Source organism: Caballeronia sp. SBC1, assembly GCF_011493005.1.
Taxonomy (GTDB): domain Bacteria; phylum Pseudomonadota; class Gammaproteobacteria; order Burkholderiales; family Burkholderiaceae; genus Caballeronia.
The window spans coordinates 115,343-230,685 of sequence record NZ_CP049160.1 but is presented as its reverse complement, the minus strand read 5'-3'; the positions used below and the strand labels follow the sequence as shown (position 1 = coordinate 230,685).

At 58.9% G+C, this 115,343-nt stretch carries 97 protein-coding genes and 4 pseudogenes (2 of these 101 running past the window's edge); 32 read left to right on the top strand and 69 right to left on the bottom strand.

The annotated features are described in order from the left end of the window. A protein-coding gene (locus SBC1_RS39300) for a tetratricopeptide repeat protein (RefSeq protein ID WP_207958450.1) crosses the window boundary here: on the top strand, window positions 1-539 show its 3' portion. Its footprint begins 523 nt before the window's first position; the window shows 539 of its 1,062 coding nt (coding positions 524-1,062); its start codon lies off the left edge, out of view; it ends in the stop codon at window positions 537-539. A gap of 470 nt (window positions 540-1,009) precedes the next feature. Beyond that, a complete protein-coding gene (locus SBC1_RS39295) occupies window positions 1,010-2,248 on the top strand; it encodes a hypothetical protein (protein ID WP_165989580.1) in 1,239 nt (412 codons plus the stop codon). 27 nt (window positions 2,249-2,275) lie between these two features. Here the strand turns inward: SBC1_RS39295 and SBC1_RS39290 are convergent, their stop codons facing one another. Genes SBC1_RS39290 through SBC1_RS39280 form a run of 3 tightly spaced genes read right to left on the bottom strand, consistent with a single transcriptional unit; the run spans window position 2,276 to window position 8,199 of the window. Beyond that, a complete protein-coding gene (locus SBC1_RS39290) occupies window positions 2,276-4,543 on the bottom strand; it encodes a hypothetical protein (protein WP_165989578.1) in 2,268 nt (755 codons plus the stop codon). Further along, window positions 4,540-7,149 (bottom strand): DNA topoisomerase, encoded by a 2,610-nt coding sequence (locus SBC1_RS39285; RefSeq protein ID WP_165989577.1) that lies wholly within the window; start codon window positions 7,147-7,149, stop codon window positions 4,540-4,542. The genes SBC1_RS39290 and SBC1_RS39285 overlap by 4 nt, the downstream gene beginning before the upstream one ends. Before the next feature lie 3 nt (window positions 7,150-7,152). Further along, complete coding sequence (locus SBC1_RS39280; protein WP_165989575.1) at window positions 7,153-8,199, bottom strand: single-stranded DNA-binding protein; 1,047 nt, start codon at window positions 8,197-8,199, stop codon at window positions 7,153-7,155. A 222-nt stretch (window positions 8,200-8,421) separates the two neighbouring features. Between SBC1_RS39280 and SBC1_RS39275 the strand changes: the two genes are divergently transcribed. Both SBC1_RS39275 and SBC1_RS39270 read left to right on the top strand, forming a co-directional pair. Next, complete coding sequence (locus SBC1_RS39275; protein WP_165989573.1) at window positions 8,422-8,907, top strand: helix-turn-helix transcriptional regulator; 486 nt, start codon at window positions 8,422-8,424, stop codon at window positions 8,905-8,907. A gap of 292 nt (window positions 8,908-9,199) precedes the next feature. After that, entirely contained in the window at window positions 9,200-9,490 is a 291-nt protein-coding gene (locus tag SBC1_RS39270) for a helix-turn-helix domain-containing protein (protein ID WP_165989571.1), read from the top strand. A 407-nt stretch (window positions 9,491-9,897) separates the two neighbouring features. Here SBC1_RS39270 and SBC1_RS39265 read toward each other — a convergent pair whose 3' ends face one another. Beyond that, the gene (locus SBC1_RS39265; RefSeq protein ID WP_165989569.1) at window positions 9,898-10,623 is read right to left on the bottom strand and encodes a hypothetical protein; all 726 of its coding nucleotides are present in this window, start codon (window positions 10,621-10,623) and stop codon (window positions 9,898-9,900) included. A gap of 111 nt (window positions 10,624-10,734) precedes the next feature. Further along, window positions 10,735-11,352, bottom strand: coding sequence for a hypothetical protein (locus SBC1_RS39260; RefSeq protein WP_165989567.1), 618 nt, complete (start codon window positions 11,350-11,352; stop codon window positions 10,735-10,737). 100 nt (window positions 11,353-11,452) lie between these two features. Between SBC1_RS39260 and SBC1_RS39255 the strand changes: the two genes are divergently transcribed. From SBC1_RS39255 to SBC1_RS39245, 3 genes are all read left to right on the top strand, one after another. Beyond that, window positions 11,453-12,013, top strand: coding sequence for a hypothetical protein (locus tag SBC1_RS39255; RefSeq protein ID WP_165989565.1), 561 nt, complete (start codon window positions 11,453-11,455; stop codon window positions 12,011-12,013). Between the two features lie 10 nt (window positions 12,014-12,023). Beyond that, the gene (locus tag SBC1_RS39250) at window positions 12,024-12,167 is read left to right on the top strand and encodes a hypothetical protein (protein WP_165989563.1); all 144 of its coding nucleotides are present in this window, start codon (window positions 12,024-12,026) and stop codon (window positions 12,165-12,167) included. 438 nt (window positions 12,168-12,605) lie between these two features. After that, a complete protein-coding gene (locus tag SBC1_RS39245; RefSeq protein ID WP_165989561.1) occupies window positions 12,606-12,917 on the top strand; it encodes a hypothetical protein in 312 nt (103 codons plus the stop codon). Window positions 12,918-12,945: 28 nt separating this feature from the next. Here SBC1_RS39245 and SBC1_RS39240 read toward each other — a convergent pair whose 3' ends face one another. After that, window positions 12,946-13,620 carry an SOS response-associated peptidase gene (locus SBC1_RS39240; protein WP_165989559.1) on the bottom strand — a complete coding sequence of 225 codons (675 nt, stop codon included), beginning with the start codon at window positions 13,618-13,620 and terminating at the stop codon, window positions 12,946-12,948. Window positions 13,621-13,677: 57 nt separating this feature from the next. Between SBC1_RS39240 and SBC1_RS39235 the strand changes: the two genes are divergently transcribed. After that, on the top strand, window positions 13,678-13,932 hold the full coding sequence (locus SBC1_RS39235) for a hypothetical protein (protein ID WP_165989557.1): 255 nt from the start codon (window positions 13,678-13,680) through the stop codon (window positions 13,930-13,932). 200 nt (window positions 13,933-14,132) lie between these two features. Then, window positions 14,133-14,411: a hypothetical protein gene (locus tag SBC1_RS39230; protein ID WP_165989556.1), complete on the top strand. Its 279-nt coding sequence runs from the start codon at window positions 14,133-14,135 to the stop codon at window positions 14,409-14,411. 326 nt (window positions 14,412-14,737) lie between these two features. Here SBC1_RS39230 and SBC1_RS39225 read toward each other — a convergent pair whose 3' ends face one another. Further along, window positions 14,738-15,451 (bottom strand): hypothetical protein, encoded by a 714-nt coding sequence (locus SBC1_RS39225; RefSeq protein ID WP_165989554.1) that lies wholly within the window; start codon window positions 15,449-15,451, stop codon window positions 14,738-14,740. 347 nt (window positions 15,452-15,798) lie between these two features. Between SBC1_RS39225 and SBC1_RS39220 the strand changes: the two genes are divergently transcribed. Beyond that, window positions 15,799-15,984 (top strand): hypothetical protein, encoded by a 186-nt coding sequence (locus tag SBC1_RS39220; protein WP_165989552.1) that lies wholly within the window; start codon window positions 15,799-15,801, stop codon window positions 15,982-15,984. An 86-nt stretch (window positions 15,985-16,070) separates the two neighbouring features. Continuing rightward, window positions 16,071-16,721 carry a hypothetical protein gene (locus tag SBC1_RS39215; protein WP_165989550.1) on the top strand — a complete coding sequence of 217 codons (651 nt, stop codon included), beginning with the start codon at window positions 16,071-16,073 and terminating at the stop codon, window positions 16,719-16,721. Window positions 16,722-16,827: 106 nt separating this feature from the next. Here SBC1_RS39215 and SBC1_RS39210 read toward each other — a convergent pair whose 3' ends face one another. From SBC1_RS39210 to SBC1_RS39120, 19 genes are all read right to left on the bottom strand, one after another. After that, window positions 16,828-17,499 carry a hypothetical protein gene (locus SBC1_RS39210; RefSeq protein WP_165989548.1) on the bottom strand — a complete coding sequence of 224 codons (672 nt, stop codon included), beginning with the start codon at window positions 17,497-17,499 and terminating at the stop codon, window positions 16,828-16,830. A gap of 349 nt (window positions 17,500-17,848) precedes the next feature. Then, complete coding sequence (locus tag SBC1_RS39205) at window positions 17,849-18,112, bottom strand: hypothetical protein (RefSeq protein WP_165989546.1); 264 nt, start codon at window positions 18,110-18,112, stop codon at window positions 17,849-17,851. 151 nt (window positions 18,113-18,263) lie between these two features. After that, on the bottom strand, window positions 18,264-18,734 hold the full coding sequence (locus SBC1_RS39200; RefSeq protein WP_165989545.1) for a Fis family transcriptional regulator: 471 nt from the start codon (window positions 18,732-18,734) through the stop codon (window positions 18,264-18,266). A 217-nt stretch (window positions 18,735-18,951) separates the two neighbouring features. Then, a complete protein-coding gene (locus tag SBC1_RS39195; RefSeq protein ID WP_165989543.1) occupies window positions 18,952-19,779 on the bottom strand; it encodes a hypothetical protein in 828 nt (275 codons plus the stop codon). A 2-nt stretch (window positions 19,780-19,781) separates the two neighbouring features. Further along, entirely contained in the window at window positions 19,782-20,096 is a 315-nt protein-coding gene (locus SBC1_RS39190) for a hypothetical protein (protein ID WP_165989541.1), read from the bottom strand. Window positions 20,097-20,139: 43 nt separating this feature from the next. Next, complete coding sequence (locus tag SBC1_RS39185; RefSeq protein ID WP_165989539.1) at window positions 20,140-20,586, bottom strand: hypothetical protein; 447 nt, start codon at window positions 20,584-20,586, stop codon at window positions 20,140-20,142. A 1-nt stretch (window position 20,587) separates the two neighbouring features. Beyond that, a complete protein-coding gene (locus SBC1_RS39180) occupies window positions 20,588-20,767 on the bottom strand; it encodes a hypothetical protein (protein WP_165989538.1) in 180 nt (59 codons plus the stop codon). Continuing rightward, window positions 20,764-21,180, bottom strand: a complete 417-nt coding sequence (locus SBC1_RS39175; RefSeq protein WP_165989536.1) for a hypothetical protein — start codon at window positions 21,178-21,180, stop codon at window positions 20,764-20,766. The genes SBC1_RS39180 and SBC1_RS39175 overlap by 4 nt, the downstream gene beginning before the upstream one ends. A 10-nt stretch (window positions 21,181-21,190) precedes the next feature. After that, the gene (locus SBC1_RS39170) at window positions 21,191-21,547 is read right to left on the bottom strand and encodes a hypothetical protein (RefSeq protein WP_165989534.1); all 357 of its coding nucleotides are present in this window, start codon (window positions 21,545-21,547) and stop codon (window positions 21,191-21,193) included. A 35-nt stretch (window positions 21,548-21,582) separates the two neighbouring features. Continuing rightward, complete coding sequence (locus SBC1_RS39165) at window positions 21,583-22,746, bottom strand: PIN domain-containing protein (RefSeq protein ID WP_165989532.1); 1,164 nt, start codon at window positions 22,744-22,746, stop codon at window positions 21,583-21,585. A 782-nt stretch (window positions 22,747-23,528) separates the two neighbouring features. Further along, window positions 23,529-23,765: a hypothetical protein gene (locus SBC1_RS39160; RefSeq protein WP_165989530.1), complete on the bottom strand. Its 237-nt coding sequence runs from the start codon at window positions 23,763-23,765 to the stop codon at window positions 23,529-23,531. 519 nt (window positions 23,766-24,284) lie between these two features. Beyond that, window positions 24,285-24,455 carry a hypothetical protein gene (locus SBC1_RS39155; protein WP_243830336.1) on the bottom strand — a complete coding sequence of 57 codons (171 nt, stop codon included), beginning with the start codon at window positions 24,453-24,455 and terminating at the stop codon, window positions 24,285-24,287. 243 nt (window positions 24,456-24,698) lie between these two features. Next, window positions 24,699-26,537 (bottom strand): DUF262 domain-containing protein, encoded by a 1,839-nt coding sequence (locus tag SBC1_RS39150; RefSeq protein ID WP_165989528.1) that lies wholly within the window; start codon window positions 26,535-26,537, stop codon window positions 24,699-24,701. Window positions 26,538-26,887: 350 nt separating this feature from the next. Continuing rightward, the gene (locus SBC1_RS39145) at window positions 26,888-28,858 is read right to left on the bottom strand and encodes a chromosome segregation protein SMC (RefSeq protein ID WP_165989526.1); all 1,971 of its coding nucleotides are present in this window, start codon (window positions 28,856-28,858) and stop codon (window positions 26,888-26,890) included. Beyond that, window positions 28,842-33,158, bottom strand: a complete 4,317-nt coding sequence (locus SBC1_RS39140; RefSeq protein ID WP_165989524.1) for an Eco57I restriction-modification methylase domain-containing protein — start codon at window positions 33,156-33,158, stop codon at window positions 28,842-28,844. The genes SBC1_RS39145 and SBC1_RS39140 overlap by 17 nt, the downstream gene beginning before the upstream one ends. Continuing rightward, complete coding sequence (locus SBC1_RS39135) at window positions 33,155-36,016, bottom strand: helicase-related protein (RefSeq protein WP_165989522.1); 2,862 nt, start codon at window positions 36,014-36,016, stop codon at window positions 33,155-33,157. The genes SBC1_RS39140 and SBC1_RS39135 overlap by 4 nt, the downstream gene beginning before the upstream one ends. After that, window positions 36,013-41,175 (bottom strand): DEAD/DEAH box helicase, encoded by a 5,163-nt coding sequence (locus SBC1_RS39130; RefSeq protein ID WP_165989520.1) that lies wholly within the window; start codon window positions 41,173-41,175, stop codon window positions 36,013-36,015. The genes SBC1_RS39135 and SBC1_RS39130 overlap by 4 nt, the downstream gene beginning before the upstream one ends. A gap of 89 nt (window positions 41,176-41,264) precedes the next feature. After that, window positions 41,265-42,161, bottom strand: a complete 897-nt coding sequence (locus tag SBC1_RS39125) for an antitoxin (protein WP_165989518.1) — start codon at window positions 42,159-42,161, stop codon at window positions 41,265-41,267. Beyond that, window positions 42,161-42,976, bottom strand: coding sequence for a hypothetical protein (locus SBC1_RS39120; protein ID WP_371826774.1), 816 nt, complete (start codon window positions 42,974-42,976; stop codon window positions 42,161-42,163). The genes SBC1_RS39125 and SBC1_RS39120 overlap by 1 nt, the downstream gene beginning before the upstream one ends. 534 nt (window positions 42,977-43,510) lie before the next feature. Here SBC1_RS39120 and SBC1_RS39115 point away from each other — a divergent pair. From SBC1_RS39115 to SBC1_RS39105, 3 genes are all read left to right on the top strand, one after another. Continuing rightward, window positions 43,511-45,772 carry a hypothetical protein gene (locus SBC1_RS39115; protein ID WP_165989515.1) on the top strand — a complete coding sequence of 754 codons (2,262 nt, stop codon included), beginning with the start codon at window positions 43,511-43,513 and terminating at the stop codon, window positions 45,770-45,772. A 133-nt stretch (window positions 45,773-45,905) separates the two neighbouring features. After that, window positions 45,906-46,841, top strand: coding sequence for a patatin-like phospholipase family protein (locus SBC1_RS39110; protein ID WP_165989513.1), 936 nt, complete (start codon window positions 45,906-45,908; stop codon window positions 46,839-46,841). A gap of 12 nt (window positions 46,842-46,853) precedes the next feature. Continuing rightward, a complete protein-coding gene (locus SBC1_RS39105; protein WP_165989511.1) occupies window positions 46,854-47,744 on the top strand; it encodes a nucleotidyltransferase in 891 nt (296 codons plus the stop codon). Between the two features lie 147 nt (window positions 47,745-47,891). On the opposite strand, the gene SBC1_RS39100 is transcribed toward SBC1_RS39105, so the two are convergent. From SBC1_RS39100 to SBC1_RS39030, 15 genes are all read right to left on the bottom strand, one after another. Then, entirely contained in the window at window positions 47,892-48,860 is a 969-nt protein-coding gene (locus SBC1_RS39100) for a hypothetical protein (RefSeq protein WP_165989509.1), read from the bottom strand. 713 nt (window positions 48,861-49,573) lie between these two features. After that, window positions 49,574-50,608, bottom strand: coding sequence for a DNA-binding protein (locus SBC1_RS39095; RefSeq protein ID WP_165989507.1), 1,035 nt, complete (start codon window positions 50,606-50,608; stop codon window positions 49,574-49,576). Window positions 50,609-51,091: 483 nt separating this feature from the next. Further along, window positions 51,092-51,706, bottom strand: a complete 615-nt coding sequence (locus SBC1_RS39090; RefSeq protein ID WP_243830335.1) for a TniQ family protein — start codon at window positions 51,704-51,706, stop codon at window positions 51,092-51,094. Window positions 51,707-51,982: 276 nt separating this feature from the next. Then, window positions 51,983-52,219 (bottom strand): hypothetical protein, encoded by a 237-nt coding sequence (locus SBC1_RS39085; RefSeq protein ID WP_165989503.1) that lies wholly within the window; start codon window positions 52,217-52,219, stop codon window positions 51,983-51,985. Continuing rightward, the gene (istB, locus tag SBC1_RS39080) at window positions 52,197-52,997 is read right to left on the bottom strand and encodes an IS21-like element helper ATPase IstB (protein ID WP_165097072.1); all 801 of its coding nucleotides are present in this window, start codon (window positions 52,995-52,997) and stop codon (window positions 52,197-52,199) included. The genes SBC1_RS39085 and istB (SBC1_RS39080) overlap by 23 nt, the downstream gene beginning before the upstream one ends. Next, the gene (gene istA, locus SBC1_RS39075; protein WP_165097075.1) at window positions 52,975-54,462 is read right to left on the bottom strand and encodes an IS21 family transposase; all 1,488 of its coding nucleotides are present in this window, start codon (window positions 54,460-54,462) and stop codon (window positions 52,975-52,977) included. The genes istB (SBC1_RS39080) and istA (SBC1_RS39075) overlap by 23 nt, the downstream gene beginning before the upstream one ends. Then, window positions 54,455-54,853, bottom strand: a complete 399-nt coding sequence (locus tag SBC1_RS39070; RefSeq protein ID WP_147408238.1) for a hypothetical protein — start codon at window positions 54,851-54,853, stop codon at window positions 54,455-54,457. The genes istA (SBC1_RS39075) and SBC1_RS39070 overlap by 8 nt, the downstream gene beginning before the upstream one ends. After that, complete coding sequence (locus SBC1_RS39065) at window positions 54,825-55,325, bottom strand: hypothetical protein (RefSeq protein ID WP_165097078.1); 501 nt, start codon at window positions 55,323-55,325, stop codon at window positions 54,825-54,827. Before SBC1_RS39065 ends, SBC1_RS39070 begins: the two co-directional genes overlap by 29 nt. A gap of 191 nt (window positions 55,326-55,516) precedes the next feature. Next, on the bottom strand, window positions 55,517-55,855 hold the full coding sequence (locus SBC1_RS39060; protein WP_165989502.1) for a hypothetical protein: 339 nt from the start codon (window positions 55,853-55,855) through the stop codon (window positions 55,517-55,519). Next, window positions 55,833-57,677 carry a tyrosine-type recombinase/integrase gene (locus SBC1_RS39055; RefSeq protein WP_165989500.1) on the bottom strand — a complete coding sequence of 615 codons (1,845 nt, stop codon included), beginning with the start codon at window positions 57,675-57,677 and terminating at the stop codon, window positions 55,833-55,835. Before SBC1_RS39055 ends, SBC1_RS39060 begins: the two co-directional genes overlap by 23 nt. Beyond that, window positions 57,670-59,310 carry a hypothetical protein gene (locus SBC1_RS39050; RefSeq protein WP_165989498.1) on the bottom strand — a complete coding sequence of 547 codons (1,641 nt, stop codon included), beginning with the start codon at window positions 59,308-59,310 and terminating at the stop codon, window positions 57,670-57,672. Before SBC1_RS39050 ends, SBC1_RS39055 begins: the two co-directional genes overlap by 8 nt. Continuing rightward, complete coding sequence (locus SBC1_RS39045; protein WP_165989496.1) at window positions 59,307-60,467, bottom strand: site-specific integrase; 1,161 nt, start codon at window positions 60,465-60,467, stop codon at window positions 59,307-59,309. The genes SBC1_RS39050 and SBC1_RS39045 overlap by 4 nt, the downstream gene beginning before the upstream one ends. 407 nt (window positions 60,468-60,874) lie before the next feature. After that, a complete protein-coding gene (locus SBC1_RS39040; protein ID WP_165989494.1) occupies window positions 60,875-61,735 on the bottom strand; it encodes an ATP-binding protein in 861 nt (286 codons plus the stop codon). 23 nt (window positions 61,736-61,758) lie between these two features. Next, window positions 61,759-63,759, bottom strand: a complete 2,001-nt coding sequence (locus tag SBC1_RS39035) for a helix-turn-helix domain-containing protein (protein ID WP_165989492.1) — start codon at window positions 63,757-63,759, stop codon at window positions 61,759-61,761. Further along, complete coding sequence (locus SBC1_RS39030; protein WP_165989490.1) at window positions 63,756-64,391, bottom strand: hypothetical protein; 636 nt, start codon at window positions 64,389-64,391, stop codon at window positions 63,756-63,758. The genes SBC1_RS39035 and SBC1_RS39030 overlap by 4 nt, the downstream gene beginning before the upstream one ends. 287 nt (window positions 64,392-64,678) lie before the next feature. On the opposite strand from SBC1_RS39030, the gene SBC1_RS39025 reads away from it, so the two are divergent. The 7 genes and pseudogenes from SBC1_RS39025 to SBC1_RS39000 form a co-directional block, all read left to right on the top strand. Next, window positions 64,679-64,978, top strand: a complete 300-nt coding sequence (locus tag SBC1_RS39025) for a hypothetical protein (RefSeq protein WP_165989488.1) — start codon at window positions 64,679-64,681, stop codon at window positions 64,976-64,978. 13 nt (window positions 64,979-64,991) lie between these two features. Continuing rightward, window positions 64,992-66,383, top strand: coding sequence for a gamma-mobile-trio recombinase GmtY (gene gmtY, locus SBC1_RS39020; RefSeq protein ID WP_165989486.1), 1,392 nt, complete (start codon window positions 64,992-64,994; stop codon window positions 66,381-66,383). A 9-nt stretch (window positions 66,384-66,392) separates the two neighbouring features. Continuing rightward, window positions 66,393-68,993: an integrase family protein gene (locus tag SBC1_RS39015; RefSeq protein ID WP_165989484.1), complete on the top strand. Its 2,601-nt coding sequence runs from the start codon at window positions 66,393-66,395 to the stop codon at window positions 68,991-68,993. Next, window positions 68,990-69,685 carry a gamma-mobile-trio protein GmtX gene (gene gmtX, locus SBC1_RS39010; RefSeq protein WP_243830334.1) on the top strand — a complete coding sequence of 232 codons (696 nt, stop codon included), beginning with the start codon at window positions 68,990-68,992 and terminating at the stop codon, window positions 69,683-69,685. The genes SBC1_RS39015 and gmtX (SBC1_RS39010) overlap by 4 nt, the downstream gene beginning before the upstream one ends. Continuing rightward, complete coding sequence (locus SBC1_RS39005; protein ID WP_165989156.1) at window positions 69,624-70,916, top strand: IS701 family transposase; 1,293 nt, start codon at window positions 69,624-69,626, stop codon at window positions 70,914-70,916. Before gmtX (SBC1_RS39010) ends, SBC1_RS39005 begins: the two co-directional genes overlap by 62 nt. A gap of 104 nt (window positions 70,917-71,020) precedes the next feature. Next, a pseudogene (gene gmtX / locus SBC1_RS40385) lies at window positions 71,021-71,137 on the top strand (gamma-mobile-trio protein GmtX); the annotation flags it as partial. A 323-nt stretch (window positions 71,138-71,460) separates the two neighbouring features. Then, a pseudogene (locus tag SBC1_RS39000) lies at window positions 71,461-72,033 on the top strand (tyrosine-type recombinase/integrase); the annotation flags it as partial. A 271-nt stretch (window positions 72,034-72,304) separates the two neighbouring features. On the opposite strand, the gene SBC1_RS38995 reads toward SBC1_RS39000, so the two are convergent. From SBC1_RS38995 to SBC1_RS38985, 3 genes and pseudogenes are all read right to left on the bottom strand, one after another. Continuing rightward, on the bottom strand, window positions 72,305-74,860 hold the full coding sequence (locus SBC1_RS38995) for an EAL domain-containing protein (RefSeq protein ID WP_165989480.1): 2,556 nt from the start codon (window positions 74,858-74,860) through the stop codon (window positions 72,305-72,307). A 216-nt stretch (window positions 74,861-75,076) separates the two neighbouring features. After that, window positions 75,077-75,392 (bottom strand): annotated as a pseudogene (locus SBC1_RS38990) (nicotinate-nucleotide diphosphorylase); the annotation flags it as partial. Between the two features lie 208 nt (window positions 75,393-75,600). Further along, window positions 75,601-76,380, bottom strand: a complete 780-nt coding sequence (locus tag SBC1_RS38985) for a cyclase family protein (RefSeq protein ID WP_165989479.1) — start codon at window positions 76,378-76,380, stop codon at window positions 75,601-75,603. Window positions 76,381-76,682: 302 nt separating this feature from the next. Between SBC1_RS38985 and SBC1_RS38980 the strand changes: the two genes are divergently transcribed. After that, entirely contained in the window at window positions 76,683-77,147 is a 465-nt protein-coding gene (locus tag SBC1_RS38980; RefSeq protein WP_165989477.1) for a MarR family winged helix-turn-helix transcriptional regulator, read from the top strand. A gap of 140 nt (window positions 77,148-77,287) precedes the next feature. Here SBC1_RS38980 and SBC1_RS38975 read toward each other — a convergent pair whose 3' ends face one another. The 15 genes from SBC1_RS38975 to SBC1_RS38905 form a co-directional block, all read right to left on the bottom strand. Next, window positions 77,288-78,046, bottom strand: coding sequence for an Asp/Glu racemase (locus tag SBC1_RS38975; protein ID WP_305879213.1), 759 nt, complete (start codon window positions 78,044-78,046; stop codon window positions 77,288-77,290). Further along, complete coding sequence (locus tag SBC1_RS38970) at window positions 78,043-79,083, bottom strand: carbon-nitrogen hydrolase family protein (protein WP_165989475.1); 1,041 nt, start codon at window positions 79,081-79,083, stop codon at window positions 78,043-78,045. The genes SBC1_RS38975 and SBC1_RS38970 overlap by 4 nt, the downstream gene beginning before the upstream one ends. A gap of 75 nt (window positions 79,084-79,158) precedes the next feature. Beyond that, entirely contained in the window at window positions 79,159-80,070 is a 912-nt protein-coding gene (locus SBC1_RS38965; protein WP_165989473.1) for a fumarylacetoacetate hydrolase family protein, read from the bottom strand. Between the two features lie 57 nt (window positions 80,071-80,127). After that, window positions 80,128-81,255 (bottom strand): cupin domain-containing protein, encoded by a 1,128-nt coding sequence (locus tag SBC1_RS38960; protein WP_165989471.1) that lies wholly within the window; start codon window positions 81,253-81,255, stop codon window positions 80,128-80,130. Between the two features lie 39 nt (window positions 81,256-81,294). Continuing rightward, window positions 81,295-83,610, bottom strand: coding sequence for a bifunctional salicylyl-CoA 5-hydroxylase/oxidoreductase (locus SBC1_RS38955; protein ID WP_165989469.1), 2,316 nt, complete (start codon window positions 83,608-83,610; stop codon window positions 81,295-81,297). 124 nt (window positions 83,611-83,734) lie between these two features. Next, on the bottom strand, window positions 83,735-84,163 hold the full coding sequence (locus tag SBC1_RS38950; RefSeq protein ID WP_165989467.1) for a thioesterase family protein: 429 nt from the start codon (window positions 84,161-84,163) through the stop codon (window positions 83,735-83,737). A gap of 147 nt (window positions 84,164-84,310) precedes the next feature. Beyond that, window positions 84,311-85,804: an indolepyruvate oxidoreductase subunit beta family protein gene (locus SBC1_RS38945; RefSeq protein ID WP_165989465.1), complete on the bottom strand. Its 1,494-nt coding sequence runs from the start codon at window positions 85,802-85,804 to the stop codon at window positions 84,311-84,313. Between the two features lie 17 nt (window positions 85,805-85,821). Continuing rightward, window positions 85,822-87,987, bottom strand: a complete 2,166-nt coding sequence (locus SBC1_RS38940; RefSeq protein WP_165989463.1) for an indolepyruvate ferredoxin oxidoreductase subunit alpha — start codon at window positions 87,985-87,987, stop codon at window positions 85,822-85,824. Window positions 87,988-88,305: 318 nt separating this feature from the next. Beyond that, window positions 88,306-89,421 carry a porin gene (locus SBC1_RS38935; RefSeq protein WP_243830333.1) on the bottom strand — a complete coding sequence of 372 codons (1,116 nt, stop codon included), beginning with the start codon at window positions 89,419-89,421 and terminating at the stop codon, window positions 88,306-88,308. Between the two features lie 315 nt (window positions 89,422-89,736). Further along, the gene (locus tag SBC1_RS38930) at window positions 89,737-90,993 is read right to left on the bottom strand and encodes an ABC transporter substrate-binding protein (protein WP_165989459.1); all 1,257 of its coding nucleotides are present in this window, start codon (window positions 90,991-90,993) and stop codon (window positions 89,737-89,739) included. A 24-nt stretch (window positions 90,994-91,017) separates the two neighbouring features. Further along, the gene (locus tag SBC1_RS38925; protein WP_165989458.1) at window positions 91,018-91,989 is read right to left on the bottom strand and encodes a branched-chain amino acid ABC transporter permease; all 972 of its coding nucleotides are present in this window, start codon (window positions 91,987-91,989) and stop codon (window positions 91,018-91,020) included. After that, window positions 91,986-92,885, bottom strand: a complete 900-nt coding sequence (locus SBC1_RS38920; protein WP_165989456.1) for a branched-chain amino acid ABC transporter permease — start codon at window positions 92,883-92,885, stop codon at window positions 91,986-91,988. Before SBC1_RS38920 ends, SBC1_RS38925 begins: the two co-directional genes overlap by 4 nt. Further along, window positions 92,882-93,637 carry an ABC transporter ATP-binding protein gene (locus SBC1_RS38915; protein ID WP_371826779.1) on the bottom strand — a complete coding sequence of 252 codons (756 nt, stop codon included), beginning with the start codon at window positions 93,635-93,637 and terminating at the stop codon, window positions 92,882-92,884. Before SBC1_RS38915 ends, SBC1_RS38920 begins: the two co-directional genes overlap by 4 nt. Continuing rightward, window positions 93,634-94,425: an ABC transporter ATP-binding protein gene (locus tag SBC1_RS38910; protein ID WP_165989454.1), complete on the bottom strand. Its 792-nt coding sequence runs from the start codon at window positions 94,423-94,425 to the stop codon at window positions 93,634-93,636. Before SBC1_RS38910 ends, SBC1_RS38915 begins: the two co-directional genes overlap by 4 nt. A gap of 10 nt (window positions 94,426-94,435) precedes the next feature. After that, window positions 94,436-95,581 (bottom strand): aminotransferase class V-fold PLP-dependent enzyme, encoded by a 1,146-nt coding sequence (locus SBC1_RS38905; RefSeq protein WP_165989452.1) that lies wholly within the window; start codon window positions 95,579-95,581, stop codon window positions 94,436-94,438. Between the two features lie 209 nt (window positions 95,582-95,790). On the opposite strand from SBC1_RS38905, the gene SBC1_RS38900 reads away from it, so the two are divergent. The 3 genes from SBC1_RS38900 to SBC1_RS38890 are packed head-to-tail and all read left to right on the top strand — an operon-like array spanning window position 95,791 to window position 98,318. Further along, window positions 95,791-96,534: a GntR family transcriptional regulator gene (locus SBC1_RS38900; RefSeq protein WP_165989450.1), complete on the top strand. Its 744-nt coding sequence runs from the start codon at window positions 95,791-95,793 to the stop codon at window positions 96,532-96,534. Continuing rightward, window positions 96,531-97,013 (top strand): DUF3830 family protein, encoded by a 483-nt coding sequence (locus SBC1_RS38895; protein ID WP_165989448.1) that lies wholly within the window; start codon window positions 96,531-96,533, stop codon window positions 97,011-97,013. Before SBC1_RS38900 ends, SBC1_RS38895 begins: the two co-directional genes overlap by 4 nt. After that, window positions 97,014-98,318, top strand: coding sequence for an FAD-binding oxidoreductase (locus SBC1_RS38890; protein ID WP_165989446.1), 1,305 nt, complete (start codon window positions 97,014-97,016; stop codon window positions 98,316-98,318). Between the two features lie 216 nt (window positions 98,319-98,534). Here SBC1_RS38890 and SBC1_RS38885 read toward each other — a convergent pair whose 3' ends face one another. Continuing rightward, window positions 98,535-99,101, bottom strand: coding sequence for a hypothetical protein (locus tag SBC1_RS38885; RefSeq protein WP_243830352.1), 567 nt, complete (start codon window positions 99,099-99,101; stop codon window positions 98,535-98,537). Between the two features lie 108 nt (window positions 99,102-99,209). On the opposite strand from SBC1_RS38885, the gene SBC1_RS38880 reads away from it, so the two are divergent. After that, window positions 99,210-100,295 (top strand): IS630 family transposase, encoded by a 1,086-nt coding sequence (locus SBC1_RS38880; RefSeq protein WP_165989444.1) that lies wholly within the window; start codon window positions 99,210-99,212, stop codon window positions 100,293-100,295. On the opposite strand, the gene SBC1_RS38875 is transcribed toward SBC1_RS38880, so the two are convergent. Next, entirely contained in the window at window positions 100,292-100,609 is a 318-nt protein-coding gene (locus SBC1_RS38875; protein WP_243830351.1) for a hypothetical protein, read from the bottom strand. The genes SBC1_RS38880 and SBC1_RS38875 overlap by 4 nt on opposite strands. Window positions 100,610-100,728: 119 nt before the next feature. On the opposite strand from SBC1_RS38875, the pseudogene SBC1_RS38870 reads away from it, so the two are divergent. After that, window positions 100,729-101,034 (top strand): annotated as a pseudogene (locus SBC1_RS38870) (chromate transporter); the annotation flags it as partial. 66 nt (window positions 101,035-101,100) lie between these two features. Here the strand turns inward: SBC1_RS38870 and SBC1_RS40380 are convergent. Continuing rightward, a complete protein-coding gene (locus tag SBC1_RS40380) occupies window positions 101,101-101,502 on the bottom strand; it encodes a hypothetical protein (protein ID WP_243830350.1) in 402 nt (133 codons plus the stop codon). 154 nt (window positions 101,503-101,656) lie between these two features. Between SBC1_RS40380 and SBC1_RS39710 the strand changes: the two genes are divergently transcribed. Then, entirely contained in the window at window positions 101,657-101,833 is a 177-nt protein-coding gene (locus SBC1_RS39710; protein WP_207958446.1) for a hypothetical protein, read from the top strand. An 11-nt stretch (window positions 101,834-101,844) separates the two neighbouring features. On the opposite strand, the gene istB (SBC1_RS38855) is transcribed toward SBC1_RS39710, so the two are convergent. The 3 genes from istB (SBC1_RS38855) to SBC1_RS38845 form a co-directional block, all read right to left on the bottom strand. After that, window positions 101,845-102,612 carry an IS21-like element helper ATPase IstB gene (istB, locus tag SBC1_RS38855; RefSeq protein WP_165989003.1) on the bottom strand — a complete coding sequence of 256 codons (768 nt, stop codon included), beginning with the start codon at window positions 102,610-102,612 and terminating at the stop codon, window positions 101,845-101,847. Further along, a complete protein-coding gene (istA, locus tag SBC1_RS38850; RefSeq protein ID WP_165989005.1) occupies window positions 102,599-104,101 on the bottom strand; it encodes an IS21 family transposase in 1,503 nt (500 codons plus the stop codon). The genes istB (SBC1_RS38855) and istA (SBC1_RS38850) overlap by 14 nt, the downstream gene beginning before the upstream one ends. 1,058 nt (window positions 104,102-105,159) lie before the next feature. Further along, window positions 105,160-106,407, bottom strand: a complete 1,248-nt coding sequence (locus SBC1_RS38845; RefSeq protein ID WP_165989440.1) for an ISL3 family transposase — start codon at window positions 106,405-106,407, stop codon at window positions 105,160-105,162. On the opposite strand from SBC1_RS38845, the gene SBC1_RS38840 reads away from it, so the two are divergent. Beyond that, the gene (locus tag SBC1_RS38840; protein ID WP_243830349.1) at window positions 106,406-106,852 is read left to right on the top strand and encodes a hypothetical protein; all 447 of its coding nucleotides are present in this window, start codon (window positions 106,406-106,408) and stop codon (window positions 106,850-106,852) included. The two genes, SBC1_RS38845 and SBC1_RS38840, sit on opposite strands and share 2 nt — an antisense overlap. Window positions 106,853-107,055: 203 nt before the next feature. Here the strand turns inward: SBC1_RS38840 and SBC1_RS38835 are convergent, their stop codons facing one another. Together SBC1_RS38835 and SBC1_RS38830 are read right to left on the bottom strand one after the other, a co-directional pair. Next, on the bottom strand, window positions 107,056-107,607 hold the full coding sequence (locus SBC1_RS38835) for an IS630 family transposase (RefSeq protein ID WP_165989438.1): 552 nt from the start codon (window positions 107,605-107,607) through the stop codon (window positions 107,056-107,058). Next, window positions 107,604-108,023 (bottom strand): helix-turn-helix domain-containing protein, encoded by a 420-nt coding sequence (locus SBC1_RS38830; protein WP_243830343.1) that lies wholly within the window; start codon window positions 108,021-108,023, stop codon window positions 107,604-107,606. The genes SBC1_RS38835 and SBC1_RS38830 overlap by 4 nt, the downstream gene beginning before the upstream one ends. Window positions 108,024-108,257: 234 nt before the next feature. Here SBC1_RS38830 and istA (SBC1_RS38825) point away from each other — a divergent pair, with 234 nt between their 5' ends. The 3 genes from istA (SBC1_RS38825) to SBC1_RS38815 all read left to right on the top strand — a co-directional run bounded on the left by istA (SBC1_RS38825) (window position 108,258) and on the right by SBC1_RS38815 (window position 112,472). Continuing rightward, window positions 108,258-109,805 (top strand): IS21 family transposase, encoded by a 1,548-nt coding sequence (gene istA / locus SBC1_RS38825; protein WP_165987047.1) that lies wholly within the window; start codon window positions 108,258-108,260, stop codon window positions 109,803-109,805. Window positions 109,806-109,823: 18 nt separating this feature from the next. After that, a complete protein-coding gene (istB, locus tag SBC1_RS38820; protein WP_165987049.1) occupies window positions 109,824-110,582 on the top strand; it encodes an IS21-like element helper ATPase IstB in 759 nt (252 codons plus the stop codon). Window positions 110,583-111,083: 501 nt separating this feature from the next. After that, window positions 111,084-112,472: a hybrid sensor histidine kinase/response regulator gene (locus SBC1_RS38815; protein WP_165989436.1), complete on the top strand. Its 1,389-nt coding sequence runs from the start codon at window positions 111,084-111,086 to the stop codon at window positions 112,470-112,472. Here SBC1_RS38815 and SBC1_RS38810 read toward each other — a convergent pair. Together SBC1_RS38810 and SBC1_RS38805 are read right to left on the bottom strand one after the other, a co-directional pair. Next, the gene (locus tag SBC1_RS38810; RefSeq protein ID WP_165989435.1) at window positions 112,444-114,069 is read right to left on the bottom strand and encodes a diguanylate cyclase domain-containing protein; all 1,626 of its coding nucleotides are present in this window, start codon (window positions 114,067-114,069) and stop codon (window positions 112,444-112,446) included. The two genes, SBC1_RS38815 and SBC1_RS38810, sit on opposite strands and share 29 nt — an antisense overlap. 10 nt (window positions 114,070-114,079) lie before the next feature. Then, window positions 114,080-115,343, bottom strand: the 3' portion of a protein-coding gene (locus SBC1_RS38805; RefSeq protein WP_165989425.1) for an ATPase domain-containing protein. Its footprint extends 239 nt past the window's final position; 1,264 of the gene's 1,503 nt are visible here — the last part of the coding sequence; its start codon lies off the right edge, out of view — the gene reads right to left on this strand; it ends in the stop codon at window positions 114,080-114,082.

Sequence of the window (115,343 nt, the reverse complement as noted above, 5' to 3'; positions counted from 1 at the left end):
CGTCGGCAGGGGATGACCAGCACGCGTTTGTCCCGGCTGCCATGAATCTTGCAAACGTCTACGAGCATGGATACCTGAACGTTCAACGAGACCTCGACGAAGCCGCTCGCTGGTACCGCGCTGCGGCCGCGGGCCAGGAGCCCTATGCACTTTACAAGTTTGGCCTTTGCCTGTTGCGTGGGATTGGGATGCAAGCCAACCAGGTCGAAGCGAACCTCAAGCTCACAGCCGCAGCGGATCTGTGGAGCCGGGAGGCGATGTACACCTTGGCCGTTATCCAGAGTTCAGATCCCAACTCTCTGCTCGATCGAAACCCTGTCACTGCAGCACGGTGGCTTCTGATTGCTTCCGAGGGCTACCCTTCGTACGCCCGCGCTGCCCAGGCTGCGATGAATGTGCTCAACGCGAACCAGCAGGATACCGCCCGGCAAAGCGCCCGCCTGTGGTTACAAAGTCACGCCCGTGTGCCGGAACGGGTCGACTATCGGGCGCCCATGAATACTGAACCAAAGTACGGCCTCGGGACCATTCCTTCCTGACCGGATCGGCCCGCAGACAAGGCTTTTCCCATAACCCACTGCCGCGCCATACACGATGCGACATACCGGCCACGATACGCGTCTATCGCCTGATCACCCGATCGACGACTTCCTGCGCTCGATCGCCCGTTATGTCCGGGCCACGACGTTCGGCGTTCCGCGGATCATTGTCGACACAGCCGGCAACGTCAGACTCGACGTCGATACGACAGAAACGGTCGCGGACCTCGCGTCACACGTTGAGCGCTCGCTCCCTCCTCACTCAAGCTGTCTTGAGCACGAACTGGCTCGCATCATCGCGGTTCGGGACGCGTCCCGGAACCTCAATGCTGTCGCCCGCGAGGCCCTGATCCACTACGCCTGCGCCGGAGACAACGCCCTCGAGAGGATGGAGCTCGCCTGCTCACGACTTCCACGCGAGAACGGGGCATAGCCGGGCTCGCCGTTAGAACCCTGGAGCAAATACACAAATGGAAAAGATCGAAATCTCCGGCCATGTCAGCCTGGATTCGGGCACGGGACAGTTGACGCAGCGTACATCGATGCGTCCGCCCGGTGTACTGCACGTGGCACTCGTCCGGCTACCCCGGTCGGCGTGGACAGGTCAGTCGCCGGAGCTGGCCCGGGCATGGCTTCAATGTCCACGCGTAAGAGCGATGACCATGCGACACGCCTTCGCGTATAGCTGCGACGCGGACGATCTGATGATGAACATGTGGCTCATTCTCACGGAGAAGCTGCTCGCCAACCTCGACGAGCCCGCAAACGTGTACTCCCTCGTGTTTGCGACGGCGGAGAACTGTGCTCGCACCTTGCGCAACGCGCAGCGGGAAGTACTACTGGACGACGGTGATGATGAGGACCACTCAGATGCAGTAAGCCGCATCCCGGACGAGGCCACGATCCCCTCACCCACGACGGGCAATCATGTCGAGATCAGCCTCGATCAGGAAAGCGCAAAGCGCGCGCTGGCCGAAAAAATCAAACGATTGGGCTGGCCTCAGGCAATTCCTCGCAGTGATTCCGGTTATCGTCGCGCCGGACGACCACTTGGTTCGAGAAATAAAATTGACCCGTATAATTCGCGAAAATCCTCAGGCGATTCCACCATGAAAACGCAACTGTCCCCCTACCTGACTACCGAGAAACCCCGCTTCATTGACGAAGCGCACTCGATTGAAATCGAGCGGGAGATGGCCGACGCGAAGACTTCCCCAGACCCGGCCGTTCGGGAGCTCCAACCGACGGCCCGCGAATTGCTGGAGATTCGCCTCGAGCTCGGCATGACGAACCGAAGTTTCGCACAGGCCCTCGAGGCGTCGACGACCGTGGTGTCCGCGCTGCTCTCTGGTAACGTATATCGGCACGAACAGGCGCAGGGTCTGCTCGCGCGTGCGCAGGCCCTTCGCGCCCAGTTACTCAAAAAGCGGGATACTGCCTTTCTGATCACGAATGACATGCAAACGATCGTTCAGAATTGGCGCAAGCGCCTGCGACTAAAATCCTCGCCCGAAAAGGCAGCTCGAGAGATTGCGGTCCTGTGCACTGCGAATATGCCCGAAGGCCACGCCGTTAGTGAGTCGACGATGTACCGCTGGTGGCAGCAGAATCGCAAACCGGTTGACCTGGAAACGCTGGTCTCAATCCACCGGGTTGTGCTGCAGCTTGAGAAGCAGGGCACAAGCTCAGGTAAGGCGCGCGGCGGCTAAGATCGGCGCCGCCGCCGCTCATTGTTGTCATGCGCCTCCACGCGGTGCGTCGCGCAGGATCTGATAGCACACACCGACGACCAGCACGCCATCTACTACACCTTGCCTGATGGCCGCGTCCATATCTTCAAAGGTATAGGAAAGCTTCGAGCGCGTGGCCATGTAGGCTTTCACGTCGGCCGTGCGGCACATTACCTTGTTACCCGGGCTATCATCATCGGCGGCAAGTTCGCGATGGACGAGCTCCCCTTTCGATATTCCCGTCCACAGCATCGAACGGACCGCTTTTGACAGGGTGCGTGGCGACAGGGATTGCTTGCCCGACGTCGGCGCCGGCGCTGGATCGTCAGAAGGGGGGGCTGAATTCTCGCCATCCTGCGTTGCATTTTCTCCGTTATCAACGGGCGCCAATGGCGACTCAGATGAATCCGGTGCTGGGTCAGCCCCGGGGCTTGACCCGCCGCTATCCGGTTCGTCCCACGGTGTTTCCTCGTCGTCCCAAGGCGTGCCGCCGTCGCCGCTGTCAGTATTCGCTTCCGAAGTGGCCTCCCCGTCGGCCGGCGCCGAGGGCGCCGTTGACTCTTGCGCACGCCGAATCACCTCCTGCGCCTGAAGAGCGGCGCCAAGCGGGTCGAACCCACCGGGCACTTCCTCGCCTGCATTTCCCGCGGGTGCCGAGTCAGTAACTTCAGGCTGAAGTTCGGCACCGAGCGCAAGATCCGCGATAGTGGTGCGATCGGCGCCTCCCGCCTTGCGAACGCCGCCCATGCCCAGCCTCGACTTGCCGATTACGGGCACCTTGTCGAAATCCGCTAACTGGCCGAGCGCAGGGAAAAGGGTGTCGGCCCGGATGACAATGACCGAGCCCAACCGGAACGCCGGCGCGCCCCGCTCTTCTCCGCTTTTAGGCACCTTGCGCTCGCGGTCCGCCCAGTAGCTTTTCGCCGCGAAAAACTGGACGTTATAGAGTGCCGTCGAGGGACTGCGTTCGCGATCCGTGTACAGCACGCCACGATCGTTGAAAAGCATCAACACCTTTTTCGAGACCGCGGATACGTCGTTCCTGAGTTCTTGAATGGTGTTGGTGACGCGCGCTTCGGCGCTGACAGCGTCAATGAAATCCTTCTCGACGAGGTAGACAAGATTCGCGCCACTAGCCGGGTCGCGATACTTGAAGCCGATGTTTCCGGAGCCCGTTCGACCGTTGATCGTGCCAACGCGCGTCAGGACGGATTCGACCGCCTTCCAGAGATCCTTGCCTTCAATTGTTTCGACAAACTGGCTCTCGCCGCCCAGCTCGCCTTTTGCCGCCGCAGCATTCAGGCCCGCTTCGCGCTTGGACGAGAGAACATCCGCTCGGATCAGCAGCTCGAGCATCGCGTGATTGCGATCGGACAGGACCTCGAACCCATCGAGAGTGGGCATGTCCTGGGGATGGTGGTAATGCCCAACTACAAGCGATAGCGTATCGCGGTCATCGTCAGGCAGATCCCAGAATTCCGGCATCCGCGCGAGTATGCGCGAGCCCGTCAGATCATGGTCACGACGACAACCGGTCAGCGCACCACTGTCATCGTACTCGTAGCATTCGATCTTCCCGATATCGTGCGCGAGTCCCACCAGTGCGATAAGCGGGTCGTCACCGTCGAACTGATACGCTGGTTCCTTGAGCTTTAACGTGATCTTGAAGTCAGGCAGCTTGATCGTGCCGTTGTAGGTGTGCGACGGAGCCAGCTTCACCATGTACCAGCAAACCAGCAGGCTATGAACGAGCAGATTGCGACCGCCGTGGCCTCCTGGAACATGAGTCGCTGGCAGGGCACGGTGTTTTGCCATCACCCGCTCCAGCGCGTACATGAGCCTGCTGTGCTCCGGTGCACGCGAGTCGAAATGCGTGTGCCACAGGGTCAGGAAGCCGGTTGAACCGTCTTCGCGAATCTCGCGGACTGCCGCGACGTCATGCTCTGAAAGCGACTTGTCGTCGCGCGGCAACTCACCGAGATGAATCGGTATGGGTCCGATCGTAATGCTGACACCCCGCTCGATCCTTCCCTTCAGCGCTTTTTGCACCTGGCGCCTGTCGAACCAGATCGAATACGTGCTGACCGCAGAGCCTGCGGCAATACCGGCTGCAACGGAAACGATGACTGCGAGAGAATATTCCCAGCCCATCGTCGCGCCGTGCAACACCATATCTCTCAAGCTCCAGCCGGCGTGCCACAGCGTCAGCAGACACCACCAGAAGATCGAGACAAACGCGGTAGCCTTGATAATGGGCTGCTGACGCGATATCACGGCTTATCCATCCAGTAGAAGTACTTGCACTCGGGGAAATGAGTACAACCGGCATATGGGCGATTACTCGCGCGCGCGGAGCGGAGTGTGAGCGTGCCTTTCTGGCAACCCGGACACGTTGATCCGATAGGTCCACCGGTTACTTTCGCCGGCGTCGACGATGCGGGTTTTTCCGCGACGGCGACGGCGACGGCTGCGGACTTCGCCGACGTCTCGGCGGCTCCTATCGGAGGTTTTGGCCGAGCCGGCGGCAAGGTCAGCCGTTGGACCTCAGAACGGGTTGCTTTTCCCGCGACGTCGGCCGTTCTGACGCCCGGCTTGCCGTTATCGTCGGGCAACGTCGCCTTGCACGTCGGGTAGGCCGTACAACCCCAGAAGGGGCCGTTTGCGCCTTTTCGTTGCATGAGCGCTTTGCCGCACTTTGGGCACGGAAATGTGACCCCCTTCGCTGTCGCGGTCACTTTCCCCGGTGTCTCACGGGATGTCCGTGCCTCGCCCGGCCGCCCGTCAGCGTCCGGAAGAGTCGTCTTGCACTTGGGGTAACCGCTGCAGCCCCAGAAAGCCCCATTCTGGGTTGTGCGCCTGATCATGGGCTTGCGGCAAGTCGGACAAGCGAAGGTCTCGCCGGTTGGTGAAGTCGAAGTAGGTGCGGCCTGCTGCGCGCCGGGTTTGCCATCGACGTCCTGACGGGTTACCGAACACGCGGGGAAGCCTGTGCATCCCCAGAAATGGCCCCTGTTTCCCTTTGCCTCGCGCCGCATCATGGGCTTGCCGCATGCTTCACACGTTGCGGCGGGCGGTACCTGTAGACTACGGTTGACGATATCGACCGTCAGGCGTTTGATTCCATCGAGAAATTCCGACCCCTTCGCCTGCCCCTCCTCGATACGCTTCAGGTGCGCCTCCCAATCTCCCGTGAGCTCCGGCGAAAGCAGCACTTTTGCATCAAGCCGTGTGAGCAGCGCCTTCAGCTCGAAGGCCTTTGCTGTGGGAACGAGGTTGCGCTGCTCTCTCGTCATGTACTGCTCCTCGAGCAGTTTCTCGATCGTCGCCGCACGCGTGGCCGGAGTGCCCAGTCCTTTCTTGGCCATCGCTTCGCGCAGCGCATCGTCAGCCACGTCCTTTCCTGCATGCTCCATGGCGGAGAGTAGCGTTGCCTCGTTGAACCGAGGCGGCGCCTTTGTTTCTCCCTTGCTGATTTTCATGGACTCGGTCTTGCCTCGCTCACCTGCGCCCAGTGCTGGTAGCTTGGCCTCCGCGTCGCCGTCAGTACCCTTCTTGGCCTTCTTCGCAGGGCCGTCCCCATACACGGCTTGCCATCCCTGTGCGACAAGCACTTTGCCGCGTGCGACGAATCGGTCATCGCCAATCCACGCCGTACGCAGCGTCACTGCGAACTCCGCATCTGGATGAAAGACGGCGAGCAGACGCCTTGCAACCAGATCGTAGATTTTCGCCTCGTCTGCCGACAAACCCTGTGGATTGGATCCAGTGGGAACGATGGCAAAGTGGTCGGAGATCTTGCTGTTATCAAAGACCTTTTTTGTCGGCCTGATCCACCCGTTATCGAGCACCCGCCGCGCAGCTTCTGCATATCCTTGCGTCGCAAGGGCCTCGACGGTCCGGGTTACGGTCGGCACATAGTCTTCCGGTAACGCCTGCGAATCCGTGCGAGGATAGGTCAGAACCTTGTGGGTCTGATAGAGGGCCTGCGCGATCTTCAGCGTGTTGTTCGCAGAGAGGCCAAAACGTTGATTCGCTTCGCGTTGCAACGTTGTCAAGTCGAAGAGCACCGGTGCGGCCGAGCGGCTTGGGGTTGTGTTTTCTTCGATTCGATCCGGATTGCGTCCGGTGCATCGGGACAGAATCGCGTCCGCCTTTCCCCGTTCCCACAACCTCTCTGCCGGCGCGCCAGGCTTAACCAATTCCGCAGGGCAGTGCCACGTTGCCTCATACGCGCCGGCGGCAAGCGTGAAACGCGCCCGAACCTCGAAGTATTCTTGTGCCACAAAAGCGCGGATCGCTTCTTCGCGCGCCACGACGATCATGAGGGTCGGCGTCTGCACCCTGCCAGCAGTGGTTTGCTCGCCGCGTATACGCGAACAGCTGCGGGTGACATTGATCCCAACGATCCAGTCGCTCTCATTGCGCTTTCGGGCAGCGTCGGCGAGTGGCCGCATCTGCGCGTCACTGCGCAGGTTTTTGCTGGCCTGGAGAATGGCTCCAGGCGTCATTGACTGAAGCCACATCCGCTTTAGCGTTTTGGATGTGCGAGCGTATTCCACAATCAGCCGGAATATCTCCTCTCCTTCGCGACCAGCGTCACACGCATTGATCACCGTGTCGACATCCGGTCGCTTCATCAGCGCAATCAGCTTGTTCAACTGGTTCTGCGCCTTATCCCGGACCTCGAACGCAAAGCGTTCCGGAATGACCGGGAACTGGCTCGCAATTTCGGGGGGCGCAGTCAGCCCCAGAAGGTGCCCGACCGCATTGGAGATCACCAGGGAGTCGTTTTCCCAATGGTCCCCGACAACCCGTACATTGAGCGCCTTGGCGATGTCCTTCGCGACCGACGGCTTCTCCGCGATGATCAGGGATTTCATGGCTTACTCCCCAAGAATCATCTTCCGGTCTTCTGGATTATCACGGCACATTTGCTGGTGTTCTGCGGAAAGGGTCGCCCACAGAGGATGGCTTTCGAGGTCTAGCGTCGCTACGTCAACTTCGCGTTTTGCTGGCGTCACTCCAGTGGTCGTTGACGCTTCTGACGCAGTGGAAGTCGGCGCCGCGGGAGTTTGCTTCGCGGGGCGTTCTGCGCGCTTCGCACCGCGCTTGAAGCGCTGATGCATCTCGATCATCCAGGATGGGTATTTGTCTACGGGACCCCCGATATAAACGATGTCGATCGCAGTCGGCAGTGATGGTTCCATGATCTGAATGAACGGAACGCGGCGCACCTTAGGCTTACCGTCGACCAGTTCACCTTCGATCTCGACAGGCTTTACCCGGTATTTGCCCTCGGCGTAGATCATGTCGCCGGGCTTGATGTACGAAGCAACTGTCTCGGCGAGCTTCCCATAGTATTTGACGGGAATCACGTTTTCCTCCTCGGTGTCCTGTCGCAAAAGAATCGTACAGGCCCCAGACTGAACGACCTCGCCACCCGGATCCACTTCCGTCTTTCGAACGCTGATGCCCACCACCATGCCTGCAATCTTCACCTGATTGCACGCATTGCTCGCGCGGTAGCCGCTACCGTAGGGGCGGAAGTCTTTGTCCTCAGGCGCGCGTTCTGGAACGACCTTCTCAAACGCGCTTTTGTTCGGTAGCTCGAGGACGTTCGGCCGTTCAAACGAACGGGCGTACACGCGAAGGCCCGGCTCTCCGCTCTCTTCCGTGTGAGATTGAACCTGGCAGATCATCTTTACCGCCTCACGCACCTTGAACGGTCTCGGTAGCCGGATTCCGGGTGGCACCGTCACGGGAACGAGGAGATTCAGGTTATTCGTCAGCTGAATCCAGATCGTTGCTCCCTCGAGCGAATGAATGTGACCCGTGAGGTAGACAACGTTCTTGAAGCCCCGGTAGTACTGGTGTTTTGCAGGTACCGACCGTGCGGCAACAGACAGTAATGTGATGGACTTTTCGGTCATGGAAAGCTCCCATTTGAGGAACTCCCATCCTAGTTTAAAATCTCCGCAAGAAATAATTTTGGCCAGGCCACGAAAAATTTGCCGAAGATTCCGGCGTTTGGCCTGCTAGAGCCTACCAGGCGGAACCTGCAACAGATTTTAGAAAGCAATTGTGAGATTTTCGTAAATTGAGTATATAAGTGATCGACCTCAACTTTTACTTTCGTCCCTAGGACATAAAACATGGATCACCCCTACCTCGAGAAGCAGCGTCAACTCATCGTCCAGGTCAAGACGATGATGGCTCGCCATAACATTGATGCCCGAAGACTCTCGGAGATTCTTGGACTGTCCTACTCGCACGTGGTAGGTATTCTTGCTGGAGACCGATGGCTAGGAGGAGGAGACAAAAGCAATGTAGAGAAGTTTGCCAAGTTCCTTGGAGTGCCAGTCCTGACAATCCTGGTCTGGTGCAATTACATCACTGCGCAAGACTGCGTGGTCTCTCACGGCGTAAAGGAATCTCTGGCCTTAGCGCTTAGAAAGCTGGAACTCGATCCATCTGCAAACGTTCTTGTGCCCAGCCCTGATGACTGGAACGAAACACCAGAAAGCGTTCAATTGGCCTTCGTGATGATGTACGAACTGTACGCGAAGCGGACTCTGCTCGAGCACGCACACATGGAGCTGCCGGAGAACGCATTTAATAAACCGATCCCGAAGCCCTAATAACTGCGTGTCCATTGCCCGTCGCGCGAAACCACGGCCGCCCGGTAGTCGTATGACCGAACAGTAGAGGCGGCCCGCTGTATTCCGCATACAGACACTAGACGACTGGATCGACCCGTTGCAAGACCGCTTCAGTGCCGGCCACGCAGACGGCACAGAGACAGAGGTCTGGCCCAATTCATCCCATCAGTTGATTGACAAGGTCTTTCATACTGATTGGGGTCCGCCCTATCGCGCATACGTGATGTAAAAGCCGTGGATGTAAATACTTCGAATTGAAAGCATTGCGTTCATGTCGCCAACACTGAAACCGCCTTCTCCATCCCAGCCGACCAAGACACTACGCGAGCTGCTTGCCTACAACGTACGGGCTTGTCGCGTCGCAACGGGCGTCTCACAGGAACAGCTTGGTTTCGCTGCAAACCTCGACCGCACATTTATCAGTCAGGTGGAGCGAGCTCGAATCAATGTCTCGATCGACAACATAGAGAAGATCGCAATCGCGCTGAACGTCGACGCGGCCACGCTGCTCCAGCGCCCTGAGGCCATTTCGCGAGCTCGCAAAGTGTCGGAACACGGTTAGTCGCAGTGTGCTATTGGACTGCGGCGTGCTCCAGAATGATGTGTCAGTATGGTTGCGTAGGCATCCAGTGCTCGCAGACGGTGACGAAGCGGGGAGCCGTTGACAAGGGTGAGCTCGGAGGTGATGCTGACCGGAACTCGCACCCCAGACTGCCCACCCCTAACCCCGCCCGCAGGCGGGGAAGTCCTTGCCGCCGGACGGGCTCGGTGGCTGGCATCGAACAGCTATGCCAGCCACATGCCCTTGAGCGTCAATGGTCAGATGGGTGCGTCAATGGTTCGCTGCGCCGGACGTTCCGTCCGCCATTGACCCGCCCATCTGACCATGAAAGGTGAATGCAACTGACGAAAAAAAGCCCGCGTCTCGGGGAGATCGCGGGCATTGTGTTGTGGTGGTAAGGCTGTCGCCTACGCTCCGGAAATTGCAGCATCAAGTACTGCTGGCGTGATGTCCATCAGCTCCAATCTACGACAGATCTCTGCATAGTCTGGGTCGACCTTCATACTCGTGAGTCCACTGTCCTGCAACTCATGGAAAGCCTGATACCCGCTGTCCCGTCGCTGGATCAGGAGCCCTTCTGCATTGCGGGAAACAACTACCACACCGCCGACTGCTGAGGTACGGTAGAAGATTCCGTAGATCTCATCCGTGAGTGGGAATCGCCCTTCCGAAGGTTCAAAGAAGCAGTAATATCGCTGCAAGGCGAGTAGCCAGGGGGTGTCGGCCGGCGCTTGCAGCATACAGATCCGACTGAGTGCGCCTCCTGAGACGCGAAACCCTTTTGACTCGAGCGTACGACAGCGCTCCGCAAGCTCGAGCGCGTCGCGTCTGCTCTCGGCAGGATCGCTGTGCGAGTAGTGCTCGATCTGCCTGCCCTTCCAGAACACGTACCCTTGATGATCACGAGTCAGATGCTCTATGTCGTGAAACCAGTGACGCGTGGTTGCATACGCTCCCGAAATTACCGAGCTGTGGAGCTTTTCGAAAAGATCCCTGCCCGCCTCGTTCAACGCACCGTTTACCGCCTGTTCGACGAGTTTGAGGTCTCTCGCCTCCAACGTGTCGCCATCGCGGGTTCGCTGAAGAATCTCGATTGCTTTGTCTGCAACTTCAACCTGTACGCTTTCCATCATTCGATCTCCTGAAAGTAAGTCCGCGGCTGCGGACAATGAACTGAGCCCAGGAGATGTGAGGACAAAAAAAACCGCGCTTCGAAAGGAAGCGCGGTTCGTGGTTTGCAATCGCTAGGTTTCGTCACTCTCGGCTGCATCGGTAAGATCGGACCATTCCTTCGCAAGTTGTGCGATCGGATCATCTGGCTCGTCGACCATCTCACCATCCGCGACGCGAATCAGCAAATGTCCCTCGCCAGGCATTGCGCCCGGGTCGTATTCCATGCGACACCCTGCCGCGGCGAGCTCCTGCGCGATTGCTTCCCGGCGATCGATCGCATCGACTCGTGATGCGGTGGCTTTTGATGGATGAGGTGCAGCGTCCGCCGCTCTCCTGGCAACCAGGGCAGCGGTGCTGCGCACGAAATGGTGCGAATCATCTGACAGCGCGCGCTGTGCATCGGCGTTGCAACGCGTGAAGAGCAGATCTGCGACAAGGGCGCGGGCGCCCCAATCCAGACCATGGAGATGCGCTGGCGAGATCTCGGGTAACAGTGCCAAGTGCCTTACTTCCATTTCACGCAGCTCGTACAGCTTCTCGACGAACTGCGCTGGCATGCTGCCCTTTCTAGGGTATCGGTCGCGCAGCGCCTGGGACGAAAGCACTACGTCTGAGTTCAACCCTCCGTCGACCGAACCTGCTATTACAATCGCTACCCCGCTCGCCCGAATGTTCGTTTCGCTGCTCATTGAGAAATCTCCTTGTGTAAGCCCGTGCTACCGGGCGATGAACTAAGCACAAGGAATGTCGCGACAAAGAAAAGTCGCGTTGAGTTTTTTGTGGCGGCGCATGTCCGAACGCCATGTATATGATTGCACTCACGCACGCTGGACGAACCTGTCTGGTATGGCGGAAAGGCTGGCGACCGGAGCGCTTCTACGGAGAAAAACAGATATGCTTGAAGGTGTAATGTGGTTGTTCATCAACCTCGTGCTTCCAGTCATCGCACCCATTTTGGGTATGTGGCTGGAAATCGTGTCCGCGCGTAACATTCGGGACGACGCCGAGAGGTTGGACGCGCTCAGAAGACGCCGGATCGTCATGCTGTTCAAGGACGGGCAGCTTGGATGGGTCGGCCTGCTGATGTGCTTTGCGGCCGTCTCCGATACGCTCGACGGCATCAGAAAGCACGGACTGCCCAACTGGGCGCCAGTGGTTTTCGTTGCGTTGCTCGGACTGGTTTACACGAGCGGGTATTTCGCGACGAAAGGTGCGGTGGATACGGCTGACGCGCTGGACGGCTTTGCCTGGCGGACTTTCGCCAAGGACTATCCGACCGCGTTTTATACTATAATATTCACTGTGTTTTCTGCCGCATTATTTGGTTACGTCCACTTCTGGGCTCAATGAGGATCCGACTATGACTACCATCGCACATCGCCTTTTCCCTCGCGCGCATGGCAAGGAAGCCATGTTGTCGCTGTCCGCAGTCATTGCGGGCGCCGTCGGGTCCATAGCAACGATCGTCTTGATCGTCGGCGACGCCCTGAAGCTCTGGCACTAAAACCGCCTCGCAGCCCCTATGGGTTGCTAAGCCAAGCTATACCAAAAAGCCGCCCCACGCACGGGGTGGCTTTTTTTTGTCGTACACCTCGATACCGCGCTGACAAAGCCATTTGGGGTGTCTTCAGTATCCGGACGAAAACGTACGTCAGCCGCTCGCAAAGCCTTACTGGGAAAGGATCAGACCTTCCCAAGAAACGGGAACCAAGGCGCCAACACGTGCGAAGTTAAGTCTTTGATTTCATTGATTGCGCACCGCAGCTATCGTGCGAAAAAATCGAATCCTGAAGTCATCCCTGCAACAACATCCTTTTCCTTAGACCCGCGACCTTCGAAACAAGCCGAGAACACTTTGCGCCTCGCGCTTCGCCAGTTCAATGATAGACACGCTGAGCATCGCCTATACTGTATATTCATACAGCTTTTGTGATGCAGAATCATGTCGCTCAAAATCGAGGATTTCGAGCCCGTCTCCAATGGAGACCTGCGTGATCTATGGCGGATTTGCCGCGATCCAGCCCTTCGTCGGCTAATCCTAGAGGTGGTGCGCTACCGGCGCGTCATAGACAGAGCGCACGCTGAGGCCCTGGAAATTCATTACGGCCTGGGAGCAAATAACCAGGGGAAAATTGTTGGTGCTGCGAAGTCGCTATTAGCTCGCCTACAGGACGAGCACGTCCGACTCGGATCACAAGGTGGCATCATGATCAAATTGCCGACGGACGGTCAATATGCCGGTAAGCGTTGGTGAACCAAGGATGTGCCGCACAACCGTAGCTCTACAGGAGCGATTCGTTAACCTCAGACTTCGGTTTCGAGCGCCGCGGTGGAATCGGCGCCGGCGCGGCGGCCATCTCGTTAGCGGGAAACAGGTTTAGGAACGAACGCGCCTCGTCCGTTGTGCGGCAGCCAAGCCAGTCTTGGTATTGCTCAGGCCGCAAGATGATCACCGATCGGTTCTCGGCCCCCGGCTTATGAAAGCGCCGCATGAGCGCATGGTTCTCGGCATTGACGGTAAGCATCGAAAACGACAACGAAGGGCCGTCTGGATCGTTCCAAGCGCGCCACAGGCCGGCGAGAGCGAGTGGCTGGCCAGAGCCCAAGCCAATCCGCCAGCGCACCGGCGATCCGGTCTCGTAGTTCGGCTCGTAAAAACTGCGACACGGGATCAGGCAGAGCTGGAGATTCTTCCATGCTCCGCTGAAGCTGCGCTTCTCCCCGATCGACTCAACGCGTGCATTCATCGTGTCGAAAAGCTTCACACCCTTGGGAATGTGCTTGCGCGGCAAAATGCCGAAGGTGGCAGGATCTGTCAGCCGCTTACCGCCGTCCATGCGCAGGATGGGCGCCGCGTAGTCTTTCCACGTCTCAGGTGGATAATCAAAGGTCGGACGCGGAAATTCGCTGAATGCCTCGAAATCGATTTCTTTAGATGGATCGTAGTTTGCGCACATGGGCCACCTCCTGCCTTAATGATAGCGCTGAGTTAGGCCGTTTTTCGGAGAGACATCATGGACCCGACAGACCTTCCGGACGCAACCCTCGACTGCTGGGTCGAACGAGCGGAACTGCTCCGTCTAAATCCGCACGCGTCCGCAGCCGATATCGCCAGCATTTCCCACTGGCCGCGATACACGCTGGATCCTGAACTGGCGGAGCCAATCATCGAGCGCGCGCAGATCGTCATCGATGAGATCGATGATCCGGGGCGCGGGATTGTTTTTTTGCGCGCCGGCCGTATGCCGAGCCAGTTTCGATCTTCGTAGACCACCGCGAGTTCCATGGCGATACCCACCTCGACGCGGCCATGATCTGCTACATCGCATCGATCTTTGGGCCAGAAGTTGAATATCAACTGCTCTGGGATGACGGAACATCGCGCTATGAGCCGTATGAATAGATTCGCAGCAGGCTTTGTGGCAAGAAGATTGGTTGATTCGCCGCCGCGCGCGGCAAGGAGATAAGCATGACGCACGAAGAATTCGAGGCACACGTCGCCATGTTGCTGCGTGACCAGCCGCGCGGTACAACTGCAGATCTGACTGACTTCGCGGCTGCCTACTGGGACGGCGAGCGAGTGCGCTATGTGTTCCTTCACGAAGACGGCCAAGACGCGCTCGACGAAGAATTCGACCTAACCGATTATCGGCTCGATCAGTGGGAAGCTAACTTCGCTGTCTGGTTCGCGGAACCGCGGTATTCGTTGCGCCCAGAGTTGCTTCATTGGCTCAAGGCTGGCGCATAGGCACGCTTCCGATGCGGCCTCCGTGCAACTCGGTTATAGATCGGATCGCTATTACGGGTACCTTCAGGATTTGGTCTTTTTCATACGATAGCAGCAGTGCACTGCTGCATTGTTGGCAGGCAATGGTCGGAAACCTGCGGGACGCCCTGCGCCAACCAGACGGGCCGCATTTCTGTGCCAGTGGTTTGTTTCGGAACGCGAATGAGGCACATAGCGCGTCGGGCACGCGCTTTTCGACGAGACGGAAAAGACCGCCACAAATGAAAACGCCCCTGAAACTCGTGGACTATCAGGGGCATTACGTCACACGTCACTTCGTTATTGCGTCAAACCCGACCCATCTGCACCATTATCTTGCGACTCAGGAATCGCCCGTTCGGCCCAACAGCCAGGCGGCCATCGCGCAGCTTCTTATAGCGGCGCTGGTGCCCCGCGAACATGCTTTGGTCCACCGCGCTCAACTCTTTTTCCGACTCGACCTCGACCGCTATCTCGGTGTGCAGAATCGCGGCAGCTCGCGTGATGGCACGCGCCAGCAGCTCGCTGGTTGACGCTGATACCAGGAGCGGGGAATTGAAAGTCACCGATTTTGCGCGACAGCTTCTCGCGATAGAAAGTACGAGTTTGGCCTGGTCGCGGAACGAGGCGCGATCGCTGATCTCCAGGTGCGTGGCAGGAAGGTGCACGCGCAGCTCGCGCCCATACACGGACGAAATCAGCATCGACGCGCCTCGACGCAGCCGCGTGTACATGCTCCAAATCGCAATTGGCAGAAGGCCAACAAGGACAATTACGAATCCGCTTGTTGGATGCAGATAGAAAGCAACGGCGACAGCCGACGCAGCGCACAGGACGACCACCGGCGCGTTGTAGCGCGCGAGAAGGATGAACATGGCGCGCTGCAGCCGCGTCGAGAAAAACCAGTTTGCGACAGGTCCTGTCAGGTCGTACCCAATCTTCAAAATATGCGCAGCGAGCGATGCCAACGCCAATCCAACTGACCGAAGGCAGTCCTGCGCGTACGACGTCCCTAGTGCCATTTCATTTTCCTCATTTCGTCAACAAAAAACCCGAGTAACGCTCGTCGGTATATCGGCACGCCGACTGGAATTCTTTAGCTCAACAGGCGAGCACGATTGCCTGCCACGCTCGCGGAGCGGATGGCGCACAGTGCGCCGCCGAGATGGCTCTGGCTAGTTTTGGTGCGCCAGGCGCCGAGACCGATCCCCTCCCGATGTATCTGACGGGTAACGGAACCGGCCTGACATCGTGCCTTGCGTCGGCATTCTCGACGCTCGACACTTCGCGCGCTATGCTTGGCCTTTATGCTGGTCGCTGAGATAACAGCAGTCTTACCTTTCTGCTAACGGCATACACTATGACGCGCATGATTCAAATAAGTCCGGGCGTTGCGTTCGCCGCCGTCGTGCTTTCCCCGGAATGGAACGGTATTGCGACCGGCGACTTTAGGCCCGTTCCAGCTCAGGCAAGCAACTCAGCACCCGCAGGTGCCTCGACGATGGTCAGCACGATGGACTCGACCCGCGATATCGAGCAACTCGACTTGCTCTAGTCGCCAATCGGAATTGCGCATCGCGATAGCGTTAGGCCTCAGTCCTATGCGAATCGGTATAAGCCGCGCGCTAATCCCAACAACAGATGACAGATACTGATGCCGACGCCTATGAGTTACCAACCCTGCCCCGCTATCGCTCGTGGGCAGAACGCGAAGCGGCACAACGTGCGACACGAGACGCTGAGCGTGATGCGCTCGTCCAGCGCATTCAAGCGTCCCGCGCCAGTCAGAACAGACATGAGCGCGAAGGCTCTCAACGCAGGCAACTCGCCGACATCCAGGTATTCCGCGCCCTGATGTTGGACGTCCTCGAACACCCACTCGCCAAAACGAAATCGCCTCGATCAGGCTCATTTGCTTCGTTCAAAAGCGTCTGCTCGCTGATTAAGCAACGTAGCGGCGAGGATCCAAGTTTTCTGTCGCCGGGCTTGAGTCAAAGCCTGCCATTCTTCTACAAAATGGTATCGACACCCGCCGCCTGGATCGCGATCGCGGATCGGCTCGCCGACCATACAAGGGCCGGCCTCACGCGGGAAATGACGGCGCTCGGACCCTTCGCGGGATTGAGAGTCAGTATCCGTTCCATACTGGTGAATATGGGCATCCAGAACGTCGTTCAGCTACGTGGTGCAATCGCCTCCAGCTCGATCGTCCTCGAACACGACATTTCGAGCAATGGATTAACGCGCCGACGCTGGGGCGAATTGCTCAAATGGCTCGACCGGCAACCGTAGTTAAAGCGGCGACCAGGGAGGTCGCCAAGAAACGGACGAAATCGCACGCCACGCGTCTATTAGGGGGCGTTTGACGAGAGGGGCGATAAAGTACCTGAGCGGCGCGTCACAACACCGACCAGAAATAGGCGAGATGGGCGATGGGGCCGCCGGTCTCCGCGGCTATCGGCGGCGGATGCATTTCGCCGATGTGCTTCTCGAAGACGAAACCGACGGGAGAGAAGACGACGCGCTCAATGTAGGCGATTCGTACCCCGCCCGGACGCTTTTTGGCCTGCTCGTAGCGCTGGCGGATCTGATCCATCAGATGTGTGCGTACCTGATCACGATCGCGCAAATCAACGCGCTTCGCGGTGTCCATTGAGAACGTGATGTCCTGTTCTTTCTCCGCGGCCGACTTCATCACGGCGTTGACCGCGGTCTCCAGATTCAATGGATCGAATCCGACTGTCAAGGCGCCTCGCTTCTCATCTAACGCATCTGCGCGAAGCCATCCCGGAAACTGTTTCTCCACCGATGTCCGTGCGATATGGAATGCCTCGTCGTCGCGATAACCGAGCTGGTACAAGCGCTCGCGTAGCTGTTCAAGGTCCAGCGACATCGGGGGCCGTTCAGCCTCCGGCTGATCCAGCGCGCTCTTGAGCGAGGCGTGGGTCCGAAATCCTAGCCCGAAGGCCAGTGCTTCAGACAGGTGGGACGATTTAACTCGGGGAAATCCGTCGACAAGGGCGCGTTTCAGCGCATCAAGTGACGGCGCACTAAGAAGAGGGGCAGTCATACGGCACTCCAGGCTATTCGATCGACGGTTCCCGATTACACATCGATCCGGAATGGAGTCCGCTCGATTACATGGAAGCTTTGTCTGCTTTAACCCGGGAACAGGTTCGGCCCAGACGCCACCGAAGATATTAAACGACCGAGGTGGGCGAAGCAAGCCTGTCTAGGGGGCCCCGCGGATTCGCGGCTATCTTATCGGTCGCCATGTGCAGCGCGTCGCACGCCGTCTTCGCGATCTTTCCTAGCAGCTTGCGTTCGACCCCCGACCCGCGTAGACCTCACAAATTCCGCCACCGTTGCGACGGTAAATCTGTCACTCGCTACGATGCGATTTTGGCCCTTCTGCCTGGTCACGGTTCCCAACGCGGTGAACCAACAACTCCATTCTCAATGGCTTGCGCAATGCAAACAACGATAGTTGGCAACTGGTCCCGACACGCCTCAATTTTCTCGAGGCCCCTTCGTTTGTCATCCGCATCAAGCCGGATACGGCTCATTCCCAATGCAAGGACAAACTCCGAGAGCGCCTCGCCCATTTGGTCTTTCGCTCCTTCGATAATCTTGAGCAACAAGTCGCACAACTGATTGCTAAAGCTCTCGGTGTGCGTGGCCACGTAGATCAGCTCGTCACCGCTACTTGCCCTCAATATTGCCGCCTGGATAACACCGTCATTGAAGCGAGCAAAATTGTCTGGTGAGAGAACCCTGCGCTCATACTCGCTGCAGCGAAGTCGGTCCGGACCTTCTGAATGACGAAGGTTATCCCTATGAATCAAAGCCGGCAAGGCGCTGCTTTGCTGGACTGCTTCGTATGAGCTTATCTAATCGGCGGCTCGCTTCAACAATTGCTTGCAGACGGGTTTCCCGCAGTTGTCGGTCGTGCTCGTTCACGATAACCGTAAGTGCTTCGACCAGAGGTTGCGGAAAAAGCCACTCACCCGAATCGCGACCATGATCGAGTAGATCTGAAACTTGACGCTCGACGCTATCGAGAAATTTGGTTTCAAGCAGGCCGTGTCCCGCTTGCGTTAGAAATCCAGTTAGTAGTGTCACTTGAGCCAGGCAATGGGCCGACGCACGATTCCCGGCCCCATGTCGGATCGTTTCGAGCGCCAGCCGAAACTGAAGACTAATCTGATTGACGGAAGACTGATCCATCGGCAAGAACAAAGCTTTCAGGTGCCTCGACATCGCGGGCATCGGTTTTTCCTTCTTTCGTTTCTTCGACGTTGCCATCCGTAAGTCCAATTTTCTTTGTCGAGAAGCAGGCCGTCGACGCGTTCCTGCAGTTGCTCCACGGAGAGCGCCAGTGCATTCAAAAATAAAAACAAGCTTTCCAAGATTACATCAATGGATCCGTTGCTACATGTAGCACGGACACAGTGAGGTTGTTGTACGGCTAGCGTACGTCTCCTGAAGGCCCCCGGACTTGAAGGCTTCGACCGTCCTTCGATTACTTGCCGCCCTTCGCAACCAGCGCTCGGCGATACTGGTCATTGTCGAGAAGCAGGTGGTCTACGCGCTCCTGCAGCTGTTTTACGTGCCGACGCAAGGCGTCCGCCTCGGCGGTCGCCTGCAGGTGAACGGAGTCGTTTTGGAGTTTTAGGAACTGCTCAGTCCCGCGTAGTTGCTCCGCGACTTTCGCCAACGCTCTCGCGCCGCTCGACGACTCAGCGATCGTGGTATGCAACTCTACAAGCAGATGCGCGATGCGCGTCTCGGCGATCGATGCGTGCGCTTCTGCCTGACCTAGTTCGCGCCTGAGCCGTCCGTTGTCTTCCTCGAGGCGGCGCACGCGTGCGTGTGCGTCCTCCAAAGCCGTCTGGGTCAATCTCGCGTGAATCGCCTCGTCGCCTGCCGGCATCGTGCTGGGTCCGTCGCTAGGCGACGGCCTGGTCGCCAACAGTTGGGCGAGCAGCTCGTGCACGGGTCCAAGTGCGTCCCGGACAACCGGCTCCACCGCGCGACGCAGCGTGTGCACGTCGAAACTCGGTGCCTCAGAATTGTCGCCGGCGGGCAACGTACCCGGCGTCAGTGCCTGCGCGCGATCGATCGCCTTCTGAATCGTAGTCGTTCCTGGACGACGTGTGACAACAGTGACGCCCAATAAACGGACGTAGGTCGACACGCCATACAGCCTTCCGGTGACGAGGCGGATCTCGTCAATCACCGCGTCCAGAAAGCGCGCGTTGTCCTGCGGAAACTGCCGGTCATAACGCTCGATCCCGCTCATGATCAAGCGCAGTTGCGTATCGTCCCATTGAATGCGCGGGCGGCCCACCGTTACTCCTGCCGCTCGATGCCGGTTGCATCGAAGGTCGATGTTGCATTGCCGAGATTCAGCGCCTCGTCGGTCTGGAGTTTGGCCAACATGGCTTGCGGTATCTCGATGCCGAACGACCGCGCCTTCTTCGCGAAATACTTGAGCTGCCCGGCCAGGCCTGCACTCTCGTCGGATAGGTTGCTGTACAGCGGCTCATCGTCGTCGCTGTCGTCAAAATCGATCACCATGAAGTGGTACTGCAATCGAGCGTCCCAGCCCATCTGGACTGTCACGGGGCGATCGGCAATGGTGGTTTTCAGAGAACGTTGGGTCATGGGAATAACTGATTTTCGGTTCCGGATAGGTCATCTGCCGTGTTCACTCGGTGCCCTCGCCCTTCGGCATTTCGCCCGTGCGAAGCAGATTCGCGAAGCGCCGGTCGATGTCGTTCGGCCTCCAACGCATACGCAGTCGTGCCAGTGGTCGTGGCCAACGGTTAAAGACCAGACGATCGAGAAAATACGTGGCCAGCTCTGCGTGCTCCGTGCAGTAGTTCCACGCTCGCACTGCCCGCGTCGCATGAAACTGGATCATCGCTTCCAGATGCGCGTGTTCTTCCCGAAACGCCTGCGTCAGCGGTTCCCCTGACCGGAGCGACTCCGCACGCACCTTCTGCCCCACCCGAAAAACCTTGTCGACCTCCTCGAAGGACCCGAGTGCACGTTCGAACGCGCGATGCGTCATCTGGCACTGGAAAAGATGGCTGTACAGCCGCACATCAATGTCGGATACCTGCCCGATCATTGGCGTGTAGAGGGCGGTCACGTTAGGGCGCTTCTCTATAGGTGTCGGCACAGCGTGGGTTGCCGCTCTTATCCGTCACGGCCCACTTGTCCAGATACCCGGTGAACGCCAGCTGCGCCGCCGTTAGCTGCTGAACTTCGGGAAGCACCATTGCGCCGCCCTGGGCAATCTGATAGAAGGGGTGACACACGATGCTGTTCATCGGCCCCGCCCCGCCCGTCCGATCACGTCGCGGGTGTACTGTGCAGCGAGATCCTCCTGCAACTCTGTCCACTTGCCGAGCAAGGTCGGATCGTGCAGCAGAAAAAGTGGGCGCGTCATCCAGTTCGGCCGCATTTCACCATCCTCCCGGCTCCAGTCCGTTTCGAACACGCGCAGATCCTCGTCCTCACTGATTCCCTCGTTGACCAGGTCTTCGAACGAGTTCAGATTGAACAGAGACGGTTCGTCGTCAGGCTCCCGACCGAGAAGGACAATGGCCTTGTGCAACAGATATTTCGCCTCCGCCCGCGAGCCCGCCAGGATGAAAGCGTGCACGCTCTCACCTTCGATCGTCTCCCACACAATCCGGTAAAGCCGGCTGCGACAGTCCGCGCTGAGTATCGATAGGCTCACGACTTCCCCTTTAAAAAAGACTGCCCTGCCGCGGATCGCGCGCAGGCGGCTTCGACGCCTTCGCCGGCCGCGCCGACACGCGCAGCTGCCTGACGCGCCGCAGATGCGCGACAAGCTGGACCGACATGCCCTCGGCCGTCAGCGTCAGGCTGAAGTGGCCGGTTTCGCCGGGCGCACCCGCGCCCGGATTGTTCGCTATGGCGCGCAGCGACGGGTGCAGTGCTTGGCGCCGAGCACGGGAGATCAGCTGCGCGCGGCTCATGCCGGGCCAGCAGTCAGCGACGAACCGCTTGACCACTGGCGGCAACGACTCGGGAGCGAGTTCCAGCGGCAGGGCCAGCACCATGAGTTCAAGCGTATTGGCCATGTTTTTCGCCGCGTGTGGGCGAGACGACGGAGTCGCTAGCGAATCTGGATGTCATGGTTGCCACGTACGATCAGAACGTCCGGTTTGATATCGCCCAGTTCCAGCAAGTGCGAGGCAGGCAAGATCTCAATGTCCTTGACCGTCATGTGATCGGGAATCTTTCCGTCGAGCGAGACCAGCGCCTCGAGTTCGACCTGCTCGTCGGAGACCACTGTGCCGATGCCAATATCGAGGCGCTGGTCCTGGGCGTCCCGATCGAAGTACCTGAAGGTGCTAGTTACCTTCAGATGAGCGGTATAGGTCACATGGATGACCAATACACCGTCGGTGAAGTCGACCGCCGAAAAGTATCTCGCCGCAATCCTGGTGTCCGGCAGCGCGATGCGCTGCAATGACCACTGGGCCCTGTCCTGCTCAAAATCGTAGGGCGAGGAGGCGTACACCCCGAAGGACAGCTTTTCGGCCAACTGCTCGCGCGTAATCTGCTCAAGCGCCTGCGTCAGCCCAATCGGGTCACCCTCCCCCAGCAGCTCCCCGACACGCCGGCAGGCGTACCGCGCCGTGTGCTGCTGGAATGCGCCTAGCGCCTCCGTTAGATCCTTGACGACCACGATTCGCGCTGACTGCGCACCATAGCGTTGCCAGTCGCCGTCGGCCGAGACAGCCAATACCTTCGTGTTCTGCTGCTCGGCCCAGCGCTCCAGCGTGAGCAGCGCAATTGCGTCGGGGAACTCGTGCTTCTTGTCGCCGCTGGCCGAGAACGGAGGCTTCGCGTCGAAGTAGCGCAGCATCACCTCGTCAAGGCTTACGTGCTCGCCCGAACGCAGCACGTCGGCGCCGGTTTGCCCGATCCAGTCCTGCAGGCGCTGATGCGCGACACTATCGGCCGTCGCAGGCGCCGCAACGGCATCCAGCAATGTGTCGACGACGCTTCCGTCCTCGAGCTGCTCGAGCAGTCCGGCGTTACGTGCGAGCCGAACCGCCCGCTGTAGTGCACCCTGCGCTTCTTTCGCTGCAGCCAGCAGATGCGCCTCGACTTCGCGGGCGATGACATCCGGCAACAGCACCCGGATCGCGCCGTCGTGGAACTGCGCGACCCGCCGGAGAAGACCGGTTTCAAGGCGAAGCTGCTGTGCGTCGAACACCGAGGTGTCGAGGACGATGGCTTCGAAGTCGCCTTGCTGGATGTCATCCTGCATCGCCTGGTCCATGGAAGCGTCGCTATCGGTCGTAGAGGGTGTGGCAAGTGTGCCACGTTGATGGGTATTTTTAAACCGATAAAAATACTCCTTATTTCCTCTGCTGAACATTACCCCCAGAATGTTCAGTAGCTATGAATTGCGTCGGCAAGAGTTATATATTGCAACTAACGATCGGAAAAACTTCACTCCACGTCCAACACCGCTGCCAGTGCGGAACGCTCACTAAAATTTGCTAATCAAGATCGGTTCGGGCAAGCGCGGAGCCGTTGGCGGATTGCTCCGAACGGTGCGATGGGTCGGCAGCCTTGGGAGCAATGTTGGTGTTGTGGGTAATACTGGACTGGTTACTGCTCACGGGTGCGGCAAGACGGGGTTGAAGGCGGATAAAAGATCGACAGATAGTTAGTTGCATTAACGATTTTCATCGTTGAACCACCGCTAGGGATTGATGCCTGGCGTTTCGAGGTAACAGCCAACGCCCTCTTTGGTCGAATCCGACAGCTGCGAGCTATCGCGTTTTAATATACGTGGCGTGCAGCCCAGGATGCAGATCGCGCAGCGCCTTGCGCCGATCGACCAGGTCATGCTGGCTACTCTGTCGTTTGAAGTCAAGGATCTGCGGCAGAAGACGCGTCGCCCGTTCTGGAGACGTTTGTGCTTCGCGAATCCGCGACGCCAAGGCTGCCTTTTCGACGTTGTAAACGCCAGGCGCTGACGGAGTGCTCCACTTGGCGCGAACCACTTGCGATTCGTTGACGTACACGCTCGACCTTATGGAATCAGTCCTCGCCTTCGCCGGTGGCCAACCAATCGTCGGCAGACACGGATGTCCGTCCGCGGTGTCCGTTTTCGATCGTCACGATCAGTTGTGCGGCCGTGCCACGCAGACGGCCCTCTCCGAGGAACCGGGACTCGATGTGCCCGCGTTTCATCGACAAGGCCACGACCACGTCGTCTGCAACGGCGCTAAGGCGGTATTCGTCGTCTTCAATGCATTCGAAAAATCGCCACTGCACACTCGAGATCCCCGGTAGGACGAATTTCAGATGAGGAGTCGAGATCTGATCGCCGTCTCGCAATGATAGGAGTCCCTCTGGAGCGCGCGACCGGTCAGCCGAGTGCAGCGAGAGTATGACGGCACTATTCAGTACCACCATCGTGCGGAGGTGAAGGGCTGCGTAGGCCTCGACTGGTCCCAGTCGCACATATGTGCTTTCGCGATGAGGAAATGACACGTTATAAAGCGCCGATGGACAAGGCGAAAAATAATAAGCTCCCGCACCGATCTTTGAAAGCCATCGCCGCTATCGCCCGATGGCTCGGGTGTGAGCCGAGACGTTCGCCCCCCGGTCGCGTTGATGCTCCTGGTTCCGACGATCTGTATGCGCCGGCGACCGCCGCAAAACGAACCGCTTCCCAAAGCACGGGCGGTCTACACCGATGAGTTACCCAGTATGCATCGCGCGGTTTTCCTAGATCGGGTGATCGGGCAGCCACATCAACGCACCGTCGCCCTGATTCCCCGCAATGGCAGTTCAACTCCTACCGTCCTCATCGATAGCAACACAACCCGGTTGCCAATGCTCTGGATTGCGCAGTGTGTTGAACCAGCTCTGCACGTCACCTTCGAACAGCACGATCACGCCACCCCGGCCGACATAGCCATTTTCTTCGCGCCAACGGCGAGCAACAGCAATGAGTTTCATAAGTCTTTTCCTACTCGTGGTCCCGAAGATCGGCCAACGACTTTTCGAGTGTATCCAGGGGTGCACTCAGGATACGGGCTTTTTCGTACGTCAGCGGTCCGGAAAGCCTTGTCCGATAGGGCCTCTCTCCCACTATGTGTACCGATCACCAACGCTGCCGGAGCTCATGACGACAAGTCGTTGATTTTATTGATTGTGCAGTGCGGCTAACGTACGATTTATTCCGTTTCCTGACAGCACCCCTTATTGGTCGATTGACGTTGTCTTCCAAACCTCGTTTGCTAGTCGAACAAGCATATCTTGGCGATCTTCTATTGCCTTCGCATCCCATGTGTCGAATGCCGCAAGCTTTTCGTTGATTCGGGTGATCGATGTGTTCTGCCCGACCTTACTGAGGCCAGCAAGGCTGCGGGTAAGATAGTTACCAGACTCTTGGTAGATTGCCTTTTTCGCCGCGAAGAAATCGTTGCTAGCCACTATGTTGATAGGTTTTTCAAGCAAGGTAAGGTTGCCAAGCTTCGCTGTGTAGAGGTAATACCCCTGGTCAGGATTTGCTTTGGTCCACGACTCGATCAGTTCCGCTGCCGGCGTTTGAGGCAGGATATGTTCTATCTCCAGGCCAATGTATGGTGCCAAGCTCTGCGGACCTTTCGTCCCCTGGAAGGCCATCTCAACATACTGCGTAACCTTAGCAACGAGGTAGCGGGACCTATATTGCTGCATGGAATGAAGTGTGAAGCGCTTCAGCGCGTCGTTAAGCTCGGCCGCCTTGCTTTGCATGTTGGTCTCGAAACGCTCAGCGACGAACGAATTCAATCCCGCCTTCTGGGAAGCCAGGTCCGTGACGGCACAAATTGCCCGAAGCTCGTCCGCCCATAACGAAAAGCTGCGTTCAAGATCCTTTGTAGGCGTCTTCGTGAAGATGTAGTAGAACAGAAAGCTTTCAAGCTGTTTGACGAAGTGGTCAAACAGTGCCTTGGGGAGACCAGATGCCGCAAGCAGCAGCACATAGTGCAAGCTGAAGGCGCCGCCTGTGAGCCGCTTCAGATTCTCCATGGGCACGCTTGGCTTGCGGTCATTGCCTTGGCCGTTGCTGAACGCAATGTAGTTCTCCACGCTGACGATGACTTTCCGCACGAAGTCAAATGGCTGCGCTGCGTAGCCACACAGGCCAGCATTCTCTTTATCGACAAACCAGTCATAGATTTCGTCCTCGCGCACTACGGCATCATTGCGGGAATTCTTGATAACATAGTTCGCCATGAGGAAGTAGCGAAGGAACCGAAGGGGCTTTTCCTTTGCCTGCTCCAACGGCTTTGTTATCTTCTTCCACTCGTCTTTAAGGCGCGTGAACTCGTCCTGTCTGACCTGGGTAAACAGAAGGTTCTTGAGGAGGTCCATCGGGTTGAGACCGACGCCTCGCTCATTAATCGTCTCGAAAATCTTCAGCGCGCTACTGACATCAGTTGAGATCTGAATGAAGACGACATTGTTTGCCAGGTATCCCCAATACTTTTTGAGTTCCGCGGTGTCTGGGTAGTTGTCTTTTAGATAGTTGTAGATAGTGCTATAGGCACCTATCAAGTTCTCTAGCGAGCCGAAGCTTGGGATCGTAGAGGCTTGGATTGCGGCCCTGACTGTTTGCGGGTCTGCGTCCATTTCCACGAGCTTGTGCATCACATCGCCTGCATGCTCATATCTAGGCTCAAGCTTGAGCTTTGTGCGTATGTCACCCTTCGTATCGGTATAGCTCATCGATACGAGATTGGTAAGCAGTTGTTTGTATTGCCCGTCCGGTCTGAACAAATTCTTGAGCGCGCAGAGCAGCAGGAAAAAGGTGGTAAGCCGCTGCTGTCCGTCGATAACCTCGTAGTGGTCTACCTCGTGGCTCGGTGACACCAGTACGGTCCCCACGAAATACGGACGCGACAACCCAGCGTCGATCTGCTCGTTGATGTCGTCGAGCAACTGTGTGACTTCCTTGTCGGTCCAAACATACTCGCGCTGATAGTCGGGAACGATGTAATAGGTGTCTCTGAAAGCGGTGTTTATGGTGTGCTGTTGGTTCTCAATGCGTGCCATGGTTCTTTATTCTGTCAAAGTGTCTGTGTGTTTGCGGGATGCTATAGCAACAATATTTTCCAAATTGGCCGCAATCAGATACCGTGGCTTGTTCCGCTGCACTTGGGGTAGCTTCAGAACTCGGAAATTAAAGCACGGTAACACAGCTTGGTTGAGCAGATGAAGCAGGTGGCCGCCGCGCTCGCAGGCAATCTGATTTAGCCAGCCAGAGCGCAATCGTCAAGACGTGATGCCGTTAGGCGCTCGGCCACGCGGGGCGGCGTCGACGAGATGCCTGCCGCTAAAAAGCGTCAGTGAAAAGGGAGGCGAACTCGAACGCCCTCCTCACGCATCAGCGCCGAAGTGCACCGCTACAAATCCAACCTAAGCAGTCGCTCCTGCGCCGGCGAGCCACGTAGGCTTTCGCGCAACCATGGCCTGATTTGAACTTCATCGGGTGGCTGAGTAGTTGTAGTCACAATGTACTGAAACAAAGCCGGCCCTGGGGCCTCCAATCCTTTGGCTAGAGCGAATAATCGGTGGTAGACGCTCAAACCGAGATCGGCTTCTCGTGGGCTATCGTGCAGCAAAAAGGCCGGAAGTCGAGTGCCGCCTTCAATGCTCATGCACATTACGGCCAGATCGAATGCGATGACCTTGAGTGAATCAATCGCCGCGGTCGAGCGTTCCCCTCCCAACTCCACGACCAGCTTCAACCCGTTGCCATCGAGAGAGACCTTGCCGTGCGCCATGGGGCCGACAATTTCACGGATCACCCCATCAAAGAAACGTGACAGTCGGTCAAATACTTCGCGCTGCGCCTCCCGGAACGTGCCCGTCAACTCTCGCTTCTCTTCCACCTCCGCCGCATGGGAACCGGCTTGCGCCTCTTCGAGGTCTAGCTCGCTCAACATTCCGTCGAGACGCTTCACATCGTCAATAACTCGACGCGCCTTGAACCAAGCACCGGAACGGGCATCGTGGAAGCGCTGGGCTGCCCTGACTCGTGCACGCTGTGCGTCCCGAGCTACACGCGCCGGCACCAAAGCCTGCAACGTTGATGCGACACTGTCGTTTATTTCCTTACGGCGCCGCTCTTCGGTGGCGATCTCGTCGATATGGCACTGACGCCGATCGCGAATTGCCTGGAGGTCGGGCAGTTTGTGAGACATCCCACAGCCCTCGGCGAGCGCACGGTCAATCGGGACTTCGCAAACGGGGCAGATGGGCGTCGCTGACTTGGCGACTTGGGCGGAGATGCCCGGCATTTCTCCCCTCATCCGCCGCACCAGCATATCGATCTCTGGAAGTTGAGCTTGTGCTACCGCCAGGTGTTGTTCGAGAGCAGAGACAAGTTGGCGTTGCTCGTCGTACTCCGCACGGAGCGCTTCCAGGTCACCCGCGTCCCAGGACGGGCTCACTCTTGCCAGCCGCGCCACGTTCTGCGTCGCTGCCTTGCGCAACGCCTCGATCGAAAGCCGTCCCTTCGGAAGATCGTCTGGACTCAGCCCCACAGCAGTCGCGACCTCAGCGCGGAGTCGATCACTCGCCCATTTTCGGCGGGCAACATCTTGGCTAGAGGCCTTGTAACGCTCATCAAGCGCAGATATCTCGGCCCGCAGTTGCAGCTCCTCGGCAACGATGGCACCGACAAAGGCCCGCAACGCGTCTAGGTGCTTTGCGGCCGACATCGAGCGTGTCGGCGATCCCGAATCGGAATCCGCGGATCGCCACTCCAACACACGGTCGAAACGGCACTCCTGGTCGCGCGTGAGCAATGCCAATGCAACGCGCCAGGCGTCGAGCCGATGCTCGCCTGGAATCAGCGCGGCGACGCCTGGGGTCACGATCTGCCGCTCGACGACTTCGAGCAATGGCTCGATCCCGGTTGCAGGTATGTTCCCCGCCAATAGCTCCTCTGGCGACGCGTCGGGAACAGCGTAGTGAGGCCGGCCTGCACCGAGCGGCCTCAGTATTCCCCAAAGTGCACCATCTACCAGCACTTCGGCAGACACCCACCCTTCAGGAAGGGCTGTGGCGATCCGCAATCGCTGCTCGTCCGGAACGTAGCGGTCCTCGCCCAGACAGAACCGTAGTAGGCGGCAGAACAGCGTCTTGCCACTGCCATGCCCCAGGTAGTCCGTGTCGCCGCTATTTGATTGGTCACTGGGATCCGGGGACCAGATGATGTTGAGACCCGGCCGCAGCTCGATATCCCGGAGGCGCGTGTCCGAATCACTCCAGATTGTGAGCCGGCGTACCCATAGCCGAGGCTGGGTACGGCCGGACTCCGGCTGAACCGTCAGCGCAGCATGGCCGAACAGGTCAGGCTGCCTTGGCATCAACAAACTCCCGAAGATCAGATGGCAGTGACAGAAGCATGGAGTCGGCACCGCGCGCGCGGAGCATGCGGACAGCCATCGCTGCACGACCGTCGGGCCACCCAGCCGTCTCGAACTCGCCCAACGTCACCCCAGGCCCCCAAGTTCTGGCGACAGCGTCCTCGATCAGTCCACCGCTTCCCCGCAGCTGGGTAACGGCGCGGCCCCAAGCCCCATCGGTTTGCGGCCCGAGCTGCGCTACACCTGCCGGCAACGCTTGGGCTTCAGCTCCCACGAGGCGCAACCATTGTCGCCCTTCATCGGCAGCGAGCAATGGCATCATCAGACGAGGCTCCATGCACATGAACGCGATCAGGCGCACTTCCCGCGCGGGGATCGGCTTCCCCAATGTCTTGAGCACGGCAACCAAGCTGGCCAGTTCGTCATTTGATCGATCGGTGCCGTATCGAGCCCAGGCGCTGTCCGGAAGCGCCGCCATCTCGACGCTGGAAGTCGTAAATGGCGCAGCTTCGATCGGCGCGTGCACCACGAAATCAGTGTCGAACAGTGGCAAACTCGAATCCGCTGGCTGCTTGCCGACGCGCGGCTTCCGCTCAACAGCTGCGGACACTATGCGCCGCTCGGCCTCTAGCTTCGCTCGGTCGTGGTTCAGTGCGAGTAGTCGCTTGAGCACGTCCTTGCGCGCGGATGGGGTGATGGTGTAACGGACGCGGTCGTTTTCAGGGAGAGTTTCTACTTCGACGAAGTCGTGACTGAGAACAATGTCCGTCCAGCCGTAGGCGTCGCGCACGGCGGTGTCAAGCTGCACATGCAGCCGACGCAGTTCAAGCAGGCCTTCATAGCCGGCCTGGGCAACGGACTCGGGCTTCTTGCTGACCTTGACCACCATCGCTAGATTCAGGTCACGAGCGTGGAAGAGGTTGTAGATGTCGGTAAGTCCTAACCACAACTCCTGCATCAACGCACGGCGGTGTTCGTGATAATGCTCGCCGATCACGGCCAGCTCGGGCTGAGCGACCTGCCAAAGGTCGCCGGGGACGGCGAAAGTTTCGAAACAGTCCGACGGCGAGTAGCGCAGCCGTGTTTCCAACGCCCCGCTGTACTTGCGAGCCCAGACGTCGTGCAGGGTGGATTGCACGACCGCGTAGAGGTCCCACCGATCCGTAGTGAAGGCGTATAGCGCGTCCGAGAAAACGCGGTCCGACGGTGACGCGGAGAAGTTGAGATGCTTCGTTGTGCGCGCTGCTACAAAGCACCGCTCAAGGCCATTCAGTCGGCTATATAGACCGGTAGCCCGCTCAGCGTACTGCCACCAACGCTCGCGACGCGACGCGCGCTTGTCGCTGGCCCTGACGGGCTTAACTAACTGCTCGACGCGCTCGAAGGCCGCACCAAAAGTCCTCGCCTTGTCCTCGGACCAGTCGAAGAAATTAATGATTTGTCTACCGGGTGACTGGTCGGGGCTATTGTTAATCTCTTGCCCATTGATTATCGGCCTGATGACCTCGGCCGTACGGCCGTTCGATTTGATCAACGAAGCAGCTTCGGTTGGAGTCAGAAGAAAGCCGTCCCCAAGGAAGATGGTTCCTTGGAACATCGTCTGTTCGTTTTGGGCAAGACCGACTGGATCGCCGGCGTCCTGCGCGTCCTCCAGAAATGCGTTTATGTGGGAGACGGGCTTGCCGTCCAGGAATCGCTGCGCCTGCCAGTTTCCCTTGTTGATCGATAGTAGAGACACGACCAATTTCGCTCGCCCTGGCCATTTAATACCGCGCACAGCGAAGTTAATCACGCCGCCTCCTGCGACGACTTGCTCCAGGCCATCCTTTCGAACGTCGCCATCCTTGATCGAGTTGGTTGTCAAGAACGCCATGAATCCACCCGGGCGCAAAAGATTGAAGATCCGTCGAACGAAATAGACGACCAAGTCGCTCAGTCCGGCCGGGTCAAACTGCCATTTCACATATTCGCAGAACGGGTGCCCATAACTCCCGCTCAGGTCCTGGCCGCCAAGATACGGCGGGTTGCCAAGGATGCAGTCAAATCCCCCCCGAGAAATCACCTCGGGAAATTCCAGAAACCAATGAAAGAACCGCTTTCGCTCCGCCATCGCCCAAGCAAGCGCCGCGGGGTGATCCAACGGCTTTCGCTCGCCTCGCCAGTACCGACGAAACTCGGCCTCGGTGACATGCTGTCCCGGCCGATCGACCTCCTTGGGCATATAGAACTGTGCAATCGGAATCGCCGCCAATTGCTCCATCAGCATCGCGTCAGCGGACTGCGTAAGGTCCACAAAGCGCTGCTTCTTGTCCTCGATCTGCTCAGGCGTTTGCTCAGGCAGTGCGTCTAGCGCATGCCAAGCCTCCAGCGCTTCGCCAAGCTGACGCTCGATCTCTGGCGAAAACTTCAGCGTCGTCTGGCCTGTGCGCTCGGCCTTGTTTCGCTTGCGCAGTGCGGCCGCAAGGTTTTTATCATCGCCTGGCATCGTAACGAAAGCCTCGTCAGGTACGCCGCGTTCGATGTCCTCACGACGTGCGTAACCCACGATAGCATTGCCGCACTTGATGCGATGGTCCAGAAAGTTCAGCGGCTCGCCGGGGTTATGCGCCTCCAGCCACAGCGCCACCTTGCACAGCTCCACCGCTAGAGGGTTCAAATCCACCCCATAGATGCAATGGCGGATTACGTCGCGGATGGCTGTGCGGAAGGCGCTGGGCGATGGCTGGTCTTCACCGGTGCGGACAATCGCCAGCTCAATAGCGATGCGCCGCGCAGAAGCCAGCAGGATGTGCCCAGAGCCGCAGGCCACGTCGACCACGCGCAGATCGAGCAGCGCCTCGGCGGGGTTCCTCTCCTTCAACTTTTGCGCGATCAGGTAGTCAAGGGAGTGCTTGATGAGTGGCTGAACCAGCTCGTCGGGTGTGTAGTGCGACCCGGTATTGGCACGCTCGTCTCCTTTGCGGAAATGAAACTCGGTGCGCGGACCATCGTACATGAAGGTGGGTTCGTATTCGAGCAGCCCCTCGTAAACGGAACCAAATTCCTCGACATTGAGAGCGCCATAGTTGACACGGATAAGCTGGCCATTGTCGGGATGGGTATAAAGATTGAGCGCGCGCAGCGCGGTGAGCAGCACGTCGTTGCCCAGCGTACAGCTCGCCAACGGCCCGATGGCTTGCGGACTGAAAAGGTCACCGGCCAGAGGGGCCAGGCCAATTTTCGAGCCGGGGCCACCAGCTTCGAATAGACGAAACGTGCCGAACAGTGCGGGCCAGAGGTCAGCATGGCGGCGGTCGGCAAGGTGACGCTTCTCGCTCATTCGGCGGAGGCGCATGAGACTGTAAAACTGCTCATACAGATTGCGGTGCCTAGGGTTCGCGTTGGAGGGAAAAACGAGCCCCCGCTCCTCGATCACCATCAGGAACAGCAGTCGGTAGATTAGGCGCAGCAGATGCTTGTAGAAATCCTCCGCGCTCAGCCGGCTACCGGCAATTTCCTGGCGAAGCGCTTCGTTGTCGCGGTGCTGCAAGAAGCCGTTTGCCAACCCCGTGATAGCCTGTTCCACCGCCTTGCTCAGCCCCTCGCGAATACGCGAGCCAGCGTCGAGTGAGTCCTGATGATAGCGCTCGATCCAGCTCTGCGCCGCGTCGTCGCGGCTAGCGGGCAGTCGCGAAGCGTGCAGCAGCCGGTACAGCAAGGCGAAGTCGGCAAACAGCCCGTCCGTGAAGATGCGGTCAAGGTCGAACTCAAGGTAGGTGAGCTTGATCAGACGTGAGCTATCGCGAAGCAAGCGCAATATCCGGCCATTGGTGACCAGGCCGTAAAGCTCGTCGGATAGATTCAGGTACTCCTGCACCATCGCATGTGCCGACATACGCAAAGCACCGCTGCGCTGCTCGGCCTTACGGTCCAAGCCCGCGAGGTCGCGGTAGCCGCTGATGTGCACCACCGTCTGGCCGCGATTGGCCACACGGTGCGACAGCGGATAACTCTTTCCGTTGACCTCACTGCTCTTGGCTTGGTAGTCGAGCTGATAGCCCAGGAGGCCGAGCAAGGGCAGCACCCATTGCTGGCGAGTCTCTGTGGTGGCAAGGCTGCCTTCACGCAGAGACTCCAGCTTGCGTTGAAATATGCGCCAGTAGTCTTGAGCATCGGCCCAGGCTCGGGCGATCTCGTCTTTGACCTTGTTGGTGCCATCGAGGCCGAAATCGGCAGGACGTTGACCCGCCAAATCGTCGAGGCGGTCGAGGATGTCGGGCGAGAGGATTGCACCTTCGATGCGGATGCTGGGGTAGATCATTGTGGTCCCTCCGGCAGCAACACATATACACCCAGTAAATCCATCGGAAGCACAGGGTACACGACCTGAAAGCGCTGCTTTTCCATGAGAGAGCTAAAGCGCTCGTGCGCGTCTACGAGGCGCTTCGATTGTTGCTCGGCGACTTGCTCGAACGCGTCGCCCAGTTGAGCAAGCAGCATGAGCTCGTTGTCCAGAAAGCTGGCACGGGCTTGAGGCGACAGGTCGGACGATGCGGCAGCTTCGGTGATCAACGTCTTGGCGGCCGCGTGATCCAAGTATTCGCGCTGCTCCTGCGGCGTGCCACGCCAGCCCCATAGCAGCATCTCTTCCGCCACAATCTGTTGGTGGCTCTTCGTCTGCTCGATGACATTGCGACAGCGGAACAGCAGCAAGGTAGTCTTGGTTTGTACAGTGCGAGTGCGGATTACAGCAGCTCGTGCCGCTCGCTTGTCTTGACGGTTAACCGTGTTAGCCATCACTGCCTGGCAAAGCTGCTCCACGAAGCGGTGATTGCGACCGATGTAGTGGAAGCCCTCGGGCGTGGGCGATTGGAAGCTGGCCAACAGGGTTTCGCCGGCAGGGAGCAGCTCGCGCAGTTGCGCCGGCATGTTCGCTGTAACGACCCGGTAGCCTTTGCCCTGCGGCACCATTTGCACGCCCAGCAGGTTGTTGAGTACGCTGGTCACGAACGACTCCACGGCCTTAGGGTCGCCGATCGCTTCGTCAACCTCGCGAAGATCGGCCTCGATCTCGTGCGCTTTGATCGCGTGCTGAGCGAAGATGCTACGCGACGCCTTCTCACGGGCGGCGGCTTGGTCCAGCTTGTGGGTGACGGCGGCCTTGGCCGTGGCGGCCTCCTCGAAGTCGCTGAAGTCAAACAGAACGCCCTGCGCGTTTCGCTGGGTGCTGATCGTCCGCCTGGGGTTGAGCAGCAGCGCCTGCGTAATGGTGTCGATGATGCTTTGCGAGTCCTCCGGAAACGGCACGTTGATACCGGTGGCACGCTTGATTTCCTTCACTTTGCGTAACAAGACATCTAGCACGACGCCATCGATCGGGTTGTCGGCGCCGTAGAGCATGCACGCCTTGACGATAGGTGCCTGTTGGCCAAAACGATCAACACGCCCCTCTCGCTGTTCGAGCCGGTTCGGATTCCACGGCAAGTCGTAGTGCAGGACGGCTGTGAACTGCTCCTGCAGATTGATGCCTTCGCTGAGACAGTCTGTGGCGATCAGGACCCGCAGCTTTGAGCGCCCCATTTCTTCAATGCGCTGCCTGCGCAGGTCGTCGGGGAGTTCGCTGGTGATGACTTGGATATCGAGTCTGGGGTACTTCTTGCGCAGCGCGGGGGCTAGCCACTCACCAACGTACTGCGCGGTGGCTATGTAGCGACAGAAGATGACCGGGCACAGCGCCGGTGATTCTGCAAGCCACTCGCTGATTTGACGCTCAGTGGTGGCAAGCTTTTGATCATGCGTACTTCCTGCCAACTCGCCAAGGCGCTGGGCAAAGTCGCGCAGCTGCCGGCGCTGGTGCTCCGACCAGTCCACGCGCTCGATGACCTGCGTCGGCGCGTTATCCCCCTCGTGGCCAAACTCGGTGTCACCGACAGGATTCAGGATGTCTTCCTGTTCAGCCTTGGCGTCATCGGCTATCGCGGCCTTGGCGAGACCCGACATGCGCGTGTTGAGCATCTCCACGCCCGCAGCAGGGCTGGACATCACGCCGCGAAGCAGTGCGAGTGCGGTCCAGTACTGCACCCGTTGCTCGCGCTTGCCCTCGGCAGGGGCGATGAGCTTACGCGAGAACTCAATGAGTTCATTGAACAGCGCCGCGTATCCAGGCGCCAGCGGATAGTTCAGTTCGAACGCGTCACGCTGCGGGAATGGCGTGTCCTCGCCCAGCCACTTTTCAACGTCGCCGCGCTTGCGCTGAACAAAGTGCTTGGCCAGCTCTCGCCGCTGCACCTGGCTGGCGGACGGGAGGTCCATGGTTTCAAATTCGGGCCGGATGAGACCCAGTAATGACTGGAATTCCTCGGCCTTGCCGCTGTGCGGGGTTGCGGTGAGAAGGATAAGCTGCTGATTCGGCTTGCGCGCAATTCGGCTGACGAGGTGATAGCGCTGCTGCTGGCTAGCCGAGGCGCCGGCCGGGCGAGCGCAAGTGTGCGCCTCATCGACGATGACCAGCTCCGGACATTGCTCGATGAAGACATCGCGCCGCGTATCGGACTTGATGAAGTCAATACTGATGACCTGGTAGGGGTAATAGTCGTAGACACTGGTGTCGCCATGGATCTGCCGATCGAGTCGGGCCTGGGTGTTGGAGCGGATAATCACTGCCTCGATGTCTAGCTTGGCGCGGATTTCAGCCTGCCACTGCTCGCACAGGTGAGGCAGACAGATCACAGCAAAGCGCCTGATTTTGCGCCGTTCGATCAGTTCGCGGACGATTAGAAGTGATTCAATCGTCTTGCCGACGCCCACATCATCCGCAATCAATAAGCGAGTAGGCTCCTCCCGCAAGGCCATGACGAGCGGAACCATCTGGTACGACCGCGGCCGAAACGACAATTTCGCTAGGCACCTGAACGGGCCGGCGCCATTTCGAAACGCCAGGCGCGCGGCGTCATAGAGGACCCGGGCGGTGGAGAAGTCACCCAGATCTTCGGAGGTTGGCGGGGCGAAGCGGGCGTCAGATGGCTGGTCACCGCCTAGCGGAAGGTAGAGGCCGGTGATCTCGTCATCCGAGCCACCTAAGGGTCTCAGGATGAGTAGGTCTTCCTCGTCGGAAGGTAGCACTACCCAGTCGCGTCCGCGCAACGACACCAGCTTTCCAGGTTGGAGTGAGACGGTCATCTGACCTTCTTGAAAATGTCCGGCCGAGCCGAGACTTTGGCGGCAAGGTCGTCCTTATAGTAATAGACCCAGACCTCATCCCCTTTGGCCATGATCGCCTGCCGCTTGGCGGCATCGTCAGCCTGAACGGCAGCATCGTCGTGAGGGGTGCCATCACAGAAGACCCAGACGCGCGGCTCGTAGTGGAAGTCAGGCTGCACATAAATACCATCGACCCGCTTCTGTGCAGCGTCGGGCAGGCGCAGGCCATGACCATACAGATGCTCGATGAATTTGCGCTCCGTCGACGAGCTCGGATCCAGGTGCTTCAGCATGCTTTGGTAGTGCTCTTCGTAGCTGCCGTATCCTGAATTGGCATGAATCTCGAGGGTACAAGCGGCCAACTTGGACAGGGCATCCTTGATGAGGTGGCGGTCGATGATCTGATGATCGCGCTGGTTGTAGTAACTCAGCAGATCGTCGTAGGACGCCGGCCCGAGGTACTTGGGGTCGTCAAAACGGCACAGATTTCTAGCGAGGTTAACTACGGTCTGGAAGGCACTAACGTCTTCAACAAAACGTGAAAGTATGCCGAGGCTGCCTTCAGCGGCCTCATAGAGCAAGATATTCGGCGCGCTGGGCTCACCGATTGCAATAACACCGATCTCGCTTGACTCGACTTGAAAGACTTGTTCGATGGCCCGTTTAAGAGCGTACTGAAGCGTAATCACACCTTCCGACTTCAGACCTAGAGCCTGAATCGGAACGATGTAAAGAGCGTCCGCCAAATTTGATGTCCAAAGCTTGACACGTCGAAACTCTTCCCGGCTTTGTGCCTCGTCTTCGGGCATTGAGCTACGCCACTCGCCTGTAGTAAGGCCAATCGGAAACCCATCTGCCTGCTGAGCGCGCCACTTTTCGTTGACATGCACGAGACGCGCCGCAGGAACGTAAATGAGGTTCATCAACGGTTCACCATTAGCCTTGATCGCTGCCCGCTTGACGCGGTCTGTGTTGCCACCGTCGATGCTAAAGTAGGTTTGAATTGCGAAACCACGGGAGGTGCGCTCCTCTTCCTCGCACGAAATTCGGTCCACCTCCTCGGCGCGCGACTCGGCCATCTCCATAAGGTGATGGAGATGGATTTTGTTAGCGTTGTCTGACAGGCTCACGCCCGAGAATGGACAATGTTCGAGTTGCAGTTGCTCGCCCGTTAAGAAATATCCCGCCTTCGTGCTGACCTTCGCCTCGATAAGCACCGAGTCTGCGTCCTGCACAACCAGTTGTGAAACGCGGTACTTTCGGCCGCGGTGATAGATGATGTTGAGCGGGCCAAATTCTCTCAGTGCAATGGATCGCGGACGCGAGATGAATTCACCGGACGTGTCCGTAGTAGGAAGGAATACACGGATCGGTAGGCGCGTGAAGTTGTAGCCCGGCAGAAAACCCTCGGAAGCTAGGTATCGATATGGGTAGAACTCAGAAAGCTCCGAGGAGCCGCCGCCCTGGTTGCGCAGGAGATCCAACTGGCGGGTGGCCTGATCCTGGCTGCGCTTGTACTTTCGGTACTCGTCGCTGCTGAGACCAAGCGTGCCGCTCTGGATCTTTTGGGTCGCTCTGTCCAGCGTCGTTCGCGCGGAGCGGTAAAGCGCCCGCCAACGGTCAATTGATTTGTCCAGATGCGCAGCAAGGCCGGTCAGTGTCTGTTCGATCCAAGTGTCGTTAAACCAATGCCCGGCCCGTGCTTCTAGATCCGCAGAGATATCCTTAATGGCGCGCTGAAACGTTGCACGCAAGCGATCACGCGTGGCCGGACCAAGTTCCAGGCCGGCATACATTGAAGGGAGCAACGGCAATTCACGCTGCTCTTCGTCGATAAAGCGGGTGACCGAGGGGCGATTGCCAGCATGGTTTTCGAGCCCGGGAAGACCTACTTCGGAGATCGCCAGTGCATTGAGGTGAGTTTGAAGCAGTTCGCGATTTGCGAGGTCGAGCCGCGGCGGCTGAACAGCACCAGCCACAAGATCCTGCTGATGCTGGAAATAGTGACGATCGTGTGGTGAATATGTCGAACAGTACGTGAAAATCAGCGCCCCCTGTCCTCCGCGGCCAGCGCGCCCGGCACGTTGCGCATAGTTGGCGGGGTTCGGTGGCGCATTACGAAGGTGGACGACGCTCAAACCACCGATATCGATCCCAAGCTCCATCGTTGGTGAACAGTACAGCGCACTGATCGATTGGCTTCGAATGCGTGAATCGTCCAGCACCTTCTTGTTTTGATCCAGATACCAGTCGGCTCGGAACCGATCTTCCCGGTCGCGGCGCTCGTCGACTCCGAGCTGACCTGTATGGTCCTCAGCGCGAAGCCGTTTTGCGCGAGCGAAGTTGCGCTGGTATAGGCCCTGGAAGAACAGATTCGGCTGTGGCGCTTGGCCCTTGTAACTGCGCCTCTTGATAAGATCAGCCTTGACCGTCTTCAAATCGCCAGCCAGCCAGACGAGCTTTTCGATCCGCAAGCGGTAGAGCTGCACATTGTCGCTCGTCTCGCCCTTGCCATGCTGCGAAACAAGGTAGTCTGCACCTTCCAGTTTCTGCATCAGAAGCCGAATGAAGGCAATGTAGTGATCACCGCGGAGATCGACGTCAATGCTCTGCTGTTTGATGAACAGCTTGATAAATTTACCTAGGCCGCTAGCGGGACCCATGCTCTTGGACGACACCTTTGCACCGCGATGCAACGTCTCGAAGCGCATGTAGAACGGTTCACGAATGTTTTCATTCGGGTCGAGTGTCCACGGTAATCTAAGTCGCTCGCGAAACAGCTTCTCGTTCTCACGGATCTTGGCTTGCGTCAGGTAGTTTTCACTGTGGACAGCATATTCGAGGCGGAAAAAGTCGAGGATGGTCGCTATGAATGCCGCTCGATCCCCCGGTGAAAGTTCGTCCAACACGGGTACCTTGTCCCAGTACTTGTCGTTGTCTGCAACCTCGGGAAGGTCTGTGTACCCGATGTTGAGCAGAGCACATTGCTCAAGATTCGGTAACACGATTCGCCAGCTCCGGCGCAAGTCCGCCAATGCGCGGTACAACAAATACGTCTGAAAGGCCTCCTCATAGCTTCGCCTAACGTGAGCGAGCTCCGGCTCCTCGTTTTTATTGGCGTACTCAACGAACGGGAGTCCGAGCGCTTCAAAGACCGCTGCCCCCAAACGCTCGAAGGTGAGGCCCTTTTCTCCGGCTCGCGACAAAGCCTGATAAATACCAGCTCGCAGGCGAATCACCTCGACGAAGTCGTTAAAGTGTCCCGCTTGCAGTGCGGCGTCCTGCCGGTTATCAGTGAAGCTGATCAGCTTCTGATCGCGGACGGCATATCCCGCATCGCTGAGCCTGTTGAGAATCGAGAACGTTGTTATCGTGGTAGAGGTACTGCGCCCCTCGCTGCCCAACTTGGTGAGCTTCGTTCCTTCGTTCGTTTTGGTGTCGTAGAACACACCAGCGGTGGGGTCGAATAGCAGTGGGGCTCGCATGAACCATCCCCACCACCGCAGCGGCTCTGTTTCTGAGCAACGACCTGTTTCATCGAAGCCCAATCGAACCGGAAACTGCGCCCGTTTGCGCGTGTCGGGTGCCGTCTTACTGCGGTTCAGCCAAGAGTCTGGCAAGAAGGCTAGGTCATCGCGTTCGTCCCAGACGTCGTCGCCGACGATCAAGTATCCATCACTCGCGACCTCGTCGTCCTCCGACGATGCTCGGAACTCCCTTGGTTCAAGCCGATCGCCAACCCGCGTGACACAGATGAAGGCATACCCACTGATACGGCTAAAAACGTTCGGATAGATTGGCTTTTTCTCCTTCTCGTCGACCTTATAGACGCCAGGTTCCAGCGTGATGAAACGATGCTCGTCCTGATCAAGTGTTGTGTATACCGAACCCGTCTGAGAAATGAACTGATGCAACTTAAACGGAAGCACCGTATAGCGCTGTCCGTCGGCTTGCAGTCCCTCATTGACGTTGCTAATCCACTGCAAGAGCGAACTAACCGCTGATCCTGCCTCCACAGGTGACACATCCGCATCTTGTACCAACTCGTCGACAACCTCTGAAATCCGTCTAGGCTGACCTCGAACCAAATCGGCACCAACCTCGGCAAGCGCTACTTTGTTCTCAAGCCAGACAGCCAAAGGATGGCTTTTCAATGAGGCAAGCGGCGCGCCGACGTCTAGCGGCCCAGCGATGGCTTGAGCGAGTCGTTCTCTATCCGGTATCTCTCCACTCGGGGCCAGCGATCGTGCAAGCGACTCACCAATGATTTGCGACGGTTCGAATGTGCGGCCGAAGAGCTGAGTAGCGACCGCTGCGATGCGGCTCTTCTGGCTCGCGACGCTACCGCCCGATGCCATCGTTGCTGAGGTGCCGATGCACACAGCGCGACGTTCACATTGAGCCTGAATTCGGCGAATGAGCATCGCGACGTCGGCACCTTGCCGGCCGCGATAGGTGTGGAGTTCATCGAAGACCAGGAATCGCAGGTTGGCGTAGATACCGTCCCGGATTGGCCTCTCGGCAGTGCGAGTCAGCAGCAGCTCCAGCATCATGTAGTTTGTGAGCAGAACCTGTGGCGGGTGCTCACGCATCGCGCTGCGCGTGTTCTCGTTTTCCTGACCTGTATATTGACCAAACGAAATCGGGAACGGCCTGCCGGTACTCTTTATGTAGTTCTGCTCATAACGCTTAAATTCCTCGAATTGCGAATTGATGAGAGCATTCATCGGGTAGACGACAACAGCGCACACCCCGCTTTCGCTTGGCCGCTCAAGAAGATCGTGGAATATCGATCCGATGTAGGTCAGCGATTTGCCGGATCCGGTTCCGGACGTAACGATAAAGTCCTTACCCTTGCTACCCAGCTCAATGGCATCGAGCTGATGTTTGTACAAAAGGTAATCCTTGAAGATATCGGACAAGGCAGGGTGCAGCGCACCCTTTGCCGCCTGCTCGGCGACACTACCGACCATCTGAAAAGCCGGATTGAATTGGAGCAGCGGCTCCGGCCACAGTCGTCCGTCCGAAAGCTTCGATTCGACCTCAGACAGGATCTGTGGATCCTGTATGTTCAGGAAGCTGCGGATATAGCTCGCATAGTCGGAAATGATTTGACCATGTGTCTCAAGAACGTGCATGCGGTGCCCCTAGTTTATTCGCGTGTAGAGCGCTAACCATTCGTGAATGATTCTTCATTCGATCGTCAGATCGTAGTTTTTGGCGAACATCAACCAACGCGACCAAGAAGTTGATCGATGATATCGCTCGCTTGACGCTGCCGCAGCGCCCTCGCCTCGCGCTGCTCGAGTTCATCGCCTTCGCCGATTTCGAACCTTGCCACCGACACTGGGCCGTCCTTGCGATAACCCTCGATCTTGTCGTCGTGCGAGAAGCGATTGCGCAGAATCGACAGCGCCGACTGAATCACGGCACCATGCTTGCCATCGCGCTCAATACGAAAACTTTCCGCAACAGCAACGAGGCCCTCGGGTGCATGTTCGATGCAATAGATGAGATCGTGGGCATCCTTGCGTTCGTTGCGCTGATCGAAAGCAAAAGCCTTCAGGCAGGTAAAACTGACGAGATTGGCATGCTTGACCTTCTCGGTCGCGATGCCGTTATCGCCCAGAAGTTCGGCCTGGATCTCCGTTACTTGGTGAAGGTCGAAAACGATGGACGAATGCGGGATGTTCAGCGCTGAAATCGTGCCCTCGGTGGGCAGCGCCTGAACCTTGCCGCCGGCGATATCGGGTGCATCGGCGAGCAGTTCGAGCACCATGAGCGCACCGTGTTCAGTGCGGGCTTGCCAGCGCCACGAGAGCTTTTGATGCTTGTCGTTTTCGGCGCGCTCAAAGCCCATTTTTTTGAAATTGTCCTCCAGCGTGTGATACGCGTCGGTGTCCGCCAAGATCTGCAGGTCGATGACAACGTCCACATCGAGTGTGCCCGCATGCGCGGGAACAACGGGTGGTCGTGCCGGCACCAGATAGCGTGGCGTGAGGCCGCCAACCAGGTAGACCGAGTCCTTCCAGGGCCCCAACCCACGCAGCAGCGTCACAAGGACACGCTCGCAATCGAGTGTGTATTGGTCGCTGTAGCCGTCAAACGTTGCAGGCTTGGCCATCAAAATCCGATCCTCTCTCTGCGTAGGTGCTCTGCCATTTCCTTGGCGCGACCTTCGCCGCGCAGCAGATCAAGGTAGACCTGAATCGGGCTGGCAAGCCAGATGCCGCCAACACACTCACGAAGCAGCAGCTCACCCGGTGATTTCGCTTCGATGATCGCCAGGTTTGCCCCTTCGCTGACGACGCGTGCGCCGAGTTCGCCAATAGCAGCGCTAGCGACAGGGCCGGCCAACAGCCGACAGCGGACCTGGGAAACGCTTGAGAGAAACGGAGCGTAGCGCTGCGCTGCAGCTTCATGGCTGATTGCGTACTCGACATTGTGGGCGGTAAAGACTTGGCCGACGTGCTCAAGCAGGTTGCCCGCCGTCATTGCGGGCACGTAATAACGCTGTAGTGTCGCGGGGCGGATCGACGGGAGCTGCTTCACCCAGGCATCCAACAACGCGGCCGGCTCCTTGAGGTGTCGTTCCTTGCTAGGACCTTGTCCGCGCGAGGCCAACCAGTCGAAGCGCTCCAGTTCCGTCAATATCTGCGAGGCGGTTGCAGGTGACACCTGCGCTCGTTCAGCGAGTTCCTTTCCGCCGAACCACTCCTGATGGTGAACCAGCAGCGTATGCAACACCTGTGCGCTGCGCCCGGAAAACAACGCCCGCACAGACTTGGACAGGGCCTTCGGCGGTGGCCTGTCGATGTAGAGATATGCGCCATGGGCGGATAGAAATAGACTGCCACCGCTGTCGTAATACCCTACCCGCTCAGTCCTGAGCAACTCTTTGCCCCCCGGAGATATGAACTCCGCGACCAACAGCAACATGGGTTTGTCCCCGCCTATGCCTGCCTGCCTCGTGGGACCAAAGTCTTTGAGCTGCCATAAGACCTGACGTACATCCCTAGGATAGGCGGTCTTTTTTGCCACAATCAGCAAAACGAATGACTTGTCTGCGATATGGAGGGTGATCCGAGCGTCATGACGCCTGTCACCGTCCAAGCCGACCGCCTCCCTACAATCTAGCTCAGCGCGCACGTCCGGCAGCGCTCGAAGAGTTTCGAGAAGCTGTTCGATAAGTGATCGTTCGGTCGTACTTGAGGTATGCATCTTGGCTTTGGAAGACCTGCTTTACTGAACAGTGAATATCGCTATTCTATCGAATATTTGCCAAAATTGCATTATTTACTGCACAGTAAATCTGAGATTGAGCATCACGGGGATGCACTCAGGCTTGCGCTGGATGCCGACCTCCCACAAAGGATGCCGATGTTGTTCCACGATGTTCCAAAAATCTCTTGACTCATCAAATTAACGCGGCTAAATTCGTTTGCCACAACACGGAACAACAAGGATGGATCGATGGCTTACACAGCTTCTCTGGCGACGACCCCCGGTCGCCCGGGCTACAACATCAGTTTTCGACACCCCTGCCGGCTCGACTCAAAGGGAAAGCCCGGCCTGAAAATGCGCCGCGGCCTCGGCACCGACGACAAGACCACGGGCGAAGAACTGGTCGCGCAGATGAACGCGCTGCTTAAGGACGAGGCTTGGTGGACCATCGCCCGCTATCAGGACGCCTTGCAGGCCTTCGACAAGCGCATCGTCGACGCCTTCTACGACAGCATCCAGGCTGGCGTGCGTGACTCCTACGAGATCCGCAACGGCGTCATTTCTATGCCTGGCAAGGCGGATGGCTACGCCAAGGCGCTTTTCGTGGGTACCACCGGCGCAGGCAAAACATCGCTGCTGCGCCACCTGATCGGCTCGGACCCCGACCAGGACCGTTTCCCGTCGACCTCGACGGCCAAAACAACGGTGTCCGACATCGAGGTGATCCCCGCCGCAGGCGACTACAGGGCTGTCGTCACATTTTTTTCCGAGACGGTAATCCAGGCCAACATCGAGGACTGTGTTGTCAACGCCTGCTCCGCTGTCTGGGAGCGCCTGCCAGAAGACAAGATCGCTGATCGCTTCCTGCACCACCCAGACCAGCGCTTCCGCCTCAGCTACCTGTTGGGCTCCTGGAAGAAAGACAAACCCGCCGAACAAGCTACCGACGACTGGGATTTCGGCGAGCCCGATCAGGCCGCCGCCGCTGCGGCAACCAGCGATGAGGCTATCTCCACGGCGGATGCCGAAAAACTGCAGGCCAAGCTCGAAGGCTATGTCGCGCGCATCACCGTGCTGGCCAAGGCGAAGGGCGAAGTGGTCGCCAAAGAGCTGTTACCCGATCCCTACTCCGCTTCGGTCGAAGACCGCGAAGCCGCGCTGGAAATCTTCCAAGGCGAGCTGTTCGCGGACGAGGGCTTCCATGAAATCGTCCATGACGTGATAGACGATGCCCTACACCGCTTCGACCTGCTCGACAGTGGCGAACTGACGCATCGCAGCAGCAGCTCGAAGTGGCCGCTCATGTGGGCTTACGAGACTGACGATCGCACGGAGTTCCTGCGCCAGGTGCGCTGGTTTTCGAGCAACTTTGCCCCCTCCTTCGGTAAGCTGCTGACGCCACTGGTCGATGGCATCCGCGTCATCGGGCCGTTGTTCCCGGTTTTTACCGACCACCAGGCCAAGCTCGTGCTACTCGACGGCCAGGGCCTCGGTCACACGCCCGATTCATCTACCAGCGTGACCACGCATATCACCCGGCGCTTTTCTGACGTGGATGCGATCCTTCTTGTCGACAACGCCGAGCAGCCGGTGCAGGCGGCGGCGCAGTCTGTGCTGCGCGCGGTCGCATCGAGCGGCAACTACAGCAAGCTGCTCATCGCCTTCACGCACTTCGACCAGGTTAAGGGACTGAACCTGCCGAGCTATGCCTACAAGCGAACTCACGTCCTGGCGTCGGTTCACAACTACCTGTCGAAGCTGAAGGAGGTCCTAAACGGGCCCATCGTGGCCGCCATGGAACGTACGATCGACGATCAGTGTTTTATGCTCGGTGCGCTCGATGGCCCCCTCAATGGGTTGCCTGCAGGCGTCCGCGCCCAATTGAAAGCCTTGATCGCCTTTGTTGAAAGGTCCGTCGAGCCGCCGCCAATTCCCGACGCGCAGCCCACCTACGACCCCTCAGGCCTGGGCTTCGCCGTGCAGCGCGCGGCCGACAGCTTCCAGAAAGCATGGGCGGCCCGCCTCGGTCTGGTGGTCGGCGCCACGCTGCCGGCGGAACACTGGAGCCGGATCAAGGCGCTCAACCGTCAGATCTCGAATGAATCCAGCGTCGAGTACGACTCCCTGCGGCCTGTCGCCGATCTGGTCGGCCGCATCACCGAAGAGGTGGCCAACTTCCTCGACAACCCGGTCGCTTGGACGCGGCCGCCTGTCGATGACGACGAGGCCCAGCAGGCAATCGCGCCAATTCGACAGGTGGTTTTCAGCGGACTGCACGGACTGGCCCTGCATCGTCTGGTCGATAAGCATCTTGCCGACTGGCGTCGCGGAATGGAGCACAAGGGCAAAGGGTCAGCCGCCCGCCGCGCCGTCGATATTCGGGGCATCTATGAACTGGCGGCGCCCATTCCGGGCACTGTGAATTCGGGCCCTGCCCTGGAGTTCATGCGGGGGGTTCGGGACCTCGTCCGGGCTGCCGTCGAAGAGAACGGCGGCACGATGCGGTCGTAGTTCTGCAACGGGGTTGCCACTTCACCCGTTGGATGCGGTATTGGAAGATGAGCGAACTGGAAGTGTGTGCTGTACGCAGAACGCCTCGTCTTTACGTGGACGACTGTCGCATCCTGAAACGGATAGGACCTATATGGACGAACAACCGCAGCCTCAAACGTGCCGCATCCTCGCTCTGGATGGCGGTGGGGCAAAGGGCTTCTACAGTATCGGCATCCTGAAACAGCTCGAAGCTTTGCTCGGAGGCAAGCCGCTGAGTGAACAGTTCGACTTGATCTTTGGGACCAGCACCGGGGCCATCATCGCGGCACTCCTGGCCCTGGGCAAAACGGTTGATGAGATTCATGCGCTCTACCGCACGCACGTCCCGCAGATCATGGGTTTGCGCTTCAGCGGATCTCGCACCAGAGCCCTTGAAAAGCTCGCTGTTGATGTTTTCGGCGATCAGAAGTTCGAAGCGGTTCAAACAGGTATTGGTGTCGTCGCTTCGCGGTGGCGCGAAGAACGACCAATGATCTTCAAGGCGAGCGTGGCACAGGCGCATGGGATGCATGCCACGTTCCAGCCCGGATTCGGTTGCACCATCGCGGACGCGGTGGTGGCGTCGTGCTCCGCCTATCCCTTCTTCAACCGAAAGATAATCACTACGTCGGATGGCAGTGAGATCGAACTCCTAGACGGCGGCTACTGCGCAAACAACCCCACGCTCTACGCGATAGCCGATGCGGTAATGGCGCTCAAGATGTCCCGCGAACAACTCCGGGTTGTGAGCATTGGCGTGGGCGTCTACCCCGAACCTCCGAGGTACTGGCACAAGTGGTTGATATCGAAGTTCTTTCTCGTTCGACTGTTGCAGAAAACCCTAGACATCAACACTCACTCCATGGAGACACTCGCCAAGCTTCTGTTCAAAGACGTGCCAATGGTGCGCATCAACGACACGTATAGCACCCCGGACATGGCGACTGATCTCATGGAACACGATCCAAAAAAATTGAACGTCCTATACCAGCGCGGCGGTCAGTCGTTCAGCAAACACGAAGACGAACTCAAGAAACTACTGATGTAGGGGAAACAACAGATGGCCATCCCAGAAGACCAGTTGACGCAATGGGCCCAGATCGGAGCGCAAGTTACCTCCAAGGACACTTACGCGACGATCAAGCTAGCGCTGGAAAGCAGCGGGGCTGGATACAAGGAAATGAACTACAAGATTTTTCTGCAGGGGTCATACCGCAACGACACTAACATACTTAAGGAAAGCGATGTCGATGTCGTCATCATGCTCGAATCAGTTTTTTATTACGACATCATTCCGCTTTCCGAGCCGGAGAAGGCCGCATTCTCTGCCGTTCATCCCGCCGCGGCATACACAGCGAAGGCCTTTCGCGCTCATGTGATGGAGGTGTTGATTGAACGCTTCCGCGATGACGCCGTGCCCGGCACCAAGGCCATCGCGATCCAACCGTTTCACAACCGGCGGAAGGCCGACGTGTTGATCGCCGTCCAGCACAAGAAATACCGCCGATTCACGGCAATCGGGAATGACGAGCAAGTGACCGGCATCTGCTTTTTCAAATCAGATGGCACCAAAATCGTGAACTACCCGAAACTGCATCGGGAGAACCTTGCGGCGAAGAACCAGCAAACGAACGAGTGGATGAAGCACATCATCCGCATCTTCAAGAACGCCCGACAAAAAATGTGTGAGCAAGGGGTCTTGGAACGAGGCCAGGCACCTTCGTACTACCTTGAGGGCCTGTTGTACAACGTTCCGGTGGATCGATTCGGAAACACGTATGACGACTCGGTGGTCAAGTGCATCAACTGGCTGCTCCAAGCGGACCGCTCAACCTTTCTGTGCGCCAATCGACAGTACAGATTGCTCGACGACACGCCCGACGTGTCTTGGAATACGAAAGACTGCAACGCCTTCCTGAGCGGCTTCGTTCAACTGTGGAATGGATGGTAAGTCTACGCCGAGAACCACCGGTTTCGATTCTTCGACCGGCATCTCTTTATGCGCTATGGGCAGGATCTACTGTCCACGTTGCTGCGACCATGACGAGGTTGGCTGCTTAAGCCGGTTGGCTGCTCCTATTGCTCCCCGAACCCCAGCTTAGGCGGCGAACTTCGCCCGAGCCAGGGTTGCGCGCGCGCTACTCAGAAAGGCTGTCCTGACGTCGTCCGCGGACAGCGGATTCTTCAGGCCGTCGCTGCCGTTCGGGTAGACGTCGCCGAGCCACACCCCGTCGATGAGCTTGCCGTTGCCGAGATCCGCCCAGTTGGCCTTTTCCGAATCTACCCGATGGAACGGGCGGTCGGGCAACCTGAATACGAACGGCGAGCCGCCCCAGAAAGCCTGCACGCGGCTGTTCGCAACCAGCCGCACGCGCCACACACCGTCGTTGTACCCGAATGGACGGAACACGTCGCAACGCAGATCCGGCGCGACTGCGAGCAGGATGGCGCGCGCGAGATTCGCCTTGACCCAGGCTTTGCAGCGGCGATCGTCGTTTTGGAGTTGCGCGTCGTAGATGTAGAGTGCGCCGCGCCACTGGTCGTCGACGAGCTGGGCCGTCAACAAGCGCCCGTCACGGCTGCGTGCCGGCGAGGCCACTCGCGCACGGTGCGTGTGCGCCGAGTCGATGCGGTACGGCTCGTTGCCGCTTGCGAAAATCTGCTCCGGTAGATCGAAGGTCCGCGTCCGCCGGGTCACATCCTGGCCGACGCCGGAAAGCTCGGCGTCCAGGTCATATGCGAGATCGAGAAACCGTTCAGGTTGGACGGCACGCCGCGCGACCCCGATCGTCAAACGGGCCCCACCGAAGAGGACGTCGACCGCCGCCGCGGTTGCCGGATCGGTCAACTCCGCCAACCGGTCGATGCATGCCTGGCGATCAAAGCTCAATGGATCGAGCGGCTGCTGTTCGTGGCGGTTTCGTAGGGCGGCATACGTACGCGTGTCGTAGCCGGCTGAGACCGCTTCGATCAAGTGCCCGTGACGGATCGGAAAAAGGTCGGCGATGGACTGGCTGAACGCGCAAAGTTGCGTGTCCACGATGGACTTCAGATTGGAGGACTTCATGTCCGCTCCCCAAGTTACTGGTCTGGTTCGCCGATTACGCACAGACCACCCTTGGGAGGGAAGCTTGGCGAGAGATTTCGCCGCACGAGGCAGCGTCTGATTCGAGCCGGCGACAGCTCCGGAACAGCACCGTGGCGACCCTGACGGGTGGCCAGCCCGTAGAGTAGACGGACCGTTGCTGGGTTGTCAACCACGCGCCCGCGCACTGCGCCCTCCTCGCACGCTCGCGTCGAGCCATCGATGGAGACGTGGCGACGCCAACCGCTTCGGCCGCGCCTCCCCTGCCCCCTCGCCACCGCCTGCGTTTTTTGCCGGCGAAAGCATGGCGTTTTCGGCCTGGCATAAAAATCGCGCCATCTGATAACTGGAGTTATCAGGCCTGAAAGCGGTAGTTCTAAAGCCGGCTAGCGACTCAAACCGGCGTTCAGAGCAGGCTTGTGACGCGGCAAGTTTTGAACACGGTTACTGCACATCTTACTATTTCCTAACAACGCACCAGCCTGCGAGAGGTCAGCCCGCAACCGACGCAAGGCGAGAAGCACGCGAATGTCCCCAGACGCAGACCACGCATTCTCAGCCGGGTGCAACATCCACCGCGAGCATGCGCGGCGAGCAGGTACGCGAACCGCGGTTCACGTGTCCCGAGTTTGTTCGCCAAGCGCGTTGACTAGGAGGCCTCATCGGGCCCGAAAACTAGTTACGGCGAGGAAAAATCAAAGCTTTTTCGTGCGCGACGATTTGCGCACCGGCGAATTGCTTGTGCGCACGCCGGCGGTCTGCTTTGTCTTCGGCACCTTCTGCTTTGCGGTGGCATTCGTCAGTGATAGCGCCAGCTGGTCTCGCTGCTCACGCGCCTGCGCCGCTTCATCGATATAACGCGCGTTCGCGGTGCGCAGCGCATCCAGATTACCCTCCAGCACACCGACCTGCTGACGCAGATCACCGAGTTGCCCATGCAGCTTCTGCACCTCCTGTTGATGCCGGCCCACGCCCTGCTCCGCTTTACGGCTAGCCGCGTCCAGTTCCTTTCGCAACCGTGCGGCCGCTTGCCGCTCGTGGTCGATTTCCAGCAGCGCTCGGGTTTCGGCGGCTTTGAGCCGCTCTTGCGCCAGCGTGCCGTCGGCACGTAGCTTGTCCAGTTCAGAAGCGAAGTCATGTCGGGCGGTTTCCAGTGCCCACTGCAACTGCTGCTCGCCCTGTTGCGCAAGGCCCAGCTGGTCCTGCAACGCGGATGCAGCGGCGGCAGAGATGGCCAGCGCCTGGTCCAGTTCCGTGGCGCGGGTCTGCGCTCCGTCCAGCGCGGCCGCACTGCCCGTCAGTTCCTGCCGCAACTGGTCGCGTTCGGCCTCAGCCTGAGTCTGCCGGGCCTGCGCGTCCGCGACGGATCGTTGCGCCTCGAGCTGCGCGGCGGCCAGTTGGTCCTGCGCCATATCGATCGCCCGCGTCCAGAGCGCGGCCGCGAGTTCGCCGGTCGCGGACTGCAGTTCCGCCGGCAGGTCGGGATGCTCGATGCGCACCCGGGACTTTTCACGAAGAGTGGCCCAAAAGCGCGTCAGCGCCTCGGCGGGCGCGTTCATGCTGCCCTTCTTCACCAGTTGATAGAGCCGGTTGGCCGTGGGCGTGATGCCGTGCCTAAAAAACAGCAGCACGCAGACCTCGCGATACAGCTCCTGCGTGCGCGGAAACTGCGTCCGCAATTGGTCGATTTCCGCGTGCAGTTGCGCTTCCGGGACGAGTGAGGCATCCATGGCGGGCGATTCCGGAGAATAAATATGTTGATAATATAACGTATAACGTCAATTATCTTGATACAAAGAAGTTAATTTAGACATTATGACTATAATGTCAACTAAAATGACTGATTGTGTGCATGGACTACGCCTTCGTCAATATGTCGTCTCTTGAGCCCCTTCGCATGTCCGACTGCTCTCTCGTGCCGCTTGAGCAGTTGTCTCTACCGATCGAGCTGGATGGTGGCCTTGGCTCCAACCGCGCGCTCGGTGCTCGTAGACCAAAATAATACTGTCACTGATTCCGAATTAAAAACGTCAATCCGCGTAAGTGGCGCCAAAATACCGTTCAAAATCATTGATTTACGTGTAACGCATTAAAAGTGTCAATCGCTGCAAGTGGTGACGGTATCAACCGACGGCAAATGCGCGATGCTGCCGGGTACTAGCCACCGCGATCCACATTAGAAAACAGCCAGAAGCGCCGTGGATACAGCGGAATCACCCTCGCCGGCGATCCATGTACCGACGCGTAAACGCCTTGCAGTGTCCTGGCTTCATCGGTCGCGCTCGGGAAGGCGTCCAGTAAACATTCGGGTACGATGCAAGACAGTTGGCGCAGCGATATTGCGCCTCAAGAAGTTGGACGTTAATTCGATACGGTATCTCGTGGCCGCAGCGGCGACATGCCGACTCCACAGCACAGTGATGTGCGGGGCAAACATTCAGACTCTCGAACTGATGGAGGATGCTTTGGTAGCCATAACCAAGACACAGTCGACAGTAGCGGAACGACGTGCTCCATCGCGGTCGAACCTCATCCTGTATCAATGCCGTTCGCAGAGACCTCCTGGATACCTGCAGGTTCGCACGCAGCCGATCAATATCGATGACACCCAGACGCGGCACGAGCCCTTCATAGGGGTCGACGTCCGGGCCCAACAGCCGCGCTACGACGTTTCCCGATAGCGCATTGGCTTTCTCGAATTTCCACAGGATCGAAATCAGCGACTCATACGGGTAAAGCCACTTCCTGTCGAACAGATATCCCAGCGATGGCGTCAAACTGCCTTCTTCCAGCGTCAGGATAGGAAATCGGGGTTCCGTCAGGGTCATTGCTCTACGCCGCTGAAGCGAGCACGCGTCCGGTAGCATGGCGTGACTGGACATAACCGCAGTGCCTGACCGCGTGCTGCCACAGCACGGTTTCTGGACCGTACCCCCGAGCATCTCTAAGTTCGCTATCCTTAAGCACAATCTCGACAGCGCGTGCGAATGATTCCATCGGATCAGATTCGTACTAACAGTTAGTTGCGCGTGAGTGAGTGAATGCGCAGGATAATTTTCGACTAACAATTTTCGCGCACTTTTGAACCCTGCTCACGACGACCTTTACTCGTTCTTCCGCCCGAACGGAGCAGTCAGCACCTTGCCCTCGACGATGCCTTTGAGTACCCGGATTTCCGTTCTCAGCGCTTCATTGACCGATGCCAGGTCAACAATTTCCTTAGTTTGATCGGCGATAACCTTGTAGAGCCGGGTGGTGTCAGCGGCGGCGTCAATTTCAAGTAAAACGGACGGTTTGAAACTCACCATGGCGAGATGATCAAGTGGTGGGTTCAGGATCACTCTGGTCTTTCATGCGATAGCTTTTGCCTTCGATGACGACGGTCTCGGCATGATGGAGGACGCGATCGAGCAACGCGGAGGTCAGCGTGCTGTCGTGGTTGAAGATCTCGGCCCAGTGCTTAAACGCTCGATTTGAACTGAGGATTGTTGCGCCATGCTCGTACCGCTGACTGATGATCTGGAACAGCGCGTCGGCACCCTGTTTATCGATGGGTAAATATCCCAGCTCATCGACGATGAGCACGCGCGGTTTGACGTAGCGGCGCAGTTCACGCTTGAGCCCGCCATGCGCGTATGCGGCGTTCACCGAGTTGATGATATCGACCGCGGTGGCGAAGAGTACAGAGTAGCCGCGCAGACAGGCGGTATGTCCGAGCGCGATACTCAAATGGCTCTTGCCGAGCCCGACGCCACCGAGGAAGATCACGTTGGCTCGCTCTTCGATGAAGTTCAGGCGAAACAGATTCTGGATCTGCAGCCGATTGATCTTGCTGGGCCAATTCCATTCGAATTGATCGAGCGTCTTGAGCACCGGGAAACGGGCGAGCGCGACCCGCCGAGCAATACTGCGATCCTCGCGTTGATGCGCTTCACCTTCGATCAGGTTCGCTAAATAGTCGACATGCGACCAGTGCTGCGCCGCCGCCTCGGTGGCCAACGCCTCGTAATGTTGCAGCACGTAGCCCAGATGTAGTCCCGTGAGCTGCGTGCGCAACGGATCGATGGCGAGTTCGCTCGGGTGCGCGATTGTGGTGTTACGTTGAGCTTTCGTCGTCATGGGGCTGCTCCGGTCCGTAGCGTGAGAGATCCGGTTGCGCGAGTTCGATGTCCAGCAAATCCTGATGGCGGATCAGGTGCAGCGCGCCGGGTTCAGGCAAATCGCGTGCTTTCATCTCGAGGATGTTGGCGATGTACTCGCAACTGAAGGCGTGGAACGAGAGCCCATCCTGCAAGGCGCGCGCGAGGGCCTCGATGCCGTAGATCTCGCTCAGCGCGACGATCTTGCGCATGTGCTGCCGCGCATTGGCACGCCGTTGCTCGAGCCCTTCGTAATAGGCCTGAGCGTGAGGGCCCAGACTCAGGAAGCGCAGCATCAACCGCTGTTCGCGAGCATTGCGGCGTTGTGCGAGGAGTGCCTTCGGATGCTCGGGGTCCTCGATGTCCTGGCGGCGATCGTAGCTGCGGGCATGTCGGGCGATCAGCAAGTTGTCGTGGTAAATGCAGACCCGCTCGGGATAGGCTTTGAGCGTCACGCGCTCGCTTGCGTACTGTGCCGGCACGGAATAATGGTTGGTGTCCAACGCCACGCGAAACTGCTTGGACGCACGTACCGTCACGATGCGTGCAACGTCGTAGGGTAATGGATTGAGCGGTTTCAGATGGGCTTGTTCGGCGGCGAACAGATCGGCGGGTCGCTGATGCGTCTCACCGTGTATGCGCACATTGGCGATGGTGTCGAGCCAGAGTCGGGCCGCAGGGTTGATCGCGCTGAACTCGGATAGCTCGAGCCCGTTGAGGAGATTTTTTTTGACGTAACCAACACCGTTTTCCACCCGGCCTTTCTCGTTGCCCTTGCCGACGTTGCAGGCAACGATGTCGAAACCCCAGTGCCGCGCCGCATCGAGGTAGCGCGGATTGAACACTGGCGCCTCGCCCGCCAGGCGTTGCAGCACGGCGGACTTCAGATTGTCCACCATCACCTTCCTCGGGCAACCATGGATGGCTGCGAACGCGTGCTCATGGCACGCAAGGAAGTGCTCCATCGTCTGCGACACGGTGAATTCCACATACATCAGGCGGCTGTAGCACAACACCATGACGAAGAACGACAGTCGCCGCCGAGTCGAGCCGACGCCAATCGAGCCGTATTCGCCCCAGTCGATTTGCGCGCACTCGCCGGGGGCGAAGGCGAGCTTGAGGAACGCCTGGCGCCGCGGCGGACGAACCTTGTGCACATAGTCGCGCACGATCGTGTAGCCACCGTCAAAGCCAACTTCGCGCAAGCGCTGGAAGATCTGCTGCGCGCTGTACGGATGCCCGTCAAGCCAACGCACCACCTGCGCCTTGAACGGATCAAGTCGGCTGGCGCGTGGGGGCGATTGGCGGGGCCGGTACTGACCGGCCTTGAGCCATTTCGTCACGGTTTGCGGATGCAGCCCGAGCGCGCGCGCCGTTTGCGTAATCGTCAGGTGCTGCCGATCATGGCAATCGCGGATCTTGCAGTACGCCTCATAGTCAAGCATGGCGCTTGCCCAGCGCCGCGTGCAGCCGCTCGAGCTGCGTGGCCACATCCGGGTGGCCACGCGGGGACGCTGCCGACTCAGGAGGCGGCGCATCCAGCGCCAGCACCTGATACAGCGGCCTTTGCCAGGCGATCAAGCCAATACGGATCAGATCGTTGCGGGCCATCTCCAGACGCGCCGGCGCCATCGACAGGCGATGCACCAGCGACGTGTCCGCGTAATAGCTCAGGCCCTGGGCATCGGCGACAGTGACCAGAAACAGGTACAGCGCGGCGGCACACGCGTCACAGCGCTCGATATACCGCTCGCGCACCAGCCGGTGATCGACCCAGCTGAAGTGCGCCGGAATCTGCCGCATCCGCTCAGGGCAGATGACTCGCTTGATCGGCATGCTCGCGCCCCCCGCTCAAGATGTCCTTTCCCAGTTGTAGCAGTCGCCGGGTGCTGCGCGCGATGTCCTCTTGTAACGCACTGTCGGTTAAATGGGCGATCAGCCCAATCAGCACGGCCGGTTGCGCCGATAAGGCCTCTTGTAACGCCTCGCCCACTAAGAATGCGGATTCCTCTTTTATTTCAATGGCTTGCGTGCGGCAGTCATCTTGTAACGCACCGGCCGCTGGTGAGCCTGGATGCCGCCAGTACCCCGGATGCTCGCCACGCCAGCGCTGTACTCGCACGACGTTCTCCGCGCCGCGGAAGTAGTCCTGGTTCTCAGGTAGGGAAAGCCACCGGCGTTGACTGGCCGCCTTGCTCGCCTGACGGCACGCGGCTTGGCAGCAATACCGCTGGTGCCGCACATTGCGCGGATCCGGCCGGAACAACGTCCCGCAACCCAGGCACTTACGCTGTCTTTGGCGTGTCATGGACCGGCCCCTCCCTGGGGCCAGATCATGCGCCGCTGCGCGAGCTAAGCCCACGCAGCGCGCGCGAAGAACAGGCAGGGTCATCAGCACAGCCAAGGAAAAGACCGACGAAGAAGCGACGAAGAACCGAAGAAAAGCCAGGTTCTAGAGAGATGAATTTGGGCAAGAAAATGCAGGAAGAAAAAACACTTTCACGCCGTCAATTTTTGACGACTTTCAGAACGCCGATGACAGGTGGTAGTCGCACGTTGTAACTGCAATTCCTGGTGCTTGTTGTCGCGCTGTGCCCGTGTCGATTTATTGATCAGGACGCGGACCTGTTCGGCGAAGTCAGGATAGGTGTTATGGATCAGGGCTGGGGTCACTTTGGCTTCTTTGGCGACCGCCGAAATCGACACTTTCTTGCTGGCGCGTTGCAGACGGCTCAAGGCCAGTTGCAACTCGGTCAGCGTTCGCTCGCGATCATGCCGGCGGGGCGGTTTGACCGCATCGGGCGCGGCTGCGGCGCTAGGCGTTCGCTTCGCTGCCATTCGGCTCTTCCCCCGGTAGTCCAACGCCCAAGTCGTTGAGCACCCGTGCCGCTTCTTCAAGATCTCGCTGGACCCGCTTAACGTCGCCAGGGCCGAACTTCTTGGCCTCTTCGAGCAGTTCCCTTTGGTGCCGGTAGGTCTCCTGCCAGAAGGGCTTGAAATGGCCATCAATGATTCCGTTGCGGCAAGTTCCGCAACGCCCCTTCTCGTAGATGCCGGAGCCGCCGCAGCCTGCATCCTGGGCCAGGCACCACGCATGACTCGTGCTGCGAATGGTGATACGGTCGGATGTTTCCTCGATCATCGCCTTCCGGTCCGGAAAGTCTTGCGCGCGCAAGGCCATGATTTTCTTGCCAGCCCCTCCGGCCAACAGTTCCTCGCCCTCCAACCATCCGGCGATGGTCCGAATCTTGTGCTGCCGCGTTTCCTCCAGAATTTCGTCGTAGAGGGCGGCGTCCTGGCGTGGGTTGGCAGCGTATAGCTGGGTCATGTTGATTGATGAGTGCTTGAACTGCTCCTTGAGGAACAATAGGCCACCTAGCCGATGCCGCGCGAAGGAATAGGCATATAGCCGCCGCATCTGGTGCGGCGCCAGAGCCCAGTTCATCCCAGCGTCGTCAGCAAACTTTCGAAGCGCATCGCCCCACCCGGTGCCGGACACCGGCACGATGCCGCGACAACTCTTTCCAAGAAACAGCTTGCCGAGATTGGCGCGGGCGACGGCGATCTGTTGCAGGCGCCGGTGCGTCCTTTGCCCTTGATTCGCTTCCCACTCCTGCAACCGTTCGGCCAGCCTTATTCGATGCGGTTCGGACCAGCGTTCGAGCACGCGCAGGATTTCGTGGCCCATGCTCGGCATCAGAAATTCGACGGCACCTTTCTTCGTCTTGTGTTCGAACGACTTGATCCAGTGAAAGGTATAGCCATTCCTGATCTCGGTGCGCCCGGCACCAACTTCGATGCCAGATAGTTCAGAGCTTCGCATACCGGTCAGCACCCCGAGAAGGTAGAAGCAGGCATTGCGGATCGCGGCGACCTCCGCATCTCGCCACGCCGAGCGTCTGCCCGCATCCCGCTCGTCCAAAATGCCGTCGGCGTTCTTGAGGATTTTTTCTGCATGAATGAAGAGGGCTTGTGCCACCGCTATGGGAATCAAGGGCGTCTTGCTGTCCTTTTCGCCGTCCTTCCTTGACTGCCCGACGCGTCCTGCCATCTCGCCGGCGGACGAATTGGGCCATGGATGGAAACGCAACCCATCGGGATGCTGGTCGCGGAACGCGTAGAGCCTTTCCAGGGCGCAGAATTTATTGGCTAGCGTACCCCTCACATGGCCACCATCCTTCTGGGTTTGAACGTAGTTGGTGATGTGTATTGGATGGACGTCAGCGAACGAGGCGACACCCACTGTTTCCAAATATCGGAGAAACGCGGCGAGATGATCCAGGAAATGCTGCAGCCGCGCCACGCCGGGCGGAGTACTGCCATCGGTTCCCACCCGCCAGTATCGAAACACGATCGCCTTGCTCACCTCGCGGAACGGTTCAGGGATGCGCGACCAGTTCAGGCGCTTGTTGCTGTCGTGAGTATTCGGTGTACTCACGAAGGGCCACATTTCCCATACCAAATCGCCGTAGCGCGAAAGCACCCGCTCTTGTCCGCTATCGATGACGGCCGAAATGACGACATTGCGACGGGTCGTCTCATCGAGCCCGGCGACACTTAGGGGCTGCTCAATCAACAGCCCGTAGGCGTTGGTCAGCGCCCGCACGGCTGCGCGCTGGAGATACGGTCTGGGGACTGCGCGCCTGCTGGCTTTAGTCATGTTCGAGGTCCGTCAAATTCGGGTCGATCACATACGATTTCCAGAAGATATGTGGATCGACGCGGGCGCGCTCTTTGGCAGCTTGCACCAACGCCGTATCAAAATTGTCCACAGTGAAGGCGTCGATCAGGCGCATCGTGTGATGAAATTGCGTGAGCCAGTCGCTGCTTCGGGCGTGATCTTTCTCCCGTTCGAGAAACCAGTAGAAACTGAAGAGCCGATGCAGGTCGTCCGGTGCACCGACGATGGCATAGCTGCGGCAGGAGAAGCAGGCAAAGAAGTCGTCACAGGGAGTGCCGTCGCACGGGGCTTTGTCGCCGTAATAAGGGTCCTTGCACCCACCAACGCGTGTCGTGGTGATTGATGCGATGGGGATCTCCTTGCCACTATCATCGCCGTGCTCGCCGTTGCGGTAGATGTCCGGCAGCGCCTCCCCGACGAAGGTTGCATCCTCGCGCATCGAGCGCGTGCAGGCGAGGTAATGATTGTCCGCAACCTGTGGTGTGTGGCCCATCAGCGCAGCAGTGACGATGAGGTCTCCGCCACTGAGTTGCCAGAGGCGGTCTTCCATGGTTTTGCGTAGACGCGATGGATTGATCTGTAGGGGCGCGCCATCGTCCGCCTTGAGTTGATGTCGATCGATCAAGGCCTGGATGCCGAGACAAAGCGCACAACCGCTCAATCTGGTGAGCTGGCGCGATTTGTCGCTAAACCCTTCTCCGATATACAGCCAGCCGAAATCTTTGAGGTCGTCGCGCGCAGCATCGGCGAGAGGCTGGGTCATCGCCAACACCTTCCGCACGAGGGCGACGCCGTCCATGGCGACCGCCAGGGGGCGGTCCTCCTCCTTGGAGAAGCGAAGGCTCTTGAGCTGGGTTGCATTCCCGCGCCGCTTGAAGGTTTCCAGCAACATCATGTTGGGCATAAAAGGATGTGGTTTTAGGCAATTCCGCTTCATTTCCAGGAGCGGGGTGGTGTTGGCGCCGGTACGGACAGCTATTGCCAGCAGGTACACAACCAGCGCCGCCGAGGTCGTGCCGCCGAACTGTTGTTTGTGAATGGCAATGATGTCGTCGCGCAGTGCCATGGCCATCCGGGTGCGCTCACCGGTCGACAGTGGTGTCGCTCCCTTCTGTCGCGCATTGCTGTGCGGGAATGGATTGGCCGGGAACAGCTCCGTGCGGCGTGACACCACGTCGCGATGCTGGAGACCGACGAGCACAGCTTTAGTCCTGGTAAAAAAGCTTTTCTGCGTGGTGTAGGCCCAGTCCGCGTGGTCCCCAAGCCATGCGATGTATGCAGCGATATGCTTTCGCTCCAACGTCCCCGGCTGACATGGCACCGCCGTGGTGATCAAGAAGTCGAAGAAATGGACCAGGCCAAGGGACCAATAGCCACGCACCGTTGCCGGGGTGGCGCCGCCGCCCGCGAGGAATGCCCGCAACTGCGTGGTGCACGCCCACACCCAGGCGTCGATGCCGCGGCCAAGGTAGACAGACAGGTCGAGTGTGCGTTGTGACGTGGCATTGTCTTTGGCTGGCAGCGAGACGGTGGCGCCGCCGTTCTCCACGCTAATGGGATTGATCGATACCACGAGAGAATCTGCTGCGTGGCCTTTGCGGCTTGTTTTCACGGCCGCCCTCCTGCAAACAGCTGATCAATCTCGTCCTCATGGGCCAGCACAAGGTGGCCTTCTAGCGAGTTAATGAGATGTAGGTAGGTAGCCGTGGTAGTGACATCGGAATGACCCATCCGGTCGCGCACGTACAAGAGCGGCTCTCCTTCGAAGGTCGTGCTCTTGCGCAGGCTCCAAAGCAAAAACGTGGCATAGGTGTGTCGCAACATGTGTGCAGTCACATGGAATCCCACTCGCTTGGAAAGCACCGCGAAGATGGCGGTCAACGCTGCTTTGGTGTAAGGCGCGCCGTGCTCGGTGAGAAACAGGGTGGGAAATTTCCCGCCATTGCGATGATTCCTCTCGCGCATCTGGCGGTGGCGAACACTGTAGGTGTCCAATTCCTCCATCAGTTCATAGGGCATATCGATGCTGCGAGGTTTGCTGTTCTTGATTTCCATGTCGCGCGGATCAAGACTCAGCCGAATTTTTTGGTTCGAGCGGAGATCTTTCCGGCGGCTGGGATCGAATACGTACCCCGGCTTCTCCGGCCAGGTCCGACATTCAATCTGGCGCAAGCCCGTACGAAGCATCAGCGAGAACATGAGCCGATGAGTAAGGTTCGGCAGGGCCTCATAGCAAACCTTGACCTGTTCCTTGGTCAGGATTTTGATGGACTGCACTTGCTGTTTCAGGAGGATGCTGGGCGACTTCACCTTGCCGCTTGTGGCATCGACGTGCGCCAGGAAACCCGGCTGCCGACATGTCTGGATCGAGACTAGCTCAAAGGGCAGTCCGTCAATGAGCCCCTTCTCCAACGCCCATTGATAAAAACGGACAACGACACGCAGCCGATTGTTGATGGTCGTGTTCGCCAGCCCGACCGTGCCCTTCGACCAGTCGCGATACGCTTCAAGTGCACTCGGCATGCCGGGCGAGCCGGGTTGCTGCCAGTCCAGGCCGTTAGCAAAAACAAAGGCAAAGAAGTCGTACAGCGCCCAACCATACGATTCCCACGACTTCGGGCTGCTCACTCGGCCATTCGATGCGATCAAGTCCCAGAGAAATGACTGCGCGGGTTCGATCGGGTGGCCGCCCGTATTGAGCAGCAGCGGAAAACCCTTCCAGATCCGCCCTGCGACGACTAATTTCTCATTTGCCAGAACGTATCTCAAAGCACTTGCCTAAGCTTTGTGATTGCCTGCCTGAAGTCTAGGGCCAGTAAATGCATGGCAAGATCGATACCGCCGCCGCCACCTCGCTGGAGTCGTGTATCGAACCATTTCGGGCCGGTGGTTAGGAGTTCAAATTCGCGGTCGCCAACGCGTAGATGCCAGCGGTGCGTGTGACTGTCATGTATCGGAATGAAGCTTGCATCGGCTTTGACGCGATCGACCAGAAGGGGGAGCAGCACCTCGCAGTCCACTGACCGATATTTTTCCAGTTCAACAGCGTCGGCTCGCCCTCGCGCCGCTACCATTCTTTGCCTCCATCTTCCCGAAAACCCCACCCCGCTACTCGTCTGTAAAACAGACTTTGCTACTCAACGGCAAAACCGCGGTCCCTTGGACGTAAGCATAGTTCAAACAAAGCATTGGTCACTAACATAATTAACTATCCTGATCATCGGGATCTCCAGTTGACCTGGGAGACTGGCCTTATGGTGAGCCGCCTCGAAAGCTTCCCATAGTTTACCGGCGTCATTGACCAGCCTGTAACCGGCATCAAACGCCTGAGGGACATAGAAGCGCGTGAAGCTCCAGTGACTTCTCTCCGGATATGCGGTCTGATCGTAGCCATTGAGACACGTCGCTACATCCTGAGCGTTGCGAATGCCGTAGAACGCGAGATCCTCGACCATCAGACGCGCGACGATCTGGGTCTTGCCCGCGACCTGCAGCGCAGTCTTCTGCGCGAGCAACTCCTGCTGACCGACGAGGAATGTGAAGAGCTTGATCTGCTGCCTGTCGAGTGTGTCATGTACGTCGCGCAGCCATTCATACTCGTTGTCGTCATATCGTTGAGCCTCATCGCAAAACAATAGAACTACCCCACTACCCGCCCTGGCGGCTGCCTCCCGAATTCTCAACGCCAGCCGCATCCGCTTGGAGGTGTTGGAACCCGCGTTAGGATCGGGGTCTCCAACTGCCTCCAGCAGGTTTGCGAAGAACGGCCCTTCCGCATGTCGAGGCTTGTGCTCGCACTGCGCGTGGTAGCTCGTCATCCTGGGATAGTTGCGTGCAATGAGCAGCCGCACGTATTCAATCGCCCGAGTCTTGCCAATGCGCGACGGCCCGTAGATGAGCGCACCCATGACCCGGTAGCGCAGACATCGCGCGACCAGTTCGTAAAACTCCTCGATTGCTGGGGTGGCAATCCTGTAGTTTCCCGTCATCAACGGATGCAGTGACGGATCGACCGGACGCGGTATCTCGAGCGACATGATGCCTCCCATGTGGAACAAGGTTAATAGACCTGGCCCGTGCCGATCGTAAGCTTGCGCGGACGGACCGGCGTGCTCAATACAGGCGGTGGGCCTTGATCAGAAACGCCGTTAGGCTTAGATTCCGTATCGCGTTTCGCTGCAGATAAAGCGGCTTTCAGCGGTCCGACGGGCGTCCGAACAGTAGGCGCGGCGGACAGGATGCGCACGGCCTGCGACAAATCCGATGCGACCTTACGTTTCTTCTTTGCCTGCGCCAGCTTGACGTTCAAATAGTCTTCAATGGGATTTGCGGACGCGGACGCCAACGACCCCCGATTGGCTTTCTCTTTGAGGATCTTCCGGCGTAGCGTCAGGGTGTGCGGCATGACACGCCATGCTCCCTGCGCGTCGAGGACGCCGAGTTCAGATCCGTCGGCTAGAAACGCGCGAACACTCCTCATATCGTCCGCATTCATATAGACAAGCAGGCGCTGCCCGATGAGATGTGTACTGCATGCAAGTACATTGCTTGTATACCGAGCGCCGTGCAGGTTGATATGAGGCCTGACACCCTTGTCGAGATAGGCACGTACCCGGCACCGCACCGCCGACTGCATCAGACAGAGCGTGCGTCGATGATGTTCGGGAAGCCAGTTGAGCAACTGCTGCCTGCCGCGTACGAAATACTCGATTGCTTCCAGCGGTGTGACGTTGTTCAGTCCGGCGTGCGGTGTGCCGTGGTAGCTTCCGATCGCGTACTCGACCAGTTCTTCGAGTTCGTCCAGCGACACAAAAAGGCGCAGATTCCCCTTCGGATCTGCCAGCGCACGACGCAAATCACGTGGATGCGAGCCGGTGTATCCGGGTAGTCGGGAAGACAACCTGCTGGCGATGGTGCCAAAAAACCGCTCAATATAGGGCCGTTCGTCCGGACTGTACTTCGGCCCCGCATCGACACAGCAACCGACAAATTCGCACATGGCCGCTAGCGACTCGTTTGCGAGGTTAGCCTTCGCGTTGTCGAGCTTCATCCACTCCCATGTAACGTACCCGAGCTCGGGCAAACGCTGCGAGGGAAATCCGTCGCGAGCGTCAAAGGCCAGACCTGCAATTGTGAAGGATCGCGTGCGGTGCGGCTCTAAAGCGTTCTCGATCGTCTTGATCACATCGTATCGGCTGTACTCTCGTCCAAGCGAGATGTGATAACCCAGAACCGCTCTTGTACAGACGTCAATGATCGCCAGTAGCCAGACACGCTCGATCTCAAACTCGTGCTCAAAACCGAGCTGGTCACGCACCACGATCTTCAGTCGGATGTCCAGACGATGGCCGTCGAATTCCACGACCTGATAGGGACGCTTCGCGCTCGGGACGCTGGCCCCGTTGTCGTGATACGGCAACCCCTTCAGATGCGATGCTCCCGCAGCTCGTGCGCCTGCGGCAAATGTGCGCAACATCTCCGCCTTCAAACGTGCTCCAAGCGATCGGATTGCCCGCCCATGAGTATTGAATGGGTAATCTGCGACCGTCAGGCCAGCAGCACGACATTCCTGCAGAAAAGCGACGTGGAGTGGCTGCAAGCCGTGCAGTCGGGTGTGCAGTCGCCCGTCGGTGTGAACCTGCCCGAGTGATACGCGGCGCCGCTTGACCTGCTGGCGCAGCCACGTTGCGAGCATGGGGTATCGCTCGAGAAGCTGCGAGAATGCCTCTGCGGCCCCGCGGCTGCCTCGCTCCCCTTGCACGACGACGCCCGTCAGCCGAGCGTACGATGCAACCCCTGAGTGGGGCTGCAAAGCGCGGAACCCAAAAACGCAACCGTCGGAGTGCAGCGACAAGCCACGCTCGAGCCAGCGATACAGCTGCCGGCGATTCACGCCGGTCGCTTTCTCGATCGCGTGTACTGGCTCGCCTTGCACGAAAAGCTCAAGTGCATGCATTCGTTGCCTCATGACCTTGCGCGCTTCGTTATCCAGATCGGTCCATGCAATACCCGGCCACGTTGCGAGATCGATTGCCTGCAGTTCAGGCTTGCGGCGATTCATAACCGGCTCTCTTCGGCGACAAACAGGGTCGTTGGCGACAAGGCGTTCACTCGTAGCTCGGGAGCAGTTAGGCGGCCCGCGTACAAGAGCTTAAAGACTGCAGCGCGCGCGAGAATCGGATCGCCGCCAGAAAACTCACGCTCAATAACAGACAGTGCCTTGGGGTTGGCTACGAAATTCAACACTGCATCCAGAAGGGACTGTTCCAGAAGGCCCCGCGTTACCACGAGGCATGGCAGCATGCGCTTCCAGTTGTCGATCCACATACGGGATGCTGCAAGTTCGGCCGGGCTGATGATCCTGACATCGATGGCACCATCACCCTCGAACGTGAGGTCGTGCGACATAGCGTCAGCGGTCGCCGACCCCGGCAGCAGTACGAGCTCCTTTCGATCGGAATAGGACACCAAGAAGTCAGCTAGCAATCGCTTCTCTTGGATCTGTACATAGCCGGGTCGCTCGCAGAATAATCGGGCCGCCGCGTCCACCTCGATCATGATCCATTGGTCGAAAGTGCAACGCTGGTACAAGGTCAGCCGTCGGTTGAGCTTCAGACTGAACGCCTCCAGCCGATGTGCTCCGCGCGGCCTGGTGAGCGCCACCGGCTTCGCAGGATGCGGAAAATCTTCCATGAGATCAAAGCCTTAGCCGCGGGATTCGAAGTCTAGAACACCAGTTGACAAATTTAATGCGGATTAATGCGAATATTCCCCCCGGCTGGAGATACATAGTTGGGGCGGATATAGGCGAATTGACTAGAAAACACCTCTCGAAAATGGCTGTTTTTACCTTGCGTTTTATAAAGCTATATCCTATTTATACATTCTATGTTTCGGTCGTTACGCTAAGTATCCGGAAATGACGGTGTCGAGTAGCTGGCTTTCTTTGAAAGCCGAGTAGCTTGGGCGGAGGTGGCGAAGTGCCGAGAGTTGATGAAACTGAGTTACGCCGCTGGCGAGAGCTGCCCGCCAATCTGTTGATACCTTTGCTGACCATTCATTCTAAATGCGATGCTACATTTGTGCCCATCAAGGGAAAAGGCACGGAGCGCTGGCAGGCCAATGTCTGTGGCCGAGATTATGAACTGATTACCGACGGACCAAAGTTTTACGACACCCGTGCCAACCGCGGCGGTGGGGGCGCGGTGGATTTGGTAATGTACCTGCACCGTCTCGATTTCCGCAGCGCCATCGCGCTGCTACGACGGTTGAACGCGTAGCGGTACCGCTCCCATGTTCGTGACCGTCAAAGCGAAGGTCTACACGGATTCCAGCGGCGCTTATAGGGAGCTTCCGGTCCTGCTGACGCCTGCGGGACCTCTGGAGCCACTGCTTGACTATCTGCTCGCCCGCAGCCATGACCGAAGCCTCGAATGGATGAAGAAGGTCGTGCGGTCGGTACGAATGTTCCTTGAGTATCTGCTAAGCAACCCCGCAGAGACCGACCCCCATCGCCTATTCCTCAACTTCGCGCAGCGGCTCTATACGGGTACCTTTGAACTTGAAAGCCACCTGGACCCGAGCTGGCTATGCTGGGCGCCGCGTTCGCCCCACGACGCGCAACATATTGTGGCGCAGCTCACCGACTTCTTTTGCTGGCTTAGCGACATACGGCCATCTGCCGCCGCGGTAATTCCTCGATACGCCGGCGGTGCCTACGACCGCATGCTCGACGAGGTGGCCTACCAATATCGGCGCAACCATGCGTTTCTGGGGCACACGTGGGCAGTCAACGCCACCCCCGAATACACTGGACATCGGGCGCGATACAGACGCCTGCCAAGAGTCGAAATGGATGAGCCACCAGCGTTCCCTGAGGAGCGCTTCGCGGAACTGCTGTTCGAGGGATTCAAAGCCGGCAATCGGTACGACTACCGGAACATGCTCATCACGCTGTTGCTGCATGGCGCGGGCTTCCGTGAGTCCGAACCGTTCCACCTCTATATCAGCGATGTGTTTCCCAATCCGCAGAGCACCAATCAGGCCATGGTGCTCATTCACCACCCGAGCTTTGGCACTGCGCCGTCGGATTGGCGTGACGAATGTGGTCGACCCAAGAAGGGAAATCGTGCGGCTTACCTCGCGGAGCAATTTGGCCTCGTGCCGCGTACTGAAGTGATGGACAGGCGCGCGGCGGGCTGGAAAGGCGGCACGCACGATGCCGCCTTCTATAAGCGGGCCTACTGGTTTTTGCCCGAGTACGGCGAGTTGTTTCTGAGACTGTGGTATCGCTACCTCGAACAGGTTGCGCGCGTCGCGCGTAACCATCCGTTCGCATTTATCAATCTGCGCCGCGACCCACTGGGCAAACCATATTCACTCGCCCAGTACAACAAGGCCCATGCAGCAGCCTGCGAGCGCATCGGCTTGACCGTGGCCAAAGCGTTTGGCACAACGCCACACGGTCATCGCCACGCTTATGGTCGACGCTTGACGAACGCCGGCATCGAGCGCGCACTCATTCGGCGCTTCATGCATCATGCCTCCCCCGAAAGCCAGGAGATCTATACGCAAGCCACCACCAAAGAGGCATTGGCCGCGCTGATGGCCGCCGCGCAGCGGCTGCAGGGCAACGCATCGCCGGGGCACCCACCTACGCCCGGGGGCTTTGAATTTATTCTGTGAGGGAACGAAGTGGCAAAGGCATCCAGAGGGAAGGCATCCGGTAGATCCGTACCCGCCAACAAAGTTAAGGGGTGCAAGCGAAATAGTGACCCGGCGCTGAGCTGGGTCGAGCGCGAATATCCCCAGTTGGCCGCTTGGCGCCTGCTTGCTGTCGAGTGGCTTAAGGGCGAGACCTTGGGGGTGAGCACCCGACTTTCCGCGCTGAGTGCTTTCTTCGAGAGGTACCTGGTTAGGCTGGACCTTCCGCTCGACCCGGCAGTATTCCTCGCGCGAGACACCGTTCTGCCGGACTTCTATCGGACCGCATGTCCCGATTCCTACGGTGGTATCGCGTACAACAATGCCATCCACGCATTCCTGCACTTCGTTTTACTACACGAGTTCAGTGTGTCGGACGACCATGGCCACCTTGTGATATCGCCCGCTTACCACAATCCGGTGGCGCGCGGCTCCGGAGCCGGACTACCCAAACGCGACGAGAGCGTGCACTCGCCGTTGCCTTATGGCTACATTGACGAGCTGCGCCAGATGCTAGCGGCGGGCTTGCACTTCCGCGACTGGCAGTGGGCACACAGCGCGTTGGGGGTAGGAATTGGGCAACGCGGATACCCAGCGCCTGACTGGTTCCCGGTGAGCGAAACTCAGATTAACCGGTCCGACCCGGACTGCGTGTGGCGTATCCGTGAACGCACGCAAACAGGTGGTGGCCCAGTGCTGGAGATGTGGAGTCCGGTGCGCTGGGTGGCTTTGCTAGTGAAGCTCATCCTACCGCTACGGACGTTCCAGGTGCGCATGCTCGATTCAGGCGAAGCCGACACCTGGCGGTACGAAGCAGGCCGCTGGGTGCGCAACCTACACCCGCTTGCACACGGCGAACACCGGCCGTTGCGCCTGGGCGTCTTTCGCCGCGGCGGGCTGCTCTCGGACAGTGAGTCCGCCTGCACGGTGCTCTACATCAACACGAACAAGACCGCCGACTTCGTCAGGTCAGCGCAGGAGAAGGGCTACATCCTGCCGTGGGCTGCCGGCGGCCCGGTGCACCAGGATGTCTTCCATTGGCTGGAGAAGCTACGTAACTGGCAGGAGAAGTACAACCCCGTGCGCTGTCGTACCGCCTGGATTGAATTAGACGGTCGCCACATGAAGGCCAAGAGTCAGGTGCAACTTGCGGGCTACCCAGACACGTGCTTCCTCTTCCGGCTACCGGAGGCGCCAGCGGGGGAATACCACCTACCTATACGTGATGGCGCTTTGGAGATCTGCTGGTTCACGCTGCTCGAAGCCTTCGAGTCGCGCCTCGCTGACCGGGGCGAGACCCACTGCAACGGGGTACCCGTACGACTACTGCGGCCCATGCAACGGAGCGGCAGCCGTGTCACGCTCTTCCCGCTGCACAGCCTGCGTGTCTCGCTGGTCACGGCTCTGGCCCTTGAAGGTCAAGTGCCGTTCCCGGTGCTGCAGAAGCTGGTCGGCCACAGCCGCCTCATGATGACACTCTATTACACCAAGCCGGGTGCGAACCGAATCCGCGACGTGTTGGTGGGGGCCGCGCAACGGCTCGAAGCAGCCAAGCAGGCGAGCATTCAAAACTTCCTGCTCGATACGGAGCATGACCTGCTGCTCCAGCAGGCCATTTGCAACAGCCCCGCGAGCCTGTCCGCCGCTATCCCGCAGCACCCAGCGGCGCGTAACCCTGCCGGTTGGATGCCCATGCATCACGGCCTGTGCCTCGTCGGTGGCAACACCAGCGAAGTAGAAAGCGTCGCGACCATCGGCGGCTGTTACAACGGCGGACCTCAGATTACCTTAGGCTGCAGCTCGGTCAGTCCAAAATATGGCCCTGTCCCGGGCGGTAGCCGCAACTGCGTGCGCTGCCGTTGGTTTGTGACAGAGCCCCACTATCTGCCAGCGTTGGCCGCGCACTTCAACACGCTGGCGTACCACTTTGACGAGGCGCGCAACGCCTGTCTTGCCCACGAAGCGACTTTGCAGGAATTGAAGAAGCAAAAGGCGGAAGCGGAAGAGGCCCGGCAGCCCTTTAGCCGCCTCAACACGTACGGGCAAGCGGAGCGGTTGTGGGAATCCGCGATGAGGCGGTTCAGCGACCTGGCCGAGGACCTGGTCGCTTGTTATCGACTCATCGAGCGTTGCAAGTCCGCCCTTGAGCCCTTCCACGGCAGCGGAATGAAAATGGTCGCCGTCGGCATGCCGGCCGACGTGCAGTTGGTGTTCGAGGAAACCGAATCCGAACTATTGCAGTTGGCGGGCGTATGCGAGTCTGCCGAAGTCTATCCAGACCTTCAACCCGGCAAGGCGGTGTTCCGCCGAAGCCAGCTGCTCGACGCCGCGCTGTATCGTGACAATCTGCCGCCGATGTTCATGTTGCTGTCGGAAGAAGAACAACTCCGGGTGGGCAACGCGTTCATGGCCCGGCTCGCAGAGCAAATGAACCCGAATTCCGCGGCAGGACGACGAGAGGTGATTCGATTGATAGATGCCGGAGAAAGTCTTAGCCGGCAATTCGGCATCGACCTGACCTCGCTGCTACCTGCCATTGGCCCGGCGCACCGCTTGCCCACTCGCGACTTATTGGTGCGGAGCAGACGATGAACATGACGACGGAGATTCATCCCGATGTTGTACTCGAGTCGCTACTGGCCAAAGGTGCTCGGGCGCAACGGCGTCGCAATCTGGCACAGATGCATGAGCTCTGCCGCGTTCAGTACGACGTTGGCTCGCGCGACTTCTCGCTTCCATCCATTGGACGCCTGTGCGAGGCGCAGGGCTTGCTCAAGGGACGTGCGCTGTATAACGCCCAGTCCGCCGACTATCGCGCGCTCATTGAGGCGTGGGCAACGTACGCCGGTCCGCCTGCGCCAAAGGCATCCAAGCCGTTGGCCAGCTACGAATATCTGATGCGCATTGAGGACCCCGCCATCCGCTCCATCATGCAAGCAATCATCGCTGAGCGGGATAAGCTCAAAGCCCAGCTCAATGTACTGAAGACGCAAACGCAACTTACGGTTGACCGGCGTCCGCTCGGCGCCACGATTGTACCCACCCCATCCACGTACTCTGCAGCGGTGGCGACGATGTCCGAACATTTGACGCCGTCTGAGCGCAACGCTCTGCAAAACGCCATCTCGCACGAATTCCTAGTCTCACTGTGTCATAAAAAAACGACAGTTTCTTTTACGTTTCATTCTATAATAAGGAATCCTTATTTACCAGCGGACTGCAATGGAAAATCTGGAGAAGTTCGATCGCTACATCGAGCACCTGTGCGCAGCGTTAGGGCATGAGGATCGGAACGCCGGATTGCAGGACTATTGTCGCGGGCTGATGCTGCCGATCCATCGCAAGAGCGTTGAGCCTCTGGCAGCGCATACCGATCCGCTGCACGTCGCAGCAAAGCATCAGTCACTGCATCACTTCGTGGCGAAGGCCGGATGGTCCGACCACGCGGTGATGACGCGCATCCGCGACTGGGTTGTGCCAGACCTTGGTCTGGACAGTGGCTGCTACTGGATCGTTGATGACACGGGATTCCCGAAGAAGGGCACGCATTCAGTTGGCGTCGCGCGCCAATACTGCGGTCAACTGGGCAAACAGGACAACTGCCAGGTGGCGGTCAGTTTGTCGCTGGCCAGCGTTCGGGGCAGCGTTCCTGTTGGCTATCAACTGTATCTGCCCAAGGACTGGGCGGCTGACCCTGTGCGCCGCAAGAAAGCCGGGGTGCCCGACGAGGTGAGCTTCGCGACCAAGCCGGAAATCGCGTTGGCGCAAATGCATGAGGCGCTCGCCTCGGGCGTGCCCATGGGCGTGGTGCTGGCCGATGCTGGGTATGGCGATGAAACCGCCTTTCGCGATGGCATTACTGAACTGGGCATGCTGTATGCCGTCGGTATCAGGCCGGGAACCACGGTATGGGCACCGGGCGCCGCACCCCTGCCACCCAGGCCATGGAGCGGTCGCGGCATACGGCCGACGAAGCTGCGCCGCGAGCCGGGTCACGAGCCGGTGTCGGTCAAGGCACTGGCCATGGCATTGCCGCGGGAGGCCTATAGTGCGGTCACCTGGCGCGAAGGTACCAACACGGATCTATCCTCGCGTTTCGCCGCTGTGCGGGTTCGTCCTGCTCACCGCGATTACCTGGGCACCGAGATGCGCGCCGAGGAGTGGCTACTGATCGAGTGGCCCGAGGGAGAAGCCGAGCCGGTGAAATACTTCCTCAGCACGGCGCCGTCCGATGCCACGCTGGAACAACTGGTCTTCGTCACCAAGATGCGCTGGCGTATTGAGCGAGACTACCAGGAGCTCAAGCAGGAGTTCGGCCTCGCGCATTACGAGGGCCGCGGCTGGCGCGGCTTCCATCACCATGCCACGCTGTGTATTGCGGCTTACGCCTTTCTCGTCACCGAGCGGCTCGGTCAGGAGGGCGCAAAAAAAAACCGCGCTCGACCAGAAGCGGCTTCCCTACCCGAAGGTTACCTCCCTCGCGGCAGCCGGACGGGTCCAGCGCCACGTGCCTGACTCGATTTCGACGCTGCGAGTACTCATCGCCCGCGCGATCACCGGCAGGCTTCCGCGCTGTCCCTGCTGTGGGAATGTCAAGTTAACTTTGTGACACAGTAAGACTAGAGGACCAGGGCTGGCAAGAAGGCAGTCATGGCGAAATCACGAACGCGAAAGGTCGAACGTTATTCGACGTTGGCTTCGCGAGGGCCATCCGCAAAATCCTAGGTCGCAATTAACCCAACACGAATCTCTGCCATGAAAGGAATGAGGCTGTCGTCATCCTCGTAACAAGGAACGGCACCGGTGCGCGCATCTGCTTACGGTAGGGAAGTATGTATTACGATGTACTTCTACATAGTTTCGGTGAGCCGCTGGCAGCTCCGTCACGTCGAGTCCTGCAGTCACTTGTTGGCCAACTATGTATGTCCAGGGTATAAGTTATGCGAATTGACGATTTTATTTCGTTCGGACTGCAAATATAAATGTCAATCCGATTCCGTGCAGTCGCGATCAGCCAGGACTGGCATGGTTTTCGAATTGACAAAGTTATTTCGGTTTACGTGTGCGCTGGCTGATCTCGCTACTGTATTTAATGGGTCTACGCATTTCGGAAGTCGTGAGCAATCCGATGGGCGGTTTTTTTAGACGGCGCGATCGCGATGGCAAGGACCGGTGGTGGCTGGCAATCACCGGGAAAGGTGACAAGGAGCGCTTGCTGCCGGCGACGACCGAACTGATGGCGGAACTGACACGCTATCGCCGACACTACGGACTCGCGGCCCTACCCTATGGCGGCGAAACGACACCGCTGCTGTTGCCGATCGGTGGCACCCAGCGCACGTTGACCCGCGGTGCCGTACACTTGATCATTAAACAGGTGTTCGACAATGCGATCAACCATCTGCAGTCAGCGGAAGAAGCGCGCGAGCGCGCAACGGAGCGATTGCGCCAAGCGTCTGCCCATTGGCTGCGGCACACGACGGGCTCTCGCATGATGGACGGCCAAGTCGACCTGAGATACGTGCGTGACAACCTGGGACACGAATCGATCTCGACCACTAGCCAATACCTGCATGCCGACGACGACGATCGACATCGTGCAACAGAAGCCGGGCTGAGACTCAACTGGTAGCTAGATGACAGTCGATTTGAGGTCTGCATAAGCAGAACTGCGACTCTGCCGTTCAGCTGCGAGCTCATTGAACGGTGAGCCCGCTAATAAGCTGGCACAGTGTTTCCGACATACAAACCAAAAAAATTGACCATTTGATTATGTCAAATTAGCACACACAAATTGTGTCCGGTCATCAACTCGTCAAACAGCAAGATAAACCCGTCGCACGCCTATTTGCACCGAAACATTGTTAATTCCGGCGTTGTCTGTTCACCAGCTTTCGCACAGGTTAATCTCCACTCAACAACCATCGTCCAGCAATTTCGTCCGCACCTGCTGGCCGATCGTAGAAATAGCCCTGAGCGATGTCGCATCCCATCGCCAACAGAATATCAGCCACGTCAGACGTTTCCACCCCCTCGGCCACCACTTGCATGTTGAAGCTATGTGCGAGTTTGATGGCCGAGTTCACAATCCGGCGATCTGCCTCGTCGGTCATGAGCGACGCGATAAAGGACTGGTCTATCTTAAGAATTTGCACTGGCAACATCTTCAGATAGGCCAGAGAGGAGTGACCTGTACCAAAGTCGTCGATGGACAACTGTACGCCCATGTCTCTAATCTGGCAGAGGTGCTTCAGCGCGGTGTCGGGATCTCGCATCAACGCACTTTCCGTGACCTCGAGCTCTAGTTGAGCCGGTGAAACTTCGAATTCCTGCAACAACGCGTTCACCTGCTCGACAAAGTCCGGATGCAACAGATTGTTCGCGCTGACGTTGACAGAAATCGATACGTGGTGGCCGCTCAGCGACCATGATTTGAGTTGCCCGATGGCTGTCCTGAGCACGCGATAGGTAAAGGGATAGATCAGCTCGGTGGTCTCAGCCAAAGGAACAAAAATGCTAGGCAATATGGGCCCCTCGCTGAGATGCGTCCAGCGTGCCAATGCCTCGAAGCCGACCAGCGCTCCATCGCAGAGGCGCACCTTTGGCTGGTACGCCAGGAACACGTCGCCGTCACGGATCGCGCGTGCAAAATCAGACTTCAACGCCAATGACTGCGGCGTGTTGCAATCCAGGTTCGGCGAGTAATGCCTGACCGGTATCATTGCCCGCTTCGCGGAATACATGGCGATGTCGGCACAGCGGAGAAGCTGTTCGGGCATGTTCGCATCATCTGGGTACACCGCTACGCCGACACTCGCGGTAACTTCGAAATGCGCGTCATCGAGCGTGAACGATTTCTGAATCGCTGCGTGCAGTCCCCGACAGATCTCCTCTACTCCACCCGACCATTCCGTCGGGTCCGCACAAACCGCAATTTCATCTCCCCCCAGTCTTGCGATACAACCTGAACGGCGTTCAAGCAGGTGGCCCAGTCTCCCACCCAGGATTTCAAGGACGGCGTCACCTGCGTGATGCCCCAATGAATCGTTGATCTCCTTGAAGCGATTCAAATCCAGAAGCGCGACGATGAATGACCCGTCCGGGTTGTCATTGACTCTACCGCCGAGATGATCGAGGAAAGCATAGCGATTCAGGAGGCCGGTCAGCGTATCGTGGTTGGCAAGAAATTCCTGCCTGGCAAGATACTCGCGCTCCGTTGTCACGTCCCGCAGCAGCGCCATGACTAACGTATCCGCTTCGCCCGGAAACGCGGATAGCTGCAATTTCACGTCAATCGTACCGGCGACGTCTATGCGTCGGAATTTCCAATCGTGAGTGCATGTCTCGCCCGCCTTAAGGTGGCGTAGCCGGTCCAGCCCACGGCTCGCGACAAGATCTGCGGATCGATCGGTCGCGGTAAGGTGAAAAAGATTGAGCCCGGCGAGTCCCTGTTCCGACTCGGCGCACAGAAGCCGAGAGGCGCGTGGGTTGTATTTCTGGATGACACCATCGCGATCCAGGATGATCAACCCGTCGTCCACTGATCTGAACAACTGGCGATACAAACCATGGCTCTTGGCGAGGTCGGAGACCGCTTTCCTTAATCGTAAAGCGAAGACGACAGATGCAAGACACCCGCCTAACAGCAGTATGAATTGCACTGCAGACCGCTGGAGCCAAGCCATTTCGAGCGAGTTCTTTGGCATGCCCACGACGACAAGCAGTGGTAGCGACCTGGAGCGCGAGTAGCCAAAGATGTCGTATCGGTGATCGACGGAAGACTCGCCTTCAAACGTCCCGGTTTCCCGCTCCGCTATTGTTTGTAGCCTGTTTGGCGAAACCGGAGAAGGACGGATCTCAAAGGCATGCTCGCGACTAAGGTACCGGAACAGCCTTCTGCCTTCGCCCGTAAAAAGCCCAAAGCGTCCTTCTGTCAGCAACTGAAGACTGGACGCCGCTCCAACTAGCTGCAGCGCCGGGACAAGGGCGAAAGAGGTGTCGGTGTCGCTCCCTAATTTGTCGATGCGCAGCACCATCGGCAAATACCAGATTCCTCGCTCATCATCATGGATGAGAGGAAGGGCCTCCACGGTATCCGTTAGCGCCGTCCTCTGTAGCGCTTTACACAGGGCGCCTGTGAGGGCTGGCCTATCGACGACGAAACCCGCTCTGTCGGCCATTAAAATTTCGCCGCCGTGGGCGACCCCAATGAACGCGGACACCGCGTCATAACGCATCGCCTGTAACAAGCTCACCCGCACCACCGACGCACTTGCGTGCGGTTTGCCCTGCAGATCCGCACGAACGCCTATGATGCTATAGGATGCCTGCACAAGCTCACCCGAAATGTGCACCTGAATCGCGTCCGCAATGTCGAGCGCCCCCCGACGCGCGGCCTCCATTGTCGTGATGCGGTCCCGGACAATCCCGTAGAATGCGACGCCCACCAGCAATGACATTGACAATATTAGGACAAGCACGAATTGTCGGCGTCGAAACAAGTCCAGCCAAATCGAGCGGGGCTTCAGCATAGGGAGACGGGAAAGTTCGATGATCGCCGATCATATGCTGCACGTTGTCAACGCCGAGATGTCATGCAAAAGTAAATGATCTCCAGCATTGAGTTCGTTGGTCACTTTGCCAATGCGGGCAGACACTACGGAGCAGTCATTATGCCGTAAAGCCAGCGCGGTTTCGAGTTGCTCCAGCGTGCCCGCCTCGATCTGGATCGACACCCCCGCGTTCAGCGCAAGTGCAGCGTCCATCGCTGCGCCTACACCGCCTGCCGCTGCGACGGGGTTGTCCTTGATCAGAATGCCGTCGTAAAACGCGAGCCGCTGGTTGGCGCCGCCGCCGACACGTACAGCGTATTTCTGTGCGAGGCGCAGTCCAGGCAACGTCTTCCGCGTATCGAGCACGCGCGCGCGTATAAGCGATCGCGTCGGCAAAGCGCTGCGTCACAGTCGCCATGGCCGATAGCAACTGCAGGAATGTCGGCGATCATTCGGTCGCCTTCGCGGTAACGCTCCCTAAAGAAATCGCCACCCATAAGAAGCAAATCCCGCGGGACAAAAATACTACGTTTTCCTTAGTGAGCGCCACCGTGATACCCATCGAAACCCGCAATCAATTGTAAGTTGGGTCCGACGACGCTAACCCATTCACTGCTTTCAGTTGCACTAGAGCAGGAACGTATGCCTCATTCCTGGACTAGCGCCAACACGCGCAGCGGACTGCCGGAGCCACCCTGGATCTTCAGCGGCGCCGAGACGATCACCACCCCCGTGGCCGGCAGCTGGTCCAGGTTTTTCAGGCATTGCAGCCCGTAACGGTTCGCCCCGTGCATTAGAGTGTGGCACGGGTACGGCATCGACCACCCGTACGACTGCCCCGCATCCGTATTGATTGTCTCGACCCCGAAGCCGTGCACCTGACGCTCATGGAGCAGCCACTCCACCGCCTCCTGCGTCGGCCCCGGCGTGTGCGCTCCGTCTTCACGCAGGTTCAGAAACTCTGCCGGATCAGTGCGCTTTGACCAGTCCGTGCGCAGCAGCACCCATGCGCTCGCCGGAATCCGGCCGTGCCGCGTTTCCCACCGCTCAAGGAAGTCCACCGTCAGCAGCCAGTCTGCATCGCCCGCCACCTGCCCGCTCGCATCCACCACCACCGCTGGCGCGATGAAGTTCTTCACCTCGATGGTGTCCACCGAGTTGTGCGCATGGTCGCGCCCGCTGATCCAGTGCACCGGCGCATCGAAGTGCGTGCCCGTGTGCTCGCCGCACGAGAAGTTGTTCCAGTACCACCCCGGACCCTTTTCGTCGTACTGGCTGATCCGCTCCATTTTGAACGCCCACACCTGCCCGAATTCCGGCGGCAGCTGCAGCGCCGGAAACTCCGGCGACAGCGTCTGCGTCAGATCCACCACACGCACCTGGCCGCTCGCCAGATCCGCGCCCAGCTGTTCAAGGCTGCCCGTCATGTCCCTTCTCCCTCTTGTCCTGTCACCGATTCTTTTTTGGCAATTGCCAGCCGCTCAGCCCGCATGCCGTATCTCATCGTGGCGCGAGCATGAAGCATTATCTTTCGGATTAAAATATTTTCAAAATCATGGTTAACCCGTTTCAAAGAATTTTCTGTTACCTATTATAATTCGCACTACACAGTATAAATCAAGATAACAAAAGCGAACGCCAGAAACCTTACGTGAGATCACACGTTCAATCCCCGAAACCTCACCGCATGGTATGTTTGCTGCTTTTCAAGCCACCGAGACAGTAAGCCGTGAATCCCCAACGTCCGAACAAGCCCAAGGAAACCGCCTTCGTTGACAGCTACACGCCCGCGCTGCTGGCGCAGGTCAGCGAGCTCATCTCTGGCGAATTCCATGTCATCGTGCAGGCCAACGGCTTCGAAGTCTCCGACTGGCGCGTGCTGTCCACGTTGTCCAACAGCGAGCCCATCAGCATCGGACGCCTGGCGCAGGTTTCCGTGACCAAGCAACCGACCGTCACGCGGCTGCTCGACCGCATGGAGGCACAGGGCTATGTCAAACGCGTCCCCCATGAAACCGACCGGCGCGTCACCCTCATTCGCATCACGCCGCGAGGGCAGAAGCTCGTGTTGGCCCTGATCGAACAAGCCAAGGCACACGAGGAACAAGTGCTGGCGCCGCTCGGCAAAGAGAAGGCCGAGGAACTCAAGGCGACGCTGCGCCTGCTGATCGACCTCCACCGCCCGCCCGCCTGAGCGCGCGCAACGCGTAACCCATGCGCTGGTACATTCCAGCCGGGGCATGTGAAAGCGTCCGGCGTCTCCAATTTTGAAGTAGTCGCCGCTTGCGGTGACTTGCTCGTGCAGCCTGTTTCGCAGCCCGCTTTGCTGCTCACTCAGTACTTGCCCGAAAGCAGTTCGCCGCAGCCAGCAACCTCGGTACGCAACTCCAGACGGCGCAGCATCTGCCACGTGGTGGCGACTGCTGCGGACACAGTAGGAATGCCCGATTCCTCCTGCACCTTCTGGATCGACGGCAACGACTGCATCTGCACGCATGCAGAAAGCACCATTGCGTCAATGTTGCCGCAATCAAGGCGCTTGTAGATGTCGACCAGATTGGCCGGATCCTGCGCCGCCACTTGCAGGTTGTCGGGGATTTCCAGCGCGACGTAGTCCTTCACCTCGATGCCTTCGCTCTCGATGTACTCGACCACCATCTTCGTGAGCGGCTTCATGTACGGGCAGACCACCGAAACCCGCTTCGCACCCATCGCGTGCAAGCCGTCTACCAGCGCACCGGCGCTCGTCACCACGGGCGCCGGTGCTCCGTTTTCCTCCGTGCGTTGCGCGAGGCGCGCTTCGGAGACCCGGTGGTAACCCTGACCCATGCTCATGATGGCGACGAGGCACGCGTAGCCCAGCACGTCCACGCGGGCATCCGACAGCTCAAGGGCGCAACGGTCGCTGTCGCGGTCCATGGCCGCCAGCTCTTCCTTCACGACCTTCTTCATCCGCATGCGGCTGGAGTGGAAGGTGAAGCGTTCGGCAAAGTCCTGTTCCCGCGTTCGGAACATCGCTGGAATTTCGGTTTCCATCGTGGTGTTGGAAGACGGGACGATCTGGCCAATCCGCAAAATGCGTTGCTGTGTCATCGCTTGCTCTCTGTATTCTCGAATGAATTGATCTCCGCCAGTTCGCCGTCGAGGTCCCACACCTCCGCCGCATCTGCATCGCTGAACTGCGCCGCCGCCAGGGGGCGGCGGTTGACCCGAAGGTCGAAGACATCGAAACGGTTGTAGTGCCCGGTGATGTCATGCATCTGGCGCGGCTGGATGCAGCGCGACAGGTCGATATCGGCATAGACAATGCCTTCGTCATCGATCAGCGGCTCGCCGATCACGCGGCCGTCAGGCCCGAGAATCCCCGAGAAGGCACTGTTGCGCCGCGCGAGTTGTTCGCGCACCTGCGGATGCGACGCACTCATCGCTTCGACGATCTCCGGCGAAATTGTCGAGCAGGACACCACTGTGAAAACCTTACCTTCGAAGCAATGTGCTGCCGCGCGGACGCGAATCGCTTCAGCCATGTCGTAGTCGGCGGGCGCCACCGGCAGCGAGATGTAGCTCGCCACGTGCACCAGTTCGCCCTGGGCTAGCAGGCTAAAGCGCGCGAGTGTGTTGGTATTCTCGCCACAGGCCAGCGAGCCCAACGGGCCCACGCTGGTATCGTGTACGCGCAGCGCGGAGCCGTCGCCGTTGGCCCAGGTCAGCTTTTCCGCCCAGGTCGGCACGAGCTTGCGATGGCGGCCAAGAATCCTGCCGTCATCGGCAATCGCGACGAGCGTGTTGTAAAGCGTGCCTACGCCGGTGCGGCTACGTTCATTGACGCCGACCACCACATTGATGTGATTGCTTTTCGCCGCCTGTGCGATCTTGCGGATTTCCGGACCGGGCAACTCGATCGCGGATTTGCACAGTTTCTCGAACCACGGACTCCCCTCGACCGGGTTCATCACCCAATTCCAATAGGGGTAGCCGGCGACAAATACTTCGGGAAAGGCAACCAGCTTCGCGCCGTTGTCCGCAGCCTCCTTGATCAGTCTGCAAACCTTATCGACGGTCGCATCGGTATCCAGGAAAACCGGCGCGGCCTGTACCGCTGCGGCCTTGAATTGAGGAAGATTGAGCATCGAAGTGTCTCGGTCGGGTATCCGAGGCCGCCGCGCGCACGCGCCGGCCCGCAAGTTAAAGGAACGTGTGGCCGCTCAGACTGCTACCACCGGGTGGCGGAGTTCGCCGATGCCCTGCACCTGCGCGTGGACGATGTCGCCCGGCCACAGCCACTCCTGCGGATTGCGTCCGGCGCCGACGCCCTCGGGCGTACCGGTCGCGATGATGTCGCCGGGTTCCAGTGCTATGCCGGCACTGATGTCGGCGATCAGCGTCGGAACCTTGAACAGCATGTGCCGCGTGTTCGAGCTTTGCTTGGTCACGCCATTGACGCTCAGGCTCAAGTCGAGCGAGTGCGGGTCGGGAATCTCGTCAGCCGTGACGATGCATGGACCAAACGGCGCATACGTATCCTGTCCTTTCGAGTAGATCCATTGTCCGGCGCGACGGCAATCGCGTGCGCTCATGTCGATCATCACGCTGTAGCCGAACACGTACTGCAATGCATCCGCTTCAGTCACGCGCTTTGCTCGCGTGCCCATGATCACGGCCAGTTCGACCTCCCAATCGAGCTGCTGGGTGATTTCCGCGTTGTGTTCAATCGCGTCGCCCGGACCGATTACCGTGGTCGGCGGCTTCGAGAAGATCACGGGTTGTTTCGGCAGGTCCTTCGACGTATCCAGCGTGCGGCTCGATTCCGCGACGTGTTCGACGTAGTTCAGGCCAATACCGAAGATGTTCTTGCGCGGACGCGGAATGGGTGCGAGCAGCTTGACGTTCGCAAGCGGTGTCGCCAAGCCCAGCGGCCAGTTGGCGCGGTAGCTGTCGAGCAACGTGCTCGTCAGCTTGACCGCGTCCGGCCCAAGGTCGATGAACTGCAGCATGCTGTCGGGCAGCGAAACACCGGCGAGCTCACCGAGGCGAGCCAGGTCCACCACTGCACCCTCTACGATGGCGCCCAGACGGGCTGCAGCGGAAACCTCGGGGCGATAAGTTACGAGACGCATTGTTGACTCCAAAAACACCGCTCGATGGCGGCAGAAAAAATGTATGAAGGGCAGCCGTCAGCCGGCCACCACCTGGTGACCGCCGTTTTCGGCGAGGGCTTCTTCGCGATAGAGGCCAAGCGACTGCATCACCGGCAGGTCGCTGAAGCAGAACAGGCAGGCGTCGTCGCTCGCGGACGCGTTTGCGTGTTCGTGAAACGCCCACGAAGGCACGCAGAAGATGTCACGCTCGGTCCAGTCGAAGCGCTGTCCATTGATGACCGAACAACCGCTGCCTTTGGCCACCTGATAGATAAAGCTGCCGGTGTGACGATGCGCGCGGGTCTTCTCACCCGGGCGCAGCAACTGCATGCTGGCGCCGATCGTCGGCATCACCGGGCCGCCCGTGACCGGGTTCACGTAGTGCATCAGCACGCCGTCGAACGGGTTGCCATCGGTGACTTTGGCCTGGCGAGTGAGAGCCTCGTAGGTCGGCTCCCACTCATACTTGAAGAGGGGCGAGTAGTTCTTGTTCCAGTCGCCGTTTTGTGGACGCAGGCCCGTGCCGCCCCAAATTGCGGTCGAATCGTCGACCGGATGCGTGACGGCCTGCTGAAGCTCCGGGTGCACCACATAGAAGCCCGCTTCCAGCGCGTTGATGAGCGGAATGTCGAGACCGTCCTGCCAGATACAGGTGGTGCCCTCAGCGGCGACGCCGTGCTCGTGCCAGGTGCCGTTCGGCGTGAGCACGAAGTCGTTGGGGCCGAGCGTCATCTTGTGGCCGTCGACGACCGTGTACGCGCCGCTGCCCTCCATGATGAAGCGCAGCGCCGACGCCGAATGCGCATGGGCCGAAGCCGCCTCGCCCGGGCGCATCACCTGCAGCCCCGAATAGAGCCATCCGACCGCAGCCGACACGTCGTGCCGGCCCGGGTTGTTCAGATACACGACCCGCCGTCCGGCCTTTTCGGGCGTCACCAGCTCGACTGCGCGCAGCACGTGCTCGCGCAACTCGCGGTAGCGCCATAACACAGGCACCGATGCCGATTGCGGCTGCCACGGCTCGATCTTGTTCGCCACCGTCCACAGCGCGCCGGCCTTCAATTGTTCCAGTTGCTGGTAGTAAGCCACCAGTTCCGGCGTATCGGCCACATCGGCGCGGCCGGCTGTGCTTTCGCGATAGCTGTCATATGTGTTATCGGTCATTCTCACCCTCCGGGCTGTCAGTCGTTTGCGTACCGGCGTTCACAACGCGGCGCGCTGAAAGTTGCGTTCCATCTGGTCCTTCGCGAACAGGTACTGCTTTGGCCATTCGACCTGCCAATAGCCAAGTTTGGCGGTCTCGCGCAACAGCCACGCCGGGTCGGCGAGGTGCGGCCGCGATAGCGCGCACAGGTCGGCACGACCTGAAGCGATGATGCCGTTCACGTGGTCAGCCTCAGTGATTGCACCGACCGCGATGGTCGGTATCCCGGCCTCGTTGCGCACGCGGTCGGCGAACGGCGCCTGGTACATGCGGCCGTACACGGGTTTCTGCGCAGGACTCACTTCACCCGAAGAGCAGTCGATCATGTCGGCGCCCGCGTCCTTGAACATGCGCCCGATCAGCACGGCGTCGTCGACGCTGATGCCGCCTTCGACCCAGTCGGTCGCCGAAATGCGGACCGAGATAGGCTTGCTCGGCGGCCACACCGCACGCACCGCACTCATCACCTGAAGCGGGAACGTCATGCGGTTTTCCATCGAGCCTCCAAAAGCGCCATCGCGCTGATTGGTGAGCGGCGAAATGAAACTTGACAGCAGGTAGCCGTGACCCGCCTGCAGTTCGAGCCAGTCAAAGCCTGCTGCATCGGCGCGGCGCGCGGCGCAGACGAAGTTCTCGCACACGCGCTCCATGTCCTCTAGAGTCACCGCGCGGGGCATGTGCGAGACGCCCGGCAAGTAGGGCAGTGCCGAAGCGGAGATCACCGGCCAGTTGCCTTGATCCAGTGGGTGGTCCATCTTCTGCCAGCCAAGCTGGGTCGACGCGCGGCGCCCTGCATGCCCAAGCTGGATGCCGATCCGGGCGCTGGAATTCCCGTGTACAAAACTCACGATGCGGGCAAAAGCGGCGACCTGCTCTTCGTTCCACAGACCGGGACAGCCCGGCGTAGCGCGCGCATCGGGCGACACCGCGGTCATCTCCACCATCACCAGACCGGCACCGCCGAGTGCGCGGCTGCCGAGGTGAACCATATGGAAATCGCCGGGCACGCCGTTCTCGCACGAATACATCGCGGTGGGCGAAAATACGACCCGGTTCTTCAATTCGACATCGCGCACTTTGTAGGGGATGAGCATGGGTGGCATCGAATTGCCCGCATTTTTACTGCCGGCGCGCGTGGCGAGCCAGCCTTCGTAGCCTTCGAGCCAATCCTTGTCACGCACGCGCAGGTTTTCGTGCGAAATGCGCTGCGAGCGGGTCAGCACTGAGTAGACAAACTGCTCCGGCTCCAGGCTCGCATAGCGCTCGACGTTTTCGAACCACTCTGTCGAGTTCCGTGCGGCGTTCTGGATCTTGAGCACCTCGACGCTGCGCACTGCCTCGTAGTGCTTGAGCCCCTCTTCGAGCGAACCGGCCGCGTCCTTCAGACTCCTGGCGAGTTCGATCGCGTCTTCCAGCGCGAGCTTGGTGCCGGAGCCGATCGAGAAGTGCGCCGTGTGCGCCGCATCGCCCATCAGCACGACGGGCACCTTTTTGCCGTTTTTCTGATCCGTCCAGTGCACCCACTTTTCGCAGATGACGCGCGGGAAGCGGATCCAGATCGCTGCGCCGCGCACATGCGACGCATTGCTGATCAGCGGGTTGCCGTCGAGATAGGGGGCGAACAACTTTTCGCAGTAGGCAATGCCCTCTTCCTGGCTCATGCTGCCAATGCCTGCCGCTTCCCAGGTTTCCTCGGGGGTTTCCACAATGAAGGTCGACAGCCCGTCCTCAAAGCGGTATGCGTGCGCCTGGAACCAGCCGTGCTCGGTCTGAACGAAAATGAAATTGAACGCGTCGAACACCTTCTTCGTACCCAGCCACACGAAGCGGCAGCGGCGCTGGTCGATATCGGGCTTGAAGGTTTCGGCATACTTGGTGCGCACGAAGCTGTTGATGCCGTCGGAGGCGATCACCAGATCGGCACCGTACTTCTTCGCAAGCGCTTCGTCATCCTCCACGTATTCTTCGAATACCAGTTGCACGCCGGCTTCCTCGCAGCGCGCCTGCAGGATGTTGAGCATTTTTTTACGGCCGATGCCAATGAAACCGTGTCCGCCACTGCGGATCGCGCGCCCCTTGAAGTGCGTCTCGACATCGTCCCAGCGATTGAATGCATCGCCGATGGTGACCGCCGAAACGGGGTCCGCTTCGCGCAGGTTGTCCATCGTGGCATCTGAAAACACGACGCCCCAGCCGAAGGTGTCGTACGGACGATTCCGCTCGACCACCACGATCTCGTTGGAGGGATCCTGCAGCTTCATCAACAAGCCGAAATACAGCCCCGAGGGGCCACCACCAATGCAGACTATCTTCATTGCCGCTTTCCAATCCTGTTGGTTGAGCGCTACCGATTCGCTAGCGCATCCGTTCATGCATGGATACCGAAAACCCCGATATCCGGGCACGCCTCTTCCGTGGCCTTGCCACGCCGCGGCTGGTTCAGGCGTTCGCTGGCAGGCCTCGCTCAATGGCCGCGCGCAGATCGTCGGGGATCGCAATGGCCCGGTGCGTTTCGAGCGACGTCATCACGATGGTTTGCGTGGCAGCCATGCGCACCTCGCCGTCCTCTGCGCTGCACTGCCAGGCCAGCGTGAGCGACTTCTGTCCGAGGTGAACCACTTCGAGCGATAGCCACACCTGGTCGCCCATCCGGCTGATCGCCGTGAAATCGACTTCCAGGCGGACCGTCGGCATGCCTAGCCTGCGACTGCCGATCACCCCGTGAAAGCCGATCGGCACGAGTTCGTCGATCCAGGTTTCGAGCAGATCGTTGAACATCACGAAGTACTGCGGATAGAAAACGATGCCGGCTGGATCGCACTCGGAGAAGTGAATCTTGTGCTTGCGTTTGAACTGGCCGTGAACCATGCTTTGCGCTTCCTGCTAACGGGTTGTGCTTCTGACTTCGGAATTGCCGTCCCGCGATGCTGGACGCCGCATTTTCAATAGCACTGCTACAGATATATAAAACTAAGCGGGCATGTACGGCGTCCGCCGTTCTGCCTGCCCTAACGATTATGCGAGCGCATGCCTTATCAGCGCTTGCTGCAGTTTCTTTCCGTGCTCGTCCGCCAATGCGGCCTCACGCAACTCGCGCAGCGTGGCCGGCGCGAGCAAGGCGCCCGCGCGTGCCACGGCGGCCATCAGAGTCTGGTAGTTCTTCAGCCCGCGTGCGTGCGTGTCGCTGTAGCCCTTGACGAGCCGCTGGCACTGCGCGATTTCGACCGCAAGGGCCGGGTTGCGCTTTGCGGTATCAGTCACCTGCGTGAGCCAGTGTTCGATGCGTGCGTTCTCCAATTCGTAGCGCAGCGTTTTACGGCGCCAGCAGCGCATGCGCGAAACCGCGTAGAGCATCACATAGCCGCGTATCGAACTGGTGGCAATGATCCTGCCGCTACTCGTGAAGCGGCGTACCAGACGATGCACCCAGTGTGGGTGCATCAGCCAGCGGCCAAGCGCGGCGGGGAGCGTTTCGCAGATTTCCTCGAGACGCGGGTGCATGAACTCGTTGATCGCCAGCAGTTGATCGGACTGCGCGCGTACCTCGCCGCGCACGCGCTCGAATCGCGAGCTGCGCGTCTTGAGGTCGGCGACCCGGATCGTGTCCTCGTAGGACATCCAGAGTGCCAGGTAGCGCGCCGTTTCTCGCACGAGATTGATATCCGGCTTCGTCAGCCCACGGCACACCGCCGCAAGACGGTCGAGATAGAGTCCGGCGTACGCCAGGTCCTGATAGTCGATCATCCGGCGCACACCCTCGATCACCACATGCCGCACCTCGACCGCAAACTCGGCGCGCGCACGCTCAAGCAGCTTTGCCACTTTCGCGTCGCGTGGGTTAGGGTCGATCGGGACGGCCGGCGCGTCGTGCGGCGTATCGATTTCCGCGGTACGGGCATATGCGACGTCGAACGCACGCAGGCTCGGCTTGACGCCGACACCGCCTCGTTCGACAGTCTGCTCGAACTGCGCACGGCTGAACGGCAGCACACCGGTACCGGCTAGCGCACCGAACAGCACTGCGCTGATCACGCTGCCCGACGCTTCGGCCGCCTGCGCCATATCGAAGCGCACAAAGCGCTTGGCTGCCTTGTCCGCATGCGAGATCAGCGTGTCGCCGTCGACCCGGCCGTCGCCCATCGCCATTTTTTCGGCGATCGAGTAGACGCGATGGGTGGAGGCGACGAGCGTCGTACGCTCAGGCGTGACGAAACCACGTTGCACGGCGCGCCCGGCTTCCATTAGTTCCGAAGCGAGCACCACGTCGACATCGCCGGGTAGCGGCATCAGCGCGAGCACCGGCTCGCGTCCTGCGCGCTCGGCCAACTCTTGCGGGAACAGCTCAACGTAGTAAATGGTCGCGCCGGTACGCTGCGCGACGCCAGGCACCGAAGTCGTCTGCGCGTAGTAGCCGTTGTGTTCGCCGAGGCTAACGATCCAGTCGGCGAGCACGCCACCGCCCTCTCCGCCCATGGCGAGAATGGCAATCTTGATCGGTTGGGCTTTCATTGTTGGAATCTCACTCATCAGAACGCATAGCGGGCACGGCGCTCGGCATCGCGCCGCTGCAGCCAGCCGATCAGACCCACACGCACGCGCTGACGCAGACGGTCGATACGGGTTGGGTTAGTCACAATCTGCGCGCGATAAAACGACGGGCACAGCACTGCGGCGTGCGACACTTCCCCGCACAAGCCGCAGCCGACGCAGCTCTCGAGCACGGTCGCCACCGGATCGGTGCGCAACGGGTCAGGGTTCGGCTTGACCGACAGCGACGGGCAACCCGACAGGCGGATGCACGAGTGATCGCCAGTGCAGGTATCGGAGTCAATCCCGAAACGCTCGCGCACGACCCGCTCGCCGGCGGCAATCGCCTTGCGCACCTTCGGCTTTTCCCGACGCTGCAAGTTGAGCATGCATTCGCTCTGGGCGATCAGCACCTTCGGGCCCTTGGCGCCGGTGGTAAGCGCGTCCTTGAGCGTCGACATCATCGTTTTCAGGTCATACGTACGGCGAACCGTTCGGACCCAGTCGACGCCGACGCCGCGCACCGCCCGCTCGATCTCGTGACCTGTGCTGCGGGTCGGATTCAGGGCGGTAGACGACAGGATGTCCTGCCCTCCGGTAGCCGACGTATAGCTGTTGTCGACAATGATCGTGAGGTTGTCGCTCTTGTTGAACACCGCGTTGGCGATGCCGCTCGTCAAACCGTTGTGCCAGAAGCCGCCGTCGCCCATCACCGAGATCGCGCGCTTGGCCGCAGGCGCGTTGAGCGCGGCCGCGCTGGCGCCGCCGAGTCCGTAGCCCATCGTGGTGCTGCCCAGATTGAACGGCGGCAGTATCGAGAACAGGTGGCAGCCGATATCGGCGCTCACATGGTGCGTTCCCAGTTCGCGTTCGACCAGCTTCATCGCGGTGAAGATTGGGCGTTCAGGGCAGCCGGTACAAAAGCCAGGCGGCCGCGCGTGCACGTTTTCGTCGAGTGGCTTGCCCGCATCTGCAGAGGACGCAGACACGAGCGGGATGACCTTGCGCACGGCTGCCGGAGCCGCCTCCGGCGCGAGCATGCCGTATTGCTCAAAGAAGGCTCTCAGCCCCTTGAGCACGGTCGCAGTGTTGTACTCGCCCGCCAGCGGCAACATGTCCTTGCCATGCAGGACCGTGTCCGAAGTGGCTTGCCGCAGGATCGTATTGGCGTTTTGTTCGACGAAGTTCGGCTGGCCTTCTTCGATCACCAATACAGCGCGCTTGCCTTCGCAGAAGCGGTGCCACTCCGAGTCGATCAGCGGATAGGCAACGTTCATCACGTAAAGCGGCACTTTGGACTCGCCGTACACATCGGCAAGGCCGAGACGCTCGAGTGCGCGCAGCACGGTGTTGTAACTGCCGCCCTGTACCGCGATGCCGACATCGCCATCTGCGGCCTGGAAGAATTCGTTAAGCTGACGTTCCTCGATGAACTTCACCGCAGCGGGCCAACGGTCGTTGATCTTCTCCTGCTCGTGCACGAAGCTCGCCGGTGGCAGCACAATACGGCTCACGTCGCGGTTCGGATTCTCGAGCGCATCCTTGATCGAAAACGCCGAACGGCGATTGTCAGAGGCGACAAATTGCCCATGCACGTGACAAGCGCGAATGCGCAACTGCAGCATCACCGGTGTGTTGCTGACCTCGGACAGATCGAAACCATCCTTGACCGCCTGCACGATGCAAGGCAAGTTCGGACGCGGGTCCAGCAGCCAGATCTGCGACTTCATCGCAAACGCGTGGCTGCGCTCCTGCATGATCGAAGAGCCCTCGCCGTAGTCTTCGCCGACGATGATCAATGCTCCACCCGTCACCCCACCTGAAGCGAGGTTAGCGAGCGCATCGGAAGCGACATTGGTGCCAACAGTCGCCTTGAACGTCACCGCGCCGCGCAGCGGATAGTTCACCGACGCGGACAACGATGCCGCCGCGGTCGCCTCGCTCGCGCTGTTTTCGAAGCGAATGCCGTGATCGCTCAGGATGTCCTGAGCGTCCGCCAACACATCCATCAAGTGCGAGATGGGCGCACCTTGGTAGCCTGCAACATAGGCCACGCCTGACTCCAGCAGCGCCTTGGTTACAGCGAGAATGCCCTCTCCGCTAAAAACTTCGCCCGCGCCCAATCGCAACTTCTTCACTTCTTCGACAAATGACCGCTCAGCCATGGCGTTCCTTGTTCGTGGTCTGGTTGCGGATGACAGCCTCGTGTCACCCCTTACGAGAATTATAGTTTATGACTAAACATTTCCAAAATCATAGTTAACCCTGCGGCAACACCCTTTTTCATTTTTGACTCAGATCGTCCAAGCGTAAGCTGTGTGCGGGCGTTCCTCGTGCGCGTACGACCGTTCAGCTCCATACAAAACAATCTGGATAACTATAAAAGATGTGCTACGCCCCTATCTGGGGGCCGAAGAGGGTCGAAACTTCAAACGAGCAAGGATACCAACGGCACCCTGCTCGTGACTAACTCAGTCACCGATTTAGAATGTGTGACGGATCCCGATGCGTACCGCGGTCTGCGAGTTGTTACTCGACTGCTGTGCGAGGAATCCGTCATAGATATCCGCGTTTGCGCCGCCGGATGCTCTCTGATAGACGCCCATCATGTACACGTCGGTACGCTTTGACAGCCTGTAGTCGGCAAGAACGTTGATCTGATTGTACTTAGGCTTCTGGCCGTTGTAGTTCACCTTCGCTTCCGTGAATGTGTAGCCCGCGCCGAGCGTCGCCGCCGGCGTCACGGCATATTGAGCCCAAGCTTCGTAGTTGTTGAACGTGACCGAACTAGTGGTGCCGTTGGCGTCATCGAATCTTGTGTTTGTGTAGTCCAGACCGAGGAGTGCCGAACCGATCGCATAAGTGCCGCCAACGCCGATGATCTGCTCGTTGCCCGGGTGGCCGACGTACCCGAACGGCCCAACCTGGTTGACCTGATGGATCGGGCTGTTCGCCTGCCAATTGCCGTCCGGGAACTGAGTGGCCGGATTGCGAGCATAGAAGTAGCCCGCACCGACGTAAAGTGGCCCGTGCGAGTAGCTGGCGCCCGCGGCGATCGTGCTATTCGCGCCAAACGAACCGGCTACACCACCTGGCGCGTACATACCGCCGAACTGCAGGCCACCATAGTTCAAGCTCGTGTATTTGATCGTATTGTTGACCCGAAAGGCGTTGTTGGTATTGTCAATGTCCCCAGCGTGCGCAAAGTATCCCCCCCAGTTGCCGTTGAAGGTTGTTGGTCCGACGAAATCGACAATCAAGTCATACTGACGGCCCAACGTCAGCATACCTAAGTGCTCGCTCGACAGGCCGACGTAAGCCTGACGACCGAATCCGAGATTACCCTGCCCTAGCTTGCCTGTATTCAGGTCAAAGCCGCTTTCGATCTGAAAGAGGGTCTTCAAGCCACCACCGAGATCTTCGCTTCCCTTGAGACCCCAACGGCTGCCTTGGATAACGCCGCTTTGCATCTCGTACAGCTTCTTGCCAGCGGAATTGTTCACAAAGGTCAGCCCGTCTTCGACGATGCCGTACAGCGTAACACCGCTACTCTGCGCGAAAGCAGGAGCGGCAACCGTGCTTGCGATGGCAAGCGCCATAAGTGATTTCTTCATGCGATATTCTCCAAACCGGTTCTTAACGTTTCATATCGCCATGTACCTGCTAGCGACAAACTTTTAATTAAATTGGTAAAACTAAATATGGGCAAAACTAAATGGATATTTCTACTTTTAATACAAAGGTTCAAACCAACTGAATCAGGGCCCAGATTGCTTCCAAAATTTCGCAGACAGTCTGAGGCACCCCGGGTTAGAGAAGCAGTTACGCGGCTGCAACAGTCTCCCTGTATCCTGGGACATGCAGTACCTCATCCGCAGTTCCATGTCTGGAGACTCGACATGGCAGTGCAGACCCTATTCGCCCAATCGGGCCTTAAGCGAATCGATCTGGACGGTGGAAACGTCGCCGAGATTCTTAGGCTTGCCGTCGACGATCTGCCATTTGGCAAAGGGGCCTGTAATGTCGCCGTATTTATCGAATTGCACCGGTCCGATCAACCCAACGTAGCGAATCGGCTTGTGCTCCTTGAGAAGGGCAAGGCCGCGCTTGAATTCATCAGGACCTGCGCCAACAGGCGTCCCATCGACAGCCAACACCGTCCGGATCGCACCCTTGATCGATTCGGAGTCAGCCTTGCCGGCTTGCGCGATGGCGAGTCCGATCAGCGCAGCTGCGTCGTAAGCGCGATCGACGCCCGGCGCGGTGGCGCTAAAGTGGCTGTACCCGGGGAACGTTTCGGCAAAATAGCGAGTAGAAGCGGATGGTTCCGTGCCGGAAGACGTGCCATACGCTTGCGTCAGGTATTTAGGGCCGACCGCCTTGATGAACTCGTCGCTGTTGAGACCGTCGTTGAGCAGGAATTTCTGCGGACCGCCAGCTGAAATCCAGGTGCGCGTGATGGTGGCTCCGTCCGTGGGGTAACTGATCAGATAAAGCGCGTCGGGGTTGCTGGCAAGCGCTTTTGTGACTTCAGGCTGGTACGAAGCCTGTCTTTCATTATACGGAACGGCACTTACGACCGTGCCACCCAACGCGCTGAAAGCTCTATTGAATTCCTTATTAAGATTGACGCCATAGTCATTGTTGACGTAGATCACCGCGACCTTTTTGAGTTTCAGATCGGAGGCGAACTGGCCAGTCGCAATACCCTGCAACGCGTCACTGGTGATCGTGCGAAAAAACAGACCCTTGGTTTTGCCATCGCGCGCCAATACCGTCAAGGTTGGGGTACTCGACGCGGGGGAAATCTGAACGACATCGGCCGGTACCGCCACCGAGGTCAGCACGGGCAGCGTGACCGATGAAATGATGGAGCCGATGATCGCGGGCACGTGCTGTATGTCGACCAGTTGCCTCGCCACGTCGACGCCAACCGATCCCTGAGACTGGTCATCACGAATTTCGGCGTTCAGCGTACAGCCGTTGACGCCGCCAGCCTGGTTGAGGTCGCGGAAGGCCATCTGGATTGCCTTAGCACCACTCTGACCATATTCGCCTGCCGGCCCAGTCATTGGAACCACTACACCAATTGTCGTACTGCAAGCGGCGTGAGCCGCGCCGCAACACGCGAGAGCGAGAGCGGTTGCCGCAAGTTTGAAGGGGGCTTTCATCTTATATGTCTCCAGATTTTCACTTTAACGAGATGCAGCTGCGCGCTTTTTTTCGACTTTGATTGGGCGCGACAGAGTGCGAGCTTCACCCAGCAGGCCGCCTGGGCGTCGCATCAGGATGGCGACAAGCGCCACACCGATGAGAATCGGACGCAGCGCGGCGCTCTGCGTCTGATATTCGGTTGGAATTATCTGTCCGAGCACATAGCCCGATGCGCTCCACAAGGCCCACACCACAAGGCTGCCGACTATGGCGCCGCGGTTGTTGCCCGAGCCGCCGACGATCAGCATCGCCCACACCTGGAAGGTAAGAAGCGGGACGTAGTAGTCCGGCGAGATGAACCCAAAGAAGTGGGCTTGCAGTGCGCCGCCGAAGCCCATGATCATCGAGCCGAGGACGAAGGCCTGGAGCTCGTACCATTTGACGTTCTTGCCGAGCGACGCGGCCGCCGCCTGGTCTTCGCGAATGGCCCTCAGCACCCTGCCCCACGGGCTTGTCGCCAAAGTTTGCAACGCGATGTACAGGACCCCGACGATCGCGATCAACGCCAGACAGTTCAATGTCGAGAACAGCAGCGGTTTGCTGGCCATCGAGTCGAACATTTTCGGGATGAAACTGACGCCAAAGGGGCCACCCGTCCAGCCTTGCTGATTGGTCAGCACAAGCTGGATGACGATGGCGATACCGAAGGTAGTAATGGCAAGGTAATCCTCGCGTAGCCGCAGCGTAACGTAGCCGATCAAAGCGGCCAGAATGCCGGATGCGACGACTGCGCCCAGCCAACCGCACACAACAGGCAAGCCGAAGCCGCCAAACCTGTCAGCTACAGGAGGCGTGGTCAATAGGGCCGACGCATAGGCTCCGATTGCCACAAATCCTGCAATGCCCGCGTTAAAGAGACCGGTAAAGCCCCATTGGACATTCAGTCCCAGGCTTATGACCGAAAGAATCAGCGCAGTGGTGATGAAAAACTCGAGATAACTGATGGTACTCATGAAAGTCGTGCTCCGAACAGGCCATTGGGTCGAATCAACAAAACGGCGATCAGTACCAGAAACGCGATGGCAGCCCGGTATTGCGCCCCCACAAGTGCCACAGAAAGCGATTCCGAAATACCGATGATCAAACCGCCGATGACAGCACCAGGCACGCTGCCGATACCGCCCAAGATAGCTGCCGAGAAGAGCGGCAACAGCAGGTCGAAACCCATGTACGGCCGGACTTGGGTCAGCATGCCGCTTAGCGTGCCCGATACCGCGGCGAGCGCTCCGCCGAGCAGGCAGGCCGCGCGGATGGCTGCCTGCGTATCGATGCCGGCCACTCGGGCAAGGGGCGTGTTCTCCCCTGTCGCTCGCATCGACAGCCCAATGTGAGTGCGCGTAAGCAACAAGTGCACGGCGAGGACCAGCAGGAGCGTCGTTGCAACGATAGCGAGTTGGTCAGGCGTGACGCGTGCACCGGCAAACACCGGGAATGCGATCTGGATATCCTGCGTGAAATAGCGCGGCTGGGTACCGAACGCCAGTTCAATCAGACTTCGTAGCGCCAGCGAAACGCCGAAGCTTGCCATCACCACGACCATCCGGTTAACCGACGAGCGCAGGCGGGCGAACACCAGTTTTTCGAGCGCGAGTGCAAGCGCGCCCGTAAGCACGACGCTTGCGCACAGCGCGCCGATGAGGGGCCAGCCAAAAGACAGACTACCGATTGGGCTCGCGGCCGAACCGATCAGACCCACCAGCGAGTACGAAAGGTAAGCGCCCCAGCTGATGAAGTCGCCATGGGCGAAATTGGCAAATCGCAGGATCGAATAGGTCAGCGTAACGCCGATTGCTCCGAGTCCGATCACGGCGCCAAGCAGGATTCCGTCGAACAGTATTTGGAGGCTCATGTGCGCGGCTCCTGAGACGTATTGGGTTCACTCTTCATGCCGAGATACAGGTGCGCGACGGCGGGGTCGTCAAGAAGGGTTTTGGCGTCGCCCTCGTGACGCGGCGTGCCTTCGACAAGGATGTAGGCTCGGTCGGCGATCGAGAAGGCCGCGCGGACGTTTTGCTCGACCATCACAATCGTTACGCCGGTCGCGCGGACGTCCAGCAATTTGCTGAACAGCGTTTCGACCATCTTTGGCGACAGGCCTGCCGACGGCTCGTCGAGCATGATCACGCGTGGTTCGATCATCATGGCGCGACCGATCGCGACCATCTGCCGTTGCCCGCCGGACAATCGCCCGGCGAGATGCCCGCGCAGGCGCGCGAGGTCGGGGAACAGGCTGTATAGCCGCTCGAGGGCATGTCGCCGCTCCGCGCGCGGCAACTGATTGGCCGCGATCGCGAGGTTTTCGCCAATGGTCATGCTGACAAAGACGTTCTCGGTTTGAGGCACGAAGGCGAGGCCGTGAGCAATCATGCGATGTGCCGCGAGCTGCGAAATATCCTGGCCGTCCAGCGTAATCACGCCCGCGCTCTTTGGCACGAGGCCCGCAATGGCTTTAACCATCGTCGATTTGCCGGCACCGTTGGGCCCGAGCAGAATCAGGATTTCGTTTTCGAGCGCGTGAATGCTCGCGTCCTTGACAATCGGGATGCCGGGCTCGTAGCCGGCGGTCATGCCGGTCACGTTGAGAATGGTGGACTGGGTCACAGGGTGCCTCCCAGATAGGATTCGATGACGCGAGGATCGGCGGTCACCTGCTGCGGCGTGCCATGACAGAGCACCTTGCCGCGAGCCATGGCATACACGTCGTGACACAGTCGCGTCACCATGTCCATGTTGTGTTCGATCAGCAGAAAACTCATGCCGCGCGAATTGAGTTCCCCGATCCGGTCAATGATGGTTTCGAGGAGCGTGGGATTGACGCCAGCAGCGGGTTCGTCGAGCAAAATCACACTCGGTTTCGTCGCCAGTACACGTGCCAGTTCAAGCAGCTTGCGCTGGCCGCCGGACAGCACGCGAGCGGGTTGATCCGCGAGACGTCCGAGGGCGACGAACTTGATCAGCTCGTGGGCTTTCTCGACGTTCTCGCACTCCTCGCGTGCGACGCTTCGCGGAGAAAGCCAGTTACGCAACAGCTTTTCGCCAGGATGTCGCTGGAAGGAGACCAGCACGTTTTCGAGTACCGTCATCGCGGGAAACGGCTTGGGGATCTGAAACGTGCGGGCGAGTCCCATTGAAATACGCTCGTGCGCCGCGCCCTTGTGTCCCGGTTGGGCGTCAATAAGGATTTCGCCTTGACTCGGAGCGAGACTGCCTGCGATCAGGCTGAACAAAGTACTCTTGCCGGCACCGTTGGGTCCGATCAGGCCAGTGATACCGCCCCTCGCGACGGTGAGCGAGGCGTCGTCGACGGCCACGAGGCCGCCAAAGCGCCGCGTAACGCCCCGCGTTTCGACAATCGGCGTAGGGCGTGGTGCGATGTTGGATGTTGTCATGAACAGCTCCTCAGCGCGGCAGTAAGCTCGCGAGTGCGGCGTCGAGACGCTCAATCGCCACCGCGCGCGTCACCGGACCCGGCGACCAGCGCATGCATGTGCCGCGCGTGTCAGTGATCAGTCCGTGCGCCAGCAACTGGCGCTGCAGATTGGCGGCGTCAACGGCGGGCGGGATCGAAACCATGATGCTGCCACCGCGTTGCTCGTCGTTGCGCGGCGACAGCACTTGCAATCCGTGCGCATCGGCGATTTCCAGCAACTGATGGGACAGCGCCAGATTGTGTTCTCTCAGCGAGGCAACAGTTTGCGCGGCGACCCATTCGAGCCCGGGGCGTGAAGCAATGAACGGCAGATAGGACGGCGTGCCGGTATCAAACCGCCGGGCATCCAGAGCAAATGTGAACCGATCCAACGCCCAATTGAAGGGGTCCGGCTGGCTGAACCACCCGCGCACGCTGGGTTCGAGTACTTGAGCCAGATCCGGGCGCACATATGCCATGCCAGCGCCTGGTACGCCGCAGAGCCACTTCAGCGACGTAGCAAGCATGATGTCCACCGCCGGTGCATTGACGTCGAGCGGCAAAACGCCGACCGCCTGCGTCACGTCAAGCGCAATGAGGCTTCCGTGACTGCGCCCGCAGGAAACGAGCGCACTCAGATCCGCGCGCTTCGACGCGGTCGACGACACGTAAGTGATGAGCGCCAGCGCCACATCGTCCTGCCAGCGCGCAATGAAGTCCTCGTCTTCGACATAGGCGGCGCCGGGTCGCAAGGGGACAGTATCAAGCACGAAACCGCGCAGCTCGCTCAGTCCGGTCAAGAGGAAATGCAGGCTTGGAAAGCAGTCCTCTGCGACGAGAATGCGTCGGCCCCGCAGAGCTTTATCGGGCAGCGCGCCGACACATTGCGCGAACGCCTGCGTCACGTTTTCCGCAGCAAATACTGAACCGGCCGGCGCCCCGACGAGAGCACCCCAAGCGTCGAGCGTCGCCTGGCGCGCCTCAATAAGCGGCTCCCAACGGGCGTCACTCATCTGGCACCAGATATCGGTGAACTGGGCCAGCGCGGTGGCGACGGCCGTCTGCTGGCCGGGAAACCGGCCTACCGAATGGTAAAGCAGCCAGCCACTATCGTCCCTGTTATCGTAATCATGCATACGTTTGTTGTCCCATGGTTCATGAGGGTAGTGCCGCGCACTGCCGCCCACCGCTGTGCGCGGCAAGGAGTGAAGTGCGTAGAACCAACCGCGATGTCTCCGGCAACGCCAACTTGCCGTATTACTGTTGCTGTGATATATTTTGATCAAATGATTTTTTGATCACACCGACAGTGTTGTCATAAAAATTTTAGGTGTCAAGGAAATTTATGTTCGAAGAGAGCGTCAAGCGTGTCGTCAAGCGCGGCACGATGCAGGAAGCCATCTATGCGGATCTTCGCCTGTCGTTGATGAAGGGGCGTTTCGATCCAGGTCAGATGATGACGATCCATGCGTTAGCCGATGCCTTCGGCGCCAGCACGATGCCGGTGCGGGAAGCGCTCAGGCAACTGGTCGCCGAAAACGGCCTAAGCGTGCAGGCCAACGGCACGATTCAGGTGCCAGCAGTCAGCGTAAGCCGCCTACGCGATCTATGCACCGCACGTCTGGCATTGGAGGGGCTCGCTACGCGCATGGCGTGTGAACGGCTGGACGCGGCCACGCTGCGGCATCTGAAACGGCTGATCGACGAGCACGAGCAATCGATTGAGCATGACGGCATATACAGCAGCCTCGAAAAGAACCAGGAATTTCACTTCCTCATCTATGCGGCGTCTGGTTCGAGCGTGCTGCCGTCACTGATCGAAAGCCTGTGGTTGCAATACGGCCCGTACATGCGGGTGATTTCGCGCCATGTCGAAACTGACACGTCCAGCACGTTCCAGCGTAACGGCACTGACTACCACCACGTGTTGGTGACGGCCTTCGAGAAAGGCGACGCCGACGCCGCCCAGGCGGCAATGGAAGCAGACATCCAGCGCACCACCGATTTGCTGCTCGACGTATTGGCAGCCCAGACAACCGCGGGTCCCGCCAACACCTCTTTCACACTCCATTCGCCTGAACGACCATGACCGAACGCACCTTGCTTTTGACCGAAGCCGCCTCCGGGCTCTCCGCGCACTTCACGCTCGCCAGTGAGCAAGCGCCTGAGAACACGGCGTTTTTGTGGGACTTTCTGAGTGAGCCGCGGGAAATGGCCGCGATCCATGCGATGTGGACAGGCCCGGAAATTTCGTGCCCGATTCCGTCGAATATGCTTGTGCCAGAACAGATCGCGCGCGTACTGCCGCCTGAAAACGCGACCCTCACGCCGCAGCCGGGCGACTTGGTGCTGGCCTACGTGCCGGCACGCATGTGGGGCGGCAATCCCGCGCCGATTTTCGATCTGGGTGTGTTCTATGGGCCGGGGGCCAGGATGCTGTTTCCGATCGGTTGGCTGGCAGGGAGCGTTGTAGGCAAGGTGCCTCCGCAAGAGTTGGCCGGACTGGCGCAGGCATGCGGAGCGATCCGCAAATCGGGCTCGTGCGTGCTATGCCTGGAGCGCGCCTGAGTGGGCTCGGTCGACTCCTTCGAGCGGGTGTTCTGGTGCAAGGATGCACCGCCCGCGCCATCGTTTCCCGCGCTGACGGGCGAGCTGAAATGCGATGTCGTGATCATCGGCGCCGGAATTATGGGCCTCTCGTGCGCGCTGGCTTTGCGCGAGCATGGCGTCGATGTTGTGGTGCTCGAGGCGAATGAGCCGGGCGTGGGTGCGTCGGGCCGCAATGGCGGTCTGGTGGTGCCGAGCATGCCGCGCCTCGGGCCGTCTGATGCATTGCGTCTGCTCGGACCGGATTACGGCGCGCGCCTCCTGGCGATGGTGGCTGACTCGGCGCAGCACGTGTTCGAGCTGATCTCACGTTATGGATTGCGCTGCGACGCCGTGCAGCGTGGCTGGTTGAACCCAGCCCATGCGGCAGAGATGGTTCCTGCCCTCCAGCTCCGCGCGCATGACTGGGCACGCGCCGGTAGCCGGGCCGTCTGGGTGCCACGAGACGAGGCCGTTTGCCGCATTGGAAGCAGCCAATTCCACGGCGCCCTGTTCGACCCCAGCGGCGGCCACCTCAACCCATTGGCCTACACCCGTGAACTCGCGCGTGTGGCAGCGTCGCTCGGTGCACGCATCTACGGCAATAGTCCGGTTAGCGCAGTCACCGGAGCAGCCGGTCAATGGCGCGTCGCCAGCGCCCAAGGCACCATCAGTGCGCGCGTGCTGCTGCAGTGTACGAATGCCATGCGCCTTCCGGGAGCAGCACCGCTGGCGCCACGCGTCGACAGGAGTTTCGTGCCGCTTGGCGTCTATGAGCTGGCTACCGCTCCCTTGCAGGATGCGGTGAAAAAAACGCTTCTGCCGGGTGATGAAGCGCTCTCCGATTCGCGCAACAATCTCTTCGCCTGTTGCCGTACTGTCGACCATCGGCTGGTCACCGGCGGCATGGCACCGGTCACTCATCTTGGTGCCGAGGGCCGTCTGAGACGCGCACTGGGTCGGCGGCTGCAACGCATCTTTCCGCAGCTCGGGCCCGTTTCGTTCGACTACGTATGGCGCGGAACTGCTGCGTTGACGCCCGATTTCCTGCCGCGGCTCCTTACTGTGGCCGAGGGATGGTATGCGCCACTCGGATGCAATGGTCGGGGCATTGCCATGTCGACGTCGCTGGGTCGCCGGCTGGCGGACTACCTGGCTACCAGTGACGCGACTGACCTGCCGATCCCCACGGGTCAGCCGCTACCGATTGCGCTGCATAGCGTCGCCCGGTACGTACCGCAAATGCTGTTGCCGCTGGGGATCTTGCAGGATCGGTTGCGCAAATAGCGGCGGCCGTCTGAATCAGCGCAGCAACACCTGTCGTAACGAACTATCCTCTGCGGGCTGGTTTGAGTGGCGCGCGACAATTAAGAAGTCCGCTCGTGCGTGTTGCCTCACTGAAGAATGTTACCCGACGAATTGTTGTCGTTTTACCTTCCTCATCTCTTTCACGGTCTTCCGGGCGCGGAGCGCCCGAACCCGTCATCGTTTGCTTTCCGCAGCTCATGCTTCAGCAGGTATGGCAGCCGGCTTGCTTAGACCACCCGTGATCAGTTCTTTCACGCGCTCGGCGCGCCATGCTTTGACCCGGCGTTGCAACGTTCGCAGTTTTTCTTGACTGGCATAGGCTTCCGGAAACATCGCGGCCAACCGGTCCATCAATACGTTGGCTGGCACAGAGGGCTCTGCAACCAGCCATCCTTCGATTAGCGGCCACGCGTCGGCGAACGGATCCACTCGACTTCTCCACCAGTGCTTTGCCTTGGGTTGCTTTCGGTGTGTTGGACGTGCTTCGCTTTCCTTCCATGCCGAAGACAGGCTCGCGAGGAAGACGGCAACGTCTGATTCGTCCGTTGGTCCCTCCGCAGTACTCACGCCGTGGGCCGCGAAGTCGCTCAATATCTGCTGAGTCGTTCGCATCTCTTGCAGCAGCCGCACAGGATCGAGGCCTTCGAACTGCGCCTTCAGTTTCTCCTTGATAGCGGGTTCGACGCTGTCGTGCGCCAGAAGCCGATCGCACGGCGTCGCCGGCGCGAAGTAGACCTTGTGCACGCGTGCGCCGTCGCGCATCTTGGACTTCAGCTTGAACGAAGGCTAGTGTACTGAGTTAGAAGTTCATGGAATTTATTGATCACTGCGTTGTCCGTCGTATAGTTGGTTCGATACGACGGAGGCGCGATGAAAGGTCGACCGAAAGCGGAGTTGGTGTTGAGTGAATCGGAACGTGAGCAGTTGCAGGCTTGGTCGCGTCGGCGCAAGACAGCTCAAGCGCTCGCCCTGCGCTCGCGCATCGTTCTGTGCTGCGCCAGCGGCACCAGCAACAAAGTCGTAGCCGACACGCTTGGCGTCACGCCGCAGACGGTAACGAAATGGCGTGCGCGCTTTCTCAAGCAGCGACTTGATGGATTGCTCGACGCGCCTCGGCCGGGCGCGCCACGCACCATTGATGATGCTCGGGTCGATGCACTTATCGCCAAGACACTGGAAGAGCAACCGACGAAAGCGACACACTGGAGCACGCGCACCATGGCGCGCGAAAGTGGTCTGTCGCAAACGGCGGTGAGTCGGATCTGGCGCGCGTTTGGCCTGCAGCCTCATCGTCAGGAAACCTTCAAGCTGTCGACCGATCCGCAGTTCGTTGCCAAGACGCGTGACATCGTCGGTTTGTATCTCGATCCGCCGACCAAGGCCATGGTGTTGTGTGTGGACGAGAAGAGCCAGATTCAGGCACTGGACCGGACTCAACCAATTCTGCCATTGGCCCCCGGTATAGCCGAGCGCCGTACGCACGATTACGAACGCCATGGCACCACGACGCTGTTCGCGGCCCTGGATATAGCTACCGGAGAAGTCATCGGCCAATTGCATCGGCGTCATCGAGGCACTGAATTCCTGAAGTTCCTGCGTACGATCGAAGCCAACGTCCCCCCTCAATTGGACGTGCATCTGGTGATGGACAACTACGGGACTCACAAGACACCGACCGTTCGCGCCTGGTTCGCTCGTCATCCGCGTTTTCATATCCATTTCACTCCAACATCGGCTTCTTGGCTTAATCAAGTGGAGCGTTGGTTTGCCACGTTGACTGAAAAACAAATCCGGCGTGGCACCCATCGTTCAACACGCCAGTTGGAAGACGCGATTCGCCACTATCTCGACATCTACAACGCTGAGCCGCAGCCCTTCATGTGGACAAAATCTGCTAACGACATCATGGCCAGCATCGAACGATTTTGTTTGCGAATCTCTAACTCAGGACACTAGAAGAAGTTAATGTATAGCCGCGATGACACGTACAGCTTTGCCAGAGCATTCCTGGCATCGGTGCCGCTCAAGCGGCCATAGCCGACCAGCCGCCGCACGACAGAACCGTTCTTCTGCTCGACCCAAGCTTGGTCGTTCTTCCTGAAGGCCCGCGAGCGGGTCTGCTCAAGGCCGCGTCCCTTGCAATAGTCGAAGACACTCTGGTTCATGAAGGCCCCATCGTTATCCGAGTCCAGTCCAAGCATCGCGAATGGCAGATCAGCAGCCGCTTTCTCACGCCCTTCAATTACCAGCATCTGGTTGCGCAGCCGCATGGCTACACATTCTGTCCAGCCGCTCGCGATGTCGGTCTAACCACGGGAAACTTTGGTTAAGGACCTTCGCAGATAGTGTTCGACGGCAGCTTCCTTTCAATCTGAAAAACTGGCACTTTATGAAACACCGTATTACCTCACCGCACCCGACCCGGGCGAATAGCGCTCGGGAGGTTGTTGCGGTGTTTCTCAAGTTGGGGTTGACGTGCTTTGGTGGTCCCATAGCCCATTTGGGATACTTCCGCCGGGAATTCGTCGAGCGGCGCCGCTGGCTCGATGACGAAACTTTCACCGATCTGGTCGGACTCTGTCAGTTCCTGCCAGGCCCGGCGAGCAGCCAAGTGGGTTTCTCCATTGGTCTCTTGCGAGCCGGGTGGATCGGGGGACTCGCGGCCTGGTTCGGATTTACGCTGCCTACGGTGCTGCGCAGGCAGTTCCCGGCCCTTTGTTCACGTTCGCGGCATTTCTCGGCTGGATGATGGCCGAAGCGCCTAATCACTGGACCGGCGCATTGCTCGCTTCTGCGGGTATTTTCCTCCCGGGTCGCCAGCAATGTCTGGATGGTCGATTCGAAGCACCTTTCGAGGATTTCGCATAACCTGAACGCGTCGAATGTCAAACACGCTGCTTAGGATGTCTAATTCCGCGCTGAGTTGCACCAACGAAAAATCGTTTTCCTGCCGCAGCGCGCGGTGGATGGAGGCCGCAGTGCTGTCCACGTTCGGGACCAGCGCCAGTACCTGCGACTTTTCAATTTGCTCTTTCGAACTTTGATAGGTCTCGATATCCAGCGCGATCGCCCACAAGATCTGCTTCGCGTGATCCCTGAGCGCAAGGTCAGAAAATTGCCCCGCCAGCGTGATTGACTGCGCAAACGCATCGCACTCAGTCAAAATAAATCCATGTGTTCATGGATAAAACGATGCAACTCCATCAATAGCTGTTAGCGGCGGTGTAAAAGCGCATATAGATGGCGGCGGGCGATGAGAAACGTTCGCCGCCGACCGTTTCGCCGCCACCTTAAAATGGGTCGTCTGCGTCGGCGGGATGAGCGTTTCTGAGGTCAGCGCGTTGTTGATGTTGCAGTTCAAAAAGCTCAAGCTGGTAGTGCATACAGATACGCTCGCGCAGGTCATCCAGCAGTTCTACGACGGCGAGCGCCTGATCAGCGGACCAGTTCTCGGGGATCAAGAAGTTGAGCCCTTTTATGATCCCGGACGGTAAATGAACTCGCGTCATGGTTTTTTCTTCGCGGCTTTCGCTGCAGTGCGTTTTTTGGCGAGTTCTTCCGCGCGTTCGCGTGCCTCCTTCACACGATAGGATTCGCCTTCGATGACGACGACTTCGGCTCGATGTACGAGTCGATCGACCAGGGAGACGACGCAAGCAGCGTTAGGGAATACTTCCGCCCATTCCTTGAATGGCCTGTTTGTCGTGACCACTGTGCTGGCGGTCCCATATCTGCGACTAATGAGCTCAAATAGCAAATCGGCGTGGCGGTTTGAGTAGGAGAGGTAGCCGACTTCGTCGATGACCAATATATCGGGCGAAGCGTAACGGTTAAGCCTGCGACGCAAAGTCGAGTCACTGTCAAGTGCGGCTAGTTCGCCGAGCATTTGGCCCGCTGTAGTGAATAAAGCCGTGTGACCGTGAACGATTGCCTGATGGGCTAGATTGAGCGCAAGTGTTGATTTGCCAACGCCGTTCGGCCCGATCAATACGACGTTTGTTTGGTCCTTGACGAACTCCATCGTCATTAATTCTTCGACGACGGCGCGATCGCACCGCTTAGGCCACGTCCAATTGAAGTCGCAAAGCGGTTTGAAGCTGCCCAGGTGCGCATCGCGGATGCGCCGCTCCAGAGAACGGCGGGAGCGCTCGTCCTCCTCCCACTGCACGAGCGGCGCGACCCACGGCTGGGCGGCAACGTCGGACCAATGCGTCAGAAGGCCATAAAGGCGCAGTGCGTTCGCGCGAGTTTGCAATTCATCAGGCGTGTTCATCAGCGTCTCCGGAGATTTGATCGTAGGTGTCGAGCCGGTGAGGTGTCACCAGCGTGTCTTTCTTGCGCACGTGTTCGGGCAAATCAATGACGACAGGCGGCGGTGCCTGGCGCGTCTCTCGCCGGCGCTCCAACGCGAGACGCACCGGGTTTGGATGAGGTGCCGCATCGCTGGCGAGTGTTTCTTCAATTGCCGCCTGAAGTTCGGCGGCGCCATAGCGGTCAAGCAGCTGCAGCAAATGCGATGTAATGTTGCCCAGATTTCCACCGAGTTCAGCGGCGCGTTGCATGAGCACGTGGCTGGCAGGCGCTGCTTGACTTAGATGATCGAGGCCGCGGTGATGACGGGCCTGGCGTTTGATCTGAACCAGCTGTTCAATATGCGCGGCAATCTCAACCTGTGCGCCGCGATCGTAACTGCGCTCGTGGGTAGCGAGTAGCGTGATGCCATCAAGGATGCGTACCTGACGAGGATCGGCGCGCACCGTCAGTGTGCGGCGTACGTGCGTATGCGGGATGGTGTAGTCGTTCAGATCGAAGCGCACGTAAGGGGTCTTGCCAACGCTCACCTCCAGCTGCAGCTCACACGGATAAGGATTGTCGGGCAGGCCGAGCAGACTTGGCTGCTCACGCTCGAAGGCTTCACGCACGGTCATCGTCGGGTCCTCGCGGCAAGGACGATTTGCAGCAGGACCGGCGCACCAGAGCGTGGCCTGAGCATTCAGATCGTCAATATCGGTGAACTTGCGGGCCGCAAAGAAGTTCTCGCGAACATAGCGTATAGCGCGTTCAACCCGTCCCTTCTCATTGCCCCGTGCGACCGCGACCGGGCGGGGTTCATAGCGATGATGGGCGGCGAACGCAAGAAGCTGGGGATTGAAACGGATCGCGTCGCCTTGACGCTCAAGAACAGCGCTCTTTAAATTATCGTAGAGCAGCACTCGTGGCAGACCGGACCATGCTTCGAAAGCGCCCGCATGGCCCGCAAGGAAGCTGTCCATGCGGGCATCGAGAAAGAAGTGCAAGTAAATTTGGCGCGACCACGACAGGACCATTACGAAGGCCATCAGTGGTCGACGCGCGCGACCAATTTGCAGGTGATCGAAATGTGCCCAATCGACCTGTCCTTGCTCACCCGGCAGAGTCCGAAGACGCAAATAAGCCTCAGTGATCGGTCGGGGACGGTGCACCGAGATCAAATGCCGGAAGTGATGATGATTACCGCGGTAGCCGCGCTCACACACCATCGCATAAAGGCGGCTCGCCGTGAGCGACGGAAACTTCTTGAGCGTTTCGTGAATGAACGGCAAGTATGCGTCGATCTGCGAAGGCCGCAGCAGGCCACCCGTTCTGGGCAGTCCGGCCTGCGCGAGCACCCGGTGAACCGTACCGTGGTGTACATGCAATTGGCGCCCGATGGTGCCAGCACGCCATTTCTCAACGTGGTAATAGCGCAGGATTTGTGCTTCGAGCTCCGCGGTGATGCTCATGGGTCTTCTCCAGTTATGTCTGTAGTAGTACGAACATATCGAGGAACCCGACCATGCAATGCTCCAAGGCGTACCAATGTCGAGCAAGCGCGTTGACAGAAGTGGCACTGCGCAGGCAAACGCCTCCGAATGTCGGGCGCGGTTGCTTTGGCCGCCGTTGCCGGGTTCGCTTGCAGTAGAGCACCGGCGGCAGCCGATGGGGAACCCTGATGTGTCACTTTATTTAGACGCGCGCGATAGCGGCGCATTCGCTCGGCATGCGCGAGGCGTCCATTGCGGCTGCGCTGGTAGCGACTTCCGGCTTCCCGGACCCCGTTCTGACGGGCCGCGCCCGAGCAGTCGCCATCGCAGTAAATCTGGCCGCGATCGCAGTAGCGGCAGATGACCACCTGCGCACGGCAGCGCGCACAAACGTAAAAGCGGCCCGTCGCCGGCATCGCAAAATTCCGTCAATGCCGAGGCGATATCGACAGAGCCGGCCGAGCGTGCAATACTCATTGCACACCCTTGCTCCGTGCACGCGTGGGGTCTGACATCGGTGGGAACTTGGCGGTTTGAACCGGTGTCAGGCCGTTTCTCCGGCGGTAAGCTCTTGTTTTACCCCCTTCGTATTCTCGCGTCACCCAAACATCAGCCGTACGCAACATCGCCGGGCGCGTCTTTACTCGCCCTCCGGGCTCCCTTCGACGCGCCGATATCATCTCGCTCAACCGAAATACCCGACATCCTCACAAAAGTTCGAAATACGTCTCAGTCAGTGTTAAAGCGGGCCGCCGCCGTTTAAACGCGCTTTCTGACCGCCATTCACAATAGCTCCATGCGAAAGGTCAACCACGGGAAAGCGGCTTTTGCCGCATTGTAGACAGGCCTATCGGGGCTGCTCCCGCAGCTTGCAATCCGTAGCAATTACGTCACACTTTCTTTTCCGGCATTTATTGCTCAGGTATCCGTCCCGATTCAATTTCGTGGCCCGCGTATTGCGGGAGGAAGGTTTGAGGTGCGCGGGGGTTTACAGCCATAGGGTGCTTTTGCTAGAGAGCGTCTTAAAAAAGGGTCCGTCAGTAAAATCTATGGGCGAGTTCTGGCTCAGGAAGTTTGCCAAGTACGTGATATAGCGAGAGTTCCGTCATTTTGAAGGTGCGATATCCATAGGCTTTTCTCATAGTGACTTTGGCTTTGTTGTTCAGTCCCTCAACGATGCCACTGGAGAACGCCTTTCGCGCCCGGAAATAGTTGAGCAACAGCTCTCGATGGGTGCGTACTGTGCGAGCGAATTTCTTGAGCGGGTCGATGCGCGAGCGCATGACCTCGCTGCACCACTGATCCAGGAATTTGCCTGCCCATGCGGGTGACTCGTAGTCCCAGAATTGCTGGAAGTATTCTTTGAAGAGGTAGGCCCGTACGCTCTTGAGGTTATAGCGCAGCACCTCACGCAGCTTGATGCGCTGGGAGTCGGTCAGGTTCCCCGGGCGCTTGAGCAGACACCAGCGCGACTTCTTGAGCACCGGCTCGTAGCCGTCCTTGACCAGTTGGCGTGCTTCGCCCGCACGGATTTCGTCGATGGCAAGATTGAGTTTAGCGACGATGTGAAAGCGGTCCAGAATGTTCAGCGCCCCCGTGCAATGCAGTTTGATCATGTCCAGATAGGGTTTCCACATGTCCGAACACACAAACTCGATGCCCTGCGCCAGTTCCGTGCCGATCATATCGAAGAACTTCTGGAACGCTTCTTTGGTGCGCTTCTCGCCCACCCAGAGCAGGCGCGTGCAGCCCGCCTCGATCTGGTAGACCAGTGTCAGATACTCATGACCACGACCGTAGGCGATTTCGTCCACGCCGATGGCCCGGATATGCCCCAGCTCGCGATGCTCCAGACCCCATTGCACGACATAGGCCACGGCCTGTTGGACCTTCTCCCAACTGGTGTGGAAGGACTGTGCCGTGTCCTTCCATGAAAGCTTGCGCGCCCAGTGCGCCAGGTACAGCATGTACGCCCTGGTCAACTGGTGCTTGCCCATTGCCCAGGGCACCTCCTCTACTTTGACCCCGCATCGCCTGCATTCCACGCGCCTCATGCTGTACAGTAAAAACACCGCAAAGCCCCAGATCGGGATGAACTCGAAGCGGCGTTGGGGCAGTTGGTCGTAGCCCCTGGCGGGTTGATGGCATCCTGAGCAGCACGCTCTGGAGCCTTTGCGCGGGCGCACATCGATCTCGATAGTATTGCTATGCATGCACAAGCGGGCGGTACCGTAGACGAAGCCGGGGAAATGGTGGCAGGCATTAAGCAGACGAGTCAAAAGCATGAGCAACAAATCCAGAAACGTTTCTCAGGAAACAACCATGGCCAATATTGCGGCCACGACCCTGGCACAGTATTGCCCCGACCTCGAAAGTTGGCCACAGCGCTGGCAGTATGACGAAGACGATCTTCCTATAGGGCGTGATATTGTCGAATGCTTACGCCCGTTCCTGCTTGACCTGCTGAGCCGCGAACTCACGCCAAAGACACTGCGACGCCATCGCGACAATCTCTGGCTGCTGGGAGGTGAATTGATCCGCAGGCGTTACGAGGACACCAGGCTCAAGAAACTGCCCGCGCAAGAGGCCATCGCCGAGTTGATAGAACCAGACGGCGGCCCTCTGATCTGGCCACGCATCAGCCAGACTGATCAAGACTCCCTGGATGCCACCTGTCGCAGGCTATACAGGTTTCTCGAAGCCCGGGAAAAACCGGCAGCTAAAGGGTAGCGTCCTGACACGGCTTACCCACCGAGTGCTTCGCACCTATGGACAAGCCGCCTTGTGTGCCAGTGAAAGGCACCTCGGCTTGTCCACAGGCAAGCTCGGTGGATAAGCCTGCACCTGCGCATAACATCGTTCAAAAGAACCATACCTGAACTACGAAACCACCCATAAATTCCGCCGACCAAGCTAAAAAAGCAACTAAGTGTTCAGGCGAAACGGATTTCAAATTCTGAGCCATAGCCGGCGAGCAGCTTCGCGATCTCAGCATCGATGGTTTCCTTCGTCCAGGTGACGAAACGTCGCCAGTGATACTTGGCGTGCTTCCAGACGATTTCAATCAGGTTCAGCTCGGGACTGTAGGGCGGCAGATAGAAGAGCACCATGCGATGCTCGAGAAACCACCGGTCGATCCTTTCCCGATCGATGTTGTGATGAATCGAGGCATTGTCGAGCACCACGACCGTCATCAAACCGGGCTTGCCTTCCTGCGCGATCTGATCAAGAAACTGGATAATGTCGGGGCGTTTTATGGTTGCCTTGCGGGCTTCATGCCTGAGCAGGTTCGCACCGAAATCAAATGCACCGAGGACCGAGCGTCTGCAATGCGGCTGAGGAACAACACGGTGTGGCTCACCAATGGGCGACCAGCCACGTTGCACCGGCGGCGAAGCGGAGAACCCCGACTGGTCGAAGTAAATCAGGCGGCACGCCCCATCGCGAGCGGCCTGCTGCAACTTTGAGAGCGTGTCTGCTTTCACGGCGAACTCCTGTTCGTCGCGTTTTTTTTGAGCGAGTAGCGGCCACGCTTGTAGGAAAACCCGGCGCGCCTGAGCGCCACCGACAGCGTTTCCAGGCGGCATGGCAAAGGCTGGCCATGTACCTCCTCAATGCGCAGCGCAATCTGCCTGAGTGTCATCGATTCGGCGCGGGCCGATTCGACGGCAGTGGCGACCAGCGCATCAGACAATGCGCGGGGCCGCCCGCCCTTATGTCCGCTCAGCAAACCACACAGGCCCCTGTCGTTCCAGGAATGCGCCCAGTTGTACACCGACTTGTCGCTCACCTCGAGCTCAACGGCGATCTCATGAACCCGCCGTCCGCCGGCAAGCTCCAGCAGACCCAGCCCACGGGTCCGAAAGTCTTGATGAGGATGCTTGCGCGACAGCTGTTGCAAGGTCTTCTTCTCCGGTTCAGTCAATTCAACGGCACATTTCACGGGCAGGCATGAATATTCCACGCCAAAGTGAACAGGGATTCCACGGCAAAAAGAACACGAATTCCACGGCAAAGTTAATGCCGATTCCACGGCAAAAAGAACAGGGTTTCCACGCCATCGCGAACAGGAATTTGAGGTGGCGGCGACGCGGGTCAACGGTGGCACGATCGACAGTTTTGTCGGGAGTGCCGAATGGCAAATGTCAGGTTGACCATGCGCAAAATCAGGGAAGTGCTGCGGTTGCATTTCGAGTGTGACCGCAATCAGAGGGAAATCGCCGACGCGGTGGGTGCCTCGACGACGACGGTGTGGCATTACCTGCGCCGCACGCGGCTGGCAGGGCTGAGCTGGCCGCTGCCACCGGAACTGCTGACAGACGACGCGGCGCTCGAGGCAAGGCTGTATCCGCCGCCGGCGCGGCGCGAGCCAACGCGCGGCATGCCGGACTGGCCGACGGTGCATCGCGAGATCGGCAGGAAAGGCGTCACGCTCGATCTGCTGTGGCAGGAATACAAGGCGCAGCATCCGGACGGCTGCGGCTACAGTTGGTTCTGCAAGGCTTACCAGGAATGGGCACAGCGGCTTCCGGTCACGATGCGGCAAACGCACGTGCCGGGCCAGAAGCTGTTCGTCGACTACTCGGGCAAGAAGCTGGGCATCATCAACCCGGACACCGGTGAAATCCGCGAGGCCGAGTTGTTTGTCGCTGCGCTCGGCGTGTCCGGCTTCACCTTCGCGGAACTCACGTGGACCCAGCAGTTGCCAGACTGGATCGGCTCGCACGTGCGCGCCTTCGCGTTCTATAACGGTCTGGTCGAGATACTGGTCCCTGACAATCTAAAATCGGGCGTGCACAAGCCGGGGTTTTACGATCCGGACATCAATCCAACCTACCAGGAAATGGCTAGGCATTACTCCGTGGCCGTCATCCCGGCTCGCAGTAAAAAACCGAGGGACAAGCCGAAAGCGGAGCTGTCCGTCCTCCTGGTGCAGAGATGGGTCCTCGCCCGCCTGCGCAACCAGCGCTTCTTCAGCCTGGGCGAGGCTAACCGGGCGATCGCCGCGTTGCTGAGTGATCTGAACAACCGGCCCTTCAAGAAGCTGCCTGGCTCACGCCGTAGCGTCTTCGACGAAATCGATCGCCCGGCACTCAGGCCGTTGCCCGAGCAGCCCTATCAGTACGCGGAGTGGAAGGTCGCGCGTATCGGCCCGGACTATCACGTCGAGCTAAATCAGCACTATTACTCGGTGCCGTATCGCTACGCGCGCGAACAGGTTGACGTGCGCCACACGATCAACACCGTCGAGATCTTCCATCGCGGCCAACGCATTGCCGCTCACGGCAAAAGCGCTCGCCGTCGTTACCACACCACGATCGACGCGCACATGCCGCCGGAGCACTTGGCTGTTGCCAAGGGCTGGGATCCGGAGCGGCTGCGCAACTGGGCCGCCGACATCGGCCCGCATACGGCAGCCGTCATCCAGCACCTGCTGGGTGCCCGCAAGCATCCCCAGCAGTCGTATCGCACCTGCCTGGGTGTGCTGCGCATGGGCAAGGACTACGGGCGCGACCGGCTCGAAGCTGCTTGCCGCCGCGCCATCGATCTGAAAGCGCCGAACTACAAGTTCATTGACTCGACGCTAAAGAACGGCCTGGACCGGGAGCCCGAACCCACTACCGTGCAGGCCGACCTGCCGCTTGTGCATGCCAATGTGCGCGGGCCTTCGTACTATCACTGAAGCTGAAAGGGAGTCTATATGCTGCATCATCCCACTGTCGACAAACTACACGCGCTGCGCCTGCCCGGCATGGCGGCGGCGCTTGCCGAGCAACAGTCCCAGGACGGCATTGACCGGCTGGGCTTTGAAGAACGTCTGGGGCTGCTGGTCGAGCGTGAATCCAGTGAACGTGACTCGCGACAAACGGCGGCCCGGCTGCGTCGGGCCAGACTGAAGGTCCCCGACGCGTCGCCCGAGGACATCGACTATCGCACCCCTCGCGGCCTGGACCGGGCGCTCACCGCCCGGCTGCTGACCGGTGAGTGGCTTCGGGAGAGGCAGAACCTTATCCTGGTTGGTCCGACTGGTCTCGGCAAGAGTTGGTTGGGCTGCGCCTTCGCCATCCAGGCGTGCCGCCAGGGGTTCTCCGCCTGCTATCTGCGCGTGCCGAAACTAAACGACGAACTGGCGATTGCACACGGCAGCGGGCGCTATGCGCGATGGCTCGCACAACTTGCCAAGACGGATCTCGTGATTCTCGACGATCTGGCAATGGCGCCGCTGACCGATTCCGCGCGGCGCGACCTGCTGGAGGTGCTCGATGACCGGCACGGACACCGATCCACGCTGGCCACCAGCCAAATTCCAGTGGAGCACTGGCATGAGGCAATCGGCGAACCCACCGTCGCCGACGCGATCCTTGACCGACTCGTGCACAACGCTCATCGCATCACGCTCGCGGGCGAATCGCTACGCAAGACGCGCAGTCGATTGACCGCAAAGCCGCAGTCCGAGTAAAAAGGTAAAGGTCCCGCGTCGCTACGCTCCGCTTGTTCGCGATGGCGTGGAATCCTTGTTCACTTTGCCGTGGAATCACGATTCACTTTGCCCTGGAATGGCTGTTCACTTTGCGTGGAATACGCACAGGCAGGCGGTCAGGATCAGATTGCCTCTCAGACTCGCCATTCTGAAATTCGTTTACTCGACACACTTATCATGACGACCATGCTTTTCGCCGCGTATTATTTCATCGCAAAATCGGCTGCGAAGACTGACACACGAGTTCGTCCCATACAAGGCTGTACAAAAACAGAACGCTGCGGGATAGCACCATGAGCAATAAAGTTTTCCCCGGAAATGTCGTGCCGTTGTCCGTGATTTCTTGCTCCGGACGCAATGCGTTCGGCCTGCCAACATCTGCTGAGAGCGTTGGCATGTTCCGCATTCGCAGACCGCGAACGCACATAGGCGCAATTGACCTATGGCCAGCGAGAATTGAACGAACTGCGTGGATAGCCGATGTCGAAAATTGAAGGCGGAAACGTAGCTCGCCCTAGGCAACGGAACAAGATCAACAAGGTCAATGTCGCGGCTGATCTGACTGTTGAACAGATGCGACTGCGGATGGGCGTCCTCGTCGAAGAGGTGGCCGCACTCCGCGAGGCGGCGAAGGAAAAAAACGCACTCAAAGAGTTGGTGACGCAATTACGCGATGCGAATCAAAACTTGGTGATAGCAACGCTTAACGCTCAGTCTCTGCAAGACGAAGCTGAGGTGATGAATCGCAAGCAGCAAGAATATCTCTCGATGTTGGCGCACGAACTGCGCAATCCATTGGGGCCGATCACTACCGCGGCGACAATGCTCGGAAAGATTTCGGGCGCGTCACCTCAACTGCTCAGGCTTCAGCAAATCATCAGTCGGCAGGCCGTTCACATGGCCCGGCTGCTCGACGACCTTCTAGACGCCGCTCGGATAAATAGCGGCAAAGTGACGCTTCTCGTTCAACCTGTCGTGCTCACCGAAGTCTTCGACCGTGCGGTAGAAACTGTTCAACTTTTGCTACATGAACATGGTCAGAAACTAAAGATTTGCCTTCCTGGCGAGCCTATTGTTATCAGTGGCGATCCGGTACGCCTGGCCCAGATCTTTTCGAACCTTTTGATCAACGCATCCAAATTCACGCGTGATCGGGAAGAAATCACACTTGCCGCAGAGTTGGTCGGGGACAATGTTGTCGTGAAGGTGAGCGACAACGGAGTCGGTATTGCTGCTGAACTTTTGCCGTCGATATTCGACCTTTTTACCCAAGGTCCACGTCCCCTGGCCCGATCGGAAGGTGGTTTGGGTATCGGGCTTAATATCGTGCGCAATCTTGTCCACCTACACAAAGGTACGGTCGAAGCGCATAGCGATGGATTAAATCTCGGTAGTATCTTTACGGTAACCCTGCCAGCCTACAATCGCGCGCAGGGGGCCGATCACGTCGAGCCGCAATGTGCTTCTCTTTCAAGAACTCGCCGCGTTTTGTTGGTGGAAGACAATGTTGATGCGAGAGAGGCGATGAGCACGTTCCTTGAACTTGAAGGACACTCGGTAAGCGTAGCGGGCGATGGAGAGACGGGTTTTTTGACGGCCGTTGGTAACACCTTTGACGTCATGATTTGCGACATCGGCTTGCCAGGCATGGACGGAATCGAGCTTATGCAAAGGCTTCGCGCCCAGGGGCGACATAAAATGCCGTTCTCCATTGCGCTGTCGGGATACGGAGACGCGCTAATCCGAGGCCGAGCGAAAGACGCCGGCTTTGATTGCTACCTGGTAAAGCCAGCCGATGGCGACGCCTTGTTACGCTTGTTGGCGGAATCGAATCAGTCCGTCACGACTGATGGGCAACCGGAAGCGTAACGATGAAGCAACTTCCCAAGCCGCTCCCAGCGCTGTGGGCGGTCACGCTACCGCCGTGGGCCACGACAAGTTCACGAACTACCGTCAATCCGATTCCGAGGCCCGCATTGTTAAAAGCGATTGCATGGGTATCTTGCAGAAACGGCTCAAAGACGTGAGGCAGTGCGTCAGCTGTAATTCCAATCCCCGTGTCGGAAAGCGTTAAAACGATGTCCGTTTTATCGACCGCAACCACCAGCTTAATTACCCCGCCTTGCGGAGTGTACTTCGACGCATTGTCCAGCAGGTTGATCAACACCTGAGTCAGGCGCGCAGCGTCGCCGTCGATCTTCAGTTCACACGAGGGCCGGTATACCGTTAATTCTTGAGACCGCGCACTAATAACATGCCCACAGGTATCGATCGCTGCAGCAACAACTTGGTCTAACTCGACGATATGGCGCTCGAGATTAAACCTCCCGGTGGTTACCCGTGACATATCGAGCAGATCGTTCACCAACCTCGACATGTGGGCTACCTGTCGCTCGATAATGATTTGCGCTCGTGGCGCGAGCGGTTCATTCGTTCCCGCCCGACCCAGAGATTGTGCTGCAGCGAGAATTGGAGAAAGGGGATTGCGCAGTTCATGTGCTACCACGGCGAGGAATTCATTCTGTCGCTTTAAGGCTACCTCGGCAGCAGCGCGTAGCTCTTGTGCGCCGATTGCTGCGATCACCAGCTGTTCGTTCGCCTCTTTCAGATCAAGGTAGTGTGCGGGCTGTATCGCCGCAAGGTCAAATTCGGTTGCGCGCTTCAAAGTCAATTCAACGCGAGCGCGCGACTCCTCAATGGTGGCCGGTTCTTCAACGTGGAATGCGTAGCCACCGTTTCCCTGGCCGATTCGTTTCGCGCGGTACATCGCGGTGTCCGCGCAATCTACCAGGGATTCGGCCTCCTCGGCGTCGTCCGGATAAATGCTGATGCCAACACTCGCCGTGAGCCACAACTCGTCGTCCCCGACCCGGACAGGAAAAGTCAGGGCCTCAACGATTCGGCTGGCAGCAATAGCGGCGTCGCTGCGCGATATGTCGTTGAGCAGCACAAGAAACTCGTCTCCGCCGTAGCGGGAAACAAAGTCCGTCGCTCTGGTCGATGCGATCAGACACAGCGCCGCGCGCTTTAAGACCTGGTCTCCGACTGCATGGCCACGTGTGTCATTGACCTGCTTGAATCCGTTCAAGTCGATGAACAGGACTGCCAGTTGCCGGTTCTGGGCCTTCATTTCCGCGCTTGCGCGGACTAGTCTTTTGAATAAGACGGCGCGGTTCGGAAGGCCTGTTAGCGCATCAATTTCGTTCGCCCTTGATACTTCACCCAGTGTCCGGGTTGCGGTATCAGAATCGGATTGTGCCTGCAGGGTTGCAATGACGAGCTTGCCGTTCGCTTCGCGGAGCTGATCGCTCGCATGGAGGGTTCCCAAGCTGATTTTGGCGGTGGCCACGGCCCGACGCAATCGCAATAGCTCGGCTCGCGTCTCACCGACCTGCTTGCGCAGGTCCGCTAGCTCGATGGCGGCCGCGATGGTCGCATCGTCTTTTGTCTCGTCAGGTCCGATCACGACCGTGTCCTTATGGACTACCGTCCTGATTACGAGGGGCGGCATTCCATCTTGAATCATCGCTTCGCCGTTTGAGCGTGGGTCGGCCACCGAGCAACCCCTCTTGGTCGGGCAGCATCTCCCCAACGCAAATTCCGCTGTCATCGATGGTGTATTCGCGCAACTCGTCGGAATGTCCGCTCGCCCGGACCTTTACCACGGCCATCAAGCGTCGCAAGCGGCTCCCGACTTCGATATAGCGTTGCACGATGATGGCGTCGGTGAGGAACGCGGTGCCATAGGGGCTGAAACGGAGATCGGAATACCGGTCTTCCAATTCGGATGTCAGCAGCACTGTGACGCCCTCGGCGGCAAGCGCGGAAACGAGCTGAAAAAGCGATTCCCGGAAGTCCTCACGGAAAGTGGGTGCCAAGGCGAGCTCGAACCCGGACAGCGAATCAATCACCACCCGTGTCGCCTTGAGCCGGCGGATCTGAGTTCGGAGCAAAACGACCACTTCGTCGATGGAAAGATCAGGAGCGCGACTATCCACCAGTCCTACCCGATCTGATTCGATCAGATCCGTCAAGGCTCCGCTTCGCGGCCGGTGTCGACGCTGTTCGAACGCGGCAAATACACCGTTTTCGCCCAGGCGAGCGCCCTCTGCGAGGAAAGCCGTTGCGAGAATGCTTTTCCCCGATCCCGAGGGGCCGGCCACGAGGAGTGAATACCCGCGTGGAAGACCACCCCCTAGCATCTCATCAAGACGCGGTACGCCTAGAGGAACGCGGACAACCTCTACTCCGTCCGGCTCGCTTGCCTTTAGGAGCGCGGCGCCTGCGGGAGGAAACACGTTGATGCCGGCGTTGGTGATGCGAAAAGAATGAAGACCTGGCAGCGTCGCCTGGCCACGCAGTTTCATGATCTCTAATTTGCGAACCATGGAATTGCGCTGCACGCTCTGGCGCAGCCAGATCAAACCGTCCGCCACCGTGAAGACCGGATTTGTGTCGATCTCGGTGAAATATTCACCAATCAAAAACGTTGTCGCCTGCCAACTGGTCATGATCATGCCCAGTCGCTGCATAAACTGTTGTAAGTCGTTCGGCGGATCGGTTGGGGCCGTGCCGGAAAGCACAACGGAGCGAAACGAGTCGATGAACACCAACGCGGGGGAGTGGGCTTCGACCTCCGCGACAATGCGGTTTAACACCTGGTCAAGGTTGCCCGCTTGGGTATCGTCCCCCAAATTGACGAAGTGTACGGAGCGATTGATCGCCTCGTTGTCGAAAAAA

Coding starts and splice junctions, on each gene's coding strand:
- SBC1_RS39250 (WP_165989563.1), top strand. CDS start 12,024: ATGACTACCATCGCACATCGCCTTTTCCCTCGCGCGCATGGCAAGGAA.
- SBC1_RS38950 (WP_165989467.1), bottom strand. CDS start 84,163: ATGGTTCACGGCCAGTTCAAACGCAAGCACAAGATTCACTTCTCCGAG.
- SBC1_RS39130 (WP_165989520.1), bottom strand. CDS start 41,175: ATGCACGTTCTTGAGACACATGGTCAAATCATTTCCGACTATGCGAGC.
- SBC1_RS38840 (WP_243830349.1), top strand. CDS start 106,406: ATGAGCAACAAATCCAGAAACGTTTCTCAGGAAACAACCATGGCCAAT.
- SBC1_RS38995 (WP_165989480.1), bottom strand. CDS start 74,860: ATGTCATTGCTGGTGGGCGTCGCATTCTACGGGATTGTCCGGGACCGC.
- SBC1_RS38895 (WP_165989448.1), top strand. CDS start 96,531: ATGACCGAACGCACCTTGCTTTTGACCGAAGCCGCCTCCGGGCTCTCC.
- SBC1_RS38910 (WP_165989454.1), bottom strand. CDS start 94,425: ATGACAACATCCAACATCGCACCACGCCCTACGCCGATTGTCGAAACG.
- SBC1_RS39220 (WP_165989552.1), top strand. CDS start 15,799: ATGATTCAAATAAGTCCGGGCGTTGCGTTCGCCGCCGTCGTGCTTTCC.
- SBC1_RS38930 (WP_165989459.1), bottom strand. CDS start 90,993: ATGAAAGCCCCCTTCAAACTTGCGGCAACCGCTCTCGCTCTCGCGTGT.
- SBC1_RS38920 (WP_165989456.1), bottom strand. CDS start 92,885: ATGAGCCTCCAAATACTGTTCGACGGAATCCTGCTTGGCGCCGTGATC.
- SBC1_RS38885 (WP_243830352.1), bottom strand. CDS start 99,101: ATGCGCGACGGCGCACGCGTGCACAAGGTCTACTTCGCGCCGGCGACG.
- SBC1_RS38935 (WP_243830333.1), bottom strand. CDS start 89,421: ATGGCGCTTGCCATCGCAAGCACGGTTGCCGCTCCTGCTTTCGCGCAG.
- SBC1_RS39065 (WP_165097078.1), bottom strand. CDS start 55,325: ATGACACGCCAAAGACAGCGTAAGTGCCTGGGTTGCGGGACGTTGTTC.
- istB (WP_165987049.1), top strand. CDS start 109,824: ATGCTGCATCATCCCACTGTCGACAAACTACACGCGCTGCGCCTGCCC.
- SBC1_RS39295 (WP_165989580.1), top strand. CDS start 1,010: ATGGAAAAGATCGAAATCTCCGGCCATGTCAGCCTGGATTCGGGCACG.
- SBC1_RS39035 (WP_165989492.1), bottom strand. CDS start 63,759: ATGAATCGCCGCAAGCCTGAACTGCAGGCAATCGATCTCGCAACGTGG.
- SBC1_RS39245 (WP_165989561.1), top strand. CDS start 12,606: ATGTCGCTCAAAATCGAGGATTTCGAGCCCGTCTCCAATGGAGACCTG.
- SBC1_RS38815 (WP_165989436.1), top strand. CDS start 111,084: ATGTCGAAAATTGAAGGCGGAAACGTAGCTCGCCCTAGGCAACGGAAC.
- SBC1_RS39230 (WP_165989556.1), top strand. CDS start 14,133: ATGACGCACGAAGAATTCGAGGCACACGTCGCCATGTTGCTGCGTGAC.
- SBC1_RS39270 (WP_165989571.1), top strand. CDS start 9,200: ATGTCGCCAACACTGAAACCGCCTTCTCCATCCCAGCCGACCAAGACA.
- SBC1_RS39275 (WP_165989573.1), top strand. CDS start 8,422: ATGGATCACCCCTACCTCGAGAAGCAGCGTCAACTCATCGTCCAGGTC.
- istB (WP_165097072.1), bottom strand. CDS start 52,997: ATGACGACGAAAGCTCAACGTAACACCACAATCGCGCACCCGAGCGAA.
- SBC1_RS39255 (WP_165989565.1), top strand. CDS start 11,453: ATGTCCGAACGCCATGTATATGATTGCACTCACGCACGCTGGACGAAC.
- SBC1_RS38845 (WP_165989440.1), bottom strand. CDS start 106,407: ATGCTTTTGACTCGTCTGCTTAATGCCTGCCACCATTTCCCCGGCTTC.
- SBC1_RS39040 (WP_165989494.1), bottom strand. CDS start 61,735: ATGTCGCTCGAGATACCGCGTCCGGTCGATCCGTCACTGCATCCGTTG.
- SBC1_RS38970 (WP_165989475.1), bottom strand. CDS start 79,083: ATGCTCAATCTTCCTCAATTCAAGGCCGCAGCGGTACAGGCCGCGCCG.
- SBC1_RS39125 (WP_165989518.1), bottom strand. CDS start 42,161: ATGGCCAAGCCTGCAACGTTTGACGGCTACAGCGACCAATACACACTC.
- SBC1_RS38940 (WP_165989463.1), bottom strand. CDS start 87,987: ATGGCTGAGCGGTCATTTGTCGAAGAAGTGAAGAAGTTGCGATTGGGC.
- istB (WP_165989003.1), bottom strand. CDS start 102,612: ATGAACACGCCTGATGAATTGCAAACTCGCGCGAACGCACTGCGCCTT.
- SBC1_RS39115 (WP_165989515.1), top strand. CDS start 43,511: ATGGCTTACACAGCTTCTCTGGCGACGACCCCCGGTCGCCCGGGCTAC.
- SBC1_RS39260 (WP_165989567.1), bottom strand. CDS start 11,352: ATGAGCAGCGAAACGAACATTCGGGCGAGCGGGGTAGCGATTGTAATA.
- SBC1_RS38880 (WP_165989444.1), top strand. CDS start 99,210: ATGAAAGGTCGACCGAAAGCGGAGTTGGTGTTGAGTGAATCGGAACGT.
- SBC1_RS38900 (WP_165989450.1), top strand. CDS start 95,791: ATGTTCGAAGAGAGCGTCAAGCGTGTCGTCAAGCGCGGCACGATGCAG.
- istA (WP_165097075.1), bottom strand. CDS start 54,462: ATGCTTGACTATGAGGCGTACTGCAAGATCCGCGATTGCCATGATCGG.
- SBC1_RS39235 (WP_165989557.1), top strand. CDS start 13,678: ATGGACCCGACAGACCTTCCGGACGCAACCCTCGACTGCTGGGTCGAA.
- SBC1_RS39240 (WP_165989559.1), bottom strand. CDS start 13,620: ATGTGCGCAAACTACGATCCATCTAAAGAAATCGATTTCGAGGCATTC.
- SBC1_RS39200 (WP_165989545.1), bottom strand. CDS start 18,734: ATGGCAACGTCGAAGAAACGAAAGAAGGAAAAACCGATGCCCGCGATG.
- SBC1_RS39090 (WP_243830335.1), bottom strand. CDS start 51,706: ATGACCCTGACGGAACCCCGATTTCCTATCCTGACGCTGGAAGAAGGC.
- SBC1_RS39100 (WP_165989509.1), bottom strand. CDS start 48,860: ATGAAGTCCTCCAATCTGAAGTCCATCGTGGACACGCAACTTTGCGCG.
- SBC1_RS38945 (WP_165989465.1), bottom strand. CDS start 85,804: ATGAAAGCCCAACCGATCAAGATTGCCATTCTCGCCATGGGCGGAGAG.
- SBC1_RS39145 (WP_165989526.1), bottom strand. CDS start 28,858: ATGCCAAGGCAGCCTGACCTGTTCGGCCATGCTGCGCTGACGGTTCAG.
- SBC1_RS39210 (WP_165989548.1), bottom strand. CDS start 17,499: ATGACTGCCCCTCTTCTTAGTGCGCCGTCACTTGATGCGCTGAAACGC.
- SBC1_RS38925 (WP_165989458.1), bottom strand. CDS start 91,989: ATGAGTACCATCAGTTATCTCGAGTTTTTCATCACCACTGCGCTGATT.
- SBC1_RS38985 (WP_165989479.1), bottom strand. CDS start 76,380: ATGACGGGCAGCCTTGAACAGCTGGGCGCGGATCTGGCGAGCGGCCAG.
- SBC1_RS38875 (WP_243830351.1), bottom strand. CDS start 100,609: ATGCGGCTGCGCAACCAGATGCTGGTAATTGAAGGGCGTGAGAAAGCG.
- gmtY (WP_165989486.1), top strand. CDS start 64,992: ATGTTCGTGACCGTCAAAGCGAAGGTCTACACGGATTCCAGCGGCGCT.
- SBC1_RS39070 (WP_147408238.1), bottom strand. CDS start 54,853: ATGCCGATCAAGCGAGTCATCTGCCCTGAGCGGATGCGGCAGATTCCG.
- SBC1_RS38905 (WP_165989452.1), bottom strand. CDS start 95,581: ATGCATGATTACGATAACAGGGACGATAGTGGCTGGCTGCTTTACCAT.
- gmtX (WP_243830334.1), top strand. CDS start 68,990: ATGAACATGACGACGGAGATTCATCCCGATGTTGTACTCGAGTCGCTA.
- SBC1_RS38955 (WP_165989469.1), bottom strand. CDS start 83,610: ATGAAGATAGTCTGCATTGGTGGTGGCCCCTCGGGGCTGTATTTCGGC.
- SBC1_RS39140 (WP_165989524.1), bottom strand. CDS start 33,158: ATGATCTACCCCAGCATCCGCATCGAAGGTGCAATCCTCTCGCCCGAC.
- SBC1_RS38965 (WP_165989473.1), bottom strand. CDS start 80,070: ATGCGTCTCGTAACTTATCGCCCCGAGGTTTCCGCTGCAGCCCGTCTG.
- SBC1_RS39190 (WP_165989541.1), bottom strand. CDS start 20,096: ATGACCCAACGTTCTCTGAAAACCACCATTGCCGATCGCCCCGTGACA.
- SBC1_RS39120 (WP_371826774.1), bottom strand. CDS start 42,976: ATGTTGCTGTTGGTCGCGGAGTTCATATCTCCGGGGGGCAAAGAGTTG.
- SBC1_RS39215 (WP_165989550.1), top strand. CDS start 16,071: ATGACAGATACTGATGCCGACGCCTATGAGTTACCAACCCTGCCCCGC.
- SBC1_RS39005 (WP_165989156.1), top strand. CDS start 69,624: ATGGAAAATCTGGAGAAGTTCGATCGCTACATCGAGCACCTGTGCGCA.
- SBC1_RS39135 (WP_165989522.1), bottom strand. CDS start 36,016: ATGACCGTCTCACTCCAACCTGGAAAGCTGGTGTCGTTGCGCGGACGC.
- SBC1_RS39225 (WP_165989554.1), bottom strand. CDS start 15,451: ATGGCACTAGGGACGTCGTACGCGCAGGACTGCCTTCGGTCAGTTGGA.
- istA (WP_165987047.1), top strand. CDS start 108,258: ATGGCAAATGTCAGGTTGACCATGCGCAAAATCAGGGAAGTGCTGCGG.
- SBC1_RS39095 (WP_165989507.1), bottom strand. CDS start 50,608: ATGGATGCCTCACTCGTCCCGGAAGCGCAACTGCACGCGGAAATCGAC.
- SBC1_RS39165 (WP_165989532.1), bottom strand. CDS start 22,746: ATGCAGGATGACATCCAGCAAGGCGACTTCGAAGCCATCGTCCTCGAC.
- SBC1_RS39105 (WP_165989511.1), top strand. CDS start 46,854: ATGGCCATCCCAGAAGACCAGTTGACGCAATGGGCCCAGATCGGAGCG.
- SBC1_RS39180 (WP_165989538.1), bottom strand. CDS start 20,767: ATGAACAGCATCGTGTGTCACCCCTTCTATCAGATTGCCCAGGGCGGC.
- SBC1_RS39110 (WP_165989513.1), top strand. CDS start 45,906: ATGGACGAACAACCGCAGCCTCAAACGTGCCGCATCCTCGCTCTGGAT.
- SBC1_RS39055 (WP_165989500.1), bottom strand. CDS start 57,677: ATGACTAAAGCCAGCAGGCGCGCAGTCCCCAGACCGTATCTCCAGCGC.
- SBC1_RS39155 (WP_243830336.1), bottom strand. CDS start 24,455: ATGAAACTCATTGCTGTTGCTCGCCGTTGGCGCGAAGAAAATGGCTAT.
- SBC1_RS39710 (WP_207958446.1), top strand. CDS start 101,657: ATGAGCGTTTCTGAGGTCAGCGCGTTGTTGATGTTGCAGTTCAAAAAG.
- SBC1_RS39285 (WP_165989577.1), bottom strand. CDS start 7,149: ATGAAATCCCTGATCATCGCGGAGAAGCCGTCGGTCGCGAAGGACATC.
- SBC1_RS39265 (WP_165989569.1), bottom strand. CDS start 10,623: ATGATGGAAAGCGTACAGGTTGAAGTTGCAGACAAAGCAATCGAGATT.
- SBC1_RS39280 (WP_165989575.1), bottom strand. CDS start 8,199: ATGACCGAAAAGTCCATCACATTACTGTCTGTTGCCGCACGGTCGGTA.
- SBC1_RS39150 (WP_165989528.1), bottom strand. CDS start 26,537: ATGGCACGCATTGAGAACCAACAGCACACCATAAACACCGCTTTCAGA.
- SBC1_RS39170 (WP_165989534.1), bottom strand. CDS start 21,547: ATGGCCAATACGCTTGAACTCATGGTGCTGGCCCTGCCGCTGGAACTC.
- SBC1_RS39030 (WP_165989490.1), bottom strand. CDS start 64,391: ATGGAAGATTTTCCGCATCCTGCGAAGCCGGTGGCGCTCACCAGGCCG.
- istA (WP_165989005.1), bottom strand. CDS start 104,101: ATGAGCATCACCGCGGAGCTCGAAGCACAAATCCTGCGCTATTACCAC.
- SBC1_RS38975 (WP_305879213.1), bottom strand. CDS start 78,046: ATGACACAGCAACGCATTTTGCGGATTGGCCAGATCGTCCCGTCTTCC.
- SBC1_RS38960 (WP_165989471.1), bottom strand. CDS start 81,255: ATGACCGATAACACATATGACAGCTATCGCGAAAGCACAGCCGGCCGC.
- SBC1_RS39060 (WP_165989502.1), bottom strand. CDS start 55,855: ATGGCAGCGAAGCGAACGCCTAGCGCCGCAGCCGCGCCCGATGCGGTC.